Annotated in this window: 115 protein-coding genes, 1 riboswitch and 1 other annotated feature (2 of these 117 cut by a window edge); of the genes, 17 read left to right on the forward strand and 98 right to left on the reverse strand. The window is 34.2% G+C overall.

The window, feature by feature from the left end; translation table 11 throughout:
* The 23 genes from BHF68_RS12140 to BHF68_RS12250 form a co-directional block, all read right to left on the reverse strand.
* Positions 1-482, reverse strand: partial view of a YheC/YheD family endospore coat-associated protein gene (locus BHF68_RS12140; RefSeq protein WP_069643933.1) — the 5' portion only. The gene continues 880 nt to the left of window position 1, outside the view; the window shows 482 of its 1,362 coding nt (coding positions 1-482); it begins with the start codon at positions 480-482; its stop codon lies beyond the left edge, outside the window.
* A 125-nt stretch (positions 483-607) separates the two neighbouring features.
* Positions 608-1,171: an outer spore coat protein CotE gene (gene cotE, locus BHF68_RS12145; RefSeq protein WP_069643934.1), complete on the reverse strand. Its 564-nt coding sequence runs from the start codon at positions 1,169-1,171 to the stop codon at positions 608-610.
* A gap of 159 nt (positions 1,172-1,330) precedes the next feature.
* Positions 1,331-1,687: a YlbF/YmcA family competence regulator gene (locus BHF68_RS12150; protein WP_069643935.1), complete on the reverse strand. Its 357-nt coding sequence runs from the start codon at positions 1,685-1,687 to the stop codon at positions 1,331-1,333.
* A complete protein-coding gene (gene miaB, locus BHF68_RS12155; RefSeq protein ID WP_069643936.1) occupies positions 1,674-3,014 on the reverse strand; it encodes a tRNA (N6-isopentenyl adenosine(37)-C2)-methylthiotransferase MiaB in 1,341 nt (446 codons plus the stop codon). The genes BHF68_RS12150 and miaB overlap by 14 nt, the downstream gene beginning before the upstream one ends.
* A 124-nt stretch (positions 3,015-3,138) precedes the next feature.
* Entirely contained in the window at positions 3,139-3,753 is a 615-nt protein-coding gene (locus tag BHF68_RS12160) for a hypothetical protein (RefSeq protein WP_069643937.1), read from the reverse strand.
* A gap of 43 nt (positions 3,754-3,796) precedes the next feature.
* Positions 3,797-4,381, reverse strand: a complete 585-nt coding sequence (gene mnmM, locus BHF68_RS12165) for a tRNA 5-(aminomethyl)-2-thiouridylate-methyltransferase MnmM (RefSeq protein ID WP_069643938.1) — start codon at positions 4,379-4,381, stop codon at positions 3,797-3,799.
* Positions 4,378-5,115: an MBL fold metallo-hydrolase gene (locus BHF68_RS12170; RefSeq protein ID WP_069643939.1), complete on the reverse strand. Its 738-nt coding sequence runs from the start codon at positions 5,113-5,115 to the stop codon at positions 4,378-4,380. Before BHF68_RS12170 ends, mnmM begins: the two co-directional genes overlap by 4 nt.
* A 23-nt stretch (positions 5,116-5,138) precedes the next feature.
* The gene (locus tag BHF68_RS12175) at positions 5,139-5,720 is read right to left on the reverse strand and encodes a phosphate propanoyltransferase (RefSeq protein ID WP_069643940.1); all 582 of its coding nucleotides are present in this window, start codon (positions 5,718-5,720) and stop codon (positions 5,139-5,141) included.
* A 307-nt stretch (positions 5,721-6,027) separates the two neighbouring features.
* Complete coding sequence (locus tag BHF68_RS12180; RefSeq protein ID WP_069643941.1) at positions 6,028-7,044, reverse strand: NAD(P)H-dependent glycerol-3-phosphate dehydrogenase; 1,017 nt, start codon at positions 7,042-7,044, stop codon at positions 6,028-6,030.
* Positions 7,045-7,054: 10 nt separating this feature from the next.
* Positions 7,055-7,651 carry a glycerol-3-phosphate 1-O-acyltransferase PlsY gene (plsY, locus tag BHF68_RS12185; protein ID WP_069643942.1) on the reverse strand — a complete coding sequence of 199 codons (597 nt, stop codon included), beginning with the start codon at positions 7,649-7,651 and terminating at the stop codon, positions 7,055-7,057.
* A 29-nt stretch (positions 7,652-7,680) separates the two neighbouring features.
* The gene (gene der, locus BHF68_RS12190) at positions 7,681-8,994 is read right to left on the reverse strand and encodes a ribosome biogenesis GTPase Der (RefSeq protein WP_069643943.1); all 1,314 of its coding nucleotides are present in this window, start codon (positions 8,992-8,994) and stop codon (positions 7,681-7,683) included.
* Positions 8,987-10,384 (reverse strand): DUF512 domain-containing protein, encoded by a 1,398-nt coding sequence (locus BHF68_RS12195; RefSeq protein WP_069643944.1) that lies wholly within the window; start codon positions 10,382-10,384, stop codon positions 8,987-8,989. The genes der and BHF68_RS12195 overlap by 8 nt, the downstream gene beginning before the upstream one ends.
* Before the next feature lie 74 nt (positions 10,385-10,458).
* On the reverse strand, positions 10,459-11,109 hold the full coding sequence (locus BHF68_RS12200; protein WP_069643945.1) for a hypothetical protein: 651 nt from the start codon (positions 11,107-11,109) through the stop codon (positions 10,459-10,461).
* Positions 11,106-11,282, reverse strand: a complete 177-nt coding sequence (locus tag BHF68_RS15175; RefSeq protein ID WP_176719937.1) for a small, acid-soluble spore protein, alpha/beta type — start codon at positions 11,280-11,282, stop codon at positions 11,106-11,108. The genes BHF68_RS12200 and BHF68_RS15175 overlap by 4 nt, the downstream gene beginning before the upstream one ends.
* A 163-nt stretch (positions 11,283-11,445) precedes the next feature.
* The gene (locus BHF68_RS12205; RefSeq protein WP_176719938.1) at positions 11,446-13,425 is read right to left on the reverse strand and encodes a bifunctional 4-hydroxy-3-methylbut-2-enyl diphosphate reductase/30S ribosomal protein S1; all 1,980 of its coding nucleotides are present in this window, start codon (positions 13,423-13,425) and stop codon (positions 11,446-11,448) included.
* A gap of 232 nt (positions 13,426-13,657) precedes the next feature.
* Positions 13,658-14,347 carry a (d)CMP kinase gene (gene cmk, locus BHF68_RS12215; RefSeq protein ID WP_069643947.1) on the reverse strand — a complete coding sequence of 230 codons (690 nt, stop codon included), beginning with the start codon at positions 14,345-14,347 and terminating at the stop codon, positions 13,658-13,660.
* Positions 14,348-14,564: 217 nt separating this feature from the next.
* On the reverse strand, positions 14,565-15,047 hold the full coding sequence (locus BHF68_RS12220; protein ID WP_069643948.1) for a hypothetical protein: 483 nt from the start codon (positions 15,045-15,047) through the stop codon (positions 14,565-14,567).
* Between the two features lie 61 nt (positions 15,048-15,108).
* Positions 15,109-15,768 (reverse strand): flagellar brake protein, encoded by a 660-nt coding sequence (locus BHF68_RS12225; RefSeq protein WP_069643949.1) that lies wholly within the window; start codon positions 15,766-15,768, stop codon positions 15,109-15,111.
* A 153-nt stretch (positions 15,769-15,921) separates the two neighbouring features.
* Positions 15,922-17,286 carry a germination protein YpeB gene (ypeB, locus tag BHF68_RS12230; RefSeq protein ID WP_069643950.1) on the reverse strand — a complete coding sequence of 455 codons (1,365 nt, stop codon included), beginning with the start codon at positions 17,284-17,286 and terminating at the stop codon, positions 15,922-15,924.
* A gap of 11 nt (positions 17,287-17,297) precedes the next feature.
* The gene (gene sleB / locus BHF68_RS12235; protein ID WP_069643951.1) at positions 17,298-18,032 is read right to left on the reverse strand and encodes a spore cortex-lytic enzyme; all 735 of its coding nucleotides are present in this window, start codon (positions 18,030-18,032) and stop codon (positions 17,298-17,300) included.
* Positions 18,033-18,204: 172 nt separating this feature from the next.
* Positions 18,205-18,744, reverse strand: coding sequence for a chromate transporter (locus tag BHF68_RS12240; RefSeq protein ID WP_069643952.1), 540 nt, complete (start codon positions 18,742-18,744; stop codon positions 18,205-18,207).
* Between the two features lie 69 nt (positions 18,745-18,813).
* Positions 18,814-19,176 (reverse strand): sirohydrochlorin chelatase, encoded by a 363-nt coding sequence (locus BHF68_RS12245; protein WP_069643953.1) that lies wholly within the window; start codon positions 19,174-19,176, stop codon positions 18,814-18,816.
* 45 nt (positions 19,177-19,221) lie between these two features.
* On the reverse strand, positions 19,222-21,279 hold the full coding sequence (locus BHF68_RS12250; RefSeq protein ID WP_084019418.1) for a molybdopterin-dependent oxidoreductase: 2,058 nt from the start codon (positions 21,277-21,279) through the stop codon (positions 19,222-19,224).
* Between the two features lie 228 nt (positions 21,280-21,507).
* Here BHF68_RS12250 and BHF68_RS12255 point away from each other — a divergent pair, with 228 nt between their 5' ends.
* The 3 genes from BHF68_RS12255 (at position 21,508) to BHF68_RS12265 (ending at position 24,152) form a co-directional block, all read left to right on the forward strand.
* Positions 21,508-22,071 carry a biotin transporter BioY gene (locus tag BHF68_RS12255; RefSeq protein WP_069643955.1) on the forward strand — a complete coding sequence of 188 codons (564 nt, stop codon included), beginning with the start codon at positions 21,508-21,510 and terminating at the stop codon, positions 22,069-22,071.
* A gap of 73 nt (positions 22,072-22,144) precedes the next feature.
* A complete protein-coding gene (locus BHF68_RS12260; RefSeq protein ID WP_069643956.1) occupies positions 22,145-23,284 on the forward strand; it encodes an S-layer homology domain-containing protein in 1,140 nt (379 codons plus the stop codon).
* A gap of 64 nt (positions 23,285-23,348) precedes the next feature.
* Positions 23,349-24,152 carry an N-formylglutamate amidohydrolase gene (locus tag BHF68_RS12265; protein WP_069643957.1) on the forward strand — a complete coding sequence of 268 codons (804 nt, stop codon included), beginning with the start codon at positions 23,349-23,351 and terminating at the stop codon, positions 24,150-24,152.
* A 49-nt stretch (positions 24,153-24,201) separates the two neighbouring features.
* Here BHF68_RS12265 and BHF68_RS12270 read toward each other — a convergent pair whose 3' ends face one another.
* Complete coding sequence (locus tag BHF68_RS12270; protein ID WP_069643958.1) at positions 24,202-24,399, reverse strand: aspartyl-phosphate phosphatase Spo0E family protein; 198 nt, start codon at positions 24,397-24,399, stop codon at positions 24,202-24,204.
* Between the two features lie 93 nt (positions 24,400-24,492).
* Positions 24,493-26,193, reverse strand: a complete 1,701-nt coding sequence (locus BHF68_RS12275) for a nucleoside kinase (RefSeq protein WP_084019421.1) — start codon at positions 26,191-26,193, stop codon at positions 24,493-24,495.
* 129 nt (positions 26,194-26,322) lie between these two features.
* Here BHF68_RS12275 and serC point away from each other — a divergent pair, with 129 nt between their 5' ends.
* Positions 26,323-27,411, forward strand: a complete 1,089-nt coding sequence (gene serC / locus BHF68_RS12280) for a 3-phosphoserine/phosphohydroxythreonine transaminase (RefSeq protein ID WP_069643959.1) — start codon at positions 26,323-26,325, stop codon at positions 27,409-27,411.
* A gap of 71 nt (positions 27,412-27,482) precedes the next feature.
* Here serC and BHF68_RS12285 read toward each other — a convergent pair whose 3' ends face one another.
* Complete coding sequence (locus tag BHF68_RS12285) at positions 27,483-28,676, reverse strand: M23 family metallopeptidase (protein ID WP_069643960.1); 1,194 nt, start codon at positions 28,674-28,676, stop codon at positions 27,483-27,485.
* A gap of 184 nt (positions 28,677-28,860) precedes the next feature.
* Between BHF68_RS12285 and sleB (BHF68_RS12290) the strand changes: the two genes are divergently transcribed.
* A complete protein-coding gene (sleB, locus tag BHF68_RS12290; RefSeq protein WP_069643961.1) occupies positions 28,861-29,550 on the forward strand; it encodes a spore cortex-lytic enzyme in 690 nt (229 codons plus the stop codon).
* 69 nt (positions 29,551-29,619) lie between these two features.
* On the opposite strand, the gene BHF68_RS12295 is transcribed toward sleB (BHF68_RS12290), so the two are convergent.
* A complete protein-coding gene (locus BHF68_RS12295; RefSeq protein ID WP_069644069.1) occupies positions 29,620-30,771 on the reverse strand; it encodes a trans-sulfuration enzyme family protein in 1,152 nt (383 codons plus the stop codon).
* A 97-nt stretch (positions 30,772-30,868) separates the two neighbouring features.
* Positions 30,869-30,968, reverse strand: a riboswitch (SAM riboswitch).
* Positions 30,969-31,015: 47 nt separating this feature from the next.
* Complete coding sequence (locus tag BHF68_RS12300; RefSeq protein WP_245669675.1) at positions 31,016-31,963, reverse strand: D-alanine--D-alanine ligase family protein; 948 nt, start codon at positions 31,961-31,963, stop codon at positions 31,016-31,018.
* 116 nt (positions 31,964-32,079) lie between these two features.
* Between BHF68_RS12300 and BHF68_RS12305 the strand changes: the two genes are divergently transcribed.
* A complete protein-coding gene (locus BHF68_RS12305) occupies positions 32,080-33,225 on the forward strand; it encodes a polysaccharide deacetylase family protein (protein WP_069643962.1) in 1,146 nt (381 codons plus the stop codon).
* A gap of 25 nt (positions 33,226-33,250) precedes the next feature.
* Here BHF68_RS12305 and BHF68_RS12310 read toward each other — a convergent pair whose 3' ends face one another.
* Positions 33,251-34,417 (reverse strand): LL-diaminopimelate aminotransferase, encoded by a 1,167-nt coding sequence (locus BHF68_RS12310; RefSeq protein ID WP_069643963.1) that lies wholly within the window; start codon positions 34,415-34,417, stop codon positions 33,251-33,253.
* An 86-nt stretch (positions 34,418-34,503) separates the two neighbouring features.
* Between BHF68_RS12310 and BHF68_RS12315 the strand changes: the two genes are divergently transcribed.
* The 3 genes from BHF68_RS12315 (at position 34,504) to BHF68_RS12320 (ending at position 36,992) form a co-directional block, all read left to right on the forward strand.
* Positions 34,504-35,262: a PIG-L deacetylase family protein gene (locus BHF68_RS12315; RefSeq protein WP_069643964.1), complete on the forward strand. Its 759-nt coding sequence runs from the start codon at positions 34,504-34,506 to the stop codon at positions 35,260-35,262.
* A 164-nt stretch (positions 35,263-35,426) separates the two neighbouring features.
* Complete coding sequence (locus tag BHF68_RS15420) at positions 35,427-35,597, forward strand: hypothetical protein (protein WP_176719939.1); 171 nt, start codon at positions 35,427-35,429, stop codon at positions 35,595-35,597.
* Between the two features lie 168 nt (positions 35,598-35,765).
* Complete coding sequence (locus BHF68_RS12320; RefSeq protein ID WP_069643965.1) at positions 35,766-36,992, forward strand: RNA-guided endonuclease InsQ/TnpB family protein; 1,227 nt, start codon at positions 35,766-35,768, stop codon at positions 36,990-36,992.
* Positions 36,993-37,114: 122 nt separating this feature from the next.
* Here the strand turns inward: BHF68_RS12320 and BHF68_RS12325 are convergent, their stop codons facing one another.
* The 16 genes from BHF68_RS12325 to BHF68_RS12400 all read right to left on the reverse strand — a co-directional run bounded on the left by BHF68_RS12325 (position 37,115) and on the right by BHF68_RS12400 (position 53,374).
* Positions 37,115-38,092, reverse strand: a complete 978-nt coding sequence (locus tag BHF68_RS12325; RefSeq protein ID WP_084019424.1) for a 4Fe-4S binding protein — start codon at positions 38,090-38,092, stop codon at positions 37,115-37,117.
* Positions 38,093-38,198: 106 nt separating this feature from the next.
* Positions 38,199-38,816, reverse strand: a complete 618-nt coding sequence (pyrE, locus tag BHF68_RS12330; RefSeq protein ID WP_069643966.1) for an orotate phosphoribosyltransferase — start codon at positions 38,814-38,816, stop codon at positions 38,199-38,201.
* Positions 38,817-38,840: 24 nt separating this feature from the next.
* A complete protein-coding gene (pyrF, locus tag BHF68_RS12335) occupies positions 38,841-39,614 on the reverse strand; it encodes an orotidine-5'-phosphate decarboxylase (RefSeq protein WP_245669677.1) in 774 nt (257 codons plus the stop codon).
* Positions 39,607-40,545, reverse strand: coding sequence for a dihydroorotate dehydrogenase (locus BHF68_RS12340; protein ID WP_069643967.1), 939 nt, complete (start codon positions 40,543-40,545; stop codon positions 39,607-39,609). The genes pyrF and BHF68_RS12340 overlap by 8 nt, the downstream gene beginning before the upstream one ends.
* Positions 40,542-41,339, reverse strand: a complete 798-nt coding sequence (locus tag BHF68_RS12345) for a dihydroorotate dehydrogenase electron transfer subunit (RefSeq protein ID WP_069643968.1) — start codon at positions 41,337-41,339, stop codon at positions 40,542-40,544. Before BHF68_RS12345 ends, BHF68_RS12340 begins: the two co-directional genes overlap by 4 nt.
* Positions 41,340-41,356: 17 nt before the next feature.
* The gene (carB, locus tag BHF68_RS12350) at positions 41,357-44,566 is read right to left on the reverse strand and encodes a carbamoyl-phosphate synthase large subunit (RefSeq protein WP_069643969.1); all 3,210 of its coding nucleotides are present in this window, start codon (positions 44,564-44,566) and stop codon (positions 41,357-41,359) included.
* Positions 44,567-44,568: 2 nt separating this feature from the next.
* Positions 44,569-45,735: a carbamoyl phosphate synthase small subunit gene (locus BHF68_RS12355; RefSeq protein WP_084019425.1), complete on the reverse strand. Its 1,167-nt coding sequence runs from the start codon at positions 45,733-45,735 to the stop codon at positions 44,569-44,571.
* Between the two features lie 3 nt (positions 45,736-45,738).
* Entirely contained in the window at positions 45,739-47,052 is a 1,314-nt protein-coding gene (locus BHF68_RS12360; RefSeq protein ID WP_069644074.1) for a dihydroorotase, read from the reverse strand.
* Between the two features lie 103 nt (positions 47,053-47,155).
* Positions 47,156-48,505, reverse strand: coding sequence for a uracil permease (gene uraA / locus BHF68_RS12365; protein ID WP_069643970.1), 1,350 nt, complete (start codon positions 48,503-48,505; stop codon positions 47,156-47,158).
* Between the two features lie 26 nt (positions 48,506-48,531).
* Positions 48,532-49,080 (reverse strand): bifunctional pyr operon transcriptional regulator/uracil phosphoribosyltransferase PyrR, encoded by a 549-nt coding sequence (gene pyrR / locus BHF68_RS12370; protein ID WP_069643971.1) that lies wholly within the window; start codon positions 49,078-49,080, stop codon positions 48,532-48,534.
* A 257-nt stretch (positions 49,081-49,337) separates the two neighbouring features.
* Positions 49,338-49,727, reverse strand: a complete 390-nt coding sequence (locus BHF68_RS12375; RefSeq protein WP_069643972.1) for a protease complex subunit PrcB family protein — start codon at positions 49,725-49,727, stop codon at positions 49,338-49,340.
* 67 nt (positions 49,728-49,794) lie between these two features.
* Positions 49,795-50,697: an RluA family pseudouridine synthase gene (locus BHF68_RS12380; RefSeq protein WP_069643973.1), complete on the reverse strand. Its 903-nt coding sequence runs from the start codon at positions 50,695-50,697 to the stop codon at positions 49,795-49,797.
* Positions 50,694-51,200 (reverse strand): signal peptidase II, encoded by a 507-nt coding sequence (gene lspA, locus BHF68_RS12385; RefSeq protein WP_084019426.1) that lies wholly within the window; start codon positions 51,198-51,200, stop codon positions 50,694-50,696. Before lspA ends, BHF68_RS12380 begins: the two co-directional genes overlap by 4 nt.
* A 17-nt stretch (positions 51,201-51,217) precedes the next feature.
* Positions 51,218-51,556, reverse strand: a complete 339-nt coding sequence (locus BHF68_RS12390) for a hypothetical protein (protein WP_069643975.1) — start codon at positions 51,554-51,556, stop codon at positions 51,218-51,220.
* A 94-nt stretch (positions 51,557-51,650) separates the two neighbouring features.
* Positions 51,651-52,382 carry a TraR/DksA C4-type zinc finger protein gene (locus BHF68_RS12395; protein WP_069643976.1) on the reverse strand — a complete coding sequence of 244 codons (732 nt, stop codon included), beginning with the start codon at positions 52,380-52,382 and terminating at the stop codon, positions 51,651-51,653.
* 8 nt (positions 52,383-52,390) lie between these two features.
* The gene (locus BHF68_RS12400; protein ID WP_069643977.1) at positions 52,391-53,374 is read right to left on the reverse strand and encodes a M23 family metallopeptidase; all 984 of its coding nucleotides are present in this window, start codon (positions 53,372-53,374) and stop codon (positions 52,391-52,393) included.
* 163 nt (positions 53,375-53,537) lie between these two features.
* On the opposite strand from BHF68_RS12400, the gene BHF68_RS12405 reads away from it, so the two are divergent.
* Positions 53,538-53,852, forward strand: a complete 315-nt coding sequence (locus BHF68_RS12405; protein ID WP_069643978.1) for a phasin family protein — start codon at positions 53,538-53,540, stop codon at positions 53,850-53,852.
* Positions 53,853-53,854: 2 nt separating this feature from the next.
* A complete protein-coding gene (locus BHF68_RS12410) occupies positions 53,855-55,537 on the forward strand; it encodes an ABC1 kinase family protein (RefSeq protein ID WP_069643979.1) in 1,683 nt (560 codons plus the stop codon).
* A 93-nt stretch (positions 55,538-55,630) separates the two neighbouring features.
* On the opposite strand, the gene ileS is transcribed toward BHF68_RS12410, so the two are convergent.
* The 30 genes from ileS to BHF68_RS12560 form a co-directional block, all read right to left on the reverse strand.
* Entirely contained in the window at positions 55,631-58,399 is a 2,769-nt protein-coding gene (gene ileS, locus BHF68_RS12415) for an isoleucine--tRNA ligase (RefSeq protein ID WP_069643980.1), read from the reverse strand.
* A gap of 49 nt (positions 58,400-58,448) precedes the next feature.
* Positions 58,449-58,704: a binding site (T-box leader), on the reverse strand.
* Positions 58,705-58,750: 46 nt separating this feature from the next.
* Positions 58,751-59,239, reverse strand: a complete 489-nt coding sequence (locus BHF68_RS12420; RefSeq protein WP_069643981.1) for a DivIVA domain-containing protein — start codon at positions 59,237-59,239, stop codon at positions 58,751-58,753.
* Between the two features lie 70 nt (positions 59,240-59,309).
* A complete protein-coding gene (locus BHF68_RS12425; protein WP_069643982.1) occupies positions 59,310-60,101 on the reverse strand; it encodes a YlmH family RNA-binding protein in 792 nt (263 codons plus the stop codon).
* Between the two features lies 1 nt (position 60,102).
* Positions 60,103-60,390 carry a YggT family protein gene (locus BHF68_RS12430; protein WP_245669678.1) on the reverse strand — a complete coding sequence of 96 codons (288 nt, stop codon included), beginning with the start codon at positions 60,388-60,390 and terminating at the stop codon, positions 60,103-60,105.
* A gap of 100 nt (positions 60,391-60,490) precedes the next feature.
* Positions 60,491-61,192 carry a YggS family pyridoxal phosphate-dependent enzyme gene (locus tag BHF68_RS12435; protein ID WP_245669679.1) on the reverse strand — a complete coding sequence of 234 codons (702 nt, stop codon included), beginning with the start codon at positions 61,190-61,192 and terminating at the stop codon, positions 60,491-60,493.
* Positions 61,185-62,027 (reverse strand): peptidoglycan editing factor PgeF, encoded by an 843-nt coding sequence (gene pgeF, locus BHF68_RS12440; protein ID WP_069643984.1) that lies wholly within the window; start codon positions 62,025-62,027, stop codon positions 61,185-61,187. The genes BHF68_RS12435 and pgeF overlap by 8 nt, the downstream gene beginning before the upstream one ends.
* Positions 62,028-62,137: 110 nt before the next feature.
* Positions 62,138-62,458, reverse strand: a complete 321-nt coding sequence (locus BHF68_RS12445; RefSeq protein ID WP_069643985.1) for a YlmC/YmxH family sporulation protein — start codon at positions 62,456-62,458, stop codon at positions 62,138-62,140.
* A gap of 74 nt (positions 62,459-62,532) precedes the next feature.
* The gene (gene sigG, locus BHF68_RS12450) at positions 62,533-63,312 is read right to left on the reverse strand and encodes an RNA polymerase sporulation sigma factor SigG (protein ID WP_069643986.1); all 780 of its coding nucleotides are present in this window, start codon (positions 63,310-63,312) and stop codon (positions 62,533-62,535) included.
* Between the two features lie 194 nt (positions 63,313-63,506).
* The gene (sigE, locus tag BHF68_RS12455) at positions 63,507-64,238 is read right to left on the reverse strand and encodes an RNA polymerase sporulation sigma factor SigE (RefSeq protein ID WP_069643987.1); all 732 of its coding nucleotides are present in this window, start codon (positions 64,236-64,238) and stop codon (positions 63,507-63,509) included.
* Positions 64,195-65,181: a sigma-E processing peptidase SpoIIGA gene (spoIIGA, locus tag BHF68_RS12460; protein ID WP_069643988.1), complete on the reverse strand. Its 987-nt coding sequence runs from the start codon at positions 65,179-65,181 to the stop codon at positions 64,195-64,197. The genes sigE and spoIIGA overlap by 44 nt, the downstream gene beginning before the upstream one ends.
* A 202-nt stretch (positions 65,182-65,383) precedes the next feature.
* The gene (gene ftsZ / locus BHF68_RS12465) at positions 65,384-66,469 is read right to left on the reverse strand and encodes a cell division protein FtsZ (RefSeq protein WP_069643989.1); all 1,086 of its coding nucleotides are present in this window, start codon (positions 66,467-66,469) and stop codon (positions 65,384-65,386) included.
* A gap of 27 nt (positions 66,470-66,496) precedes the next feature.
* Positions 66,497-67,729 (reverse strand): cell division protein FtsA, encoded by a 1,233-nt coding sequence (gene ftsA / locus BHF68_RS12470; protein ID WP_069643990.1) that lies wholly within the window; start codon positions 67,727-67,729, stop codon positions 66,497-66,499.
* 92 nt (positions 67,730-67,821) lie between these two features.
* Positions 67,822-68,604, reverse strand: a complete 783-nt coding sequence (locus BHF68_RS12475) for a cell division protein FtsQ/DivIB (protein WP_069643991.1) — start codon at positions 68,602-68,604, stop codon at positions 67,822-67,824.
* A 109-nt stretch (positions 68,605-68,713) separates the two neighbouring features.
* The gene (murA, locus tag BHF68_RS12480; protein WP_069643992.1) at positions 68,714-69,976 is read right to left on the reverse strand and encodes a UDP-N-acetylglucosamine 1-carboxyvinyltransferase; all 1,263 of its coding nucleotides are present in this window, start codon (positions 69,974-69,976) and stop codon (positions 68,714-68,716) included.
* 244 nt (positions 69,977-70,220) lie between these two features.
* Positions 70,221-71,318 (reverse strand): undecaprenyldiphospho-muramoylpentapeptide beta-N-acetylglucosaminyltransferase, encoded by a 1,098-nt coding sequence (gene murG, locus BHF68_RS12485; RefSeq protein ID WP_069643993.1) that lies wholly within the window; start codon positions 71,316-71,318, stop codon positions 70,221-70,223.
* Between the two features lie 31 nt (positions 71,319-71,349).
* On the reverse strand, positions 71,350-72,447 hold the full coding sequence (spoVE, locus tag BHF68_RS12490; protein WP_069643994.1) for a stage V sporulation protein E: 1,098 nt from the start codon (positions 72,445-72,447) through the stop codon (positions 71,350-71,352).
* A 93-nt stretch (positions 72,448-72,540) separates the two neighbouring features.
* The gene (gene murD / locus BHF68_RS12495; protein WP_069643995.1) at positions 72,541-73,917 is read right to left on the reverse strand and encodes a UDP-N-acetylmuramoyl-L-alanine--D-glutamate ligase; all 1,377 of its coding nucleotides are present in this window, start codon (positions 73,915-73,917) and stop codon (positions 72,541-72,543) included.
* A gap of 13 nt (positions 73,918-73,930) precedes the next feature.
* On the reverse strand, positions 73,931-74,893 hold the full coding sequence (mraY, locus tag BHF68_RS12500; RefSeq protein WP_069643996.1) for a phospho-N-acetylmuramoyl-pentapeptide-transferase: 963 nt from the start codon (positions 74,891-74,893) through the stop codon (positions 73,931-73,933).
* A 2-nt stretch (positions 74,894-74,895) separates the two neighbouring features.
* The gene (locus BHF68_RS12505) at positions 74,896-76,395 is read right to left on the reverse strand and encodes a UDP-N-acetylmuramoyl-tripeptide--D-alanyl-D-alanine ligase (RefSeq protein ID WP_084019428.1); all 1,500 of its coding nucleotides are present in this window, start codon (positions 76,393-76,395) and stop codon (positions 74,896-74,898) included.
* Between the two features lie 7 nt (positions 76,396-76,402).
* Positions 76,403-77,887, reverse strand: a complete 1,485-nt coding sequence (locus BHF68_RS12510) for a UDP-N-acetylmuramoyl-L-alanyl-D-glutamate--2,6-diaminopimelate ligase (RefSeq protein WP_069643997.1) — start codon at positions 77,885-77,887, stop codon at positions 76,403-76,405.
* Positions 77,888-77,965: 78 nt separating this feature from the next.
* Complete coding sequence (locus tag BHF68_RS12515; protein ID WP_069643998.1) at positions 77,966-79,879, reverse strand: stage V sporulation protein D; 1,914 nt, start codon at positions 79,877-79,879, stop codon at positions 77,966-77,968.
* Positions 79,880-79,919: 40 nt separating this feature from the next.
* On the reverse strand, positions 79,920-82,085 hold the full coding sequence (locus BHF68_RS12520) for a penicillin-binding protein (protein ID WP_069643999.1): 2,166 nt from the start codon (positions 82,083-82,085) through the stop codon (positions 79,920-79,922).
* Positions 82,066-82,479, reverse strand: a complete 414-nt coding sequence (gene ftsL / locus BHF68_RS12525) for a cell division protein FtsL (protein WP_069644000.1) — start codon at positions 82,477-82,479, stop codon at positions 82,066-82,068. The genes BHF68_RS12520 and ftsL overlap by 20 nt, the downstream gene beginning before the upstream one ends.
* 19 nt (positions 82,480-82,498) lie before the next feature.
* Positions 82,499-83,434: a 16S rRNA (cytosine(1402)-N(4))-methyltransferase RsmH gene (rsmH, locus tag BHF68_RS12530; RefSeq protein WP_069644001.1), complete on the reverse strand. Its 936-nt coding sequence runs from the start codon at positions 83,432-83,434 to the stop codon at positions 82,499-82,501.
* 37 nt (positions 83,435-83,471) lie between these two features.
* A complete protein-coding gene (mraZ, locus tag BHF68_RS12535) occupies positions 83,472-83,903 on the reverse strand; it encodes a division/cell wall cluster transcriptional repressor MraZ (RefSeq protein WP_069644002.1) in 432 nt (143 codons plus the stop codon).
* Positions 83,904-84,051: 148 nt separating this feature from the next.
* The gene (locus tag BHF68_RS12540; RefSeq protein WP_141706286.1) at positions 84,052-85,293 is read right to left on the reverse strand and encodes an adenosylhomocysteinase; all 1,242 of its coding nucleotides are present in this window, start codon (positions 85,291-85,293) and stop codon (positions 84,052-84,054) included.
* Between the two features lie 100 nt (positions 85,294-85,393).
* Complete coding sequence (bshC, locus tag BHF68_RS12545) at positions 85,394-87,058, reverse strand: bacillithiol biosynthesis cysteine-adding enzyme BshC (RefSeq protein WP_069644004.1); 1,665 nt, start codon at positions 87,056-87,058, stop codon at positions 85,394-85,396.
* 121 nt (positions 87,059-87,179) lie between these two features.
* A complete protein-coding gene (gene ahbD, locus BHF68_RS12550; RefSeq protein ID WP_218070366.1) occupies positions 87,180-88,280 on the reverse strand; it encodes a heme b synthase in 1,101 nt (366 codons plus the stop codon).
* A gap of 61 nt (positions 88,281-88,341) precedes the next feature.
* Complete coding sequence (gene nirJ1 / locus BHF68_RS12555; RefSeq protein WP_069644005.1) at positions 88,342-89,526, reverse strand: putative heme d1 biosynthesis radical SAM protein NirJ1; 1,185 nt, start codon at positions 89,524-89,526, stop codon at positions 88,342-88,344.
* 136 nt (positions 89,527-89,662) lie between these two features.
* A complete protein-coding gene (locus BHF68_RS12560) occupies positions 89,663-90,040 on the reverse strand; it encodes a DUF3397 family protein (protein WP_069644006.1) in 378 nt (125 codons plus the stop codon).
* A gap of 239 nt (positions 90,041-90,279) precedes the next feature.
* On the opposite strand from BHF68_RS12560, the gene BHF68_RS12565 reads away from it, so the two are divergent.
* Positions 90,280-90,729, forward strand: a complete 450-nt coding sequence (locus BHF68_RS12565) for an N-acetyltransferase (RefSeq protein WP_069644007.1) — start codon at positions 90,280-90,282, stop codon at positions 90,727-90,729.
* 50 nt (positions 90,730-90,779) lie between these two features.
* On the opposite strand, the gene BHF68_RS12570 is transcribed toward BHF68_RS12565, so the two are convergent.
* Positions 90,780-91,388 (reverse strand): RsfA family transcriptional regulator, encoded by a 609-nt coding sequence (locus BHF68_RS12570; RefSeq protein WP_069644008.1) that lies wholly within the window; start codon positions 91,386-91,388, stop codon positions 90,780-90,782.
* A 174-nt stretch (positions 91,389-91,562) separates the two neighbouring features.
* Complete coding sequence (locus tag BHF68_RS12575) at positions 91,563-92,786, reverse strand: molybdopterin molybdotransferase MoeA (RefSeq protein ID WP_069644009.1); 1,224 nt, start codon at positions 92,784-92,786, stop codon at positions 91,563-91,565.
* A gap of 156 nt (positions 92,787-92,942) precedes the next feature.
* Here BHF68_RS12575 and BHF68_RS15585 point away from each other — a divergent pair, with 156 nt between their 5' ends.
* Both BHF68_RS15585 and cmpA read left to right on the forward strand, forming a co-directional pair.
* Entirely contained in the window at positions 92,943-93,608 is a 666-nt protein-coding gene (locus BHF68_RS15585) for a lytic transglycosylase domain-containing protein (protein ID WP_245669681.1), read from the forward strand.
* Between the two features lie 86 nt (positions 93,609-93,694).
* Positions 93,695-93,793, forward strand: coding sequence for a cortex morphogenetic protein CmpA (cmpA, locus tag BHF68_RS15270; protein ID WP_141706287.1), 99 nt, complete (start codon positions 93,695-93,697; stop codon positions 93,791-93,793).
* Here the strand turns inward: cmpA and copZ are convergent.
* Positions 93,784-93,993: a copper chaperone CopZ gene (copZ, locus tag BHF68_RS12585; RefSeq protein ID WP_069644010.1), complete on the reverse strand. Its 210-nt coding sequence runs from the start codon at positions 93,991-93,993 to the stop codon at positions 93,784-93,786. The two genes, cmpA and copZ, sit on opposite strands and share 10 nt — an antisense overlap.
* Before the next feature lie 223 nt (positions 93,994-94,216).
* Here copZ and BHF68_RS12590 point away from each other — a divergent pair, with 223 nt between their 5' ends.
* Both BHF68_RS12590 and BHF68_RS12595 read left to right on the forward strand, forming a co-directional pair.
* On the forward strand, positions 94,217-94,912 hold the full coding sequence (locus tag BHF68_RS12590; protein WP_069644011.1) for a response regulator: 696 nt from the start codon (positions 94,217-94,219) through the stop codon (positions 94,910-94,912).
* A 26-nt stretch (positions 94,913-94,938) separates the two neighbouring features.
* Complete coding sequence (locus BHF68_RS12595) at positions 94,939-96,315, forward strand: sensor histidine kinase (RefSeq protein ID WP_069644012.1); 1,377 nt, start codon at positions 94,939-94,941, stop codon at positions 96,313-96,315.
* 66 nt (positions 96,316-96,381) lie between these two features.
* On the opposite strand, the gene BHF68_RS15180 is transcribed toward BHF68_RS12595, so the two are convergent.
* From BHF68_RS15180 to BHF68_RS12635, 9 genes are read right to left on the reverse strand one after another with little or no spacing between them, the layout of a single operon-like run.
* Positions 96,382-96,528, reverse strand: coding sequence for a CcmD family protein (locus BHF68_RS15180; RefSeq protein WP_084019429.1), 147 nt, complete (start codon positions 96,526-96,528; stop codon positions 96,382-96,384).
* 12 nt (positions 96,529-96,540) lie between these two features.
* The gene (locus tag BHF68_RS12600) at positions 96,541-97,251 is read right to left on the reverse strand and encodes a cytochrome c biogenesis protein (protein WP_301553641.1); all 711 of its coding nucleotides are present in this window, start codon (positions 97,249-97,251) and stop codon (positions 96,541-96,543) included.
* A gap of 2 nt (positions 97,252-97,253) precedes the next feature.
* The gene (locus tag BHF68_RS12605; RefSeq protein WP_245669682.1) at positions 97,254-97,925 is read right to left on the reverse strand and encodes a heme exporter protein CcmB; all 672 of its coding nucleotides are present in this window, start codon (positions 97,923-97,925) and stop codon (positions 97,254-97,256) included.
* Entirely contained in the window at positions 97,918-98,631 is a 714-nt protein-coding gene (locus BHF68_RS12610) for an ABC transporter ATP-binding protein (RefSeq protein WP_069644013.1), read from the reverse strand. The genes BHF68_RS12605 and BHF68_RS12610 overlap by 8 nt, the downstream gene beginning before the upstream one ends.
* Positions 98,632-98,649: 18 nt before the next feature.
* Complete coding sequence (locus BHF68_RS12615; protein ID WP_069644014.1) at positions 98,650-99,630, reverse strand: gas vesicle protein GvpG; 981 nt, start codon at positions 99,628-99,630, stop codon at positions 98,650-98,652.
* 1 nt (position 99,631) lies between these two features.
* Positions 99,632-100,000, reverse strand: a complete 369-nt coding sequence (locus BHF68_RS12620) for a hypothetical protein (protein WP_069644015.1) — start codon at positions 99,998-100,000, stop codon at positions 99,632-99,634.
* Between the two features lie 36 nt (positions 100,001-100,036).
* Complete coding sequence (locus BHF68_RS12625) at positions 100,037-102,004, reverse strand: heme lyase CcmF/NrfE family subunit (protein ID WP_069644016.1); 1,968 nt, start codon at positions 102,002-102,004, stop codon at positions 100,037-100,039.
* A gap of 52 nt (positions 102,005-102,056) precedes the next feature.
* Entirely contained in the window at positions 102,057-102,476 is a 420-nt protein-coding gene (locus BHF68_RS12630) for a cytochrome c maturation protein CcmE (protein ID WP_069644017.1), read from the reverse strand.
* A 29-nt stretch (positions 102,477-102,505) separates the two neighbouring features.
* The gene (locus tag BHF68_RS12635) at positions 102,506-103,507 is read right to left on the reverse strand and encodes a hypothetical protein (protein WP_069644018.1); all 1,002 of its coding nucleotides are present in this window, start codon (positions 103,505-103,507) and stop codon (positions 102,506-102,508) included.
* A gap of 200 nt (positions 103,508-103,707) precedes the next feature.
* Between BHF68_RS12635 and BHF68_RS12640 the strand changes: the two genes are divergently transcribed.
* Positions 103,708-104,322 (forward strand): rhomboid family intramembrane serine protease, encoded by a 615-nt coding sequence (locus tag BHF68_RS12640; RefSeq protein WP_069644019.1) that lies wholly within the window; start codon positions 103,708-103,710, stop codon positions 104,320-104,322.
* Between the two features lie 22 nt (positions 104,323-104,344).
* Here the strand turns inward: BHF68_RS12640 and BHF68_RS12645 are convergent, their stop codons facing one another.
* The 11 genes from BHF68_RS12645 to BHF68_RS12695 all read right to left on the reverse strand — a co-directional run.
* Complete coding sequence (locus BHF68_RS12645) at positions 104,345-105,754, reverse strand: oxaloacetate decarboxylase subunit alpha (RefSeq protein ID WP_245669683.1); 1,410 nt, start codon at positions 105,752-105,754, stop codon at positions 104,345-104,347.
* A gap of 18 nt (positions 105,755-105,772) precedes the next feature.
* Positions 105,773-106,891 (reverse strand): sodium ion-translocating decarboxylase subunit beta, encoded by a 1,119-nt coding sequence (locus tag BHF68_RS12650; RefSeq protein ID WP_069644021.1) that lies wholly within the window; start codon positions 106,889-106,891, stop codon positions 105,773-105,775.
* 8 nt (positions 106,892-106,899) lie between these two features.
* Positions 106,900-107,349, reverse strand: a complete 450-nt coding sequence (locus BHF68_RS12655; protein ID WP_069644022.1) for a biotin/lipoyl-containing protein — start codon at positions 107,347-107,349, stop codon at positions 106,900-106,902.
* 19 nt (positions 107,350-107,368) lie between these two features.
* The gene (locus BHF68_RS12660) at positions 107,369-107,722 is read right to left on the reverse strand and encodes an OadG family protein (RefSeq protein WP_069644023.1); all 354 of its coding nucleotides are present in this window, start codon (positions 107,720-107,722) and stop codon (positions 107,369-107,371) included.
* 11 nt (positions 107,723-107,733) lie between these two features.
* Positions 107,734-109,104, reverse strand: coding sequence for a carboxyl transferase domain-containing protein (locus BHF68_RS12665; protein ID WP_069644024.1), 1,371 nt, complete (start codon positions 109,102-109,104; stop codon positions 107,734-107,736).
* A 208-nt stretch (positions 109,105-109,312) separates the two neighbouring features.
* A complete protein-coding gene (locus BHF68_RS12670) occupies positions 109,313-110,149 on the reverse strand; it encodes a HesA/MoeB/ThiF family protein (RefSeq protein WP_218070362.1) in 837 nt (278 codons plus the stop codon).
* A 2-nt stretch (positions 110,150-110,151) separates the two neighbouring features.
* On the reverse strand, positions 110,152-110,376 hold the full coding sequence (locus BHF68_RS12675) for a MoaD/ThiS family protein (RefSeq protein WP_069644025.1): 225 nt from the start codon (positions 110,374-110,376) through the stop codon (positions 110,152-110,154).
* Between the two features lie 58 nt (positions 110,377-110,434).
* The gene (locus tag BHF68_RS12680; RefSeq protein ID WP_069644026.1) at positions 110,435-111,541 is read right to left on the reverse strand and encodes a radical SAM protein; all 1,107 of its coding nucleotides are present in this window, start codon (positions 111,539-111,541) and stop codon (positions 110,435-110,437) included.
* A 75-nt stretch (positions 111,542-111,616) separates the two neighbouring features.
* Entirely contained in the window at positions 111,617-113,410 is a 1,794-nt protein-coding gene (locus BHF68_RS12685) for an aldehyde ferredoxin oxidoreductase family protein (RefSeq protein ID WP_069644027.1), read from the reverse strand.
* A gap of 150 nt (positions 113,411-113,560) precedes the next feature.
* Complete coding sequence (locus BHF68_RS12690) at positions 113,561-114,892, reverse strand: glucose-6-phosphate isomerase (protein WP_069644028.1); 1,332 nt, start codon at positions 114,890-114,892, stop codon at positions 113,561-113,563.
* Positions 114,893-114,944: 52 nt separating this feature from the next.
* Positions 114,945-115,343: the 3' portion of an ImmA/IrrE family metallo-endopeptidase gene (locus tag BHF68_RS12695; RefSeq protein ID WP_069644029.1), read on the reverse strand. 33 nt of this gene lie beyond the right edge of the window; 399 of the gene's 432 nt are visible here — the last part of the coding sequence; its start codon lies off the right edge, out of view; the stop codon is at positions 114,945-114,947.

Consider the following 115,343-nt stretch of genomic DNA (forward strand, 5'->3'; position numbering starts at 1 on the left):
ACATTAGGAAGAGGAAGCAATCTATTAACCCATTCAGATGTATTTTCATTGTATATATAACCATTGATTGTTTCTTTGTGAAAATCTGTATTATTAGGACTAAATACACCTAACGCTACCCCTAGTTGATGGGAAATTCTAGCTAAATCTTTTAATAATGTGTCTAGCAAACCAAATTGACCTTGCTCGTTTTCTTTAACATATACAGCGACTAAAGGGCCAATAGCTACTGAAGATTTAGTTACCTTGACGTGCATCTCCACATTATTAAACGGAAACAAAAGCTTCGCTGCTAACCTATCTGATATTATTAAGTATTCTTTATTGTGAAAGCTAACAGCTGCATTAATACAATGTTGACCAAAAGCGACTGATGTTTCTACTATTTCCTCAAAGTATTCATGTGCTTGCATAGATTTAGGTAATACTATACTAAGTTCTTTGTCTTTTAGTACTTTGATATTATATTTGTATATCTCCATATAAATCCCCCTATTGCTATCTAGCATTAGTCTATGCTTAAATCAGCTTGAAAGTGTGAGATTAAGTAGCCTGAAGTAAAAAGGCAAAAAAAAAGGGCCTAAGCCCAAGTGTATACACTTTAAAATTAATCTTCGTCATCAATTAAAATATCGGTATCTAGTTGATTATCTTCTTCAATTTCATCATCAATGAAATCTGAATCATCAAAGTCCTTTTCATCTGGTTCTACAACTAATACAGCTATTTTTGTTTCTCCTACTAATTCAACGTAATACTCTTTTTCTACTTTAACACGGATGCTGTCTCCTTCTTCATTCACTTTAGCTTCTAGACAATTTGGCTGTTGTTTTACAATAGTTATAACATCCATATTACTACCAGTGCTATTATTATCCATCATATCCATAGAAATCTCTTCAACATAAGTAACAAGTTCTTTTGCTACAGTAGTTTTGGTATTGTCATCGTAGGAATACCAAATATTCACATCGTATGTTCCAGTAATTTCTACTACGTCACCAACTTTTTCTGACATACAAGTGTGATTAATAACCCAAGCACCTAAAATACTAGTTGGCGAATTAGCTGGTTTTACTATATGGACGGCTTGCGAATACTTGCGACCTTTTGCACATACAGCTTTAGTAAATATTTCGCGAGTATTTACCTGATTATCGATATACACCATAATGTAACCTCCTCTTTCGTTTTCTATTACTTCTTAGATAATCAAATGTTTTGATTGCGAAGAATAAGCCCATATCGGCTTTTAGTTCAATTGTATGCAGGATATGTGCCTATAGTGCATAAAAAAGCTCACATTTTTAAAAAAAATGTGAGCTTTTTATTAATGACAACCACTACAATGGTTACAACCGCCTTTAGCGTGGTCGTTAACCATTATATTTGGCGAAACTGCTTTAACAAAAATATGTATTAAATTTTTCAGATATTCTTCTACCTCTTGTTGTAATTCTATATATTCGCTGAAAAGTGGTATCGAAAGTAGTTCTTCATAAATCTGTTTATACTCTTCTTGATTAGACTCTTTCATTATACTCAGTAAATGTTGGATTTTATCATTGTCATTTATTTGTTTCTCTAGATCCCTGTATTGTCTTACAAAATCTAGTTCGGCTATCTCTAAACCTAAACTATGGGCTTTGTTAAGTAATTCCATAGGGTCAAAATTATTTTCCATCATTATCAATAACTCCTTCTAAGCTCCAAGTCTTAGCAGTTTCAATACGAATATTAACTAGTTGACCTATTAAAGTATCTTCTCCAAAGAAGTTTACAACTTTATTTGTTCTAGTTCTTCCCGTTAATTTGTCAGTGTTTGTTTTACTATAACCTTCTACAAGTACTTCGACAGTTTTATTAACATATTCTAAATTCTTCTTTTTGCTGATATCATTTTGTGTTTGTATTAGTGCTTGTAGCCTTCGTTTTTTATCACTTAGAGATATATTGTCTTCTAAGTTAGCGGCAGGTGTTCCAGTTCTAGGGGAATATATAAAAGTATAAGCAATGTCAAATTCAACCTGTCTTACCATATCTAATGTTTTTTCAAACTGTTCATCTGTTTCCCCTGGGAACCCAACGATAATATCTGTGCTTAGTGCTACATTTGGTATGTTGTTTTTAATAGCATTAATTTTATCTAAATACCATTCACGTGAATGTTTCCTGTTCATGCGTTTTAAGACTTCGTCACTACCTGCTTGAAACGGCAAATGAATTTGCTCGCAGATATTTTCACTATTTTTAATTACATCCATCAGTTCATCTGTAAAATCTTTAGGATGGCTTGTCATGAACCTAATTCTATTAATACCTATTTTGTCTATTTCTTTAAGTAAAGTTGGAAAATCGACGTTATCTTCTAAGTCATTGCCATAGGAATTAACATTCTGTCCTAAAAGGGTAACTTCTTTGTACCCTTCATCTTTTAGCTGCTTAATCTCAGTTATTATGTTTTCAAAAGAACGACTTCGTTCCCTTCCGCGGGTATGTGGAACTATACAATACGTGCAAAAATTATTGCAGCCATACATTATAGTTACCCAAGCTTTAAGTCCGTCCTTTCTAGCTCTTGGAAGATTTTCTACTATTTCCCCTTCTGTTTGCCACACATCTATAATTGTCTCTTTACTCAAAAATGCTTGCTCAATTAGTTCTGGCAGCTTATGTATGTTATGCGTTCCAAATACCATATCTACCTGTGGATAAGATTTTAATATACGATCAACAACAGTCTGTTGCTGAGCCATACAACCACATAAAGCAAGCAGCATATTAGGATTAGAACGCTTTAAATTTTTCATTCTACCTATTTCACCAAAAACTTTATTATCTGCGTTTTCACGAACTGAGCATGTATTAAATATTATAAAATCCGCATCTTCTTCCGTGGTTGTTGGAGCGTATCCAAGCTCATTTAACATACCCTCCATTATCTCAGTATCATGTTCATTCATCTGACACCCATAGGTTCTAAACAAATATTTCCTTCTATTTTTAACTTCCATAATTTACACTCCTATAAAGTTATAACTATATTTTTTCTTTAACTGTACTATTATATCAAAAAAAGTTTTATAATAAAATCGACAAAAGATTACTGGAGCTTCCACCAGTAATCTTTAAAATTTTTTATTTATCTTCATCTTTAGGTAATTCTAGCTTCTCGTAGCAATGAGGACAATAAGGTATAGTATCAAGCCTGAGTTTTTTGCAATTATTACATATTATAACATTCCCAACAGGTCTAACTAATAGGTATATACCTAAACCAATAATCGACGTTAAAAATACTATTATAGCCCATGGTAAGGCACCAAAGACGCCAGCCCTAGCTCCAGCATCACGATAAACAAATATAGCTAGTAAGCTGTTTAAAGCAAATACCAAAGCTATTAGCAAAAAGATGTAAATGTTAGACGATTGCCTATGCGGTTCATCTTGATTATTGCCCTGACCAATAATTTCATCACTATTTATATTATCTTGATCTTCCTGTAGCTTATTTTCATTATCTTCTTGTTGGTTGTACTCGTTAGAGTCTGTTAGGTTAATATCCATTTGATTAAATGGATTAAAAAAAATCGTAATTATGGTTAATACTACTATAATAACAACGTTAAAGATTAATAAAACTAACCAGAATTTGAATAAATTATTCCCGTTCTTATAAGTAACGTAAGTAATTGTTGCTGTTAAAAGCGTTATTACTAAAAGTAAAATATATATAAAAGCAATCAAGTTCATATTGCCCCCTTTATCTAAAAACTATAGTTCTATTAAATCACTTCTATCTCTTTTTCTCAATAGCAATTAAATATGGGGCTTTTTCTTTATTAATATTATTGTACTGTATAACTCCAAATTCATATGTATTTAAGCGTGATACATAATCTGTAACAAGATCTGCTTCTTCTTGTCCACCATCATGTCCAGGATATAAAATTATACTAACTAGTCCATTAGGAAGTAACAGCTTCAAACCTTTTTTTAGTGCATTTAATGTAGTGTACGGCTTGGTGATGATTTTCGATTGTGAACCTGGTAAATACCCTAGATTAAACATTATAACTTTAACTTGTTCTTTAACATACATGTCCATATCTTGGTGACCAGCACAATAGAAAAACAATCTTTGGTTTAACTTATTAAAATCAGCCTGTGTTAAATGTTCATGTAGTCTCTGCTTCGTTTGTCTAATGGCATCTTCTTGTATATCAAAGATGTATAGCTTTGAGTTTTTTGATAAATGATTGATTAAAAACAACGTATCATTGCCATTTCCTGCTGTAGCATCAATTGCATTACCGCCTGATTGGAGCTTAGAAGCAGCAAGTAGATGTGCAAACTGAATTACGGGTAATAGTTTTCTCATTTTATATAATACTCCTGACCTCTTTCTGCAATTGTTATAGGGCCAGTATAGTATTGTTGTGCCTCATTCAAGTACTGAATATCATCATAATACGGCCATAGATGTGTTAATAATAATTGTTTGACATTTGCATTACTTGCCATCATTGCCGCTTGCTTAGCACTTAAATGCCCGCTATTTGGTTTAATATCTTTATCTAACATTGTAGATTCAGCTATTAAGAAATCCGCATCTTTAGCAAAACTAATTAACTCTTCTGAGTATTCTGTGTCAGCGGTATAAACAATTGTTAAATTTTCATAAATAATTTTCATTGCGTAGCAAGGTATAGAGTGTATTGTTTTACAAAAAGAAACTTTAGTGCCAGCTATTGAAAGCTCGTCTTCGCCTGAATAAGCTTTGAATACTAAGCTGTTCTTATATTGATAACACTTCAATTCCTGTTCATGTTCTTCAGGACCATAAAAATACAGGTGTTTATCAGTGATTTTTTTCTGAATTGGAATATCTATAGCATATTTAAGAACATTCAAATCAGTTATGTGATCAGCATGAGTGTGTGAAATGATTACGCCGTCCAATTCGTAACTAGGCAAATAATTATGTAGATAGCTCAGTACACCGCTTCCACAATCAATTAATATATTTCCTTCAGTTGTCTGAAGTAAATAGCCAGAAGTTCCTCCATTGGCAGCTGGGAATGGACTATTAGCCCCTAATACTATTAATTTCATTAACTACACCTCTAATATTAAAATCAACGAAGGATATGGATACTTACAATTTCTACAAGTTGTCCATTTTTTAATGAAGCTGCATTGCCTTCATCAGTATCTACATGAAATTCTAAGGAGAAAGTATCGCCCACTCGAATAAGGACATTCTCAAAAATAATTGACCGATCCCCACCAGTCCTAACATAAACTCTATCCTTATCTTCTAATCCATAGTTCTCTGCATCCTTAGTATGCATGTGTATATGCCTTTGTGCTATTATAACACCTTCTTCTATGGTAACACTACCCTTAGGACCAATAATTTCTATAGATTCACTTCCCTGTAAATCACCTGAATCCCTGACTGGTGGTTTTACACCAAGTGTAAAACAGTCAGTTCTAGAAATCTCAAGCTGTGTTTGTCTACGTGTTGGTCCCAGAACACGTACCTTTTCAATAGAGCCTTTAGGTCCTCTAACGGTCACGACTTCCTCGGCTGCATACTGCCCAGGTTGCGATAGAGGTTTAAAAGGTGTTAATTCATAATCATCACCAAATAATATCGTTACTTCTCTATCAGATAAATGTATATGTCGATTCGAAATCCCAACTGGCACTTGCATTTCTAACACCCTCTCTATACTAATTAAGAATCATATCCAATTATATAACTAGTCATAAATAATTATAGCTGTATAGCAACAGATAGTATATAAAGCTAATACAGATAGCCTTATTTAATATTACTCCCCTTATATTACCATGTTTTATTTATAACTGCATTAATATTTTTAAAAAACTGTATAGTAATAACTATATAATTTCGACTTTAATCTTACTTATATTATTATATACAATTAAACAAATTTCTTGTAATAAAAAGCTGCATTAAAAAAGCTTTCAAAATATGAAAGCTCACTGAATTATGTATTACTTATAATCATCATGTTCATCTTTTTTTACTCTAGCCATTAAATCTTCTACAGCTTCTTTAGCATCTTTATTTTCAAATAATAATTTATAAAGCTGGGATGTGATTGGCATATCAACACTATTCTTTTGAGATAGAATATACGCTGCCTTAGTTGTACGAACTCCTTCAACAACCATTTCCATTTGTTCTAAGGTCTCTTCCAGACTATTACCAAGACCAATTAGCTTTCCTGCCCGATAATTTCTACTGTGAATACTTGTACAAGTTACAATTAAATCTCCAATACCTGCAAGTCCAGAAAATGTAGTAGGCTCAGCGCCCAAATAAACACCTAGCCTGGTAATTTCAGTTAAACCTCTAGTCATTAGAGCAGCTTTTGCATTATCTCCAAACCCTAAACCATCAGATATTCCAGCACCTAATGCAATAATATTTTTTAGTGCTCCGCCTAGCTCAACGCCAATTACATCCGTATTCGTGTATACACGAAAATGCTTATTTATAAATAAATCCTGAGCATGCTCTGCCGTGCTGCTGATAGCTGAGGCTATAACAACCGTAGTTGGCTTCTTTAATGCAACTTCTTCAGCATGGCTTGGGCCTGATAGTACAGCTAACCGATTAGCGTTAAGGTTTGGTAAACATTCTAATATTATTTCTGAGACGCGTTTTAAGGATACTGGATCTATTCCTTTAATGGCGTGTATAATTATTGTTTCATTAGTAATGTATTGATTAATTTCTGGTAGTAACTTCTCTAATGAATGAGAAGGTGTAACCAAAACCACAAATTTTTTGCCTTTTACAGCCTGTTCAAGGTCAGACGTTGCTATAACTGAGTCAGGTATTTTTACATCCTTCAAATATTTAGGATTTATATGATGCTTATTTAAAAAAGCTGCATGTTCACTTGTTCTAGTCCATAATGTAACTTTATTTTTGTTTTCTGCAAGTACAAGTGACAAAGCTGTACCCCAGCTACCCGCACCTATAACAACTACTTCATTATTCATAGCTTCACCCCTAAGACGTGCGTTCACCGATTTTACGTTCGGTTCCTTTAATTAATCTTTTTATATTCTCAATGTGTCTCACGCAAACCAAAATCGCCATAATAATAGTAAACACAAAATATGTGATTGGATAGTCTAATAAAAGTATAAATATAGGAATTAAAACAGTGAAAATTATAGATGCAAGAGATACATAACGAGTAAGCGCTAAAAAAACAATCGCAATTAGAGCTGATAACAACGCTGGTATAAACACCAAACTAGCAACAACACCAATGGTTGTTGCAACACCTTTTCCACCTTGGAATTTTAGATAAATCGGCCAATTATGACCTATAATCGCAGCTATTCCAGCAACTATCATTGTAATTGGATCATTATTGGATATATATAATGCTATTACTACTGCAAGTGCACCCTTAAAGCCATCTAGCAGCAGGACAATTATACCTGGAACAGTACCTAACACTCTAAGCGTATTTGTTGCACCTGCATTTCCGCTACCATGCTGTCTAATATCAATGCCTTTCCATAGCTTGCCTATTATATAACTAAAGCTAACACTACCCACTAAATAGCCTATTAAAATAGCTACAAGCATTAACATATGCTTTCTCCTCTTTGTCTATATATTTTCTAATTTTTCTCTCGAATTATAAAGCGAATTGGTGTTGCTTCGAAATTAAATCTTTCTCTAATTTTATTAATTAAAAACCTCTCATATGAGAAATGAAGCAATTCTTGATCGTTAACAAATATAACAAATGTAGGAGGCTTAACAGAAACCTGTGTCATATATAATATTTTTAGTCGTCTTCCCTTATCTGTTGGTGGTGGGTTGATAGCCAAGGCATCACGTAAGCATTCATTTAATAAGTGAGTCTCTACCCTTAGAGAATGCTGCTCAGATGCGAATTTAATCATTGGAATTAATGTATGTAATCGTTTTTTTGTTAATGCTGATAAAAACACAATTGGTGCATAGTCCATAAATAAGAAGTTATCACGTATTTTTTTTGCAAACTGATCATATGTTTTATCATCTTTTTCTACGATATCCCATTTATTGACGACAAAAATACAAGCTCTTCCAGCCTCATGGGCATACCCAGCAATCTTTTTATCTTGTTCAATAATCCCTTTAGAACCATCTATTACTATTAGACAAACGTCAGCGCTTTCTATTGCTGACATGGCTCTAAGCACACTATACTTTTCTACTTTTTCATAAACTTTTCCCCGCTTACGAATACCCGCGGTATCAATAAGTATATACTCTTGTCCATCTGCCTTGAATTTTGTATCTATGGCATCACGCGTAGTGCCTGCAATATCACTAACTATAACCCTATCTTCACCTAAGATAGCATTAACAAGTGAAGATTTTCCAACGTTAGGTCGTCCTATAATAGCGACACGTATTATATCATCATCTACACCGCTTGTATCTTCATCTTTAAAATGACCTATTACCGAGTCTAATAGGTCTCCTATACCTAAACCATGTATTGATGATACTCCATGCGGCTCACCTAAGCCAAGTGCATAGAATTCTATAGTATTATGAATTAGTTCCGGGTTATCTACTTTATTTACTGCCAAAACTATAGGTTTATTACTCTTATATAGAATTTTGGCAACCTCTTGGTCAGAGTTAGTTATTCCTGTAGTACCATCTACTGCAAACACAATGACGTCAGCTTCATCTATGGCAATTTCTGCTTGTACCCGAATTTGATTTATTATTTTATCATCATCATCTATTTCTATACCGCCTGTATCAATAAGATTGAATTCTCTTCCAACCCATTCTGCACTAGCGTATAAACGATCCCTTGTTACCCCTGGCTCATTTTCGACAATTGCTACCCTTTCCCCTACAATTCGATTAAAAAGCATAGATTTGCCAACATTCGGTCTTCCAACAATTGCAACTACTGGTTTACGCAAAAAAATCACACCTTTCATAACGCTGTGAACGTAACTGGTATTCTTTATTAGCTTGTTTTTGAAAACGATTTGTTAATGGCTGCTGAGTAACACTTTCAATCAAGCCACTGGCATTTGTCGCTACAATGGTAAGCTTTTTCCCAATTTGTTTCTCTACCTCTGATACATGTATATTATCTAAAAAAATATTATCATCTTCCTTTAACATTATATCTGGAATTATTATTTCATCATAATCCATATATTTAATTTTTTTATTATTTTGTAATTCCTCAATTATATCATAACCTGTAATTAAACCAGTAACCGTAACTTTATCACCGTAAAAACGATTTGGTATTACAAGATAATTAATGTCGAGTGAGGTTTTTTCAGTGATTATGTTTATGGTTGTTTCAATTGTGCTTTGAGCCGAGCTCCCAGTAAGAATCAAAAATTTCTTTGTAGAGTCTATTTTTGACAAACCTTCAGCGTTACAATTTAATTCGTCTAAAAAGAGTCGAATTAAACCTACTCCATTTTCAGTTTGCTCAAACCCATCATAATATTTAGCCTCAGGAACTTCTTTATTAGCTAAAACATATAATTCATCTGCTCCATAGACAAATGCATTGTTGAATTCCTCTAAATTTCTGTTCTGCCAGGATTCAATAATTTCTATTGTTTTGATGGCATCATACTCTGTTAACGGCTTAATATCATGTAATTGATTTCTAAAATCAGTTAATCCTACAGGTACAATCGATAAAGTTTTTACTTTAGGGAAAAATCCCCTTAAATCACTTATAGTATTCTCAAGTTCTTTATCGTCATTAATTGAAGGACATAGTACAACCTGTGTATGCATCTCAATGTCATGATCAGCCAAATATTTTATTTGCTCTAATATTTCAGCAGCTTTTTTGTTTCCGAGCATATCTTTGCGTAATTGTGAATTTGTCGTATGTACTGAAATGTTAATAGGAGATAGTCTTAATGCAACAATTCGCTTTAAGTCCGTTTCATTTACATTTGTAAGTGTAATATAATTACCATGGAGAAATGATAAGCGATAATCATCATCTCTAAATTGTAAGGTTTTTCGCATATTCTTTGGGATTTGATCAACGAAGCAAAAAATACATTTATTATGACAAAGTTTAATTTTATCTATTGTGGGGTGCTGCCATGCTACCCCAAGCAATTCATCTTCTTCCTTGTCAACCTCATAGATAATTTGTTCACCATTAGTTTTTTTTACTTCTATTTCAACATATTCATCGCTCATTAATACATGGTAGTCCAGAATATCATGGATTTTTTGTCCATTTATTGATAACACTTCATCATTTATGGATAAATCCAACTCATTCGCTAGACTTCCTGGATAAATTTTCGCTATTTTCCCCATAAAAACAAATCCCCTTTAATACTCGTGTGCATTTAAATATTATCTAATACTCATATGAAACAGTCAAGTAATTACTAGTTTAAATTATTGCTTCTAAAAATAGCATTTCTTTTTCTTAGTAAAGCTAGTTCTATAATTTTATATATTATTCCCACTAATAGCACAGACAAAAAAAGCAAATCATTGGCATATCCATCACCAATATAAGCAAAATGTTCCCTAGGTATATATAGTATAGATAGCATATCTAATATCAATATTGTTGAAATAAGACTTGCTATTGCTTTATGATTTATTAACGAATGTTCAGCTATTGGTCTCTTTATAATTATTACGGTTGCTACTGCTAAAAGTAAAGGATAAGTTATAAAATGGTCAATAATAAAAAGCTTCGGGTCCTTTGGAAAAACCTCGTGCACTAAAAGTAATAAACTTGCTACTAACATGCTTACACTTATCGTTTCACTAATTTGTATAAAATTCAAGAATTTTATATATATCCATAGCATTAATATAATAGGAAGTGCCGTTCCACCTACGTTAATATGAAGATTGAAATATGGAATTGAAATCCACAATGTCGTTAGATAAAAGTAACTAAGCAGTATTAAAACGACATAGTATTTATTTAACTTTAAACTTTTTAGTAAAGCTTCAAACCAATCAGTCAATACTAAAATTATAAAACAAATTACTAATATACTAGCAATTATGCCTTGGCTCATTTTTTAACCCTCTTCTTTATGCCTCTCATTTTTTGGCCTATTATACCGCATTGTTTAGAAGATATGTCTCCCCAATCATCTCCCAAATACTTTTTAACACCTATATTCTTAGCTAATTCATACTTAAGTCGTTCACGATCTAATTCTGATAAATTATCAAATTCTATGTTCATAGATATCACCACACATAATGTATTATTATTATTATATTTTTTTCCATTAATAATTAAATAATACATTATATAACTAATTTACACTCAAAACTTGATATCACTAAGAAAAAATCTGACAGGTATAAAAAACCAGCAAACTTAATAACAGTTTGCTGGTTTGAAACTATTTTAAATCTTTTAATTTATCACCAATCATCTCGCCAAAGGTATATGTCGTAGTTTCATTGATTTTTTGTAAATCGATTTCGTTATCTTGTGTTGGTTCTGGCTCTATAGTTTGTTTGATGCTTAAACTAATTCTTTTCTCATCCGTATTTATGTCTAGTATTTTAACAGTAATCTGCTGGCCAACCTCTAAAACATCACTTGCTGCTCCAATATGTTTATCAGATATTTCAGAGATGTGCACTAACCCCTCTACACCTGGTAGCAGTTCTATGAAAGCACCAAAGCTTACTAGTCTTTTTACAATACCTTCAGCTATTTGACCTTCACTAAACTTTTTGTTAATTTCGTCCCAAGGACTAGGCTGTGCTGATTTAAGGCTTAGGCTAATACGCTCATTATTAGCGTCTAGACTCAAAATTTTCACCTTAACTACATCACCTTCTTTAACAACATCTGATGGGTGATCCACACGGTACCATGCTAACTCAGATACATGAACTAAGCCGTCTACCCCTCCGATATCTACAAATGCTCCAAAATCCGTTATACGTTGTACAGTACCTTCAATAATAGCTCCTGGCTCTAGGTTTACTATTACGTTTTTCTTTTGAGTTTCTAATTCTTCATCAAGGACAACCTTTTGTGATAATATGACTTTATTATTTTCTTGGTCAAACTCAATTATCTTAACCTTTAAATTACGCCCTTTGTAATCGCTAAAATCTTCTACAAAATGACGCTCCACGTGTGATGCAGGTATAAATCCTCTAACACCTATGTCTACTACTAATCCGCCTTTTACTACATCAGCTACTGTAACCTCTAGTATTTCTTTGTCGTCATATTTTTGTTGTAGCGTCTGCCAAGCATTTTTACTATCAACGGCTTTTTTAGACAAAATCATTTTACTCTTTTCATCGTTAATTCTCAGTACTTCAACTTCTACTTGTTCGCCTTCTTTAACTGCATCATTTGCGGTTTCAATATGTAAGCTAGAAAGTTCACCAATAGGTATAATACCTTCATACTTATAACCTACATCCACAGTCACTTGATTATCCTCAATCTTTGTAACTGTACCCTTTAAAACCTCTCCCTTTTCAATTTTTTTTAAGTCATTTACCTCGTTTAATAATTCTTCTGTCATTTGTATAACCTCCTTAAGTACCCAATCAGGCGTAGATGCGCCTGCTGTTATTCCAACTGTCATATTCTTGAAAAACCAATTTTTATTTATATCAGCAACTGATTCAATTTGATATGTTGTAGCCCCTTGATTATTACACACTTTGGCTAGCTTCATTGTATTAGAGCTGCTTTGGGAACCTACTACTAACATCAGGTCGACTTCTTTTGCTAAATCAATTGCTGCACTTTGACGTTCAGATGTTGCTTTACAAATAGTATTGTAGACTTTAATGTTACTATACAAATCTTTCAAGGTATTTGTTATCTCTTTCCAGTTTTCATCTGTTTGTGTAGTTTGAGCAACAACTACAATATCTCTATTAAGCTTTGGCAAATCCTTGATATTGTCTGCATTCTTTAACACGTAGCCCTTATTGTCTGTCCAGCCAAGAATCCCAATTACTTCAGGATGTGTTGGATCACCAACTATAATTACGTCTTTATTTTCTGTATAAGCTTTATACGCTAGTTTGTGAACAGCTTTTACAAATGGACATGTTGCATCAACATATTGGATTTGCTCTTTTTCAAGTCTATCATAAACTGCTTTACCAACTCCGTGTGAACGTAGTACTATTGCAGTATTTTTCTCAACTTGATCTAAATAATCAATCGAATCTATAGCGCCAACACCAAATTGTGCTAGGTAATCTACGACAAATTGATTATGAACAATAGGACCTAATGTCAAGGCTTTACCGTATTCATTACCTATGTCTTTAGCTGTGTCAATTGCTCGCTTTACCCCTTTACAAAAGCCAGCATACTGGGCAATTTTTATAACCAATTTCCCCACACCCTACAAAAAAATTATTTAACAACTATAAAGTACAATAATAAAAATATTATTGATAAACTTAGTATTGTTATAACAAAATAATTCCATACCAAAAATTTGGTTTGATTAAATGATTTTCCATTATATATAAGTTTACTTAAAATCACTTTTCCAAAAATGATTATGCCTATCAAGGAAACAAAATATAATAAAATATATAGTACATCTATAATCAATGAGTTTACTCCTTAACATGTCTACTTCTTAGCACTTTTTCACAAACATCATTTATTTCTTCTACGACTTCATTTATAGATAGATTAGTAGTATCTAAAAGTATTGCATCTGGTGCCTGGATTAAAGGTGCTTGTTCTCTTTCGGAATCCTTCTGGTCTCGTAATAAAATTTCTTGTTTTAATACTTTAATATCTACGTCGAAGTTCTTTTGTTGCAATTCTGAAGCTCTTCGCTTTGCCCTTTGGTCAATATCAGCAGTTAAAAATATTTTAACATCAGCCGTAGGAATGACAAACGAGCCTATATCTCGACCATCCATAACTACGCCACCATCCATAGCTAACTTTCTTAGTAGAATCAATATATGATTTCTGATTTTAGGATAGGTTGCAACTTGTGAAACATTATTACTCACTTCTGGAGTACGAATTTCTTCTGATTTTTCTTCGCCATTTATTAGCACATTGTTATTTGAATCAAATGCAAGCTTTGTACTTTTAGCGATTTCATACACTGCCTCTTCATTATAAAGATCTGTGTTAAATTTAATAGCTTGATATGCAATAGCCCTATAAAGAGCTCCTGTATCAATATAAGTGTATTCTGCACCTAATTTATCTGCTAATTTTTTAGCGACTGTACTTTTGCCAGCACCAGCAGGCCCATCTATTGCTATATTTAACGGAGAAGACATGTTTACCTCCTGAGATTCTTGTGGTTTTTTATTATGATTAAATAAAAATAGCAGACAAGAGTCTGCTAGCTATAATCAATATATTCATTAACTCTATATGATATATTCCAATGCATTTAGAATCTTGTCAACGTATAAATATTTACATTTCTTTGAACCAGCATATCATAGGCATATTAAGATTGCAATATTTACATACACACATAACTTGTTTATTCTAGAACTCCAATTGAAGAGGTGAGTTCTCTGAAACTTCAAAGATTTTACCTGGCATGTATTCAATCATATCGTGTGAGCTATCTATAATTTGAATTGAAAATATTCCAGGTATACCGTCAACGGTAACACTTACTGATTGCTGATCAGCTACTGGTATCCTCATTTGCAAATCATGAAAGTTTGAATATTTTACGCCATTAATATAGATGGAAATTTCGCTCCTAGGAAAGTCTTCTAATAAGATTAATTCGAGCCACTGCTGATTGTTATGTATTTGTGAGGCTGGCAATGCTTCAATTGTAGTTACTTTCTCACCCTCTAATTTATCAATTATACTAACGTATTGACGCGTTAATGGGTTTAACAAAAGTAATTGCGAAGTGACTAATAAAAACACTAGTACTACTATTATCTTTTTTAAAAGCATTTCAACGGGGACAAACACTTTAAATTTCACATCTTTAACTCTTCTTTCATCCATAACATACGCCTCCTTATCTCATTTTACGCTAGAGAATAAGAAAACATACAAATAAAAGCAATTATTTTCCGTATAAGTCGATTTGTTTCTCAAAAGTAAATTGTATAACTTTGCTTCTATCGCCTTCCATAATTTTCGTAAATTTAAAAGATGCCCAAGCTAAATGCCTAGAATCTTCTGGATATCTAACCCTAACAATTTCTGCTTCACCGGTAGCATGCGCTATTTTTTTATTTTTTTTGGGCATAACTAACCAAACTTTAGCTTTTTGTCCTGTTTGGAGTTTAATACTAGAGTTAAATTTTACAGAAAAACCCCCGCCACTGATATCTTCAGTTTTACAGATAATTTTAATCGGGCCTTCCTTTGTTATAACCTCTAACGCTGCTTCAATTATAGCTGGAACCCTAACAAAATCACGTCTTTGCTTTTTATAAATACTTTTAGAATTAGGCTTTTCAACAATCAGCATAGCTATGTTTTCCTGAACTCTACCTAGCACACTTGTATCAAAATATGCTTTTGTTTTATCAGGAGTTTGGAACCAAACCCTTAATTTAATCCCTTGTTCTGGGGCTTCAATTCTTTTTGTTTCCTCATTAAAAGGCATTTCAAAGTATAAACAGTCATCTTTAATATCTGCTATTCTTGCCTTATATACTTTTTTATCAGTCTGTTCAATCGTTTCTAAAACTAACGTTGTATTGATATCATAACTCACTAACCACACCACCCGTAGTTCACGATATTATTCATCTTTTTCCTTAATAATTATTTATAATTATAGCATATATGTATTTTAAGGAAATATAAAAATACCATTGAATTATATTGACATAACTCAATGGTATTTTTATTGTTATATTTTATTTCTTTAAAACCTTCTAAATACCCGCTCAATCCCTAAATGATCAATTTTCTCGACCTTTTCTTCCCTACCGTTTTCTACATTTACGAATACTCTATACGTGCTATTGTTTAAGGTTCCAATAAATTCGTAGGTTAAAACTTCTACGCCAGTGTTATCTTCAATAATTGCCAAACGTTGTTCTTCTATTTGCAATCTGCTGTTCAAACGGTCCCTTGCTTCATCTATTGTTAGATTAGGCTCCGCTATCTCTCGTTCATTGTTATTCAAATAGTATTCCATAGCTGAAAATCCGATGATTTCTCCATTATCTAAGGCAATCTTGACGGTGATTTTATCAGGATAGACAACTATGTCATCTATATATGACGCGAAATCTATAACTGCAATATTCTCATATTCATCAATATTTGTAGCAATAGCATTTTCAACGTCTAATTTCCTTAAATATTCTGCTGCATTTTGTTCTGCTTCACTTAAATCAATAGTCGGTCTGCCAACAGGGCGATCTTGTAAGAGCCAAAGAACATGCCCCTCGATTTCTGTTACATCTAAATAGATGATATCTTCATCGCTATTTGTAACAACTACACTATACGTTACATAGTCACCAGCATCTGGATTACGAACAATATCAAACTGTTTCTCTGGTCCTAGCTCTAGAAATTCAACTATTTTATTCTCGATTTGCTGTTCATCAAATCTTTCCCCATCGTTCATTCGTTTGATTTTATCTTGTTTAATCTGATTAATACTATCTATGCCAACCCCCCAGGAAACTTCAGGAAACTGTCCGACCTCTTGCTCTAAGTTATTAAATCCATTGATGATATTGTTGTCTAATGGCTCATCTGTTGCAGCATACATCATTTCAAATTCTGTCCAACTTAATCTTTCAGCAAGAACTGCTGTCTGGACGCTACTTATCTCACCCTGAATTCTAGTCGCACAATCATATAGTACATGTAAGGTTTCCCATTCTTCATCAGTAAGTGGTTCTTCATCTAAGTCTCTAACCGCCGTGCGATATGAAAAATCAGCAACTCTGGCAATAAAATTCTCTGTTTCACTAAATTCCATTATGCCTAAGGGCAGTTGTCCAATTCGAGCTTGAGCAGCATAGGATAATCGCCATACATTAGATAAGCATTGTCTATACTGACCTGGTGAATTAATAGCAATAGCAGTACCTAACTCATCTTGAACAGAATTTACATAATAACTTAACTCATGGAAAGCACGCTGATATTGATTTTCTGCTTTATTATATAATTGTTGTTTTTCCTGTTGTTCTGTATATCCCCAATACCCTACTGCTATAATCGCAATCGCCAAAATTGGAGTTAGCCAACTAGCAACCTTTTTATACATATATATCCCCCTTAATCACAAAAGATGTGTTTACCTATTTTCTTCCGTTGTGGCCGTGTCCAAATCCAGCCTGAGGTTGCTGTATCTGGATTAAAATAGTAAAGAGCACCGCCTGATGGATCCCATCCGTTTATAGCGTCCTGCACTGCCCTTCTTGCTGTATCGTTTGGCTCAAGCCAAATCTGACCATCTGCAACGGCAGTAAATGCCCTAGGTTCAAATATTACACCAGAAACTGTGTTTGGAAATGTTTCACTCCGAAGACGATTTAGAACAACAGCCGCAACTGCAACCTGGCCTATATATGGTTCACCCCTTGCTTCACCATAAACTGCATTGGCCATTAACTGGAGATCTTGGTTATTAAATTGCCCAGCTGTAGTCGCTTCGCCTTCACCTGCTTGCTGTGCTTGTCCAGGAGGTTGCCCTTGTGTGTTCTGCTCTAAAGAACCTCTAGTCTGCGGTCCTACAATCCCATCTACTTTCAATCCATAATCTTGTTGATATCTCCTAACCGCATATAATGTCTGATGACCAAATATACCATCTATATTTGCTGTATAATACCCCAACTCCTGCAGTCTAGTTTGTAGCTCTGAAACATCATCCCCTCTACTTCCCATCGATAAGTTTCTGTTACTAAAAGTCTCCTCCGCATCACGGAATTGCAATATACCTGTATCGACTACTATAAATGATACTACTAACGCGGTAATCGCTATTCCTATTAGTAATTTTTTAGTCATAGTCCAACCTCGCTTTTATGTAATCTAAGTTAATATTCAATTATAGTTTGTTTATAAAAGTTTGTTTTATACAAAAAAGACTGTTATTTGAAAAAATAACAGTCTTTTGTATAAACATAGCTATAGATTTACATTGTATATCGTAGAAATGCTCATAACATATAATATTTCACTATATTATATATTCTGAAAAAATCATTCCCATAGCCATTGCAAAAATGATTAAAACAACAGGGTGAATTTCAAAATAGAAAACTCCTAAAAATGCAACCAAGGTAATACCAACTAGCATATATGAAACGTTTATATATGCACCTTTCCCTATTTCAAAAACAACATGTAATAGCAGCACTATAATTACTGGTTGTATTGCAAGCATCAAGCCCTTTACAGCTTTAGTATCTTTAAATTTCATTAAGAAAGAAAATAATAACACCATTGCAACAGCCGTTGGTCCTACAGTTGCGAGAATGCTGATAAACGCTCCAGGAATACCTGCAACTTCGTATCCTATATATGCTGCTAATTTAGTCGTAATTGGGCCTGGTAATGAGTTTCCGATTGCTAATGCATTTGCAAACTCCTCATTTGTCATCCATCCATATATATCTACTACTTCTTTGCGTATTAATGGAATAGAGGCAGGTCCACCACCATAACCAACTATATTCGCTCTAAAAAACGCAATAAATAAATCAATCCAGTTTTGCATTATAATCCCCTAACTTAATAATATCTTTTTACTATATATTTAATATTTTACTATACACTTAATATCTTGCTATATATTTAATATCCTTTGCTGTACAAGTTCAACTAATTTATTATCTGCTCCTATGTGCTTAGTTAATACAATTTCAATATTTGGGTGTTTTTCTTTAAAATCTGTAATGATTTCAGGTATATCTGATTGAACATGGTTACCAGCAAATAAAAATATAGGCACAACAATAATACTATTATAATTAGCTTCAATAACTTCATTTAAAATATTTTCAAACTTAGGGCTGCAAAGCTGTAAAAATGCATTTCTTATTTCGTAGTCTGGCATAGCTGCTGCTATAAGCTTATATAACTCCTTTTGTTCGTTTATAGAGTCTACGTTTCGACTACCATGTCCCAGTAATATTACTATCTTTTTCAACAGCAAAATCCTCCCTCGTAATTGTTGTTTTTTCTTTTATAAAGATTATATATTTGATTTCTGTACTTGCACAAATGTACTAAAAAACACGGGGCCATTTCCAATATCAGAAAGCTCTTGACATACTAATTGATTTAAGTTTGTACCAGACTTATATGCTGAATTCCACCACAACCCTAGACTCACAACATTTCCTTTTTGTACTTTGTCCGATATTCTCACTCGCAATTTACACTCACCAAGTGAGTTATACACTGTAACAATATCTAGGTCTTCTATGTTACGAGCATTTGCATCATCACAATGGATTTCCAAAATAGGTTCATCTTCAAAGCTAAAATTAACGTTTGCTAAGGATGAATTTAAAAATCTTTCATTTGGTGCATTTACTAAAACTAATGGATATTTTACTATATCTTCTTTTGTATAGTTAGTAATATCAATGTAGTTAGGTAATGGATCTAATCCACACATACGCAATTGATTTGAATACAGTTCGATTTTGCCAGAAGAAGTCTTAAGGTTTAAAAGTTTATTGTTAATATAATCGGATTCTTCAGCTATCTTTATTATTTTATATTGCTTTAAATAACTATAAACCTGTTCACCAGTTTTTCCAGCAATCATCCCTTCTAATGCCTGCGAAATCAATTCATCATCTGAATTATTAAAACAGTCATCATTAAATCCAAATCGCTTCGCTAGCCTACGAAACAACTCTGTGTTTTGTAGGCATTCACCTTTAAGTGGCATTACAGGATCTGATAACTGTAAATATAAATGCCAATACGATCTATAAACATCAATGTATTCTAAACTTGTTGGTGCTGGCAATATAATATCTGCGTACTTGGCAGTATCTGTCATGAAAATCTCATGAACTACTGTAAATAAATCTTCTCGCTCTAGTCCTTTAATTATTTGAGACTGATTCGGCGCAACTATCACAGGATTCGAACTATATATAAATAATGCATGGATTGATGGATTAGATAATGTAGTTAAGGCATCACCTAACTGATTCATGTTAATAGTTCTATTATTACTTGTTTCTAGCTCAAGTAATTCTAATTTCTTTTTATTAATTTTAAAGTATTCTGAATTACTCTTAAGTGCACCGCAGCCCTTATACTGCCAAGCACCAGTTAATGCCGGCAGGCATGTAATATTGCGTGTAGCCATGCCACCATTAAAGTGATGCTGAAAACCATTTCCGATTCTAATAAAACTCTTTTTATTTGACCCGTATTCCGTAGCTAATTGAACTATATCAGTCACTGCAACTCCAGTTATTTTTGCTACCTTTTCTGGAGTGTAGAGATTAATCATTTGTTTTAGCTCAGTATATCCATAGGTATATTTATTAATAAAATTTTTATCTACTAGGTTATTGTTTATCAGAACGTTCATTATCCCTAATGCTAAGGCACCGTCGGTAGCTGGTTTAAGCTGAATAAACCAGTCAGCCAACTCAGCAGTTTTATTTCTATGAACATCAATTACTACAACCTTAGCTCCATTTTTACGAGCTCGATTTATAATTTCCATTTGATGAATGTTTGTATTAACTAGATTTGTTCCCCATATAATTATATATTCTGCTAAACTACTGGCCTCTGGGTTAATACCTTTATTTTCTCCCATTGTATAGGCATATCCTGCTGAACCAGCTGAAGAACAGATAGTTCTCTCTAACTTACTTGCCCCTAATTTATGAAAAAACCTTCTGTCCATTGAGCTATTGTTAATAATCCCCATAGTTCCAGCATAGCTGTATGGGAGGATAGATTCTCCTCCATACTTTCTAATACATTCATTAAAATTATTATAAATCTCCTCTATAGCCTGTTCCCAAGTTATTTTTAAAAATTTCCCTTCACCTTTTTTCCCTACTCTTTTTAATGGAGTATAGATTCGTTCAGGATGATGAATTCGATTAGCTAAATTACGCACTTTATTACATATAAATCCTCTAGTTATTGGATTGCTTTTATCTCCTTCAACTTTTCTTATTATATTATTTTCATCTAATGTTATTTCAAGACCACACGTATCAGGACAGTCCAGAGAACATACTGAATGTTTCTTGTATAAATTATCCATAAATTTTTCCATCCCCCGCAATTTTATATCTCACTCATAATTATCTCATGTATGCAGCTAATTGTCATATTTTTTATATAAAAAAATCCGTTGACAATTAGATTCAATTATCATAAGCTATACTCACTTGTGTTAACCAATAAATTCAACTTGGTTAACAGAGGTGATTATTATTTATTTTCTAAATTAAATAATAAATTGTAATTTTTAACAAAGGGAGGAACTTTTGTGCATAACCATCGAATAAAAACTTATTATTTAGTACTTGTACCATTATTTACTGCATTAACTATTATTGGAACTTTCATTAAGATACCCACTCCTATCGTTCCAATCACATTACAAACATTATTTGTAATATTATCTGGTGCATTATTAGGAAGTAAAATGGGGGCGTTAAGTCAAGTGCTGTATGTGACGCTTGGTTTAATAGGCTTGCCTGTATTTTCTCAAGGAGGCGGTTTTAGCTATATATTTAATCCAACCTTCGGTTATTTGTTGGGCTTTATTGCTGGAAGTTTTGTGATTGGATACATAATTGAGCATAGTAAAAATAAAAATATGTTTACTTTTCTAATTGCTAATTTAAGTGGTTTATTCGTTATTTATCTGATCGGGGTTACATATATGTATTTAATTCTTAACTATGTTTCGTTAACCGCAATTACAATTAATCAAGCAATTGTAGTTGGCTTTCTAACCCCGCTACCAAAAGACTTAGTAGTAGCTATTTTTGTCACAATCATAGCAACAAAAATTATTCGGCAAGCAACTAGCTATAGACTCATGTAAAATATTGTCTACACCCTAAATGTAATCATATGGTATAATATATAAAAAAATTTTATGTTTAGGGAGATTAAAAATGAAGAAAATTATACTAATTTTGTTACTGTTAGTTAGTATGCTTTTATTTTCAACAAATGCCTTAGCATATGTTAGTGATTCATATGAAACTAATGAATACGAAAATAAAACTGAAATTGATATAGATATTGAAAATGTAAATGATGATATAGATATTATTGATGAGGTTATTACCGATGAAAGCACTACTGATGATAATACTATTGATGAAAGTATAATAATCGAGGATACTCATCACTACTTTTTTGATGTACCTACCCATCACTATGCATTCGAATCAATTAGTAGACTATATGATATTGGTGCAACTAATTATCGACAAGACCATAAATTCATGCCAACTGAATGGATTAGCCGTGGTGAGTTTTTACATATGCTTTTACGTGCTATGGGCTACCTCCCTGTAGATGAAATTATTCCAGTATTTAACGATGTGCATACCGAAACTCCTTTTGCTACATATGTTGATACTGCGTATCGTCTAGGTATTGTTGATGGATTAGGAAATAATGAGTTTCGTCCTGGTGACCCTGTGCGTAGGGACGCATTAATCAAGATGTTAATTACTGGTAATGGTTTGTTGAAGTACGACATTCACTATTCACTTTCGTGGACTGAAAGAAACACTCTTCTGTCAGTATTTAAAGATCGTGATGCAATAAACGGTTGGGCTGAACACTATATTACACATGCTTTAAAATACGAAATTATCACTGGATATCCAGATCAAACGATTCGTCCAAATAGCTATACTACAAGAGCTGAAGCTGCGGTATTAATAGACCGCATGTTTTTGTCTGATAATAATGAAAAATATGAATTAGATCTGCTTGAAATTAACGGTGTAACTATCCCATATACAAATAAGATTGTTATGGAAGCCACTAAATACAATAGCAATCAACAAGGACTTTCCAATTATACAAGAATGGGATTACGCACAAGAATTGGTGCTGTAGCCGTTGATCCTAATTTCATTCCATTAGGGACTCATCTATATATCGAAAATTATGGCTACGCCATAGCTGCAGATACAGGTGGAGCAATAAGAGGAAATAAAATAGATTTATACGCTGCATCTGTTGGAGAGGCCATGCAATTTGGCAGACAAGATGTTGTAGTATATGTGCTGCCGTAGAACCCTTAATCAGGGTTCTTTCTGTATTATTAATATATCTTTTTTTAAAAAAAGGAAGGTTGCTATGACAAAGTTGCCAATATTACTATCGATTCCACATGGAGGAAATAAAATCCCTCCCGAGTTAACCCACTATAATAATCTATCATTTGATGATATTTATAAAGACAGTGACCCACATACAATAGATATTTATGGGCTACAGGATTTTAAAGGACCATTGATTATTAACGATATTGCCCGGTGTTATATAGACGTTAATCGTTCTATGGATGATTTACCCCCACTAAACCATGACGGTGTATTAAAAACGATAAATTTATTCGGTAAGCCCATCTATAAAGATAACTGGTTCCCAAGTGCTAGCTTGAGAAAACTTCTATTAGAAAAATATTATATTCCATTTCATAAACAGATTGAAAAATCATTAGATGCCGAAATAGAGATTGCATTAGATTGTCATAGTATGCTCCCAAATCCACCTACATTCGGAGGCATTAAACACAATTCTACTACAACTAAAAGACCCTCTATTTGTTTAAGTAATTTAGGTGACTTATATGGAAAACCAGTTAATAATTCATTTACAAGTTGTTCTGTCGATTTATTAAATTTACTGTCTAGTGGCTTTCAAAAAGCCTTTGAGCACGAGGATATCACAATAAAATTTAATTCCCCATTCAAAGGCGGATATATAACAAAGCATCATAGTATGAATTCAGAAATACCATGGGTACAAATTGAAATTAATAGAGAATTATATATGTCAGATAATTTTCTAGATACTTCATCTGGAAAGACTAAAGAAACGCGAATTAAAGATTTAAGAACCAAGTTTAAAACAGCTATAGTTCATCTATTCAAATAGTCTTTAAAACAAAAAACGAGGCATATGCCTCGTTTATTTATATGTTTGTTTAGTTTTTTAATTTAATATACTCATTATGAAGCTTATCTAGCTTTCGACTTAATTCCAATACCTCTTCTTGATTTGACAAAGCACCACACTTATCCACTTGATTGTTTAGCTCATTACGAAGAATTTCAAATTGTTGCTCAATCATCTGTGCTTTTTTCGAATTATTATCAAGTTTTATGCTAGTTGTGTTATTCATTAAATCATCCTCAAATGTAATTATTGAATTCATTCTATCATAACTTATTGGTAATTTGGAAGTTATTTTGCTCCCTATTTTACTAATTTGTTTTTATAATTTTAAACAGCTATCCCCTAAAAATTCTTTTATTATAGAAGTACATGGTATTTGTATTTTTTCTGAAATACTTACTGCAAAGCTTAAAAATCGTAACAGCCTCTGAGCCTCAACATATTCATTAGCCTCATAAGGTATTGATTTTAGTAGTTCTTCAGCATGATTCTTAAGTAGTGGAATTTCATAAATCAATGTTGAATTAAACATGACATCTGCTTCTTCTTGAAACGGGAAAATGTATTCATCTTCTCCTCTTCTTACAGATTGCCACATATTAATTGTTTTCTGAGCAGTATTCCCACGATATTGATGATCCCTAACAATTCTGCGTAGTAAGCGCAAATCTGCTGTTGGAATGCGGTTATGTCGATCAAAATTCAACGATGTTAATGCACTTACATATATCTTATATTTGTTACCTTTAGGAATCTGTTCTGTTAACACTTCATTTAAACAGTGTATTCCTTCAATTATCAATGGCTGATTTGGTTCTAGCTTAACCGTTTGACCCCTGTATTCTCTTTTTCCTGTCTTAAAATTATATCTAGGCAAAGAGACTGCAGAGCCCTGTATTAACTGCATTAAATCATTATTAAACTGTTCAATGTCAATAGCCGCAATCGATTCAAAGTTGTATGTCCCATCCGCATGTAAAGGCGTATTCTCTCTATTAACAAAATAGTTATCTACTGAGATTGGTACAGATTGTATTCCATTTACCTTCAGTTGAACCCGCAATCTGTCTGCAAAGCTAGTCTTTCCAGATGACGAAGGGCCAGCAATAAGTATTATTTTGATTCTATCTTTAGAATCAGTTATATGGTCAGCAATTTTAGTTATTTTTTTTTCATGTAAGCCTTCATTTACTAAAATTAGCTCTTGTATCTTTCCCTGTTCAATACATTCATTAACATCTGTAAGGGTGGTTACTCCAAGGACCTTGTTCCATTTTTGCGATTCACGAAATATCTCAAACAATCGTGGCTGTTCAGTATAGTTAGATATTGAATCTGGTTGATTATTATCTGGATATTGTAATATTAAGCCAGGCATGTAGTGCTTTAACTTAAAACACGATAAATATTTTGTACTTGGAACGCAAACTCCAAATAAATAATCCTTATAATCGTCTAACCGATACATAGATATTGTATCTTTTTGTCTATAAGTTAGTAGCTTAGACATATCCTGCCTATTTTGATTATTAAAATAGTTTTGTGCATCACTTAATGATGTTTGTATTTTTTCAAAAGATAAATCTTCTTTTACGAGTTCATTCATGTGATTTTCTATGTTAATAATATCTTGATATCTTAGTTGAACCAGTTCATGGCTTAAAGCTTCATGAATCTGACAATAAATCCCCTTACCTAGCGAATGTTCAATAGAAGTTATTTGGTTATCATTAAGATCATTTACCGCCTTTAATAACAGCATAACTAAACTTCTTTGATAAATTCTTTGTCCATCAGGGTGTTTATAATCAATAAATTTCACTTTTCCTAAGCTCTTTTTAGGATAATATTTTAAGCTATATATTTGTCTGTCTATTTTTGCAGCAATTATCGGATATTTATAATAATGCTTTAATTTAATACTTATATCATATAAGTCCCCACTCTCTTCTAGCGTCTGTCCATTTGGCAAATCTATCAACCAAGTACACTGTTCATTGTTATGCTGAGACAATTCCATAAATATTTTTGCTCCTTCCACTTGAATATAAAATTTATGCAGAATAATTCTTTTACAGTTAGCAATTATAGATTATAATAATATGTATTATTTAAAAGTATAAACATTTTGAGGAGGTTACTAGTTATTATGACTAAAAGAGTGTACAATTTCAATCCTGGACCTGCTACATTACCGTTATCAATTCTAGAGAAGGCTCAAGCAGAGCTTTTAAATTATAATAACACTGGAATGTCAGTAATGGAAATCAGTCATCGTTCAAAAGAATTTGAAGCAATTGTTTCGGAAGCGGAAAATCGTTTAAAATCATTATTACAGTTGAATGATGATTACCGTGTATTGTTTTTACAAGGCGGAGCTACAACACAATTTTCCATGATTCCAATGAACTACCTTAAGCAAGGGACGCAAGCAAATTACATTGTTACTGGAAGTTTTGCAGATAAAGCATGCAAGGAAGCCGCATTTATAGGAGAAACCCATGTTGCAGCATCATCAAAGGATGCAAACCATTCGTACATACCTGAACTAACATCTTTAAATCTAAGTGACAACCCAGCATATGTACATATTACTTCAAATAATACAATCTATGGTACACAGTTCAAAGAGTTTCCTGAAATCAATAACGTTCCATTAATTGCTGATATGTCGAGTGATTTATTATGCAAACCATTTGATGCAAATAAATTTGCACTTATTTACGCTGGTGCTCAGAAAAACCTTGGTCCTTCAGGTGTTACAATTGTTATTATTCGTAAAGATTTAATCGAAGCTAGTAATAAAGACTTACCATCTATGCTTCGTTATGACATTATGGCTGAAAATAATTCTCTTTATAATACCCCACCTTCATTTAGTATTTATATGGTTAATTTAATGCTTGAATGGGTTATAGAGCAAGGTGGTTTAATAGCTATGGAAAAGCATAACGATGAGAAAGCATCTTACATCTATCAAGCTATCGATTCAAGTTCAGGCTTCTATAAAGGTCATTCACAGCCAGAATTCCGATCTACAATGAATGTAACTTTCACTATAGCTAATAGTGAATTAGAGTCTAAGTTTATTGCTGAAGCTGCAGGTAAAGGTCTAATAGGAGTTAAGGGTCATCGTTCTGTAGGTGGTATGCGAACGTCTATATATAATGCAATGCCTAAGGAAGGTTGCCTTGCTTTAGCTGAATTTATGGCTGAATTCCAGAAAAACAACCAATAATTAACCAATAATTAATATAATTAAGAGCAGCATAACATTGATATGCTGCTCTTTCTATTTTAAAATTTTACTTAATCATTAAATAACGTCTGCAACAATGCTACAATCTCCTCTGTTGTTAAACTCTCCCAAAAGAGCTGCCCATGAATCATTATATCTAAGTGCAAATGAACCCCCTGGTCACTACCTATTAAACTATAACTTGTGCCTGTATTACCTGCCTTACCAATAACTTGTCCCCTTTTTACAGGTTCCCCTACTTGAACATCTTGCATAATAGAATCTAAATGCACGTACCTAGCAACAACACCGTTATTGTGTTCTATCCAGACTGATTTACCACGAAGCATGTCTAATATATATTCTGGTGTAATAAATCTACCCATAGCTTCCTGTAAAATTTGGTTTCTATAACTACTGGACAGTTCTATATAGCCCAAGTCAGACCTAATTACAATACCATCATCCATCGCTAATACTGGTGTATTCTTATCTACAATAATTCCTGAAGTATGGGAATAAAAATCCAATCCTTCATGATATCCATTCCTATAGTACCTAGGAGCCCCTGGCCATTGAGATGGTCTCGTGCTAACGTGTGAACCTTCTATTGGATTCATTAAATGCTCTAAATGAGCTAGCCTTTTTTCATAATCCCATTCGCTCACTGGTAATTCATCATTTGCTGGCAACTGAGTCTCACCAAAAACCTTCGTTATCTGACCTGAAACATAAATATTCTGATTATCCTTGTCTATATTTACTTCTATAACCTCATATCCAATTCCATATTTCAGAAAATCCGTACTTATTAACATCGTATCTGTATTTTCTTTGACAATTCCACCACGCAACGGAAATATACGATAACCCTCACTACCGATGTCTGTTCCGTAATAATGTTGAAATTCTCTATTATCATATTCTATATGATATAACATTTCATCTTCATCCAATGTAAAAGTTATAGATTTATCTAAAATACTTTCTATATTATCTAATGAAATGTAGTTTAATCCTTCAGAGTTTTTTGGTTGCTGGTATCTATAACCATTAGTTTGATAATTGATTACCTTATCTAATACTGGTGACACAAAAGTGAGCTCAGTAATATAAAGTGGAAGTATTTGTTTAGGAATTCCATTATTATGATCAGTTGCTATTACATCTACAGTTTGGTTTTGGTATAGATAATACCCTGTAAAGCTTATTAGTATAAAATAACAAAAAAAAGTAACTAGTAATAACTGAACTTTATTTTTCAATTTATGTCTCTCCTGTTTTCCCATTGATAGTTATATATATTTGATTGTACAGGATATAACAATTAAAAACTACCCTTCTAATTAAATTATAAGCATTCAAAGATAAACCATTTTTTTAGAAAAAGGAATTTTTTAATCTTATTAACAAATAATAAAAACAACCATCAACTAGGAGGTTATAATCATGAAGAGCAAAAAAATAGTTTTAATCTTTCTAACGTTTATCTTAATACTTAATGTAATATCTCTTACATATTGGCAAACACAAGAGACAGCAAGGGTGCTTAGATATGGTGCCCAGGGAAATGATGTGACTGAGCTACAAACTAGACTAAATCAATTAGGTTACTATACTTTTAGAATCACTGGAATATACGGCTGGAGAACACAAGCAGCTGTACGAAATTTCCAACGGGATTATGGTTTAGTTGTTGATGGAATTGCAGGTCCACAAACCTGGGGAGCTTTAAGACGAAACACTCACTTAGCTGGTGCTACAGGGCCAGCACGGGGCTTTACTGACCAAGAGATTAATCTTTTAGTTAACTTGGTTAACGGAGAAGCTAGAGGTGAGCCTTACATTGGACAAGTCGCAGTTGTGGCTGTCGTATTAAATCGTGTAAGAAACCAACAATTTCCCAATACTGTTTCTGGGGTTGTCTTTGAACCTAGAGCTTTTACTGCAGTCGCAGATGGACAAATCTGGCTAACACCAACTGACCCAAATCTAAGACAAGCTGTGATGGATGCCATAAATGGTTGGGATCCAACAAATGGAGCATTGTATTTCTTTAATCCAGAAACTTCAACTAGCCCGTGGATTTGGAGTCGTCCACAAATCAAACAAATAGGCAGGCATATATTCGCTTATTAAATATAATTAATAAAAGCAAAAGAGAGGCAACCTCTAAGTAATTATAATTACTAAGGCTGTCTCTCTGTTCTATATACACTTGTTAATTGCTTGAGTTAAATCGTAAATTAAATCATTACAATCTTCAATACCTACAGATATTCGTAATAAATCATCTGTTACGCCTAATTTTTTCCGATAATCCTCAGGCATATCTGCATGTGTCTGTCTGGAAGGAATCGTAATTAATGATTCTACTCCTCCTAAACTCTCAGCAAAAGAAAATAGCTCTAACTTGGAAAGCAAGTCCATAGCTAATTGTTCTGATTTGAAACGAATTGACAACATTGCCCCATCACCTGTAGCTTGTCCGAGGTGAATATTATACCCTTGTTCATTTATAGATGGATAATATACTTGATTTATCCATTTAGATCCCTCTGTTTGAGCCCATTCAACGATGGCCTGTGCATTTTTCGTCTGACGTTCCATCCTTAACCCTAATGTTTTAAGACTTCTAAGGAGTAGCCAAGAGTCACCCGCTGACAAGACAGATCCTGTTGTATTCTGCAAAAATCCGATTCTATCTGCAAGGTCTGCATCATTCGTAATAATTGCTCCTGCCAATAAATCATTATGGCCCGCTAAATACTTTGTCCCACTGTGAATTACAATATCTGCACCTAAATTAATTGGTGTTTGATAATATGGTGTCATAAATGTATTATCTACTATAAATAATGCATTAAATTGTTTGCACAGTTTGGCACACAGCTTGATATCTGTAATCTTCATTAATGGGTTAGACGGCGTTTCGATTAATAAACCTTTAGTATTGGGTTTCCATGTCTGTTCAACTTCAATAAGATTAGTAGTATCAATAAAATCTGCGTCTATGCCATACTGATTGAAATATTGTTTTAATAATCGGTATGTGCCGCCATATAAATCTTCTGATAGGATTACATGATCACCAGACTTGAACAAACCGAAAATAGTAGTTAAAGCAGCCATTCCAGTTGGAAAAGCAAAACCGTACTTACCTTCTTCTAGACTAGCTAGTGCTGTTTCTAGTTCCTGTCTAGTTGGATTAGAAGTTCTTGAATAATCATAACCAGTACTTTCACCTATTGCTGGATGTCTAAAAGTAGCTGAGTGATAAATGGGTGTGCTAATTGCACCATATTTTTCATTTTTAATAACACCAACCTGAGCTAAAATCGTGTTTTTATTAAATTTCATCATCTAACCTCCAATATATGCTATTTCAATTGTATTAATTATGCTTATATAAGAAAAAAGCTTTCTCTTAAGAGAAAGCTTTTTAAACTCGCACTTTCTCTTATCTATCAGAAGTATTCTGCAGGATTTAGCACCTCATGAATTTCATAGGTTGCCGGGTTTCATAGGGCCAGTCCCTCCACCACTCTGGATAAGAGTATATTCTATTACGTTAAATCATAGCAAATTTATCGAATAAGTCAAGTTATTTATATTTTTTCTTTGCAATTTTGATTATTCTGTCGAGCATATCAGGATATTCTAGGCCGATACTTTTAGCTGCATCAGGAAATAAGCTAGTAGGAGTCATACCTGGTAATGTGTTTATTTCTAAAATTACAGGTTGCTGTCCTTCTGGTACAATAAAATCTACCCTTGAATAGGTTTCACAACCTAATGCCTTATGTGCTTTGATAGCCCAATCTTGAGCTATTATAGTGTTCTCTTTAGAAATTCTAGCAGGTATTATGTGCTCAGAGCCACCAGGCGCATATTTTGATTCATAGTCGTAATGGCTATTCTTAGGTACTATTTCTATGACTGGAAGAGCCTGTATATCATCACCTGTACCTAATACGGCAACTGTGATTTCAACACCCTTTATATACTCTTCAACTAATATTTCTGAATCAAAATTAACAGCTGTATTAAGACCTTCTAAAAGCTGTTGCTTATCATAAGCAATAGTTAAGCCTATCGTTGAGCCCTCTTGATTTGGCTTGATTACAATTGGAAAGCTAAAGATATTTATAATTTTGTTAATTATTAACTCTCTATTTAGATTAATTTCATCAGGTTTTACAATAAGCTCTTTAGCTACTTTAATACCAGCTAATGCAAAATGTTTTTTTGATAAAGATTTATTCATAGCTAAGGAACTTGCAAGAACCCCAGAACCTACATATGGGATATTAAGTAATTCTAATAAGCTTTGTACTCTCCCATCTTCTCCGTATCTTCCATGTAATGCGATATAGGCAAAGTCAGGTTTATCCGCTAGTAATTGTTTGATTAACTGTTGGTGATTATCATATTCTAGTGCTATAACATTGTAACCTTTTTCAGTTAATGCCTTGCATACACCTAATCCACTCTTAAGTGACACTTCTCTTTCGTTCGAAATACCACCATATATTACAGCTATATTATTCAAGTTATTGCCTCCTTAATTTAATGTTAAAAAACAGTTCAAATTATAATATTTTAATAATGCGTTATGTTATAATTAAGCCAATACGTTATTTCATTATAATACAAAGGAGCATCTAAATGTACTCTAGTCGACCAATCAAACATACTTTTATTATTCTATTAATTATGTCCTTATCCCTGCTAATTCTTATCGGTTGTCAAAATTCTGCAGGCACGCCTGAGCAACCTGACACAAGCCTAGATGTTGAAAATGAAGACTTATCAGATGATAAATTTGAAAATGGCACTGACAGTAACAATAACAACAATAACGAAATAGCTCAGCCTGAGATTACAGACGAACCTGCCTTGTCTGATGAGCAGCTTCGTGAATTAAAGGTTAATGAGTTAGGTGAAGTTATGGTCCTAATGTATCACGTTATTGGTGATAAAGAAGACGAATGGGAGCGTACTGCTGACAATTTCCGAAATGACTTAAAAGTATTATATGAAGAAGGCTACTATCTGGTTACGGCTAGAGATTTCGTTACAGGAAATATGGACGTACCAGCAGGAAAAACTCCTGTTATCTTAACATTTGACGACTCAACAGAAGGTCACTTTAGGTTTTTAATAAATGAACAAGGTGAAAAAATCGTAGACCCTGATTCTGCTGTAGGTATTATTGAAAACTTTGCAAATGAAAATCCAGGTTTCGGAACAGCAGCTACGTTTTACGTTAATTATCCGTTACCTTTTAGGCAAAATGATCAACCAGAATGGCGTAAGCTTAAATTCGAGTATTTAGTTGATTTAGGTATGGAGATTGGTAATCATACCTATGGGCATGAACGCCTAGACCGCATAACAGACGAAGAGGTTCAAAGAACCCTTGCGCGTCATGTTGAAGCTACGCAAAACTTATTACCAGGCTATTCTGTCGATACATTTGCATTAACGTTTGGTATAAGACCTGTAAATCGCGAATTATCAGTTCAAGGTAGCTATAACGGTATTGATTATCATCATAAAGGAGTCTTTCTAGTTGGTTCCAACCCTGCTCCTTCACCTTTTTCTACGGAATTTAAACCAGAAGCAATTCCTAGAATTAGGGCAGCCAGTGTGCCTTCTGATTTCTTCAATCAATGGATAGATTATTTTAGAAATAATCCTGAGCGCCGATATGTAAGTGACGGTGATATGAACACAATAACCATACCTGAAGAGCTTAAGGATAGCGTAAATATAGAGAAGTTCGATGATAGAACTATCCGAACTTACTAACAGTATTTTAGCGGCACAACATTTGTTACTTAAATGTTATGCCGCTGTTTTTTAGTTGTTCAATTGCTGTATTTAATTGCTCATTGTTCTGTACTAGACCAATGCGCACATAACCTTCTCCCATGGCGCCAAAAGCATCTCCTGGGATTACAACAATTCCCGCTTGCTCTAATAGAAGTACAGCAAACTCTTTAGATGTATAGCCTTCAGGAATCCTAGCCCAAATGAACATGGATGCTTTTGGTTTATTAATTTTCCAACCAAGCTTTTCAAGCCCATTGATTAGTATGTCTCGTCTTTCTTGATAAACATCAGACATCTTTTTGCAATGCTTCCCTCCATCTTTAAGGGCCGCTAACGCTCCTGCTTGTACAACGTGGAACACTCCATAATCGATGTTGCTTTTAAGTATTGTTAAATTTTTTAATACTTCTTTATTACCTAAAGCAAATCCAAACCTTGCGCCTGCCATATTATAGCTTTTCGATAAAGAATTAATTTCTATACCTATATCCTTTGCTCCAGCTACCTCTAAAAAGCTAGGAGGCTTATAACCATCAAAGCACAGTTCAGAATAAGCTAAATCGTGAACAACTAGTATATTATATTTTTTTGCGAAAGCTACTACTTGTTCGAAGAAAGCTAAGTCAGCTACAGCAGATACAGGATTAGATGGATAATTTAAGAACATTAGCTTTGCCTTAGTGGCTACTTCTTCAGGAATCGCTTGTAAATCTGGTAAATAACTATTTTCCTCAAGTAATGGCATAGTATGTACGGTTCCACCAGCTAATTCAACGCTAGCAAAATAAATTGGATATCCTGGATCTGGCACTAATGCTATATCACCTGGGTTAAGTATCGTTAAAGGCAGATGAGCTAACCCATCCTGTGAACCCATCAATGTAGTTATTTCTTGCTCATGGTTTAATACTACATTAAAGCGATTGTAATACCAGTCAGTTATAGCTTTATGTACTTCTTCAGTTCCTTTTAACGAATAAAAAAAAGACTTAGGTTCTGACATTGCTTTACCCATAGCCTCTATAACTGCTTTAGGTGGAGGCAAATCCGGTGTGCCTATACTCAAATCTACTATATTTTTACCTTTTTTTAACTCGTTTTGTTTTCTTAAAGCCATTTCAGAAAAGATTGCAGACCCTATATTTTTCATTCGATTTGCAATGAACATAATAACCTCCAGTTGTTGATAAAATAATTATGTATGGTATCATTATAGCATTAAAAATGGAATGTTTAAGACAAAGGGGAAAATTTATGTCTATTAAAAAAATACTTCTTGTGTATGCTCATCCGGATGATGAAACCTTTGCAAACGCTGGAACGATAGCTAAATATACTAATGAATATCAGGCAGAAGTTTATGTTGCCGTTGCAACCAAAGGTGAAGCAGGCAAGCTTGGTGACCCACCTCTTACAACTAGAGAAAACCTAGGCAATTTCAGAGAAAATGAAATGCGAAAAGCTGCTAAACACCTAGGCATCACTGATATATTTTTTCTTAACTTTTTAGATGGTACATTAGATATATTAACTGAAGTTGATAAAAAAAAATTGCGCTCAGCTATTGCTAAAATAATACTAGAAATAAAGCCAGATATATTAATAACATTCCCTGAAGACGGTATTTCCCTTCACAAAGATCATATTGCTATACATAGCTCCTGTTTAGCTGCGATTGATTCTGTCAAAATGGAGTATATAATACCTAAGATGTATTATACTGTTGTTCCTAAATCTCTTTACAAGCTCAGGGGCAAAACCAATCAAGGCACTCTAGACAGTCAAGTTACTACTAAAATTAACATTGCTAAATATAAACAGATTAAATTTAGAGCCTTATTAGAGTATAGAACGCAGGTGTTTTCTATAAACAAAGTGTTTCCTGGCCTATTAACTAGTAATAATTTATCTCTTATATATGATTATGAACATTATCAGCTTGTAAGTTTATATGGAGAAACTATAGACTTTACATCCCATCGTGAAGTATCTTTGTTTGATAAACTAAAATAATTAATAGCTTACTACATCACAAATTTTAATAAATTAGTAGTTTTTAGCTAAAAAACTAGTCATTCGACAAAATCTTACAAGCTTTAGCTGTTTATTTTATTATTTATATATGTTACAATAAATAACAAATAAGTTAAGAGTTCGTGTATTAGGAGTGTGATACTGTGTCAAAACATTTGTTTCAGTCTGAAACTGCTACCGCATTAGCGAATGATACAGGTAGAAATTCCTGCGATGATGGAAATGAAGCTAGTAACACTAATCATGGGACTTTACCGACTTGGTGGAAAAAGATTAAAGCTGTTCAAGTATTAGAAGAAGAGCAACAAAAATAATATTTAAAAATGGCGCCAGATGGCGCCATTTTTTTATCATAAAGCTAGCAGAAGACTCCCACTTCAACAAAGTAAGTGGGAGATGAATGCAACAATATAGCAAACATATGTTTTCAAGCATCTCCTTTTGTGGTATAATGTTAGTAACTGGAAAGGAGGTGAAATCTAGTGAAACTAAGCTTGAAATACTACCCACGCTGGAAAAAAGAACAACTACAAATCATCGAAGAATTATCATTTCACACCACGAAACTATACAACATCGCTAATCATCAGTGTCGTGAGAAATACAAAAGTTACCGTGTCTTAGAAAAAGAATTAAAGCAAAATTGGCATAAGCCATATCTACATTCACACACTTACCAGCAACTATTAAAAGTATTAGAACAAAACTGGAAAAGCTATTTCAGTTCCTTAAAAGACTATAAACAAAATCCCAGTAAATACAAAGCAATGCCACAACCGCCAAAGTACAAGCACATACATAAACGTAAAAACGAAATCATCTTCACCAATCTAGCAATACGTAGAAAAGACGGTCATATACTACTTTCATTATCCAAAACCATGCAAAAAGCATTCAAGGTTGACAGTCTAAAAGTGGAAGAACCCAAAACCCTTCCCCTACCTGAGCATGCTCACATACAACAAATCCGCCTACAATATGACCAAAACTGGCATCTCTTAATCATCTACAACATACCAGCTAAAGCACAAAGCACTTCTAAAAACATAATGGCTATTGACCTAGGCTTAAGTAACCTTAGTGCAATCACCTTCTCCCATAGTAAAGATAACTACATCATAGACGGCAAAAGCCTAAAAAGCATCAACGGCTATATCAACAAAAAAATAGCACACCTACAATCAATACGTATGAAACAAACTAGTGCTAAAGCATATAAAACAACCAAACAAATAAAACGACTAAGAAAAAAGCGTCATGACTACATCACCAACTACCTGCACCAAGCAAGTAGAACCATCATAAACCTAGCCCAACAATACGATATAGGAACCATAGTCATTGGTGACATCAAAAGAATCAAACAACATAGCACCCTCAAAACCTTTGTACAAATACCAATAGAGCGCTTTACGAAGATGATCCAATATAAAGCAGAATTAGCTGGTATAAAGATAACCTATCAAAAAGAAACATACACTAGCGGTGTAAGTGCTATTGACCTAGAGCCAATAACCAAAACATACTACAACAAAACAAGAAGAGTATGCCGAGGCCTGTTTCGAACAAACCAAGGAATCTACGTCAATGCAGACATCAACGGCAGCTTAAACATATTAAGAAAAACCTATACAGGTACTCCCAATCTGATAACATCAGTGAGGGATAATGGGTGTGTGAACCATCCACAGCGAATAAGGGTTGCCTAGATTAACTAGGTGGAAACTTAAATACCAAACTTCACTGAGACAAATTACTATTCTTAAGATTAGGAAGCTCCCACTTCTAACGTTAGTTAAGTGGCGAGTAGTTCACGCTTAGAGAACATTATTTAGTGAACAACACTATTTACATATGGGATTAGGTTTAAGTACTCTTCTGGTGTTAGCTGCGTCTGCCAGACTCCAGTAATAATAGCTATTGCCATTACACCAAAATAGATTGTCAGTATACTCACTGGTATAATCCATTTACCATAGTTCTTATTTATAAACTTATATTCTAAAGTTCCCTTTTGTGGACATGCGTCTACACATGCTAAGCAACTATTACATTCTGGAGAAAATACTTCTTTCTTATTCATTATATCTAATTGGTTTATACAAGCTTTATTACATTTACTACAATCAATACATGTATCTGCATTTCTAGTAATTACAGATGGACTAAACCATCCAAAAATACCCATAAAAGCACCATACGGACATAAGTATCTACACCAAAAGTTTTTAATGTAAAATGTTAATGCTAAAATTATTAAGATTGAGATTAGTGTTGTTTTAGACATATCTATTAAAAATAACAGCATTTTAATATCAGATATTTTATTATAATCTGACATTTTAAACATATATGCCGCCATACCGTTCATCTGATAAAAAATACCATATAAAAAGAAACCTAACAATAAATATTTAATACTTCTTAATGGAATATCTAGCCAGTTAGGTAATGTAAACTGCTTTCCAATAAATCGATTTGCAAGTGCTGATAATCTCTCAGATATCCAACCGAATGGACATATCCAACCACAAAATGCCTTCCTAAAAATATAAGAAATCAAAATAAACGTTAATAATATAATTATTGCTGCGGGGTGAATCGTATCAAAAATTCCATTTGATACCCAGCTTTTTATACCTACCAATGCGCTTAATGGTAAAAATGCTTCTACTGCATGTGGTCTTCCTAAATAAAGGCCTTCTCCATAGTTATAATAATATTGGAAGAAAATATAAAAGCGAATCCCTACTAAAACAGTAAATGCTAAAAATAAGTATTGGATAGTCTGTCTTAATTTTGTGTTCAAAAAAATAACCCCCTTCTACAAGTTTATAGTAGCATAAGGGGGAGTTTTTGATTGTGATTTATATCATAGGACACAAAATGTTCAATTATTTACTATTTATTTCTTATTATTTCTTAAGGCCCCTACTTCCTGGCTTTTTCATTTCGACTCCTTTAGCGCATAGCGGGCACGTTTCTGGATTATAGGTTTCGATTTGAATTTTCAGTAGCGACTTAAGTGGTACTCCATAATCAACTGGTTCTGGGCTTCTATTTACTAGAACTCCAACACCTACAACGATACCACCCTGTTCTTGAACAATCTCTATTACTTCTTTAACAGAGCCTCCAGTAGTAATTACATCTTCTACGATAAATACTTTTTGTCCTGGTTCTACAAAAAAACCTCTACGAAATACCATTTTTCCGTTTTCACGTTCAGCAAACATTGTTTTAGTACCTAGTAATCTTGCGGTTTCGAATGCAAGTATAATTCCGCCAGTTGCTGGTCCAACAACTAAATCAACTGAAATGTTATTTTCTTTAATAAATTCAGCGAACTCATTGCATAATTTACTTGCTTGATCAGGATACTGTAGCACTTGTGCGCACTGCATATACTCGGCACTATGTTTACCTGATGTTAAACTAAAATGTCCAGTTTGCAGTACATTCGTTTCCTTTAATATCTCTAAAATTTGATCTTGATTCACTTTATCTACCTCCGATTTTCTTATCCTAAACATTCTAATAATTATTCTTAAACTCGATTACGCGAAAGAGTTGATTATCTTCACAGCTGCCTGATACGGATTATCAGCTTTTGTTATATTTCTGCCTATAACCATATAGTCAGTACCTAATTCAACAGCTTGCTTAGGTGTCGTTATTCTGACTTGATCATCGACACTACTATCAGTCATACGAATCCCTGGTGTGACAGTAATAAATTCTACTCCACAAGCGTCTTTAATAAGTGGTACTTCCTGGGCAGAAGCTACTACCCCATCTAATCCAGCAGCTTTTGCTAACTTAGCATAACGTACGACAGTTTCCTGTATTGGTTCATTTATACCTATCTGCTCATTTAATGTGCTTTGGTCAGTACTTGTTAACTGTGTTACCCCAATTAGTAATGGCATCGGAATATCTAAACTTTTTGCTACTTCTTGAGCAGATTCACGCGCCTTTTCCATCATTTTCAAACCTCCTGCCACGTGGACATTCCACATCCAAACTCCTGTTTTCGTTAAGGATTTAGCTGCTCCAGCGGCAGTATTTGGTATATCGTGTATTTTTAAATCTACAAACACTCTTAAATCTAATTTATGTAAATCTTCTATTATACTTGGTCCTACACTATAATATAATTCCATACCAACTTTAACTGTTTTAATTACAGGAGCTATTTGTTTAGCAATTAAGAGTGCTGTTTCTCTATTGTCTGTATCTAACGCTACAATGATTTTATCTGCAGGGGGCATATTGTTGTTATCATTCATATTGTTATTATCCATATAATTGTTATTCATTTTGTTATCCATTGATAGACTCCTTTGCCTTACCTACTAGCGTTTGTATATCAGATATTGAATGCTTAACCATATACTCTTCTATTTCTGAAATAATATCAACACAAGCATATGGATTAATAAAGTTGGCCGTTCCAACTTGCACAGCTTTAGCACCAGCTAAAATAAATTCAATAGCATCAGCTCCTGTCGTAATGCCGCCAATGCCTATAACAGGAATCTTAACTGCTGAAGATACTTGCCAAACCATCCGTACAGCTACAGGTTTAATAGCTGGACCGGACATTCCACCCATCACATTTGCCAGTATTGGTTTCTTACTGTGAATATCTATCGACATACCCAACAGCGTGTTTATTAGCGATACTGCGTCTGCACCAGCATCTTCTACTGCTTTAGCTATACTTACTACATCAGTTACATTAGGTGTTAATTTGGCTATAATCGGAAATCGGGAGACTTTTTTGACTTCAGATATTACTTTATCCGCCATTTGGCAATCAGTACCAAAGGCCAATCCCCCAGCTTTAACATTAGGACATGATATGTTTACTTCTAATGCCTGTATACTTTCAGATTCGTTTAACCTCTTTGTAACCTCTATATAATCCTCAAGTGTACTTCCTGCTATGTTGACTATAACTGGTGTTGTTTTAAATTGCTCAAGCCACGGTAATTCGCTCTGTAGTACTACATCTACACCTGGATTTTGTAGTCCTATAGCATTAAGCATCCCAGCAGGTGTTTCCGCTATTCTAGGGACTGGGTTTCCAATCCTCTCACTTGCTGTAGTAGCTTTAACTACAATTGCGCCTAATTTGTTTAAATCATAGTATTTAGCATATTCCTTACCAAATCCAAAACACCCTGAAGCTGGCATTACTGGATTCTTCAATTGCATAAACCCCAAATTTACAGCTAAAGATGGATTTTGCTTAATCATTCAAACACCACCTTTTCAGAAGTGAAAACTGGTCCACAGTCACAAATTTTTGCGTACTTCCACGATTGAGATTCGCTAGAGTCATCTTTATCAAGAGCTTTTATTTTAGTTACACAGCCCATACATGCTCCTATACCACAAGCCATATGTTCTTCAAAGGATAGATATCCTCTAGCTTGTACGAAACTAGGGTGACTCATCAAGACACGTAACATCGGTTTTGGTCCACATGCACAATAACAATTTACCTGTACGTTTGAAAAATAATCAGTAACCAAACCCTTATTGCCATAACTGCCATCAATTGTATACACATGTACATTTCCATGTTGTTTGAATTCTTCTTCTAAGATAACCTGATTTTTTGATGCAAATCCTAGAATGGCATGAACTTCAATATTGTTATTGGCTAATTGTTTTGCTGCGTATAAGAGAGGGGGCACACCAATACCGCCTCCAATTAAGTAGACTTGCTGACTCTCAATTTCAACTGGGAACTTCCCATTTCCTAAAGGAGCTAGTACATCCAGCTCAATTCCTTCTTCACCCAGTTCTGATAATAATGTTGTGCCATAACCGTGCTTACGATAAACAAATCGCACTGTTCCCTGTTCTTTATTGACATCACATATACTGATTGGTCTACGGAGTAATGGATCAATACTGTTTCTTATCCGAATATGGGCAAACTGCCCAGGTTGGGCAGTTGAAGCCAATTCAGGGCAGTATACTTCCATATCAAAAATATTCTCAGCTAACTGATTATTTCTTAAAACTTTAGTTATGTGTCGCATAAGTTCCGCCCTCCTGTTTACTTTTTGTACTCTATCGGTTGTACAGAAAAATTAATCGTTTGCAGAACCTTTAATATTGCTGCTGCAGTATCTAAAGAAGTTAGACACGGAACGCCATTTTCTACTGATTCCCTTCTAATCTTAAATCCATCACGCTCTGGCTTTTTACCCTTGGTCAAGGTATTAATTACCATATTTGCGTCACCTGAACGTAATATTTCTACAATATTAGGAGATCCTTCATGTAATTTATTAACTATAGTTACAGGTAACCCACTGTCTTTTAGGTAGCTGGCAGTTCCACTTGTAGCAACAATTTCAAAGCCTAAATCTACAAATCCTGTTAAGATTTCTTTAGCTTCTTCTTTATCTTTATCAGCAACTGTAGCTATAATTTTACCATGGGTAGGTATATTAATTCCTGCACCTATAAGCCCTTTATATAAAGCTTTTGCGAAGTTGATATCCTTACCCATTACTTCACCTGTTGATTTCATCTCTGGCCCTAACGTTATATCTACACTGCGAAGTTTAGCAAACGAGAATACAGGAACCTTTACTGAAACTTCTTCAGCTTCAGGCCAAAGTCCGTTTTCATAGCCTAAGTCTGTAAGCTTACTGCCTAAGATTACTTTAGTAGCTACATTGGCTAATGGTATCCCAGTGACTTTACTTAAAAATGGAACTGTTCTAGAAGACCTCGGATTAACTTCAATTACATATACTTGATCTTTATGAATAACAAATTGAATATTCATTAAACCCTTAGTATTTAATGAGGTTGAAAGTTTAGTTGTATGTTCAATAATTTGCTGTTTAACTTCCTGTGAGATTGTTTGTGTTGGATAGACAGCAATCGAGTCCCCACTGTGTACACCTGCACGCTCTATATGTTCCATAATTCCTGGTATTAGTACAGTTTCACCGTCAGAGATTGCATCAACTTCAACTTCTTTACCAGTTAGGTAACGGTCTACTAACACTGGATGCTTTGTTGAAATCTGCACCGCTTTTTCCATATAGTTCAATAAGTCTTCTTCATTATAAACAATCTCCATTGCCCTACCACCAAGTACGTATGATGGTCGAACCAGCACTGGATAACCAATATTAGCAGCTACTTTAACTGCTTCATCAACTGAAAATACAGTATCTCCTGGTGGTCTTGGAATATCTAGCTTTTGTAGTAAAGCATCAAATTTTTCACGATCTTCGGCAGTATTAATGTCTTCCATATTTGTACCTATAATAGGAATATTAAGCTCTGCTAGCGGTTCCGCAAGATTTATAGCAGTTTGTCCGCCAAATTGAACAATAACTCCATCTGGTTGTTCACGTTCAATTACGTTAAGAACATCTTCTAAGAACAAAGGTTCAAAGTACAATCTATCTGAGGTGCTGAAATCTGTTGATACGGTCTCTGGATTATTGTTTATAATTATTGCTTCGTATCCAGCTTCTTTAATTGCCCATACTGCATGAACAGACGCATAATCGAATTCAATACCTTGTCCAATTCGAATTGGCCCAGAACCTAGAACTAAGATTTTCTTTCTATCTGTTACTTCTCCTTCGTCCTCTAAATCATAACTTGAATAGAAATAAGGTGTAAAAGCTTCAAATTCAGCAGCACATGTATCAACCATTTTATATACAGGCGTAATATTCATTTGCTTGCGTAAATCTCTAATAACAATTTCATCGATACCAAGTAGCTTACCTATATAATGATCTGTAAAGCCTAACTCTTTAGCTTTCTTCAGCATTAATTTTTTAGTTTCTTGATCATCGCTGTGTTTTTCCCAAATATCTTGTAAAATAAATTCAAATTCAACTAACCCGAAGATTTTATTTAAGAAGAATAAATCAATTTTAGTTATCTCATGAATATCTGTAACTGTATATCCTCTACGAAAAGCTTCAGCTATTAAGAATAGTCTTTCATCATCTGCTTTATTGATTCGACTAAGAAGAGTATCATTGTCTAACTTTTCAACGTCTTTTAAATATAAGCTATCAATGTCAATTTCTAAGGAACGTATAGCTTTTTGTAAAGACTCCTCAAAGTTACGTCCAATTGCCATTACTTCTCCTGTGGCTTTCATTTGCGTACCAAGCTGACGATTTGCAGTGATAAACTTATCAAAAGGCCATCTAGGTATCTTTGTTACAATATAATCAAGAGCTGGTTCGAAGCTAGCATATGTCTCTTTAGTAACAGGGTTTACAATTTCATCAAGTGTTAATCCAATGCTAATTTTAGCTGCCATTTTAGCAATCGGATATCCTGTTGCCTTTGAAGCTAATGCACTGGAGCGACTTACCCTAGGATTAACTTCAATTACATAATAGTCGTAGCTATATGGATCTAATGCATATTGAACATTACATCCCCCCTCAATTTTAAGGGCTCTAATAATATCAAGAGATGCCGTTCTTAACATTTGGTACTCTTTATCTGAAAGTGTCTGACTAGGTGCAACTACAATACTATCTCCTGTATGGACACCAACAGGATCAAAATTCTCCATATTACAAACTACTATACAGTTATCATTCTTATCACGCATAACTTCATATTCAATTTCTTTAAAACCAGCAATGCTTTTTTCAACGAGCACTTGTGTAATTGGGCTATATTTTAATCCAAGACTTACTATTTCCTTGTACTCTTCTTCGTTGTATGCGATACCGCCACCTGTACCACCTAATGTGTATGCAGGTCTAATAATCAATGGATACGGAACTTTTTGTGCAAATGCTAGTGCTTCCTCTAATGTACTTACAATATCACTCTCAGGCACAGGTTGGTTTAGTTCATTCATTAAAGTTCTAAATAGGTCACGGTCTTCAGCTTTTTGAATCGCTTCTAAATTTGTTCCTAATAGTTTAACATTGTATTGGTCTAGAACTCCATGTTTATGAAGCTCTATAGCCATATTTAGTCCAGTTTGGCCACCAAGTGTCGGTAGTAATCCATCTGGCCTTTCTTTACGTATAACCTGTGTCACTGCTTCTAACGTAATAGGTTCAATATATACTTTATCTGCTATATCTGGATCTGTCATTATGGTAGCTGGATTACTATTCACAAGTACAACTTCATAACCATCTTCCTTTAAAGCTTGGCATGCCTGAGTTCCAGCATAATCAAATTCAGCCGCCTGTCCAATTACAATCGGTCCACTTCCTATGACAAGTATCTTTTTTATGTCGCTCTTAGGCATTTTTATCGCTCCTGTCCTGTTTTCCATGTTTTTATTGTATCTATAAATTGATCAAATAAGTAATTTGAATCTAACGGCCCTGGAGCTGCTTCGGGATGGTACTGAACTGAAGCCAGTAAACCGCTTTCGTGTACTAAACCCTCTACAGTATCGTCATTTAAATTAATATGGCTTATAGTTAAACCAGTACCTTCAAGGGACTCTTTATTAACTGTGTATCCATGATTTTGTGAAGTTATATAAACTCGATTAGTACGCAAGTCTTTAACAGGATTGTTGCCACCTCGATGACCAAACTTTAATTTCTCAGTATCTGCACCTGCACTTAGGGCGATTAATTGATGACCTAGGCATATCCCATACATAGGAATTTTTCCTATAAACGGCTTTAACATCTCTGCAGTTTGCAGTACGTTTTTCGGGTCTCCAGGGCCATTTGATATCATAATACCTTCAGGTTGTAGTCTAGTTATTTGCTCGTATGTTGTATCATAAGGAACTACAGTAACATCACAATTACGCTTAATTAGTTCTCTATGTATACCCTGTTTAGTTCCCATATCAATAAGAACAACTCTGTAACCTTGCCCAGGACTTCTAAATATTGATTTCGTTGATACTTTAGAAACCTGATCAGTTGGATATTCCGTATTATTCAAAGTATCAACTATGTTATTGATATCTGCATCAATATTTGTTGTAATCATGCCTTTTAATGTTCCGTGCACACGGATTTTTCTTGTTAATAATCTTGTATCAATCCCAGCTATACCTATTACATTATGTGCTTTTAGAAAATCATTAACATCTTCTACAGCTCTCCAATTACTTGGATGATTGCAGTTTTCTTTGACAATAAAACCATTTACTTTGCTAAACATTGACTCAATATCCTCAGCGTTTAAGCCATAATTTCCGATCAAAGGATAGGTCATGGTAACTATCTGTCCACAATAAGATGGATCTGTTAAAACTTCTTGGTATCCAGTCATGCTAGTGTTAAATACAACTTCACCACTAATTTTATCTTTCGTTGTATCTCCAAATGCTGTTCCATAAAGTACTGTTCCATCTTCAAGAATTAACGCAGCATTTTTTTCACTCTTAAGATTTTCTAAGTATTGTTGAGCCCTTGAGCTTATGTTTTCTTTAATTCCTTTGCTTGTCATAAATTACACCCTTTCATCCTTATAAATAACCTTACCTGCGACCATGGTCAATACAGGCCAACCGTGTAAATCCCAGTTGATAAATGGAGAATTTTTGCCTTTTGATTCAAATTTATCAACTTCAACAACTTTTTTATCGTTTAAATCAATGAGCACCATGTCAGCGACGCTTCCAACAAAGATATGACCACGATTTATATTAAATATTTCTGCTGGTTTACTAGTTAGAGATTCTAATACACGCTCAAGTGATATTTTACCTGTCAATACCAGCTTCGTGTATAAAACAGCAAACGCTGTTTCTAGTCCAGTCATTCCGAAATAAGATTTTTCAATGCCACTATTTTTTTCATCATCAGAGTGCGGTGCATGATCCGTTGCAATTATATCAATTACGCCTTTGTTTAAAGCATCAATTAAAGCATTTTGATCTTCGTTACTTCTGATTGGTGGATTAACTTTATAATTCCCATGATCCTCTAGAATATCTTCATCGCACATTACCAGATGCTGAGGGGTAACTTCGCATGTTACATGTATTCCCTTAGCTTTAGCTACTTCGATCCAATCAACAGATTCCTTAGCACTTAAATGAGCAAAGTGAACATGTGCTTTAGCACTTTCAGCTAATAAAATATCTCGTGCAACCATTATTGATTCAGATGTAGATGGAATACCTTTAATATTTAATTCTTTAGCTTTTTGCCCATCATGTAAGTGTCCACTAGCAGCTAGCGAGTCATCCTCAGCGTGAATAATAATTGGTATCTCTAATGATTTTGCGTTATTAAATGCTTCTTGCATAAGCTTAGCATTTTGAACTCCTCTACCATCATCAGACAAGGCAATGATTCCCGCATCCTTTAGCTCCTGGAAATTAGTTAACTCTTGGCCTTTTTCCCCGATTGTTATTGCTCCAATTGGATATACTTTTACACCATTATTAACATTAGCCTTCTCATATATATATTCAACAATCTCTTTGCTGTCTGTTACAGGTTTAGTATTTGGCATGCACGCTATTGTAGTAAACCCACCTTTAGCGGCAGCCTTTGAACCCGTTTCAATAGTCTCTTTGTATTCAAATCCTGGTTCGCGAAGATGTACATGCATATCTATAAAGCCAGGAGTTAACAGCTTTCCAGCAGCGTTGATTTTTACGATATCTTGATAATTATCTTCTATAGCATTTTCAACTAACCGTTCATCAATCTTATCTTCAATTGCTACTATCTTTTCATTTTCTATTAAAATATCCTTACTTTTGTGCAATTGCCTTCCGTCAAATAATTGTACATTTTTAATTAGTACTGCCACTTTATCACCTCTTAATTTGTATAGAAAAAGCTTCTTATCTATATGTTTTCCGATAAGAAGCTTTTTCATAAAGCCTTACCGGTCTCTCGTACCGTTTTAAAGGCTACTGCTCAACTGTTGAAGGTCGTTCATCAACTTCAATTGCTTTAGGTAAAATTGCATTTAAAAGAATACCAGCTATAGTAGCTAAAGCCATGCCATGTAATTCAAGTAATCCAAAGTTTAGAATTGCATTACCAACACCTAGGATTAAGATAACACTTGATATAACTAAATTTCTTTTATGTTTGTACTGAATACCACTATCTACTAGCATCCTTAATCCAGATGATGCAATAATACCGAATAACAGGATACTTACACCACCCATAACTGGCACAGGTATTGTGCTGATTAAAGCTGCTACCTTGCCTATAAAGGCCATTCCAATTGCCATAATTGCTGCTCCAGCTATAACAAATACACTAAATACGCGCGTTATCGCTAAAACTCCAATATTCTCTCCATAAGTAGTGTTAGGCGGTCCACCGACTAGTGAAGCGAAGAAAGTGGCCACTCCATCCCCTAATAGAGTTCTGTGTAAACCAGGTTTTTTCAATAAATCTCTTTCTACAATCTTTCCTGTAACAAAAATGTCCCCTAAATGCTCTGCTATCGTAACTAATGCCACAGGTACAATCACCCAGAGTGCAAGTGTATTAGGTATAGGTGTCGTAAATTCTGGTATAGCGAACCAAGGTGCATCTATTACCTGTTGGAAATTTACTAACCCTAGTGGAATTGCTGCAATATATCCACTAACTATTCCTAATAAAACAGGAATTATTGCAAAGAAACCTCTAAAGAATGTACTTGCTATAATTGCTACTGCAAGGGCTATAAACGCTACTAATACGCTTGTCCCACTATAAACTTTTAATAATACTGAGTCTTCTTGTACATCTTGAACACTACCAGGTAATGCACTAAATTCTTCTATCGTTGCAGGTTTATCTACTACTATATATTCTGTAGTCGCCATGTCTACTGCAACAGTTGCTAATCCTAATCCAATTACAACTATTACCGAACCAACTACTACTGGAGGTAATAACTTCCTTAACCACTCAACACCAAATTTAAATATAATTCCTGAACAAATTGCATAAACAACACCAATCATCATAATGCCAAACATTGCTTCTCCAGGACCGCTAGTTGCTGAAACTGCGATAATAGGAGCGATAAAAGCAAATGAAGAACCTAAGTACGCAGGAACTTGTCCTTTAGTTATTAAAATAAACAAGAGCGTTCCTACACCACTGGATAATAATGCTACTGCTGGGCTTAATCCTGTTAAAAATGGTACTAAAACTGTTGCACCAAACATCGCAAATAAGTGCTGGAAGCTTAATGGTAATAACTGCGATAATGGTGGTCTTTCATCTACAGCGATTGTTCTTTGTTGAGACATTATTTCTTCTCCTCCTAGTTTTTATATTATAATTGCTTTTGCAGAATGATAACTTGGTCTTGTCCATCAGTTTCTTCTAACATGACAGATACAATTTCTGTTTTTGATGTAGGAACGTTTTTACCAACATAATCCGCCCTTACTGGTAACTCCCGGTGCCCCCGGTCTACTAATACTGCTAACTGAATCCTTTGTGGTCTACCGATATCTACTAATGCATCTAATGCTGCCCTTACAGTTCTGCCTGTAAATAAGACATCATCAACTAGTACAACGTTTTTATCAACTATGTCAATTGAATTACTTGTGTCTAAATTAAACTCTTGCTTTTGTTCTTGATCAACATCATCTCGATACATCGTCACGTCTATTTCACTAACACTAACGCTTTGCCCTTCTATATCCTCTATTCTCTTTGCCAAGCGTCTTGCCAAATAAACGCCCCGAGTTTTAATGCCAATTAAAACAGTATTATCTATACCTTTGTTTTTTTCTATTATTTCGTGAGCGATACGAGTTAAAGCTCTATTTAATGCTTTTTCATCTAATATTTGATTTTTTTCTATTAGAGTCATTTATATCCCTCCAAATAAAAAACCCTTATCAGTATAACTGATAAGGAGTTGTCTCAACAAAATTTTGGAAAAACAATAGCTTACACCAGTATTATAGGCATACTCACTACATATTTATCCAATTTCAATCGATGAATTCCTTGCCAGTCTCTCTGTACTGTTTTTAAAGGATGATTTTTTTACATTAACGCAATAATAATACTTACATTTCAATTTGTCAATTAATATTTCTACAATTTACGACATTTTTTTAACTTCTACTGCTTATCTTCTCTTATAAACTCAACAGTATAATTATCAAGTTTTTCAGTTACGTTTATTTGTTCTTTTTCTTTTATAACTATTAAGTCAAAGGGATAAACGAAGCTTGCAATCATTGTTTCACCTTCCTTAGGTGATTCTAATGAATAATGAATTCGAATTGTATTATCTGATGCCACAGCTCTAATAATCTCAACCATGTAACCGCCACAATTTTTTTCACCTAAGGAGATTAACACATATAATTCATTGTCTATAATTTTAGTTCCTTCAAACTCAATTTCTTTCACAGATTCATACCATTCTCTAATCTTCGTTAACTTTGAATTCTTTACATCATTACTTTCTAGGTCGATTTTTTCAATATTTACTGATTTATTCTCCAACTAAACCAGCTCCCCTATCAGTCAAATTATTAATAGTATATGTAGAAATAAGGAAAAAGTTCTTCCCCTAAAGCTGAGTAAGAACTTTTTTAAAATCATTAGGTAATTCTGATGTGAAATGCATCTGTTTTCCTGTCTTAGGATGGACAAATCCTAACTCTTTTGCATGTAATGCTTGACCCAGGAGGTTAACTGACTTTCGGTAGCCATATAACGGGTCAGCCGCTACAGGGTGGCCGATGTAAGCCATGTGAACTCTAATTTGATGGGTTCTACCCGTTTCTAATGTCAATTCTAATAACGTGTAGTCATTATAATAATTTAATACTTTAAAATGAGTGGTAGCAGTTTTACCCTTTTCAACATCAACAGCCATTTTCTTTCTTTGGGTCTTATGTCTACCAATAGGAGCTATTACTGTGCCTTCAGAATTTGGTATTAAGCCATGTACTAAGGCTACATACTTCCTAATTATAGAATGTTCTTTAAATTGTTCAGATAAATGCCTGTGGGATAAATCGTTTTTAGCTGCTACAATGATACCTGTTGTATCCTTATCTATGCGATGGACAATCCCAGGCCTTAATTCACCATTAATACCTGATAAATCTTTACAATGGTATAATAGTGCGTTTACTAATGTACCAGTATAATGACCTTGTGCTGGATGAACAACCATTCCCCTAGGTTTGTTTACAACAATTAAGTCTGCATCTTCGTATATTATATTTAAATCAATTTTTTCTGGTGCTATCGTTACTTCTTCTGGTTCAGGAAAATTAATAACTATATGGTCATTTTCTTTAATTTTGTAATTAACTTTAATATTGCATTCGTTAACTTTAACACTACCATTTTGAATGTATAACTGAATTAGGGATCTAGATAGCTCTGGTAATTGCTCATGTAACCATTTATCAATTCTTACTCCAGTATCATCTGTAGTAATCAGGAAATGCTCTGGATTCATAGTTTATTCTCCTTCAATTGTTCATTCTCAAGTTTATGGGTATGCCATAAATCAATAAACAGAAGCACTACACCTATCACAATTGCTACATCGGCAATATTAAAAATCGGGTAATTAATCAATCGAAAATCAAGAAAGTCAATTACTGCACCTACAAAGATACGATCAATTAGATTTCCAACAGCTCCACCTAATAATAGTGTAATTCCAAATAAAAATAGTTTTTTATCCGCATGCCCCTCGTATTTATAAATTGCATAAATAATTCCTATAATAACAAATAGTGTAACGACAATAAAAAACCAACGTTGCTCTTGTAAAATTCCAAAAGCAGCACCGGCATTTCTATGGGAAGTCAGGTGAAATACTCCTTCCCATATAGGTATGGTATTAATATTTCGCTCATCCATAAAATTAACAACGGCTAGTTTTGATAATTGATCAATTATTACAATAATAACTGCTATGATATAGTACGGCACCTTAAACCTCCAGCTCTGCATGTATTATTTTGTATTTTTTATTCATAATCATTCATATAGTGTACATTTATTAACCTATATACTGCAATAGCTGTAACCCATCCAGCCAATAGAGACCATGTTGTGCCAGAAATCATATGAACAATGATAAAAATAAAAATTGGTGTTATATATGTAAACATTAATTTTTGGACTAGGTACTTCCAAGGTGGATGAGGCTTTTCTTTTTCTATCAAGAATACGCCAAAGCCAACTGCGAACGGGAAGATAAACCAAAAAACAAACCAAAGCCAGTAGTCAAAATGAAAAGCAAAACTAAGAAAAGACAATAGACCTATAACTCCATGCTCAAACCTTAAAAACAAATCTTTAGTCAAATGGTTCTCCTCCCCTAAAATCAATTTTTATATAGACAACCCATTTGATTTAAGAATAGCATATAGATATCGGTCCAACAACTTTTTTTATCTATCATTCCATATTCTGCTTACGTAGATAATCTTGATATGCTTGTTGTTCTATTGTACATGTCTCATTAGCTTCATTTTCAAGTTCTTCATCATACACTTCATCATACTCCATTTCTGTTTTATCTACATATTGATTATGATATTCGTAATGATAATGTCCTTCATTTTCATGGCTATTTGTGTACATTTCATTGTAATTTGTTTCTCCGCCCATCATCGAAGGGTCGTTAGATGTACCATATTGTGCAACAGCTTGCCAGCTATCTTCGCTATCAAACTCTGTTTCATGTTCACTATTATCATAATTATGTTTTCCAAATCCTGAATCCATGAAATCTTCTTCTATGGGCCTACTTTTAGATTCCATATTTTTATCGATATGCTTATGGCACTCTACGCAAAATGAAGTCTCTGGAACTGCATCAAGTCTGTCAGATGATATCATCGTTTCACACCTTTCACAAGTACCGTATGTTCCTTTCTCAAGTTTTTCTATGGCACTATTTATTAAATCTAACCGAACTAAGCTATCTTCCCTTAAGGCTAAATCCTTAGCTCTTTCAAACACCTCTGTGCCAATGTCTGCTGGATGATTATCGTAGCTACTTAATTCACCAATTGAATCATTTAGTGCTTGATTTAGACCGTATTTATTATTTTCTTGTAAGTGTTTAATAATATCATGTTTTTGCTCTAATAATTCAGCGTAATATTTATGGTACTTTTTATTCACCAATGTCATCACCTTTTCTTTTGTTTTTCTGCTCTTTCCCATCGATAAAGACTTGGAGTCGGATCAAATGACCACTCGTTTTTTCCGTTATCTTTATACATACCATAATGAAGATGAGGTGGAAATCTACCTGTTGTGCCCTTCGGCCCATAACCTGAATTGCCAACGTAACCGATTACTTGTCCAGCTTCTACAATATCGCCTTCATTTAATTCTTTGGCATATCCAGCTAAATGAGCATAATAATGATAAACATTATTCAAATCTCTAATTCCAACTCTCCAGCCACCATATTTATTCCAACCTTTAATTTCTACTACCCCATAGGAGGTACTTTTTACTGGTGTCCACGCTCTAGCAAATATATCTGTTCCCTCATGCATTCTATAACCACCATATGACCTGCCCGCACCCCAAGTGCTACGATAACTGTAAGAATATGTCAATGGAATAGGAAATGAGTTTCCTTTTATATCAACAGTATCAAAGTGTTGATAAATTTTTGTAAATTGTTCAATTCTTTTGAAAGCTTTTTCATTATTATAGAGTTCACTAAATAATTCTATATATTCTTGTTCGTTCTTACCGTTAGTGCTAACCCATAATGCCAGTGAATATATAATGTCATAAAAATTATCACTATCAGCAAGCCCATCATCTGAACCATCACGTCCTATTCCACCATAAAATGCATTTACCAGCGGACTCATGCTTCCTTGTTCGGTATTGCCTAATCCTCCCCATAGATTTTTATGGCTTAAAAATTGTGGGTTACCATTATCTTTTTTCTGTATATTAGTTTCATATTTATAGACAGCAGCCATAATTGACCAAGGAACTCCTGTAACAGCTTCAACTGACCTAAAAAATTCCTCTTGTTCACTAATCTCTGGTGCTTCAAGCGCGTAAATTGTATATGGATTAGAAATTTGAATGATTATTCCAAATACAACTATCATGGGAATGTATCTTAATTTTATCTTTATAGACATAGCAACCACCTTTATCCAATATTATTTATTCTTAATTACCTTGTTATTTTTTCACTATTACGTAGAAATAATAAGTACTAAGTAAATGTAATTAGAGGAAATTATTATGAGATTATGATAAAATTAAATTACAAATTTGATTTGATTTTAGGGAGGAATACACATGCAAAAGTGGCTAGAGAAAGGATTTTTATTTGGGTTAGGTGCTTTTTCAATCACAAAAGAAAAAGCAGAAAAAATAAAAGACCAAATTATTAAGCAAGGTGAACTAGGCCAACAGGAAGCAGATGAATTTATTGAAAGACTTGTTAAAAAAGGTGAAGAACAGAAGCAAGAATTAAAAGATATGATTAATGAACAATCTAAAAAAACCTTCAACGACTTAAATTTAGTGACACGTGAAGAATATAATGCTTTGTTAGAACGTGTAGAGTCTTTAGAAAAATTGCAAGCTAACAATAAAAACCAAGCAGATTAATTATGTTTAAAACACGTTATCGTCATATAAGTCGTTATCGAAAAATCGTTAACACACTAGCAAAGCATGGGTTTGGATTCTTAATCGATCAAACAAGAATAATTGATTTGTTTGGCAAGGATAAACACCAAGAAGTTTTAACATCTAAGATACATGCTAAAAAATCCAGGGGCGAACGAATACGACTTGTTTGTGAGGAATTGGGACCTACATTTATTAAACTTGGTCAGATTGCAAGCACTAGACATGACATTTTCCCAGAGGATATTATTTCTGAATTAGAAAACTTACAGGATAACGTTAGTTCTTTTTCATATACAGAGGTTAAAAAAATTATAGAGTCAGAGCTTCTGCAACCAATTGAGAACATTTTCTTAAGTGTCGAAACTGAACCTATTGCTACAGCTTCAATTGGCCAGGTTCATAAAGCTCGATTAAAATCAGGTCAACCTGTTGCAGTCAAGGTTCAAAGACCAGATATTACAGAAACGATTGAAACTGACTTAGATATACTGTTTGACATTGCAAGAATATCTGAAAATAGAACAGAATGGGGAAAGCAATATCATCTATATGAGTTAGTGGATGAATTCGCTTTTTCTATTCGCAGTGAACTTAACTATTTGCAAGAAGCTCGAAACACTGAGAGAATAAAAAGCAATTTAAAGAATACAGACTATCCTATTTACATACCTGAAGTCATCTGGGATTACACAACAAAAAAAGTAATAACCCTTGAATACCTCGATGGCGAAAAACTTACTAAGACTACTGATAAGTTCATAAACACTGACGATAAAGAACTGATTGCTACTACAATGATAGAAGCAATGTTTCATATGATATTGAATGATGGCATATTCCACGCTGACCCACATCCTGGAAATATGCTTTTATTAGAAAATAACTCAATTGGTTTATTGGATTTCGGCATGGTTGGAAAGGCTTCAAAAAGCATACAAGAAAGCTTTATTAATATATTAATTGGTCTAATGCGTAAAAATACTGGAACAATTGTAAAGGCTATACACTCAATCGGAATAGTTCCAGATGGTACTGACATAAAGCGCTTCCACCAGGATATAGATGTCTTACGGGATAAATATTATTATGTTCCTTTTAGCGAAATACATCTAGGTGAGGCAATAAAAGATTTGTTTGCCGTAACTAGAAAACATGGCATATTAGTCCCTACAGAATTTTTACTATTAGCTAAAGCGCTAATAACTTTAGAAGGATTAGTAGAAACATTAGCTCCTAAGCTAAATATAGTGCAAATTGCCGAACCTATGGGAAAAAAATACTTAAAGACACAGTACTCACCAGAAAATTTATTAAGGCGATTTACAGAAGAAGCGAAGGATTACAGTGAGATATTATTAGATATACCCCGATTAACTAAGGATTTATTACAAAAAACTAAAGAAGGTAAAACAAACATAGAAATAACTGTACCTAAGCTCGACTTATTCTTAAGAAAACTTGATACTATAAGTAATCGACTTAGCTTCGCTATAATTATGCTTTCCTTTAGTATTATTATGGTAGGGTTAATCGTTGGCTCTTCATTGAATAGACATCAAACTGTGTTATGGGATGTTCCTGCGATTGAAATTGGATTTATCGTTGCTACGTTCATGTTTTTATGGTTATTGATTTCTATTTTCCGATCAGGAAGATTTTGATTTTTAACATTACTATTTATAAATTTAAAAAAAGATCTGTTGTACTGAAAATACAACAGATCTTTTTTGCTCTCTATAAAAATTATTTATTTGTTATTTCAACTCAAAATCCTTAACGGCATCTGCACAGCTCGGGCAAATCGTTGGGTGCTCCGTGTTAACTCCAATATCTGGTGTAACAATCCAGCAGCGCTCACATTTCTCCCCTTTTGCTGGTGTTACCATAACCTTTAACCCTTTCATATCCATTGCTCCCTCAGGTGCTTTCGTAGCCTCATTATGCAATGTTACTTTTGAGACAATCAAAACCTTCTCAAGGTCTTTAACTGTAGACAGTATTTCATAAGTTTCTTTAGTTGGATATAAATCAACCTCTGCCCCTAATGAGTGACCTATCACCTTCTCAGCCCTGGCTACTTCTAATGGCTTAAGAATTTCTTCTCTTATTTTAATAACCTTGTCCCACTTTTCTTCAATACTTGAATCAAGGATTGTATTATCTATAGTTGGCCAATCGGCTAACTGTGGACTTATCAAATTTGTTTCAGGTATATATTTCCATGTCTCTTCCGCAGTATGAGATAAAATTGGTGTAATCAATTTTACAAGTGACAATAGCACATCATAAATTACCGTTTGCGCTGCACGTCTAGAATGTGACCCTGGAGCGTTAGTATAAAGTCTATCCTTTAAAATATCAAGATAGAATGAGCTCATGTCAATCGTGCAGAAGTTATGGATTGCATGAAATACTATGTGAAAATCATACTTACTATAGGCATTAGTCGTTTTTTCAATTAAACGATTCAAACGTATTAAAGCATACTGATCAATTTCTTGCATTTCAGAAACATTCACTCGGTGCAATTTAACATTAAAATCATATAGATTTCCAAGTAAAAACCTTAATGTATTGCGAACCTTCCTGTATACTTCGGACATCTGTTGAAGTATGTTATCAGATATTCTTACATCGGCCTTATATTCCGCTGAAGATACCCATAATCTCAGTATATCGGCACCAAGTTTATTAACAACCTCTAACGGGTCTATACCGTTTCCTAATGACTTAGACATCTTGCGTCCTTCACCATCTACAACCCAGCCATGACTCAATACTGCTTTATATGGCGCTTGTCCCCTCGTTGCCACAGCGGTTGATAAAGATGAGTTAAACCACCCTCTATATTGATCAGACCCCTCCAAATATAAATCTGTAGGCCATTGAAGCTCACTTCTAGTAGCTGCTACAGCTGCATGACTAGAGCCAGAATCAAACCATACATCCATTATATCTTCTTCTTTTCGGAAGGATGCTCCCCCACAATCACATTTATGGTCTGTAGCTAAGAAATCCTTGGCATCACGTATCCACCATGCTTGTGATCCTTCGGCTCTAAAGATGTTTGAGATTCTTTCTATCGTTTCATCATTGATTATCTCTTTACTACATGTATCACAATACAATATTGGTATTGGAACTCCCCACACCCTCTGACGAGAGATACACCAATCGCCACGTTCAGCAATCATATTATGCATTCTTTGTTCGCCCCATGCAGGAACCCATTGTACCTTTTTAACTTCTTCAAGCATTTGCTTACGAAAGCCATCAATTGACGCGAACCATTGCTCAGTTGCTCTATAAATAACAGCACCTTTACATCTCCAACAATGAGGATATTGATGCTCTATATCGCCAATTGATAATAACGCACCAGCTTCATTTAGAGCTTCTATTACTAATTTGTTACCTTTAGCATAATATGCACCAGCAAAAGGCCCTGCTTCTTCAGTAAAGTGTCCTTTGTGATCAATTGGAGCTAAAATATCAATATTGTATTTTAACCCTACTAAATAATCCTCTAAACCGTGCCCTGGAGCAGTGTGAACACATCCTGTTCCTTGCTCAATTGTTACATGATCACCTAAAATTATAGGCGAATTACGCTCATATAGTGGGTGCGTTGTTACTATACCTTCAAGCTGGTGCCCTTTCCATGAGCCCTCTGTTTTAAAATCCTCCAATCCAAATGTCTTAACAAGCTGCTCAACTAGTTCTGTCGCTACTAGATACTGCTTATTATTTGAAATTAGTAATGTATACTCAACCTCAGGATGCACTGCTATTGCCATGTTAGCAGGTATTGTCCATGGAGTAGTAGTCCAAATAACCACATAGCTGTTATCATTATTAAGTATCCCTTTACCATCTGACACTTTAAATGTAACATAGATAGATTTACTTGATTTATCTTTATATTCGATTTCAGCTTCAGCTAATGCAGTCTCACAATCAGAGCACCAATAAACTGGCTTTTTACCTTTATAGATGTATCCCTTTTTAGCCATTTCACCAAAAACCTTAATTTGCTCAGCTTCGTATTCTGGCTTTAAAGTAATATAAGGGTTATACCAATCTCCACGGACACCTAATCGCAAAAATTGTTTTCTTTGCTTGTCTATAAATGCTAGTGCATAATCTGCACACTTTTGTCTGAAATCTATCACACTAATTGAATGACGGTCTATTTTTTCCTTTTTAATAATAGCATGCTCTATAGGAAGACCATGTGTATCCCATCCAGGTACATACGGAGCATCATAACCTTGCATTGACTTAAATTTAACAATAATGTCTTTAAGTACTTTGTTTAAAGCATGTCCAAGATGAATATCACCATTTGCATATGGAGGCCCATCATGTAATATGAATTTTTCATTGCCCTTTTTAGCATCTTGTATTTTTTCATAAATATTTATTTCGTCCCACCAGGCTTGTATATCAGGCTCTTTTTTTGGCAAATTTCCACGCATTGGAAATTCTGTCGATGGTAAATTTAATAATTTTCCGTAATCCATTTCTGTATTCCTCCATTTATTTTAAAAATAAATAATAAAAACCCCATCCCAAAGGGACGAGGTTTACCCGCGGTACCACCCTAATAACTACATGAGAATTTATCATAAAAACAAATTCTGAATTTATCATAAGACAAACTCAAATGTAATCACTTATGCCTTTAACGCAGGCTTACGTATCTTTCTACTAATAACTTCAAAAGATAAGGTAATCGGGTGATTTCTATATATAACGTTGTTCTGGCTTTCACTACCCCAGATCGCTGTTATCAATTGGTCATATATATACTTGTCCCTACATTTAATAATATTGCACTAAATTATATATAATCTTATATAATAAGTCAATTTTTATTCAATGTCTTCTATTTTCTTTGTTATTTGATTTAAATCATCCCAATCTTCATTATCAACTAGTTCTAATTGAGCTTGGATCAGTGAGCGCAATCTAGCCCGATACATTTTTGCTTGTTTTTTAAGCTCATCAACTTCCATTGCTGCTTTATGGGCTTTCATAACTGACTCATTAATAATTCTATCGGCATTTTTCTCAGCTTCTTTAATTATTAGTTTTGCCTCTTTTTTTGCATTTGACTTTACTTCTTCTGAAGTTTCTTGAGCGACTACAATTGATTTAGTTAAATTTTCTTCTAGTCTATTAAAGTGACTTGCTTTCTCTTCTAAGCCTTTAACTTGTTCTTGTAAATTTTTGTTATCTTTAATAAGTGCCTCGAAATCTTTAATAACATGATCTAAAAACTCATTAACTTCATCAATATCATACCCTCTAAGTGAGCGTGAAAACTCTTTATTACTAATATCCAACGGTGTTAAAGCCATATCCCTGCACCTCCACATTTTCTCTAATCTGACTTCTTTAGTTCTTTCGACAAAATATACAAAAATCCTGCTAAATATATTTACCGATTTGAATAGGAGTCCTACCTTTCTTATTCGCTGGTGATACCTTAAGTATTTTAAATCTACCTTTACCTCTAATCGATATAATATCATTAGCATTTACAGACGCAGCAGTATTTTCGTTAACTCCCCAATTTAGCTTGACAGTGCCTTTGTTAATTAACTCTGCAGCCTTAGACCTCGACATATTAGTCGCTGCTTTTACAATACTGTCTAGCCGCATTGAACTTACAGTGCATTCAATACTTTTAAATTCATCTTGTATATCTGGCAGTTGTTCATCATCTATCTTTTCAACATCTACTTTATAATTGCCCACTTGATACATTTGGTCCACTATGTATTCAGCAATTACACTGTCGATAATGACAAAGCATTCGTTTTCTGTAAGTTTTATATCTCCGACTTTTTCACGTTTGATTCCTTGTCCTAATATTGCGCCTAAAAAATCATTATGCTTAAGTGAGTGCTTATATTCCGTTACAGTAAGTTTTAGAGCTTGAATTTTGAAATCTGCTTTGCTATATCCCCAATCTACAGGAACTATTAGTGCCTTTTTCCTTTCGGCATTATCATAACCACCATAATAAATACATTCTAATGTAGAATAACGATTACAAAGATCTTGTAGGACTTTTTGTTTGTTAGGTTCAATAAAATCCACTAACTTGCTTTGATTCTTCTCAAAACAGAAATTAGTAATCTTCATAGCCATCTTTGCAAATGCAGCCTCTTCTTTACTGTAATAGTTGAAGATTTGTCCAGATGATTCATGTACCATTTTATAGACCTATATTTAAAAGAATCCAACCTAAAATTGATAATGTACCAATTCTAATAAAATAAAAAGCTATAAATGCGATTATCGGCGATAAATCTAAATAACCTCCACCCAATGACAACGGTGGTATAAATCCTCTAAACATAGATAAATATGGCTCTGTAAGCTTATAAATGACCTCTCCAAAACCAGTATGCTGTAAACTTGGAACCCAGGACATTATTATTCTTGCAATTAAAATGTACCAATATATTTCAAATAATAAAGCTACTGTATTCAGTATAAACACGTTTTCACCCCTAGTTTGTATTTTGCTGCCTTGTAAAGCATACACAATAAAGCATACACAGTTACTAATGAAAAATCAATAATTCTCAAAACCTCTTTTATTAATTATTATTGAATAAAATGCTACCTAATCTAACGATTGTAGCACCTTCCTCTATAGCAACTACAAAATCATTCGACATTCCCATTGATAAGTGTTTCATATCATAGTTTGCAAGACTTAATTGTGCTATCTCCTCCTTTAAGCAACGTAATCTAGAAAAAACTGGTCTAGCTAACTCTGGATCATTAAAGTATGGTGCCATTGTCATAAGGCCTACAATTTTTATGCGTTCATATTGTTCTAGGTTTCTAGCAAATTCTAAAGCCTCATTAATTGCTACACCATATTTAGTTTGCTCACCAGAAACATTTACTTGTATTAAGCATTCTACAGTTATGTCTAGCTTTATAGCTTGTTTGTTAATTTCCTTTGCTAAAGATAGCCTATCTAAAGAGTGGATTAATGAAAAATGAGGAACTATATATTTAACTTTATTTGTCTGTAGATGTCCAATAAAATGCCACTTAATGTTTCTTTTGTGATTCAATGGTAATTCATCAATCTTAGCTATAGCGTCCTGTGCCTTGTTCTCACCAATGTCATTTATTCCAGCTTCAACGCAGCTGATTATTCCATTTGCATCAGTATACTTAGTTACACCTACTATCGTTATTTCGCCTTTATCTCTATTAGCATTTTTGCAGGTATCGGCTATAATCGTTTGTACTCTATCAACATTTATTCCCGCAACCTTATTCATGTTTAACATCAATCCTTTTTTGCATAATAATCGCCGCCATTCTCCCCGTATCTCCTTGATTATATCTATAAGAAAAAAATAAATCTGGATTACAGGACGTACATTGATTCATATGTAATATATGTTTAGATAATATACCTCTTTTTAACAGTAGAATCTCATTAGCTTTACGTAAATCTAATAAGTATTTTCCTTCTGACTTACAACTATATATTAAATTTAACTCATTTTCATTAAATAAAGATTTATACTTATTAATTACATTATCATCAACTTCGTAACAATTACTACATATAGATGGACCGATGGCAATTTTTATATTACTAAGTTCCGAATTATAAAGTGCACTAAAATTTTCAACCATTTTGCCACCAATATCTAAAACGGTCCCCTTCCATCCTGCATGAGCAATACCAATTATCCCTCTGGTCACATCCCAAACATAGATTGGCACACAATCTGCGTAAAATGATAATAATGCAATACCAAATTCTGTAGTTATTAACCCATCTGTTTCAGGTATCGGACTTTTGTCTGTAGTACCTTTACCTATATCATGCTTATTTACAATATGTATACTATCTTTATGAATTTGTTCAGCACTAACAGAATTACTTATATCTATATTAAAAACGGATAGAATTTTCTGTCTGTTTTTCATTACAACGTCTTTTACATCACCAACATGTATTGCCATGTTAAGGCTATTATAGGGCGCAACACTATAGCCACCAGATCTACAAGTGAAAGCAAGTTTAACTTCTTGTCTATCACAAGTATCATTAATTTCAATCCATCTAACATCTGCTTGCTCTTGATGTAAAACAGGTAACATTAAATCCTCTCCAGTATGTTTTAATTCAAACCTATATCTTCTTATTTTAACTTAAGATAGTAAATTCGTAAAATACAAAAATAAGCACGCTTTTTACAGCGTGCACTATTTTAACGACAGCGATAATACGGTCTAGATTTATCTTGATCTATTCTAATTGTCCTACCCTCTTCATTTCTATGCTCAGCAATAGTTGAATCATCTAATTCAACCAATATTACATCCACTCCAATTTTCCTAATTTGTCTCCAAGGAATTATAATGTCCTGCCGATCACTGAATAATCCTAGAAATTTACCTCCTGCTGGCACAATTATCGATTTTATATAGCCTTCTTTCAAATCTAAATCAAAATCGCTGATAACACCTAGTCTTCTACCATCCATGATGTTAATAACATCTTTAGATTGAAAATCTGATAGCTTAACCATTTTTATCAGCTCCCTATATCCAATATTACATTATATAGAGAGTTGTTAATATTTATGCTTTTTCTAAGGATTGATTACGTTTTAACATGTTTTTGCACCTGTTTAATTGCTGCCTTCTCTAACCTAGATACTTGTGCTTGCGAAATTCCTATTTCTTCCGCAACTTCCATTTGTGTTTTACCCTCATAAAATCTCATTGAAAGTATTTTCTTTTCTCTACCTTCTAGTCTATGTAACGCTTCTTTAAGTGCAATTTCTTCAGTCCAGAAACTATCCTGCTCACGATCATCTTTAATTTGATCTAATACAAATATTGGATCTCCACCGTCATGATATATTGGCTCAAATATAGACACTGGGTCCTGAATAGCATCTAATGCAAAAACGACATCTTCCTTAGGCACATTTAACACCTCAGAAATCTCATAAACTGACGGTTCCCGAGAGTTTTTATATGTTAAACTGTCCCTAACCTGTAATGCTTGATACGCAATATCACGCAATGATCTACTAACCCTGATAGGATTATTATCCCTTAAGTATCTTCTTATCTCACCAATAATCATTGGAACAGCATATGTTGAAAATTTAACATTTTGACTTAAATCAAAATTATCAATAGCCTTAATCAAACCGATACAACCAACTTGAAAAAGATCGTCTACATATTCACCTCGATTGTTAAATCTTTGAATTACTGACAATACCAATCGTAAATTTCCACTAATGAGTTGTTCCCTTGCCCATTTTTCACCACTTTGATATTTCACAAATAATTTTTTCATTTCATCATTTTTTAAAACAGGAAGTTTTGATGTATCTACTCCACAGATTTCAACTTTGTTGCGCTTCAAAAAAACTCCCTCCCTTGGTTTTTCCTAAAACAGGAATTAATCTAATTATTTCCCCAAGGGATAAAAATATGCAATTTAGCATTTATACCGATTAATGCGCTAAAGCCTATTGTATCAATGTTTCTATAAAAAAACACTTAAAATCAGCAGAAAATACTTGATATTCGTAGATATTTAAAGAAATATAGAGATAGTTATATCATTTTGTTGAATTCCTTCTTCAAACGCCCTATAATGCGTTTTTCTAGCCGTGAAATATAAGACTGAGAGATATCTAGTAAGTCCGCTACATCCTTCTGCGTCTTTTCTTCATGACCTGCTAAACCAAAGCGCATTTCCATAATTATACGTTCTCTATCTGAAAGCTTTTCTAAGGCTTTATATAATAATCTTTTATCAACTCTGTCTTCAATATTTTTAAAAACTGTATCATTCTCAGTTCCTAAAACATCAGAAAGCAATAGCTCATTTCCATCCCAATCTACATTCAGAGGCTCATCAAAGGAAACCTCAGTACGTATTTTATTATTCTTCCGTAAAAACATAAGGATTTCATTTTCAATGCATCTAGAGGCATATGTCGCTAATTTAATCTTCTTATCTGGATCAAATGTATTAACCGCTTTTATTAGACCTATTGCACCGATTGAGACAAGATCTTCTATATTAATGCCTGTATTTTCAAACTTTCTAGCTATATATACTACTAATCTTAAATTACGTTCTATTAGCATAGCTTTAACAGATTTATCACCACTTGGTAACCTCTTAAGTAAATATGATTCCTCGTCTCTAGAAAGTGGAGGAGGTAATGTTTCGCTTCCACCTATATAATATACTTCATCACTCTTCCAACCAATAAAGTTTAACAATTGAAAATATTTAAGCCTTAGTAATATGTGGATTTTTTTCGCTAATAAGTTCATTTAACGTTTCCTCCCTTTTAATCATTTTACCCTCTAATAACTGCGGATGAATAATAGCAGTAAACCTTCCATTACTTGACAAGCATTGATTAACAATCCCTACTAATGCGCCATCTTGATATATTTCTCCCTCCTTTGATTTTAGTACTATTGAATCCGTTTTGAACGCTAACAAATAATCATTATTACTTCCCACACTTCTATAAGGTATAACAGTAAAAGTGTCATAAGCTGAGTTTTTATGAATATGTTGATGAATATCAGCAATATTTAAAGATTTCACCGCATATACTGTATTGACAAATTCAGGTACTATGTTTTTTACAGTATTATATTCTACAATTGATACAGGTTTTTGCGTTATTGGATCTGTCAGTTGATTACCTGTGTCAAGTAAACCATTAAAAACAACCATTTTATTTTTATAATGAACTTCACACTTATAAATACAAGATTGCTCCCAGGTCAATTTTTTTATCTGTAGCCACATGCTTTTAATCAAACAGTAAGTAAGCGGAATTCCAAACACTAAAGAAATAGCTGAGACTTCAATAATCCAAATATTATCTTCAGATAGCTGAATCCAACTATTATAAATACTTTGGTTATTTAACATAAGCATTTGTAGCGAAAAAATTGCACCTGCAGTAACAAAGTTTATTAAATAGAAAGTAGTAATTGTCTTAACATATACCTTTATATTTACCCACGGAAAGGCAGTTAATATAAGGATAAATGAAAATAAGAGTTTACCAAGTAGTGTGTAAAAAAATATGTTTATATAGAATACCCATAATGTACCGTATATCGCCCCTAATAACGCAGCAATAACTAACCGAAACTTTTTAATCTTTCTATTGCTATAAATTGCAGTAAAAACAAGCAAGCTTAAATCCACAAAAAAGTTAATAAGGAAAATTATATCTATATATACATATTTCATTTCACTTCACACCAATTTCTAGTTAATGTTTCTTTAGTATATGGAAAACCTTGATGGAAGTCTGTCAAAATTTGACTCATATTCGATAATAATTACGACATAATACTACAAAATACTAGAAAAAAGAGCCTCTATTTAGAGACTCTTTTTAAATAGTCATAATAATCTTATGACATGCTTTATTAAATTATGATACATGCATCTAACTTTTTTTCTTCCTCATGAATGCAGGTATATCAATATCTGCGCCGCCACTAGTAGATTCGCTGTTGCTGAAAGGAGAAATTCCTTGCATCTTTGAATTTTCTTTTTTACGTGTATTGTCTTCACTCTCAACTTGATCAAAACCAGTAGCTATAGCGGTTACAATAATTTCGTCTTTTAAGTTTTCGTTAATAACTGCCCCAAATATCAGGTTAACTTCTGGATCTGAAGCTGATTGAACTATATCAGCTGCTTCATTAACCTCGAACAAACTTAAATTCGTTCCGCCTGTAATATTAAGTAGTACACCTTTAGCTCCCTGAATTGATGTTTCTAGCAATGGGCTACAAATTGCTTTTTTTGCAGCATCTGCAGCACGGTTTTCACCTGTTGCTACCCCTACTCCCATTAAAGCAGAGCCACGCTCAGCCATTATTGTCTTAACATCAGCAAAATCAAGGTTAATTAATCCTGGTATTGCAATTAAATCAGAAATCCCTTGGACACCTTGTCTTAACACATTATCAGCTTCTCGGAATGCTTCTACCATTGGAGTGTTTCTATCAACTATTTCTAATAGTCTATCATTAGGAATAACTATAAGTGTATCAACTTTCTCTTTTAGGTTTGCTATCCCAATATTAGCATGGGTAGATCTGCGTTTACCTTCAAATGAGAATGGTTTTGTAACGACACCTACAGTTAATGCTCCTATCTCTTTAGCTATTTCTGCAATCACTGCTGCCGCACCAGTGCCAGTTCCACCGCCCATACCAGCAGTTACAAACACCATATCTGCACCTTTTAAAAGATTCATTATATCTTCTCTGCTTTCTTCAGCAGCCTTCTTACCTACCTCAGGATTTGCCCCTGCCCCGAGGCCTCGGGTGAGCTTTTCTCCTATTTGCATCTTACTAGCTGCTAATGAAGACTGAAGTGCCTGAGCATCTGTATTTACAGCTAGAAATTCAACACCCTGAATTCCAGCTTCAATCATTCGATTAACAGCATTACTACCGCCACCACCGACACCAATAACTTTAATTTGTGCAAGCTGGTGAGTGTCTATATCAAACTCTAACATATTTGTGGGCCCCCCATAATCCATCTTTTATAAGAAATCTTTAAACCAATCCTTTATTTTTTGCAACAATCCACTTGCTTGGTCGTTTATATTTTTAGAACTAGCAGTGCTATTTTTAGACAAACGTATTAGCCCTTGGTCAGTAACGTATTTTATAATTCCAACTCCAGAAGTAAAACTAGAGTCTTTTACACCTAAATAATTAGGCATTACTATTTGAACAGGTGCATCAAATTCTATTTCAGCTAATTCAGCAAGCCCTTTAAGATTAGCTACTCCACCCGTTATAAAAAACCCTGCTGTTATGTCCTTCGTATAGCCAAGCTTTTGAACTTCTTTTAGGATTAATTGAAATATTTCCTGTAATCTAGGTTCAATTATAGAAGCTAATTCTTCTTGATTTAATTCACTATCCTTTTTCGTTCCCAATCTGTGAACTTTAAATACTTCTTCATCATCAGCTAAACTGACCATGGCACATCCATGTTTAATTTTTACGCTTTCCGCATTTTCCATTTCTGTTTTTAATCCGTAAGCAATGTCCTGAGTCAGGTATGCACCACCCACTGGTATTACACTAGTGCGAACTAAGTTGCCTTTTTCAAATATTGCAATGTTAGCACCACCAGCTCCAATATCCACTAGTATTGCACCCAATTCACGCTCATCTTTCTTAAGAGCAATTGTACCTCCAGCCATTGAAGATAATACAAAATGAGCTACCTGTAATCCTGCCTTTTCAACACATCGTCTTATATTGTGAACGATTGTTTTAGATCCAGTTACTATAGTAGCTTCAACTTCCAATCTAACTCCTAACATTCCTCGCGGATCACTTATACCGTCAAGTCCATCAACAATATATTGTTGTGGAATCACATCGATTATAGTTCTTTCAGGTGGAATAGAAATAACTTTTGCAGCATTTATTACTCTCTCTACATCTTCTTCCGTTATTTCTTTGTCAGGATTTGCTACTGCAACAACACCATGAGAAGAAGTAAGTTGAATGTGATTGCCGCTAATACCTACGAATACAGATTGAATTTTAATACCAACCATTTGTTCTGCTTTATCAACAGCTTCTTCAATAGACATTACAGTTTGCTCTATATCTACAATAGCTCCATTTTTAATGCCTCTTGATGGTGCAGAACCCACACCTACAATATGTATCGTGCCATTTTTTGCTTCACCTATCACTACTCTGATTACCGATGTTCCTACGTCTAAACTAACTACTGGGTTCTGTAAAGTCAACCAAAGACACCTCCCAAACTAATGCGCTACTAGAATTATTTCGCTATAATTATTCTAGTTCCTTTTTTTATTTGAAAATTTTTAAAAATTATTTAGTGAATTATTTCTTGATTATTAACAAGACTTTCATTTATAACATCCTCGTATGAAATATACCATATTGCATCAAACATATTTACTACGCCTTTTGAGTCGCCATAAAAATGTAGTTGATCCATTATATCACGAAATATAAACAACTTGTCCGAAATTTCATTAGAGAACATTCTTAATTCATAACCATCTCTGGTATATATTACCGTGACTCCATCATCTTGAGTAATCTCTGATAATCTTAATAATACTTCTGTCGGCAAATCTTTTAAATGATTTGCAATGTTATATCTACTAGACTCCTGTATACTAGAATTAATAATTGGTCTGTTTCTAAATGGTATAGGAGTATTGTAATTATGTAACACTGTACCATCTTCAAGTAGCGGGATGAGACTATTATCAGAATTATATAGAAATGATACAACACGTTTTTCTACTATATCTATGTGTATAGTATTAGGAAAATTAAAAGTTACATCAACAGATTTAATTGGCTTCAGTTTTTCTATTGTATCTTTTATTTTTTTAGTGTTAACCTTTAAAAAGCTATCACCTAATTCGATTCTGGTAGCTTGCATTACTAACTGCTCGTCTACTAAATCACTCCCTGAAATCGTGATTTCTTGAACTTTAGAATACGGCGAATATAAAAATATACTAACACAGATAACCAAAAAAAATAACAATACTATAATACCATGTAAAAACTTATTTGCCCAATGTTTTAATGGAACTTCTTCTTCAATTTTGTCATAATCCTCTGTAGGTCGATATGACATTCTTTTCTCCTTTTGTTATGTATTTAATATTCATCTATATTCATACAAGTATTATACTAGATTCCTTCATAAATTAACAGCGACATTTGGTCATGTCGCTGTTTAGGTATTACTTCCTAATTATATTTGCACCAATCTTATTAAACATGTTCTCTACTGATTCATATCCTCTATCAATATGTTCAATACACGAAATTTCAGTTTCTCCATCTGCAATTAGACCGGCTAATACTAATGATGCTCCAGCTCGTAAATCAGTAGCGATAACCTTTGATCCCTGTAATCCCTCTACACCTCTTATAAATGCTAAATTCAAATCAACAGTTATCTTAGCTCCCATTCGCAACAACTGTTCAACATGCTTGAATCTTTCCTCAAAAACAGATTCTTTAATTACACTCGTTCCATTAGCAATTGTTAGCAAAGACATCAGTTGCGGCTGCATATCTGTTGGAAAGCCTGGGTAAGGGGCAGTAACTAAACGGTCAATTTTTTCTATAAACTCTGGTCCAATAACCCTTACAGAATTACTGGAAATTATTACATTTGCACCAACCTGCTTAAGTTTACTAATTACAGACATCAGAAAATTTGGTTGTACATCTTCAAGAATTAAGTCTCCTCGTGTCATCGCAGCGCCTACCATTAAGGTTCCAGCTACAATTCTATCTGATATAACTCTATAATTTATATAATCTTTGTCAGTCGTCAAACGCTCTTTACCGTAAATTGTAATCCTGTCTGTCCCTGCTCCTTCTATATGCCCACCAATAGTGTTAATAAAGTTAGCTAAATCTATTATCTCTGGCTCTCTAGCAGGGTTAATTATTTCTGTAACTCCTTCTGCCATACAAGCAGCCATCATAATATTTTCTGTAGCTCCGACGCTTGGAAAATCTAAATATATATCAGCGCCTTTCAGTTTTTTAGCTTCGCAATGTATAAAGCCGTTGACTTCAATTATACTAGCACCTAAAGCTTTTAATCCATTTAAGTGCAAGTCGATTCTTCGACTACCTATAGCGCAACCTCCAGGCCTAGAAACTGTAACACTACCGTATTTAGCCAACAGAGGACCCATGAGAAATATAGATGATCTCATTTTTCTCATTAACTCCTCTGGTACATTTGTAGATATAACCCTTGAGCTTAATATCTTTATTTGGTCATCATCTTGCTCAACCTCTAAACCCAAAGACTTTAATATATTGATCATCACTTTAATATCTAGCAGTTTTGGAACTCCTGATATCGTACACGGCTGATCAACTAAAACTGATGCAGCTAAAATTGGTAAAGCAGCATTCTTCGAACCATGTACACCTGTCTTTCCATATAGTGAATTTCCACCACGGATGACCAATTTTTCCAATACGCTCACCTCCATATTGCCACACTCCCATGACCCGTTCTACCTAGCTTAGAAATGTTATTGTGCATACTTTTCTGTAGTAGGTTTGGAGTAGTTTATTGGTCTAATGTGTACCCTCCCACCTTCCACCTAATATTTTTATATAACGAGATTTAGACTGTATCCCGAGTCGCACCCTGTTCTCTCGCTTATAGAATATATTATGTCTAGGCAAATAAAAGGTGACAATATGGTTAAACGGTGATTATGTAATTTGTTTTAACTTTGTTAGTAGTTTAATTTCTTTTATCAGTAATTCTGCAGAGTTTGGTAGCCCTAGCTTTTTTGATGAAGCTTTATATTCTTCCATAGCAAAAGTATTATTAAGAAGCTTCATTATCTCATCTGCTAATTTTATTGTATGTAGATTTTTTTCTTCAATAATTACTGCTGCCCGCACAGATTCTAAAGCTTTAGCATTATGTAACTGATGGTTGTTAGTTACATACGGTGATGGTATTAAGATTGCTGGTATTCCTAAGGAGGTTATTTCTGCTAAAAAAGTCGCACCAGCTCTACCAATAACTAAGTCAGTACACGCCAGTACATCAGGCATGTTATATAAAAATGGAACTATATGTACATTATTACTTCTTTTCATATTATTAAATCTATCAAAATGAATATTACCCGTTACAAATATTAATTGAAACGGTAAATCATTATTGTCTATAAGCAATTGTTCCATAGAATCATTAATTGCTTTAGCACCACGACTTCCACCGACTACTAATACAATTGGTAGTGAGTTTGATAATTTCAATGCCTCTCTTCCCTTTGTAGCATCTGCAATAGCAACTTCTGAAGCACGAGGATTACCAGTAACAACTACTTTTTTTGCTTTATTAAATAATTTATCACTTTCGGGAAACGTAACTGCAACAGTATCTGCGATTCTTGCTAGAAATTTATTAGTCAATCCAGGTACAGCATTCTGTTCGTGAATTATAGTAGGTATACCCATCTTCTCAGCAGTATATATAACAGGTCCTGCTACGTAGCCGCCTGTACCGATTGCAATATCTGGTTTAAATTGTTTAATTATTTTCCTTGTATTTAAGCATGCAGTCATAAACTGATAAAGCACTTTAAAGTTATGTAATGATAGCTTCCTCTTAAAGCCGCTTACATTTATAGAAGACATATTATAACCAGCTTTAGGTACAATATCAGCTTCCAACCCATTTTCTGTACCTATATATAGGAACTCCGTGCTAGGGTCTTGATTTTTGAGATGATTTGCTAATGCTAAAGCAGGATAAATATGTCCCCCTGTTCCACCACCAGTTAAAAGTACTCTCATTTTCCCACCTACTTTGCATATTTGGATATATTTATTTTGCATATTTAGATATATTTAATAAGATCCCGACACTACACAGGATTAGGACTAAAGATGATCCACCATAACTTATAAAAGGCAGTGTTATCCCTGTAACTGGAAAGGAGCCCGTGACAACCCCAATATTGATAATTACCTGTACTGCAATCATCCCTATAATTCCAGTAGCTAAAAATGTCCCAAATAAATCTGGAGCAACTATAGCAGTTCTCATTCCTCTCCATATCAATAGTATGAATAAGAAGATTACTAAAGCGCCTCCAATAAACCCTAATTCTTCAGCTAAAATTGAAAATATGAAATCTGTTTGTGGCTCGGGTAGATAGAAAAACTTTTGTCTTGACCTACCTAGACCTAGCCCCATAAGTCCTCCTGGACCAATTGCATACAGTGATTGAATGATATGATAACCAGTATTTAACGGATCACCCCATGGATCTAAAAACGAAGTTAAACGTTTCACTCTATATGGAGCAATGAAAACTAAAGCAATAAAAGCTGGTATTGATAAAGACGCAATAAACAATATGTGTTTGATTCTAGCGCCTGCAGTAAAAATAATAATCATACCAGTTAAAAATAACACGCTACCTGTTCCTAAATCTGGCTGTAACATGATTATTCCGAACGTACCGATACAAATAAGCAACGGTGGCATAAAACCACTTCTAAAATCCGCTATTTTATCTTGGTTTTTTGACAGCCAGTATGCCAAGTATATTATTACACCTAATTTAGCAAACTCTGCTGGTTGTAAAGACATAAATCCTAGGTCAATCCAGCTTCTAGCTCCGTTTCGTACAGTGCCGATTCCAGGAACTAAAACTAAGAATAAAAAGAAGTAGCAGCCGAATAGTATTTTTCCAGCATAATCTCTCCACTTCCAATAATCAAAATTCATAATTGCAAACATAGCTATAAGACCAATGATAGCCCAGATAACTTGCCTTTTAGCATAATAGAAACTATCACCAAAACTAGCTAATGACATAACTGCACTTGAACTATAAACAGCGATTACTCCAATACCTAATAACCCCAAAGTAACTATGATTATTAAATAGTCAGGAGTAGACTTGTGCTTATCCATAATAGATCCTCCTATTATATAAATAAAACATCCTTGTCTATAGTTCATTCGATGTTTGGTTAAAATATTCCATTCCTATATAAAAAACTTAAATTAATTGTCCAAGACGTACTGTTTAAACATATTCCCACGCACCTCAAAGGAAGGAAACATATCCCAGCTAGCACAGGCTGGTGATAATACTACTGTATCAAGAGGCTCTGCTAGAATCTTTGCCTCTTTTACAGCTTCTTCTAGATTATTAACATTAATGCATTTATTGATACCTGCTTTTTGTCCTGTTGAAATCATTTTTTTGGCTGTTTCCCCATAAACTATTAAAGTTTTTACTTTAGTACGAAATGCTTCTATTATTTCTTCAAATTCATTGCCTCTATCTAGTCCACCTGCAATTAAAATAATAGGTTTATTAAAAGATTGTAATGCTCGAATTGTTGCTTGTTGATTCGTAGCTTTTGAATCATTGTAATAAGTTACGTTATCGATTGTTCCTACTAATTCAAGTCTATGCTCTACACCTTTAAAGCTCATTAAAGTCTCACGAATAACGTCAGACTTAACTCCTTTTAATAGTGATATGGCTGATGCAAACAAGGCATTTTCCAAATTATGTTCACCAGGAATAGCCAGTTCATAGATACTACAAACTGGTTCCTTTTTAAGCTCGGTTCTATAGACAATTTCGTCATTATCTATTACGACTCCAAGCTGTTTTGGATTTATTCTACTACACCATATAATTTCCGATTTTATAGAGTCTAGGAATTTGCAGAAGATTGATTGATCTGCATTTAAAACTAAATGATCTTCCTTTGTTTGATTTTTAAATATCATGCTTTTTGCACTTATATAATCTTCCATTGTCCCATGATAATCTAAGTGAGTCTCATACATATTTATAATAGCTGCTATATTAGGCCTAAAATTAATGGTTCCTTGCAATTGAAAGCTACTTAACTCTAGTACCGTAGGGTAACGATTAAATTGTTGATATTCCTCTAAAACAATTTTTGATAAAGGTATGCCAATATTGCCACCTATAAATGGATTTAAGCCATCGTTTTTTAATATTTCACCCGTTAATGCCGTCGTTGTAGTTTTACCGTTACTACCAGTAATTCCAATAAAGTTGCCATCAACTAATGAATACGCTAGCTCGATTTCTGTAATCATTGGAATCTGTAATCTTGCTGCTTCTTTTAACGGTGAAACAGAGTAAGGAATGCCAGGATTTTTGACAACATAATCTATGTTCTCAGTTACAATATCTGGTGGATGATGTCCTAAAACGACTTTAATATTTAAATCTTTCAAAGTCTTTAATTGCTCCTGGTCTACGACATCAGCCGCTTTCATATCATTGACAGTAACGTTAGCTCCAGTAGCATGTAACAACTTTGCAGCTGCTACACCGCTCTTTCCAAGACCGAGTACTAATATGTTTTTACCTTTATAGAATTCTTTATCCAATAGTTGCACCCCATTATAACTTGAATTGAATTACTAGTCCCAATAAGGCTGTTATCAAAGTAAATGACCAGAAAACAATAACTACCTTCCACTCTGACCAGCCACTTAACTCAAAATGGTGATGTATAGGACTCATTTTGAAAATTCGAATCTTTTTCCACTTGAAAAATATAACCTGAATTATAACTGAAAGCGCCTCTATGACAAAAATCGCACCTACTATCACTAGCAATAACTCTGTTTTTGTTAATATAGCAATACCAACTAATGCTCCGCCTAACGCTAATGATCCTGTATCGCCCATAAAAACTTTTGCAGGATGTGCATTATAAAGCAAAAATCCAAGACAAGCTCCGACCACAGATGCAGAGAAGATTGCCACGTCAAATTGGCTCATATATATAGCTATAAGTGCATACACAGTAAAAACAATACTACTTACCCCAGCTAATAATCCATCTAAACCGTCAGTTAAATTAACAGCGTTTGTCGTTCCTATCATAATGAAGACTACAAACGGTAAGTAAATCCATCCTAATTCAAACCCTATAGTAGTACCTGGTAAATAAATAGCTGTGTCATGATTAGTTTGAATTAAAAACCAATAAAAAATAGTAGCTAGTAAGATTTGAGCTACTAACTTTTGTTTTGCAGTTAGCCCTAAATTTCGCTTCATTACAACTTTAATATAATCATCAGTAAAGCCTATTAACCCATACCCTATTGTGACTAATGCTAATAGGAATAACGTTATTGTATTATTAGCAAATTGGAGTGCTGTTATTGACAACGCTATTATTATCATAACACCGCCCATGGTAGGCGTGCCCGCTTTTTGCAAATGCTTTTGTGGACCATCAACCCTGATACTTTGACCAAATTTAAGACGTTGTAATATTGGGATTAATAGAGGACCTAAGATGGCTGAAATTACTGTTGAAACGATTACTGCAATTAATACAATTTGATAATCCATTATTAATCCCCTTTCACATTGCTACTCCCATTTATGTTTATAAACCTTTCGAGTTTCATTGACCTAGAGCCCTTAACAAGTAATACGCATCCACGATTCAATTCATGGAATATCTTTGATTGTAGTTGTTGTTCTTTACCATTTTCATAAAAAGAAGATATTAACGTACTACTGTTACTATTGTCATTGTCATTGTCATTGTCATTGTCATTGTCATTTACCATTATATAGTGTTTAGCATTATTACCATATGCAATTAATTCATCGATATTTTCCTGTAATAGAAAATCACCAATTTCCTTATGATAATCTGGAGCCATTTCCCCAAGCTCCATCATATCGCCTAATAATGCAACTTTTTTTAAAGGTTCTTTCAGATTAGCTAAATATTCTATTGCTGCTTTCATGGAGGTCGGACTAGCATTATAAGCATCGTTAATTATATATGAATTTCTATATTTAATAATTTCCATTCTCATAGAAGTGATCTTTGCTTGACTTAAGCCAGCCTGAATGTCTGTGTGCACAATTTCAGCCATATGACCAATAGAGACTGCCACTAGTGCATTATATACATTATGTTTTCCCTGGGTATTTATTGTGAACTCATATCGCTTACTATTTATAATATCAACTACCTCGAAAACTGTATTTGACAATACATTATCAGTAGCGTTTAATAATTTAGCTGAAAAATCAACTTCGTGAGATTCAATACCATATTTTATGATTTGTAGAGTGCTTTTACTGACTATGTCTTCAGTCTTTTTTCTTATAATAGCATCGTCCCAATTAACAATAGCATACCCATTATTCATAGCATAAAAAAGTTCAAACTTAGCTTTTCCTATGTTATCTTTAGTTCCAAAGTTTTCTATATGGCTTTCGCCTATATTCGTAATAACACCATAATCTGGGTTAACTATTCTTGTTAATAAGTCAATTTCTCCATAATGGTTCATACCAAGTTCTATAACAGCATATTCGTCATCATCTTCAATACTTAAGATTGTTATAGGAACACCTATATGGTTGTTTAGATTACCTTTCGTAACCCTTACTTTATATTTCTGTCTAAGTACGCTAGCTACCAAGTCCTTTGTGCTTGTTTTGCCATTACTCCCAGTAATCGCTATTATTTTTGCTGTTAAAGTTTTTCTATATTGTTTAGCTAAATATTGCAAATACTCAAGTGTGTCTCTTACAAGGATATAGATTCCTGGTATATCAGGAACGGCAATTGATTCTTCCCAAAAAGAAATATTACTACCTTGTTCAAAAGCTACATTGCGGAATTTATGACCATTAAATTTGTCTCCAATTAAAGGAATGAATAATTGACCCTCTTGAATCTCCCTTGTGTCTGTTGAGATTCCACTAATCACAATACTTTTATAGTCTAGTTTGGTGGAACCAGCTATTTTATCTGGAAATTTAACTATTATCTTGTCATCTTTAATTCCTAGCATTTCTATAAGTTCATGTAGGGTCCGCTTCATCATTGCTCACCTACCTATCTTTTTTTCTTACCGCTTCTATAGCTTTCAAACGATCATCATAATCATATTTCTGTGTGCCTATTATCTGATATGTTTCATGGCCCTTACCTGCTATTAGGATTACATCGTCTTTTTCAGCAATATTAACGGCATGCTCTATTGCACTAGTTCGATCATCAATACGTATATAGGATGCATCTGGTGCATCTTTAAAAGCAACCATAATATTATCAATTATACTTTTTACATCTTCAGTTCGCGGGTTGTCTGAGGTTATTATCGAGATGTCAGAATATTTCTTTGATACATTGCCCATAAGTGGTCTTTTTGATTTATCTCGATCGCCACCACATCCAAATACAGTAATTATCCTCTTAGCAGAAAATCCTTTTATAGTTTTTAATACATTTTCTAAACTATCGGCAGTATGCGCATAATCAACGATAATTGTGAAATCCTGACCGACATCCACTTTCTCAAACCTGCCTGGAACACCTGGAACAGCTTCTAAGCTATCTTTTATCAACGTCAAAGGTACACCCTGTAATAAAGAAATCGCTATTGCAGCTAATGCGTTGTATACACTGAATTCTCCAGACATTTTTAAGGAAATATCTGTACTTCCCAAAGGAGTATCTACAGTGAACTTAGCTCCTTCAGGTCTATTGACAATGTTGTACGCTTTGATATCAGCATCATTTTTAATCCCATAGGTAAATCCTTGCATGATTGCTGCTGCAGCAAAATAGCTATATTCTGGGTCATCAGCATTTAATACCGTGTACTTTTGCTCATAATCTCCATAGGCATTACCCAAACGACTAAATAATTTTGCTTTAGCTTGCTTGTATTCATCTAAAGAACTATGAAAATCCAAATGATCCTGTGTAAAATTCGTAAAGACTGCTATATCGAAATCACATCCTGCCACACGGTGCAATTCCAGTGCATGTGAAGAAACTTCTATAACAGCAACCTCTACCTCTTTTTCTACCATCATATGAAAGTTTTCTTGTAAGCTAATAGGCTCCGGTGTTGTATTTGCAACTGGATACTTTTCTTCTCCAATTCTCATTTCGATGGTGCCAATAACCCCAGTTTTTTTTCCATAATCCTTAAATATTTTTTCTACTAAATAAGTAGTAGTAGTTTTGCCATTTGTTCCTGTTATTCCAATTAGTTTTAAGCTTCTTGTTGGATGGCTATAAAATTTATCAGCAATTATTGGTAACGCCTTTTGGATACTAGGAACTATTATTTGAGGTGTATCAATTTGTAGCCTTCGCTCAGCGATTAAAGCTACAGCACCGTTTTTAACTGCGTCTAAGGCATAATCATGCCCATCTACAGTATGACCTGGCACACAGGCAAATAAACTGCCCCTTTGTACTTTTCTAGAATCTGAAGTTAATGACTTTATTTGCACTTGCTCTATTTGATCAGAATTAATTATATCTTTATGTAACAGCGGACTTATTAAATCCATTAGCTTCATACTTTATACACCTCCAAAAATATACGTTAATGCCTATTTTAAACTTGTTGTTTGTAGATGTCTATAAAGGAATATCTGTTACTCATTTAGATAAACACGAATGGTTGTGTTCTCGGGTAACCTTTGACCATGTTTTGGAACTTGACTAACTATTTTTGAACCTTCACCAATCACTTCAAGCTGAAAATGTCTCAATGTTCTTCTTACATCTTTGATTTCTTCTCCAACTAAATTCGGAACATCAAAATAGCGTATATCATCATATCTATAGTCCATTTCAAGTTGCTCTGTTCTTTTTTCTACACCTAAATGTTTTAAAGCATCCCCCATAATGCCTTTGACAATAGGTGCCGTTACCACTCCACCAAATTGGATTCCCTGTGGGTTATCCACAGCAACATATATGACAAGCTCTGGTTGGTCTGCTGGTGCAAACCCTATAAATGAAACAATATGATTATTCTTTAGATATCTTCCATCCGGACCCACTTTTTGTGCAGTTCCTGTTTTTCCTCCCACTCTATAACCATCTATATATGCGTTTCTACCTGTACCGTTCGCAACTACACCCTCTAAGGTTAGTCTGACTAACTCCGATGTCTCAGAGCTTATCACCTGATTACCAGTAGCATGTTCATTTTTATGAACATATAACTTAGTAACAGGATCTCTCCAGCCTTTTACAATATGCGGTTGTATTTGATAGCCTCCATTAACGATAGAAGAGACTGCTGCGACCTGTTGAATTGGAGTAACTGAAACCCCTTGACCAAATGAAGTAGTAGCTAATTCTAGTGGACCAATCTGTCCTGGTTTGAACATTAGTCCTGATGCTTCTCCAGGTAGGTCTATGTTCGTCTTCTTCCCAAACCCAAATCTATGGATATAAGAAAATAACAACTCAGATCCAAGACGTTGACCTAATGTTACAAAACCAGGGTTACAAGAATTTTCTACAACCTCTGCAAAAGTTTGCTCACCATGGCCTCCATGTTTCCAGCAACGAATTCTATGATTTGCTACCATAATATATCCAGGGTCAAAAAACGTTTCATTTAAATTTACCTTGCCTTCCTCCAAAGCGGCAGCAAGGGTAACAATTTTGAATGTAGATCCAGGTTCAAAGGTTTTCCAAATAGCTAGATTCCTGTTGTATATTTCCTGTGGATAGCTTTGATAATCTTCAGGATAATATGTAGGTCTGTTTGCCATTCCTAATATTTCTCCAGTATTAGGATTCATTGCAATAGCTAGGATGCTCTCCGGTTGATATGTTTGAACTGCTTTGTCTAATTCACGCTCTATTATTTTTTGTATAGTTAAATCAATTGTTAATACTAAATCCAGACCATGTATAGGCTCAGTATATGTATCCTTCTCATTTGGAATTTCTCTACCTTTAGCATCTGAAAAAAAAGATATACTTCCACGTTTTCCTTTTAAGTTTTCATCATATACCAACTCTATACCAGTAAGCCCTTGATTATCGATTCCTGTAAAACCTAATATGTGAGACGCTAAATTTCCATATGGGTAATATCGTTTGCTTTCCTCTGTTATTACTATACCTGGAAGCCTCAAGCGCATTATCTGATTAGCTACTTGATCATCAATCTTTCTTCCACCTGGTGCTAAATAAACCATTAACGTTCTTTTAGTAATTAAACTATACACCTTTTCCTCATCCATATTTATTAATGGTGCAAGTTTTTGGGCAGTAAGTTCTGGGTCTTTTATTTGTGCTGGAATGGCTATAACAGTCGGTGCACTAACATTATAAGCAATTTCATTTTCTGCTCTATCAAGAATCTTACCTCTTTTTGCTTCTACGGGTATATCTCGACGCCATAGATCCTCTGCCCTTTCTGTAAGCCAATGGGTTTTAAACAATTGTATATAACCAAGGCGAAAAATTAATCCTAAAAAAATAAATATGACCACTAGTAAGACAATATAAGTTCTCTTTCTAACAGTCATATGTGTTACTCTCATGAAATTACCCCCTAGACAAAACTCTTGCTTTTAAAACAAGTTATTCATCTAGGGACTGGTTTAGAACAGGCTTAGAGTATGAGCTAAATAATATATGAATCGGTTCACTATTGTCATACATTTGACCCGCTTCTTGAGATTGATTTATTACATAACCATTACCTTCTACTAGAAAGTCCATTTCTAATAAGAATAGCAATTCAAACACTTCACTTTTAGACATTCCATGAAAGTCTGGAACTAAGTTAGCAGCAGGGTTTATATTCCCATCTGAACCACCAGTTAGCAAGTAAAGTGTTGTACCTTCAGGCACTTGTTCACCTGCTGGTACACTTTGATTTACTATATAATTTCCATTTCCAATTAATTTAACATTCAAAGACTTTTTATCAATTTGATTTAGTGTTTCAGCAACATATTTACCTTTATATAATTCTACATCAACTAAGTTTCTATTTATTGCTTGTTCTCTGTTTTCTGTTGCCTTTATTCCTAAATAATGTAGCGAATCCTGCATAATCTCTTTGAAGATAGGGGCCGTAACAGTACTACCATAACTATCTGTGGCATTAGGTTCATCTACAGCAACGTATATGATTAATCTAGGATTTTCAACAGGAGCAAAGCCTATAAATGACACTATATGCTTATTATCAATGTATCTACCATCAGGACCTACTTTTTGGGCCGTGCCTGTTTTTCCAGCGATTCGGTAGCCTTCAATTCGTGCACGCTGACCAGATCCATTTGACACTACTGATTCCATTGCTTCTTTCATTATTTCAGCTGTATTTTTTGATATTACCGTGTCAACTATTGTAGGTTGATGTTGTTTTATTACTATTTCTTTATCTCCTTCCTTCCTGGAGACTTCTTTGATTATTGTTGGCTTTAATAAGTTGCCACCGTTAGCAATTGCCGAAACTGCTTGTATTTGCTGTAAAGGGGTTACGGCAATTCCCTGCCCAAAGGATGTAGTTGCGACTTCGATTGGGTATAGTCTTCGATTGGAAAATATGTTACCCTTCATTTCATTAGGCAGCTCTATGCCTGTCTGACTGCCAAACCCAAACCTATTAATATAATCAAATAGACGTTCTTGTCCTAGTTCGTTTAGTCCCATCTTAACAAAGGCCACATTACTAGAGCGTTCAAAAGCTTCTAGAATTGATATTTCTCCAAAGCCGATACGATTCCAAGTACGAATTGTGCCCCCTGGCACATTAATGTAACCGTTATCGACTACTCTGTCATCTAAACTAACTAAGTTTTCTTCGATAGCGGCTGCAAGTGTAATTATTTTAAAAGTCGAACCTGGCTCAAACTGACTAATCGCTAAATTCTGATATATTTTTTTGCTATCTTCCATTGTAATATAGTTCAAGTTATAATGAGGCCGATTAGCTAAAGCTAATATTTCACCTGTTTGTGGGTCAGCTACAATAGCTGTAACGTTTTTAGGGTTATATATTTCAATGGCATTGTCTAAAGCCCGCTCGACAAAATGCTGAATATTCTGATCTATCGTGAGTACTATATCACTACCGTTTTGTGCAGGTTCATAGCTTTTTACTCCAGCTGGTATTTCTCTACGTCTACCATCAGTTATGTACGAAATTTTACCTGTTTGGCCTTTAAGTTCATTCTGATACAATAATTCAATACCAGTTACTCCATCCTCTTGCGCATTATTAAACCCAATAATATGGGATGCAAAAGCGGAGTTTGGATAAAAGCGAACAGTTTCATCAATTGATGATATACCTACAAGCTCTAATTCCTGTACTTTATTCAATAGCTCTTCTGAAATCTTCCTTCCACCTGGCCCAAGCTCTACCTGATATGCATCACGTGTTATTAGTTCATATACCCGTTGTTCTGACATGTTAATTACAGGAGCTAGTTTTCTTGCTGTATTTACATGGTCTTCGATTAACCTAGGATGGGCTATAATCGTATATGCTTTAGCATTGTAAGCTAGGCGCGCTTTATTTCTATCTAAAATCATTCCTCTTTCTGGGGACAATACGCTATTTTTATTCCAAACAAAAGCAGCTTGCTCAACTAGCCAGTCTGCTTTAACTATTTGTATATAACTAATTCTACTAATAACCGCTATAACAAGTACGGCCATTACAAATGATATTGCAATGGCACGTCTCTTTAATTTCTTTCTAATTTTATCATTAATTGATGTTTCCACCATAATAAGATTCCACCTCTGCAACCCTAACTCGTTGAACTATTTTTACATTTTCTGGTGATGCAGTTGACATTCCTATATCATTAACTGCAATCTCATATATGCGTTCTGGTGATGATAGCTCAGCAATTTTCATTTCCAATTGTGTATTAACTTCTTTAAATGTTGCAATTTGTTGTTGAAGCTCCTGTTTTTGATAATTCAACTCAGAAGCAGTAACATATTTTGACACTAATACTCCAGAAGCTGCTACAGCAAGAGCTACTAAACAAAGTACTATTAATTTATCGAGTGTTTGTAGACCTACCTTACTCTGCAATCCTACTCTATGTGTTGCTGATGAGTCAAGATAAACATTTTTCCTGTGGATTGAATTACTCTGTATAGTATATGCCATATATTTACTGCCTCCCGAATTATAATTTCTCTAAAACTCGTAGTTTTGCTGACCTAGCACGTGGATTATCTTCAATCTCTCTATCAGTTGGCTCAATTGCCTTTTTTGTGATTAACTTGAATTCCTCCTTAAGTTCACAAACGCATTTTGGAAATCCTGGAGGACATGTACAGCTTACCATTTTGCTCTGAAACTTCTTCTTTACTATACGGTCTTCTAGTGAGTGGAAGGTTATAATCGCCATTCTTCCTCCTGCACTTAGTATCTCTATTCCTTTTTCTAACACTTCTTCTAGGGCGCCTAGTTCATCATTAACTGCTATTCTCAGTGCTTGAAAGCTTCGTTTAGCTGGGTGAGGCCCTTTGCGTCTTGCAGGTGCTGGAATGGAATCTTTTATTATTTGAGCTAACTCACCTGTAGTTTCAATTGGTTTTTGTTGTCTGTTTTGAATAATTTGTTTTGCTATGCGTCTTGAAAATTTTTCTTCTCCATATTTTATTAGAATTAACGCTAATTCTTTTTCATCCCATTCGTTAACTATGTTATATGCAGTAAGGCTTTGTGTTCTATCCATTCGCATATCGAGTGGTGTGTCATAGTTGTAACTAAAACCTCTCTCTGCTTCATCTAGCTGCGGAGATGAAACTCCTAAATCTAATAGAATCCCGTCTACCTCAGCTATCCCTAAATCTCTGATAATTTTATCTAAATATCTGAAATTAGTTTTAACAATGTGAGTATTTAGCTTATATGGCTCTAATACCAAGTGGCCATTGTCAATTGCCCAATCGTCTTGATCCAAGCAAATAAGTGTACCTTCACCATGAAGGCGCTCAGCAATCCGTAAGCTGTGTCCAGCACCACCTAGAGTGCCATCAACATATACCTTGCCTTGTCTTACGTTTAATCCCTCTAGTGCTTCCTCTGCTAAAACAGAGATATGCTCAAAGGCCATAATAGTCTCTCCTATCGTATATAAAGCTTTAAAATCTCTATAATTCAAAGTCCACAATCGTTTCTGCTATATCTTCAAAGGTAGAGTCTGCAGTTTGGTAATAATTATTCCACTTATCTTTACTCCATATTTCTACCCTAGATGATACTCCAATAATCACACACTCTTTATCTATTTCAGCAAAGTCTCGCAAGTTGTTAGGTAATAAAACCCTCCCCTGTTTATCAGCCTCTGCCTCAATTGCTCCTGAAAGTAGAAATCGTGTAAATGCACGTACATCCTTTTTTGTGAAAGGCAAAGCTTTTAGTTTTTGTTCTAATAGCTCCCACTCTGACATTGGATATACAAATAGGCAGTTTTCTAATCCGCGGGTAATTATAAACGTTTTCCCTAAACCGTCTCGAAGTTTAGCTGGAATAATTATGCGGCCTTTAACATCAATCGAATGTTGATATTCACCCATAAACACGTTTACGATCCCCTCCTCGCGGATATATTCACCCACTTTCCACCACTTTACACCACTTCACTATAATTGTTCTCCACAAATAAAAAAAATCCTGCTATTTTTAGCAGGATTTTTAGCTTTTTTTTAAAAAAGGGTCTAAATAACTATTCTATTTCCAACTATCTAGGTATTTTGCTTGTTCATCGGTTAGTTTATCAATCGATACACCTAGGGCATCAAGCTTATAACTAGCTACTTGTTTATCTAATTCATAAGGAACCTCTAAAACTAGATTACCTAGCTCTTTATACTTGTCGTTAATGTACTTGATACTCATTGCTTGTAAAGCAAAAGTCATGTCCATAATTTCAGCAGGATGACCATTACCAGCCGCAAGGTTTACTAGACGTCCTTCAGCAAGCAAATATAGCTTTCTACCATCTTTTAGCAGATATTCTTCTATGTCTTTTCGAACGCGGCGTTTACTGATCGACATCTCTTCTAATTCTGGTTTGTTTATTTCGATATCAAAGTGTCCAGCATTACACATGATGGCTCCATTCTTCATGTTTTTGTAATGTTGTCCTCTAATCACATTAATATTACCTGTAACTGTTACAAAATAATCACCAACTGCAGCTGCATCATCCATTGTCATAACTTGGAATCCGTCCATTATGGCTTCAGTAGCTTTTATTGCGTCTATTTCTGTAACTATTACATTTGCCCCTAAGCCTTTAGCTCTCATGGCAACACCTTTACCACACCATCCATAACCAATAACTACAACTGTCTTGCCAGCTACAACTAAATTGGTAGTATGATTAACACCATCCCAAACTGATTGTCCAGTTCCATATCGATTATCAAAAAGATATTTGCAGAAAGCATCATTAACAGCTACCATAGGGAATTGAAGCTCCCCTGACTTTTCCATGGACTTTAAGCGTACAATTCCTGTTGTTGTCTCTTCAGCACCACCACGTATCTTAGGTAATAAATCTCTACGTTCAGTATGCAGAATCGAAACCAAATCGCCACCATCATCAATAATTAAATCAGGGCCAAAATCCAAAGCTTTCACCATTAAGTTGTGGTAAAGCTCGGGCTCTGGATTGTACATAGAATATACATGAATCCCATCCTCAACTAGGGCTGCACATACATCATCTTGAGTAGATAAAGGATTACTACCAGTGATAGCAACCTCTGCTCCACCAGCTTGTACTACCTTAGCAAGATATGCTGTTTTCGCTTCTAAGTGTAGCGAAATAGCTACCTTTAAACCTGCAAACGGCTTTTCCTGTTCAAATTTTTCCCGAATTCTATTTAATACTGGCATATTTTCCTTAACCCAGTCTATTTTTAAATGGCCTTCAGGTGCTAACTTAATATCTTTAATTACGCTCATTTCTATTCCTCCTCCAATATCATTGACAAAATGTATTATACATAATAATTGCATAACAGTAAAATGCAATTTCTAAGTAACTATGTTCTTTAGTTTCTATCTATATATGTACTAGATAATGTTTTCCATCCATTGTGTGGCAATTATCATTAATAATATCTTCAATAAAACCTATTCCAACACAATTAATAATCTGATAAATGTTCAAAATACGTTCCTGCAATACTCCGTTTGGTATCAGTTCTCTTTCAATCCATCGTATATCTTCTAATGTATTCTTAATTTTCAAATCATGCTGTTTTTGTAAAATATGTTTAAATTCATTTATTTCGTTTTTTATTTTGTGCCAACTTATTTCTGCATGATGTTTAATACTTTTGATTTGAGCATGCTCACTTGTAATTAATTTTATATGCTCGAAATACGTTTTATAGATATCATCTTCTAAATTTGTAATTTTCGACTCTAGCTCATAATGGCCCTGCTTTATAGGGTCTACCCTTTGTGTTAATTTGAATTTTTTTATAGTTTCTTCTATATCTATATCGTTTTTATGTATTTTATATTGAGTCTTTGGAGTTAAATAAGTATATGAATTCCGCAGTACAATAATAGGCATTTTATAATTGAATATTTTAAAAAGAGGTTTAGTTTGCCCCCAATACATAATCTCTGATGGTCCACCTATATATATCAACGGTTGAAACATATATTCCTGCAATAAAGGTCTAAGTAAAACGTTTGTGCTTAAGATATTTGGTTCATTTGTAGCTATATCTATTATTTCACTTTCAGTACATAGCTTATCTACTTTATCTATTAAGAACTTATCCTTATTTTTATAAAGGACACGCCTCTTACTGTATTTATCTATAAATAAGCCTGTATTATTTAGATTTAAATTTACCTGAGGTGTAACTCCTATGTTTGCAACTTTTTGATAACCCTTATTAAATCCAGCAAGAATAGTAGCTGCTTCTTTTATAGTTTTAATAAAAAAGCTAGTTTGGAGTTTTCTATATTCTTTATCATGAGCATCATACAATACTAAGCCAAATTGTGAGAACATATTATATAGTAACGCAGCAAACGAAATTGATAAAGAAGTGTCCTTGTATGCTTGTCCAATCTTATTTATTATGTCTTTTTTAAACTCAGAATCTGGCATGATATTACTAAAACTTGATAATAATTCTGAAATTTGTGATGTAGTTAAGCTTATATCTGCTATAGATTTCTGTGGTTTTACCTGCCATTTTATGGACAGTTTATTTAGTTGTATGCAGGAGTTAATTTTTATATAATCCACTTCAGAAATATCATGGTCATCACTTGCAATCCAAAAAATCGGGATAGCTTTTATGTTATACATCTGCTCAAGTTCTTTGACCGTTTTCAGTAAACAGATTATCTTATTTATAGTGTATATAGGACCTGTAAAAAGTCCAGCCTGTTGCCCTGTCACTATCGTGTGCATGCCTTTACTAAAACCATTAATATTTTTTTGCACTATAGGATTGACTCCAGTTTCTTTATTAATGCTTGAAAGATTCTCATGATAGCGTTGTAAATGTAGTGCTATTTTAGCGCGTGAAGCGATATCTATGTCCTGGTTATGATATCTATCAATCTCTGTTGACCTTTGCCATAGACTGTTTTTATCAACAGTCGTACTATCAAAGAGATTAACAATTTCCTTGTTTTTCTGCAAAAAACTATTTATAAATGGGTTTTCGTTTTGCTGTTCTATTTTATGTAAATCCATATAAATAGACCCCTTAACTTAAAGTACGTGCTCTAATCTACATACTATCGAATATATATAAAAAATACAATGGGAGCTAAAAATAGCTCCCATTTGAGTTGACAATATATCTAAGTCTAAATTATTTCTGTATCTTACGCGGAATGTAATTGCATGATGGCTCTTGATCAAGAAAATCTCCTGTTACTGCAAATGCCCTTGCTCGACAACCTTCGCAGACATTTTTGTAATCACATATGCCGCATTTACCCTTAAGGTTAGCATTATCTCTTAACTGCGTAAAGATGTCTGAGCCTTCCCAAATTTCCTGCATTGTTTGTTTCGTTGCGTCTCCTGCCTGTACAGGAAGATATCCACAAGGCTGTACTCGACCTTTGTGAGATAAGAAACAAACACCAGTACCAGCTAAACAGCCTTTAGTCATTGCTGCCATACCATGTGTTTTAGGTGTAATTTCAATACCCTCTTCTTTAGCTTTTTGTCGCATAATACGGAAATAATGTGGTGCACAGGTAGCTTTTAATTCTATTGGTACTTCTTTAGATTTTTGATAGAACCACTCTAAGACCTTTTCATATTCATCTGAAGGCAGCATCGCATTATCAGATATTTCTACTCCACACCCAACAGGAACTAACATAAATGTATGAAGTGCAATTGCACCTTCACGTATTGTTAAGTCCATAATCTCTTCCACTTCATGGACATTATGTTTAGTAATTGTTGTATTAAACTGGACCTCAACACCTATTTCGCGGAGATTTCTTGCACCTTGTAATGCTTCATTAAATGAACCAGGAATCCCTCTAAATCCATCATGGGTTTCTGGGTTAGCACCATCAAAGCTGATAGATACACGTTGCACACCAACATCTTTAATCTTTTGTGCTATTTCTTTTGTTATCATCGTTCCATTTGATGCCATTGCTATGCGCAAACCTTTATCTGTTCCATATTGTGCAATCTCAAAAAAGTCTGGTCTATATAAAGGCTCCCCGCCCGTTAAGATTACGATTGGGTTAGAAAACTTAACTAGTTCATCAATAATTCTAAAACATTCTTCAGTAGATAATTCCTGTGTGTTACGCTCTGGTTGGGCAGTTGCTCTACAATGGATGCATTTAAGGTTGCACCCTTCTGTTAACTCCCAAAATATTAATCTTAGTTTATGACCTATATTTTTCATGTAATCATTAACATCGCCATGGGCCATTTGATTCATGTGCTTTCTAATTTCATGAATAGACATTTCTGTATGTGGATGAGACACCTGAATACCTCCTTTAAGCTTTTACGGTTAAGCCGATTTCCTCGTCAGTCAAGTAACATGCTGGATCACTTTCCCAGAAATCTCCGTGAATTGCGTCTGCACGAGCACGGAAATTACCGTTACACATGTTCAACCACTTACACTGCGCACAGCGGCCCTTTAATAGAGGTTTACGGTCTTTTAATCCTTTTAGGATAGGATGTTCAGCATTTGTCCATATTTCACTGAATTTTTGCTCTCTAATATTTCCAAATGTATAACCTTGAGTAAACTGGTCTGGATGTACATTCCCTAAGTTATCTACATTACCAAAAGCAATACCTGAACGGTTACCACCATTTGTTTTAATTAAGTTATATATTTGCTCTGCTTTCTCTGGATACTTTTCTTTAGCACGTAAGTATAAATAGATAGCATCTGCATGATTATCAACTGTAAGTATTTCCTTCTCAATACCACGATTAAAGAAATCTATTGTGCGATCCATAATAATATCTAATGCATGACGGCTTTCCTCATGTGTTAAATCATCTTGGACCATTTCATTACCACGACCTGAGTAAACTAAGTGGTAGAAGCAAGCACGTGGAATATCTTCTTTTTCTAAAAAGTCAAAAATTTCATTTAACTGCTTGTAGTTTTGCTTATTAATGGTAAAACGAAGACCTACTTTTTGTCCAACTTCAATACAGTTTTTCACACCCTGTAAAGACTTCTCGAATGCACCTTCCATACCACGGAACTTATCATGAACTTCACCAATACCATCAAAGCTAATACCTACATACCCTACACCAATTTGTTTCATTCTTTTTGCTACATCTTTATCAATTAGAATACCATTTGTAGAGTATGTCACTCTGATATTTTTACTAGCCGCATATTCTGCTAGCTCAAATGTGTCTGGACGTACTAATGGCTCACCGCCTGAAAATAATAATACTGGTACTTTGAAATCAGCTAAGTCGTCAATGAAAACCTTTGCTTCGTCTGTAGTAAGTTCACCTTCGTATTTTTTATTTTCTGAAGCTGCATAACAATGAACACAACTTAAATTACAAGTTTTTGTTGATGTCCAAACTACAACAGGACCATGCCCAGCTATTGCTCCATCTTTTTGCCCATGAGAACCTTTAGCATATCTTAAACTGTCACCAAAATTCTCATTTTCACATAGTAATCGTGAAATACCAATCATTTACCAATACCTCCTGTGTATATCTATTGCATTTAGAATTTAAAGCTATTGTAACATATAAAAAAGTTGCTACATCTAAATGTTTGTGGCAGAATTGTGACTGTTTTGTAGCAACATTTTTACAACATATGCTTTTCTATATAGAAAAACGTATTATACCTAAGATAAATAATAGTAAATAACAAACTGCTAAAGCTATAAACCATAATCTAAATGAGCCCTTTAGCGCTTTATTTATATCAATATTACCTTTAACATTCCACTGTAGACCAACAATAGCAATAATAAAAATAATTAATAGTAATATTGGAATAAATATTCCAGTGTTAAAGTTTGCTATTTCTTTAAACATTACGGTTACTGATAAAAACAAACAAAACGTAGTCACAGTAATTGCAGTTGAAGAAGCCTTTTTTTTGTCTTTATGTAACCATTTAATTAAGAAATAGACTACAGCAAACGCTAAAAACGGTAAAGAAATAAAAAAAGTTAGAAAACTAATAATAAATTCCATAAATTATCCCTCTTAACAGTTATTCTAATATAGCTTTACAAGTAATTAAGAACATAAAATATTCATAAATACATTATACTCATTAAAAATTCTAATTCCTAGTAATATATTGTATATATTTACGATATTTACGATTTTTTAAAAATGGATAATTAAAACAGTATCATTAATTGCAGGAAAATAATATATCGTTGAAGAATATACTTAAGTAATAACAAAAAATTATAAAGGGTGATGATATGGAGGAAAAAGTTATTCAACTGCAGATTAATTATAAGACCTTGGAAGAGTTTGAAAAATTCAGAGAATACGGACAAGAAGAACTTTACATGCGTGAGGAACTCGAAGAGAATATAGTTGAAAATCAAAACAACTCACCTTTTTATGGTATGTACATCGGGGATAAACTTGTAGCAAGAATGAGTTTATATAAAATCGATAAAAAATATGATAGATACTTTAATCCCCCTCAAGATTATTATGAGCTATGTAAGCTTGAAGTTTTACCTGATTATCAAAAAAAGGGTTTAGGAAAAAAACTGATAAGATTCGCTCAAAGCTTAGGATGTCCGATAAAAGTTAATGTAAGATGTGGGGCAAACTCATATTTTCAGAATTTAGGGTTTGAACCTGCAAAATACAATCCAGTTAGAGATCGAGCTGAGAATCCTTATATTTGGGAGCCATAAAAATATCATAAAAAAATAGAGACGTTTGCATTTAGCACGCCTCTATTTTTTTATACCCTTTCTAAGTTGCCGTTCATATCCATTCTAAACTTTGGCTTTTCTTCTTTATCTTCATTTAATACAGTTAATTTCCTTGCGCGATCCATAATTTGTATTAGAGCCTTATAGTCTTCAGATACACAATCAAAATGATTCTTTTCTTTCTTAAGCTCCGCACATTCATTTGTTAAACGCTTAACCTCTGACTCATATTCAGATAATCTTCTTTCAAGGTATTGATTTCTTCTTTTCAATTCACCATAATCATTTTTCATTTGCTTCAAGTATTTAATTGCTTCTTCAAATTGAGAGCCTTTAACTTGAACTGACTCTCTATCAACCTGCGTATGTTCATAGTCTACTTTTCTTTCATCTTTGCTTTTCTTACCTTTTTTCATTGCCTGCCTTTGTGCTTTAGCTATTTCAATAGCTGCTTCATACCTTCTTCTTACTACGCTATTCCAACGAAAACCACAGGCAGCAGCAGTTCTTGATAGTTTTTCCCCTACTTCTTCAAAAGCATTAAGCTGTGTACTCCCGTCCCTAATATGACGAAGTATTACTTCAGCTAATAATAAATCATCTTCTTCAGTCCATGCATCTTGTCTATTAACTGTCATTGATTACCCCTCCGTATACGAAGTTATACTTTTAAATATATGAAAGAAATGATTTAGTAGAATATAAGCCAGTTATTATCTATCATGACCAAAAATATAAATTTTTAAACAAAAAAACACTCTGAAAAATGAGTGTTCTAAAAATTTATTATTTGAATTTGCTATAGTAGGTATTTAATACAAATGTACATTTACCTCGCTATCTTTAGTTATTCCTTCAACTGATTCAGAAATTATTATATAGCCATCAGCCTTAACTAAGCTACTAAAGACTCCTGCTTTACTTAATAATGGTTCGGCAATGATTTTATCACCATCAGTGCTACACCTAACCCTTATTATATCGGTTCTGCCTGTTTGCGAATCGATATTTTGTTTAACATATGCTCTAATTGTAGGCTCGAAAGCTGGTGGTTTTGCACCTTGCATACTAGCAATAATCGGACTTATAACATGCTGCATTACGACTAAAGCTGAGACTGGATGTCCAGGTAGGCCTATAACAAGTTTATTCTTTGATGTAGCAATTATTGTTGGTTTACCTGGTTTGATAGCAATCCCGTGAACTAACAATTGAGCTTCTGGTAACGTTTGAATAATATCGCTTGTGACGTCTTTTGCCCCTACTGAACTTCCACCAGAAATAATAACCACATCATATTCTAGATATAACTCATGTACCCTATCATGTAAAAGTTTATAGTCATCAATGCATATACCAACGTAATCAGCAAGATAGTTATTCTTCCTTAAAAAAGCTGTTACAGAATATCCATTTGTATCTCTAACCTGCCCCTGCTTTAATACCTTGGTGTTTGGATCTACTAATTCATCTCCCGTTGATAAAACAGCCACTGTAATAGATTCAATGATATTTACTAAAGTGATGCCCATAGCAGCTAAAATCCCTATATCCTGTGCTCTTAGTTTATGGCCTTTAGTAAATATAACTTGCTCCTGTTGTATATCCTCACCAGCTTTAATTACGTTTTCACCAGGTGATACTGCTTTGTAGATACTCAACATAGAATCAATATTTTCAGTATATTCTTGCATTACAACTGCGTCACTACCAGGGGGTAGCATGCCTCCAGTAGCAATTTTTTGGGCTTTGCCAAAATCTAACGGTTCCTTAGCTTCTTTTCCCATAAGTATTTCATTTGTAACCTCTAGAAAGCTTGGCATATTCTCTGAAGACCCAAATGTATCCTCCGCCTTAACTGCATATCCATCAACAGTAGAACGTGCAAAGCTTGGCATATCTTCAATTGAAATTATATCTTCCGCTAAAACAGCACCTAAAGCATTTTCTATTTTCACTGCTCTTGATTTATTTTTCTGTTTAATTATTGCCTTACATTCATTTACAACCTGACTAACAGGTTTTATACAAAACATTTTATTTCTCCTTTCAAAGAAGATGATTTTAAACCATTCATGTTTGTCCAATTACATTCATATAATCAAAAATAAATATTTTTTTAGACTAAAATTCTTAGTAAATGGATATTACTAGAATTTAGTACTATTATTTTTAAAAGGTGGGAGCATAAATTGAGTTACTCAATTAAAAAAAATGCACGTTTACTACATATTACAATAGCGGTTAGTTTAATACTTTCCTGCTTTGTAACTGTATCTTTTTTCACATATAAAACTTATGCTAATAACGTAGATGCCTTTGTAGAGAATGAATTAGCATTTAGTCCAATCAATATTAACACAATAGTATCATCTGCTACTTTAACAAATGATACTATAATAATTATATCTAATCCAGTTAGCCAGTTTGATCATAGTAATATGGATTTGCCAACTACTTATGACTCGTATATAGAAGAGGCTGCAAATAGGTATAATGTTAGTGTTGAACTAATTAAGTCAGTAATTAAGCATGAATCAAACTTTAATCCAAATGCAGTTTCTAGGGTTGGTGCTGAAGGTCTTATGCAGCTAATGCCGAATACAGCAAATGGACTTGGAGTGCAAAACTCCTTCGACCCTAAGGAAAACATAAATGGTGGAACAAGATATCTTAGGTACATGTTAGACCGATACGATGGAGACATAGTGCTCGCCCTTGCAGCATATAATGCTGGCCCAGGAAACGTAGATAAGTTTTCAGGTGTACCACCATTTCGTGAAACTGAGAATTATATAGACAAGGTTTTATCTACATATCATCAACTAAACTCAAGATACGTAAATCTCACTTACTAGTAAGTGAGGTTTTTTTATTTTAACATTTTTTTTTGTTAATCATATACTAATGTAATAAAAGTACTAAAGATTTCGAGGTGATACTTTTGCCTAATTGGTTATTGCTACAGCTAAGAAAAGCTTTTTACCAAAGAGATAAGTATCAAATAAAGATGTTAAACAAATGTTGGTTCCGCTATAAGTAGACGTCAAATCCTTGGTCCTCAACAACTTCTTTGATTTTATCGAGATTAACTACATTTTTGTTAAAGGTTATTTCAACTGTTTTGTTAGATAAATTTACTACTGCTGAATTAACACCTTCTAAAGACGTTAATGCAGACTCAATAGACATTTTGCAGTGACCACAGCTCATACCTTCGACCTTTATCGTGTTTGTATCCATACTATAACCTCCAACATAATAAATTATAAACCTTAAAATTCCTTAAGGTTTTTTGTTTTATATACATACTAAAATTTATATGTTACAATGTCAAACAAATTATGAAGATATTCTTATTGAATTACTCAAGATTTTTGATAGTATATAATTATGGATAATATGCCGACTATCAAAAGCAAATTAAGGACAAAATTATATTAAATTTATATGAGAGGTGAAGTAAATGACCCAGGAAAAAAAAATACTAGTAGTTGATGATGAGCCTAAGATTGTTGATATCATTACAATGTACCTTAAGAAAGATGGATTTTTAGTTCGGACAGCCTATAATGGCCGAGACGCATTAAAGGTTTTCCGCGAATGGAAGCCTTCACTGATTATTCTTGATCTAATGATGCCTGAAATGACAGGTGAACAAACTTGCGAAGCTATTAGAAAAGAATCCAACGTCCCAATTATAATGCTTACAGCTAAGAGCGATGAGAATGAACGTATTAAAGGTTTATCAATTGGAGCAGATGATTATCTTGTAAAACCATTTAGTCCAAGGGAGCTAGTAGTTAGAGTTCGAACTGTTTTGCGCCGTTTCCAACCTAATGAATTATTAGCGGACATCCTTTCTTTTAACGATGGCGAATTAGAAATTGATGCAACACGACACGAAGTTAAAATTAAAGGAAAAGTTGTAGATTTAACACCTAATGAGTTCAAATTACTCTTAGTGCTTGCGAAAAATCCACATCGTACGTTTAACAGAACTGAATTATTGGAAAAGGTTCAAGGATATAACTTTGAAGGCTATGACCGTACCATCGATGCTCATATTAAAAACTTACGCAAAAAAATTGAGGAAGATCAAAAAAATCCAAAATATGTAAAAACAGTTTATGGGATGGGTTATAAGTTTGATGGTAATTAAAACTTAAATAAAAAGGACAATTTTTCATGAAAGGTTTAGCACCAAAAATCACTTTGGCGTTTCTATTCGCTATAATTGTTACCCTATTGTTATACAGTTTGATTCTAAATCAATCTATTGACGATCAATTCAACGAGTACATCCAAGCTAACCTATTGGCTAATAATGAAAAAATAGCCAATGCATTAGGACAGGCTTATATGATGGATGGTCGTTGGACACCAACTACTGGGTTAGATATTTCTTCATTTGTTATATTAGATGGAATTAGCTTGCGTGTCCGCGATTTGAATAATTTTGTAGTATGGAATTCTATAAACATCCATCCAGATATAACAACATTATTTCTCTTGCAATCCGAACAAAGCACAACAACTGTTGCCTACCCAATATCAGTAAATAGAGACGTTGTAGGTTATGTTGATATCACTTATTTAGGAGATATTCCTTTAGGAGATATAGAAGAAGGCTTTAAAAGCTCAATAAACAAATCGTTAATTTCAACCGCAATTTTTGCAACAATTTTTGCTATTTTCCTAAGTGTTATTTTTTCAAGTGGAATAACATTACCACTTACAAAAATGACCAATATTGCAACTGAGCTTAGAAAAGGTGATTTAAGACAAAGAATGTCTGTAGGTACAAGTAACGATGAGATATCTGAGCTTGCTATTGCTATTAATCATCTAGCTGAAACGCTAGAAAAAGAAGAAAAATTAAGAAAAAATATTACAGCTGATATAGCACATGAATTAAGAACACCACTTATGACCCTACAAGGTCAGCTTGAGGCGATGATTGATGAGATTATTGATCCAACACCAGAAACTATCTCTAGCTGCCAAGAAGAGGTTATACGACTTAGCTCATTAATACAAGACCTTGAACAGTTAACTACAGCAGAAAGTGCTTCATTTGAATTAAATAAAGAAGTTTTATCATTGACAGATATTGCAAGAACTGTTGTAGATTCATTTGAAACACAAGCCAAGCAAAAAGACATGTCCCTTTCTTTCTATGCAAGTAAGAAATCTTATATTGATGCTGATAAAGGAAAGCTTACTCAGATATTAATTAACTTAGTATCAAATGCCATAAAATATAGCAGACCAAAGGATAAAGTAACAGTAAAAATTTCACAGTCTGATGGTATTGTGCAACTTAAAGTAAGTGATACTGGGTTGGGAATATCTGAAGATGATTTGCCTTATATATTTGAGCGTTTTTATCGTGGAGATAAATCTCGGAACAGAGACACTGGAGGATCTGGAATAGGATTAGCGATTGTTAAGAGCTTAGTTGAAGCGCATAATTGGCAAATAAGTGTTGAGAGCGCCCTGCAAAAAGGAACGACATTTACACTTAAAATGCCAGCTTACAAAATTTATAATCAAAATGCATAATATATATACAAAAACCATGGTTTTTCTTATCAGAAAATACCATGGTTTTTTTGAGCTATGTCTAAATTACTTTTTTCCTTCTTCAATCAGCTGTAATTGTTCGCTAATTACATCTAATTCTTTAGCAATATCAGATTGTCTTTTGCCTAAAGATAATGTGTATAAGAAAATTAAAACCCAAGTGATTGTGTATGCTGCAAATAAGTAAGTCATAATAACACTCCTTTACATCACATTTTTTATTTTGTCTTTAATGTCGTCAAGCTTGTAACGGGCATGCCCTATTGCTATCCCCTTCTTCAGTAGATAGAAATATAAAATCATAAAGGTTATAACAGTTATAATCAATGTCAAGAGCATAGTATCTGAAATTCCGCCACCAGTTTGATCCGCCCCTTCACCAAAGACTACTGGATGTAGTTCAGTGTTCCACCAACGAATTGACATAAATACTATCGGTACATTAATAAATCCAATTATACCAAAAACTGATGACAAACGTGCCTTCTTCTCCCACTCCATATCAGAAACACGTATCATTATATATGCAATATACATAAACCATAAAATCAATGTTGTTGTTAACCTAGGCTCCCAAGTCCACCAGGCATTCCAAGATGACTTACCCCAAATCGGCCCTGTTATAAGAACAATAGTTGTAAATAACACGCCAATTTCTGCTGAAGCCATCGCTATAACATCATAATTACGATTTCTAGTCATAAGAAACAATATACTTACAATAAAAACAATAAAAAATGCAAAAAAAGCAATCCAAGCTGTACCTACATGGAAATAAAATATTTTTTGAACAATCCCTAGTCGAACATCAGGTGGAGCTATAATGAATATAAAGAACATAGATACCGTAACTGCTAAAAAAGTAATCCAACCTAGATACTTATGAAAACTTCCTAATGTGTAATTAGTGTTCAAGATTACACCTCCATCACATAATCAAATAACATATAAGGCACTACAAGAAAAACAATGTCAAATACTAGAATCAAATATACCCATTGGCTAATTTCCGCAAAGCTTGCCCCTTGGAAGATTAAGCTCGTACTTTCTACACCAGCAATAATTAATGGGACGGAAATTGGAAATAAGATAATTGGTAGCAACATATCACTCATGCGAGAATTAGAAGCCAATGCAGCTAAAAACGTACCAACTGCAATAAATCCAACCATCCCGATAAGTAATACAAAAATCAACAAAGGTATACTACCTTGAAATGGGTAGTCAAAAAATATAAAAAACCCTGGTACAATAATCATCTGTGTTAATAGTACAAATAAAAAGTTTCCTGTAAATTTGCCTAGAAAAATAAACGTACGGTCGCTAGGTAATAATAGTAACCCCTGCATGCAATCATTACTTTTTTCTAATAAAAATGATCTGTTTAGACCTAGTATGGAAGAGAACACCAACGCTACCCAAATCATTCCTGGTAATACATGCTCTAGCACACCGAAGGTTAATTCAAATGCAAAACTAAAAATAACAATAACTAATCCACTAAAAATAAGCATTGCACTAGTCATTTGCTTTGTCTTGTACTCCATAACTATATCTTTCCAGATAATTGCCTTTAACACACTAAACACGTCGCTCTTCACTCCCAACCAGCTTCAGATAAATCTTTCGGAACTCTTCTGATTTTATACCTGTTGTATCTGCGTCATAAACTATCCGACCTTTAGCTATAACTAACAGCCTATTACTTAAAGCTAAAGCATCTTCATAGTTGTGGGTTATCATAAATAAAGTACGATTATCTTTATGTAGCGACTCTAGTACCTCATTTAAGATTTGAATTGCGTGTTGATCTAGTCCAGTGTATGGTTCATCTAAGAATAATATAGCTGGGTTGTGAAGAATTGCTCGGGCTATCGCTAGTCTCTGTTGCATACCACGTGAATAAGTACGTACAGCATCATAAGTATACATTTGAAGCCCCACGTATCTCAGTACCTCTTTTATACGTTTTTCTATATTACTTACTTGATATGCTTGACCATAAAACCGTAAATTTTCTAGTGCAGATAAATTATCGTAAAGAAAAGTGTGATGACTAATTACTCCAATCTCTTTACGTAAATCAGAGCTTAAGCTACTAGCTTGTTTTCCATTTATGAATATTTTACCTTTAGTTGGTTGTGTCGCTAATGACAGTAACTTAAACAAGGTGCTTTTCCCAGCACCATTTGGACCTAAAACAGTTACGAATTCTCCCTGTTTTACCTCAAATGATACTGGGCTTATAATATTTTTCCCACCTATAGATTTCTCTATATTCTCTACTACTAACATGTAGCTCCTCCTAAGGTGTTACTCGGTAAACTCCTTAATTTTCAACTTTACATTTATAAGCTTTTTCTTAAATATGTCTTTTCGCTTAGTAAACTCTTCTTCATCAATTTCATTGTTGTCTAACTTTATTTGTAGCTCTGCTAGTTTTTTCTTTAGAACAGCTTCTTCTTTATATAATCTAATGAAAATATCATCGTCTTGACTCTTCTTTTGTTCTTTAAGCTTTTTATCATCTACATGCCATCTGTAGAAATAGTTACCAATTGCAAAGCCAATGATAATTACTACGATTAATGTAAACAGATGAGGCTCCATAGCAGCAAATGGTGACCCTTCCCAAAATCTAATATGACCTGGATTATGGAATCCATCATATCCCTGATCAATTCGATCATTAGTAACTATAGATTGGTTAGACTGTCTCTTAATTAATGTAGCCTCTACTACTTGTCCAGCTTCTACTGAAGAAATAGTGTAGAAATTATAGGTTCTCTGTTCTATACTCATTGCACCAGCATCTGTTAAATGTGGAGAGTCAATCACAAAGCCAGCATTTGCTGGAACATAGATATTTAGTGTCTTGATTGGATAATCTCTAATAATTGAAAAATCCATTTCCTCAGAATCTATGCTTAAAAAGTAGTTTATTGCAAAATCCATACTTCTCTCTGCAGGTATTTCATAATCTACTACGACTTCATTATCTACAACAGCATGTGGTAATTCTGTTCCTTGCATCCCCACAGTAAGATGGATTACATGCTCAGGTATCGCAATTCTAATAGCAGGATTTTCAATATTTGATATGATATCTTCATTTGAAGTATTTTTAAGCGCGACCATATCCATTACAGAGATGATATTATCACCTTGACGTTCTAACACTAGGTGCTCAATTTCGATTGTTAGCTGTTGTTCATTTGCAATAACTGAGCTAGACATTGAAAACAAGAGAACAAAGGTTATCAACAATGAAAATATCTTATTTCTTTTATTCATTTTATTTGCCCCTTTTTGCAAGTTCTTCTTTTATTTCTTGTTCAAGCTCTTTTTCAATCTCTTGTTCAATCTCTTGTTCTAATTCTTTATTAACTTCATATGAGTCTGTTTCTAATTCTTCAATTTTCAAAAGCCTTTTCGCTTCTTCTTCATAGCCTCTTTTTAACTCTATATAATCTTCTTCTGATATTTTTTGTGTTTTATAGTCAAATTCTATCTCATTTAAAGTTGAAAATACTGCTTCTTTTTCATCTCGTTCTTCAACATCTTCTGTAAAATCGTCTTGGTGTGTTCTTAATGGCTTAACAATCCAGTAAAAACTAAGCATCAATAATACACCAGAACCAATCAAAACAATACTCAATTCCATTTCTACACATCCTTAATGAGTGAATTTGTTATTTGTCTAATCTTTATATCGAGGTACATAGTTACCATACCTACCAGGCCATAGAGCGATAATTGTGCCCAACACCACAATGTAACCACCATACCATATCCATGCTACCAGTGGATTCACTGTCACTTTAATGGTTGCAGATTCGTCACGTTCCCATCCACTTAATACGACATATAAATCTTCGATAATAGTTGAATGTAAGGCAACTTCGGTACGAGGTTGTGGCCAAGTCGGATAGAAAATCTTTTCAGGTTGTATTTGCATTAAATACTCTCCGCCTTTGTAGACCGTTAAATCTGCATAAACTACATCGTTAGCACCCTCACGAACTTGATTTAAGCCCTCATAGGTTAATACGTAGTCTTTAATTATGATACTTTCACCAACTTGAACCGTCTTAAGCTCTTCTACATCATAAATATTAGAAGCTACAATACCTATAGCCATTAAAATGATACCAATATGGATAATATAACCTCCATACCTTCTTCTAGCCCTTGAGATTAGTCGATAAAACGCTACTACTACATTTTCATTAGTCATCTGCATACGAACTCTAGTACCACGAACAAACTCAATAATGTGTACTAGGAAAACGAATGCAATTACAGCCGCAGAAAGTAATGCCCAACCGTTTTGTATTCCGTATGCGAACAAACCTGCCGCTACTACTATACCAAACAATCCAGGTATTAAGAAATTATCTCTTAAGTTTTTAAGAGTCGACTTCTGCCAAGCAATTAATGGACACACACCCATTACAAATATCATCGCCAAAAGTAATGGCCCATTGACGCGATCGAAGAAAGGTATACCGACAGTTACCCTAACACCTTGAACTGCTTCCGAAATTACTGGAAACATCGTTCCCCAGAAAGTAGCGAATGTAACACCAACTAACAGTAAGTTGTTAACTAGGAAGCTGCTTTCCTTAGATAGTAGTGATTTGAATTGTCCACCTTCTTGTAACACTTTAAGGTTGTTAATTAAGAAGAAGATTGCTAGTAACATCATAAACGTTAAGAATAATAAGAAGTATGAACCAATATTAGAATCTGCAAATGCATGTACAGATGTTAATACACCACTTCTTACCAAGAATGTACCGAATAGCGTTAATCCATAAGTAAGAATAATTAATACCATATTCCAGACCTTTAGCATGTTTTTACGCTCTTGAATCATTATTGAGTGTAAAAACGCTGTTGCAGTAAGCCAAGGCATAAATGAAGCATTCTCTACAGGGTCCCAGGCCCAATATCCGCCCCATCCTAATTCAACATAAGCCCACTGACCACCATATAAGTTACCTAATGTTAAGAATAACCAAGCGATAACAGTCCACTTTCTCGTCATCTTAATCCAAAAATCATCAACTTGTTTAGTAATTAACGCAGCCATACCAAAAGCAAAAGGTACAACAAAACCTACGTATCCAATATATAATGTTACAGGGTGGAATATCATCCCTGGGTGCTGAAGCATTGGGTTCAAGCCCGTTCCTTCTGTAATTGTTGGATCAGGATTTAGAGCAAATGGATTTGCTGCAAAACATAAAACAAAGAAGAAAAAGATTTGATTTAGTAAAAATATAATACCAACATAAGGAAGCAATTTGCTTCCTAATAATTTTCTTGAAAAAATTACGACAAAAGAGAAAATAGATAATACCCAAGCCCAAAGCATCAATGAGCCAGAGTTCCCAGCCCAAAAAGCAGATATTTTATAAAGCAAAGGTAAATCAGTACTTGTATACCTATAAACATTTAAAACCCTAAAATCACTAGTAACCAAAACATATATTAATACAGCAGCAGCAACAGTGCTTAGTAAAGCAATCGATTTAATTGCCCCTTTTGCACTGTTTATTAATTTGTAATCATCGTTACGAACACCATATAGAAAAGCTCCAAGTCCGTATATTGATAAAGCTAATGAAATTAGAATTGCTATATACCCTAGTTGTGATATCATCTAAAACTTACCCTCCTATAATAAATCAAAATTACCACCATTAAGCATACAATTAGTAGCTACGCTCATAATCATCCGGATGTGTTCCACCTTCTTCTTCATACTTCGATGGGCAACGAGTACTTAATCTATCTGCTACAAATACTTGCTCATCTACTAAGTATTTACCATCTAAAATTACAATTACATCATCATCAAAATTATCTGGTCTAATTCCACGATGTCTTACATCCATTACAGCCCCTTCATGTTCTACCTGGAATCTTAAAGTAGTCTCTTGAGGGTTCCAATTCACACTACCTCTAACTAAGCTTCCAGATACTTTTATGAATCTGTCTTCAAACCTTTCAGGTTCAGCAATAATATCACCAACTGTAACCTCAACACCTGTAGCTCCAGGAGTCGCAAATATTAACAACGCCAGTACTGCACCAATAATAATCAAAGAACCAATCATTACTTTTTTGTTCATAAACCATTCCCCCTAATCAATAAAATATATTATTTATTGCTATGTTCTTCTTCATCTAAAAGTGACTTATATGTGTCCTCGTTAATTTTTCCTTGTATTAAAAGCCTTCTTAAATCTGCCTTCCTTAATTGAACTTCATCATATTCTTGCTCTTCTAAATCCCTCCCGCTATTAACATAATTGTTATTGCGTATTTTACTATTTGAAGATAATGTTATGACTGCAAATCCTATTATCAATAATATTAATCCAAAGATAATAATACCTATGAAGTCATAGTTTATCGAGGAATAGAAAAAATCATTGTTTGATATTTCCCTTGTTTGGTTTATTACATCATATCCTACACCTGCATACTGTACATATAGCTCTATGGCTGTTTTATAATCAAGAATCGAATAACTGTATGAGTATACGTTTATACCGTTATTTATAAGAAAATAATTATGAGGTTGTGGTAAAAGTTTTTCCTCAGTAACATATTGTGGTAAATACACATCAATATTTAATTGCTCTACATTAAAACCAGGTGTATAGATAAATATAAATTCATTCTTATTAGAGTCACTATCAAAAAAAGGATTATAATGATACTCTACTGTGAAAGAGTATTTTTCTCCTGGTTTTATCGAGTTTGAAGGCTGCCAGCGAACATAATTCTCAACAACTTCGTAAACTGTAGATATCTTCCCTTTCTGAGTTTCACTAACCGTGCCCATAGTGAATTGTGAATTATGAGTAGGAACAGGAATGTAAATATAATCATTAAAATCCGAAGTGGAATTATTTATCAAATCACCAGATATATTCACTAAGAGATTAGGCTTGTTTTTATCCCAGTTTCTTGGCTTCTCAATTTCAGGAAGCAATTGAATGTACAAGCTCTCGACTTTTAATTCATAATTAAATTTATTATAGTTTAATTCATTCTGACTTAAAAACTGAAGAGCTTGAGATGACTTAGGAAATGCCAACGATAACGTAACAATTAAGTACATTATTAAAATGCACTTGATATAATTTAAGCGCATGTCATCCTTTTCTCCTTCCAGCTTTGTTACTAATATTATATTATTTACTATAGGTTATACATGAAATGTGAAAAAGTTGTGAAGATATGTGAAGTGTCACAAAGGTGACACACTTTTAACAACATGTTAGTTATTCATTTTTCAATAGTTTTTTAGTACAATAGATAATAAATAAATCTAACAGTTTTGGGGTGTATTACATGAGGTATTATCGAGGTGCTTTTGGCGGCTCTATATCAATGGAGCATATGAAAAAATATTCACCTGTAACTTTGGTTCTAATTGGTATCAACGTAGTTATATTTATAATAAGCATGATTTTAGGCATTCATCGTGATTCAATTTTATTTGGAGGTATGGCCCCTATAAATTACATAGTTAATACGAATGAATATTGGCGTTTCCTCACTTCTATGTTTATCCATAGCAACATCATGCACATAGCTTTTAATATGGTCATCCTTATGCATGCTGGTGCCTATTACGAACAGAAGAATGGCTCAAAAAGCTTTTTGAAATTCTATATAATGACAGGACTCTTTGTTTCACTAAGCTCTGGGCTTTTTGTAAGTGGCTTATCAGTTGGTGCTTCAGGGGCTATATTCGCTCTATTAGGATATATCTTGTATTATGACCTCGAAGCCAGAAAAAGGGGTATCATTAATCAAAGCATGATTCTTCCATTAGTAATCCTTAATATTATTATTACAGTATTGGTGCCACAAATAAGTACAGTGGGACACTTATCTGGATTACTTATTGGTTATTTAATTCCGATGTTTATTAATAATAAAACTCGTGGCATTTCCCATTAATCCACGAGTTTTTAGTATTATTTTAAAGTGGATAGATTGTTTTTCCATTATTAGAATATCCGTTTAATACTCCAAAATCTAGCATTGTCTTTCTTGATAATTGTCTTTCTAAGAACCCTTTTGCTATTTGTGGTAATAAAATGTAGGACAACAAATCTTCTGGTTTTAGCAGTAGTTCCGCTACTTCTTGCCTTGCTGTATCTAATTGCGGCTCGATTAAATCTGCTGGTCTTACATCTATTGGCTCTTCGTCACCAATTATTTTCTTTTGCACGTCCACATTTATATTCCCAGGCGGGCGACCGTATAAACCCTTCATATAGTTTTTCACTTCATTGGTAACTGCTTTATAACGTTCTCCATTTAAAACATTAAGAACAGCCTGTGTACCAACTATTTGGCTTGAAGGGGTTACTAATGGAGGGTAACCAAAATCTTCACGCACCCTTGGAACTTCCTCTAAAACATCAGGTAGACGATTAAGGGCATTTTGTTGCGAAAGTTGTGAAATGAAATTCGAAATCATCCCACCTGGTATTTGATACATTAACACATTAACATCAACAGTACTGTCACTAATATCAAATTCCTTATAGTCTTTACGTATCTCCTTAAAGTATTTGGCCAAAGGAGAAATCTTAACTAAATCTAGTCCTGTATCATACTCAGTATCCTGGAGTGCAGCAATCATAGTCTCTGTAGCTGGCTGCGAAGAACCTAATGCTAAGGTTGATGTCGCTGTGTCGAACACATCTAGACCAGCTTCAACAGCCTTTAGATATACCATTGAAGCCATCCCACTAGTATAATGGCAATGAAATTGCACTGGTAACCCGATTTTCTCCTTAAGTTCACGAACTAATTGGTAAGCTGCATTAGGACTAATTATACCTGCCATGTCTTTAATACATATTGAATCAGCACCTAGTTGACGAAACTCTTCAGCTTTATTTAAATAATAATTCATATCATGTAAATCACTAATTGTATAGGATAGCGCTAACTGAATGTGGGCCCCCTCTTGTTTAGCTACCTTACATGCTCTTTCCATATTTCTTGTGTCATTCAAAGCATCAAATATTCGCAATATGTCTATACCATTAGAAACTGAACGTTTAATAAATTCATCTACAACATCATCTGCATAATGCTTGTACCCCACTAAGTTCTGGCCACGTAACAGCATTTGTAATGGAGTATTTTTAAATTTAGCTTTTAATGCCCGTAGTCTAACCCATGGGTCCTCCTCAAGAAAACGCATACATGTATCGAAGGTAGCCCCACCCCATACTTCAACAGAATGGTAGCCTATTTCATCCATTTGTTCAGCTACTGGCAGCATATGCTCTAGCTTCATTCTAGTTGCTAATAATGATTGATGGGCATCACGCAAAGTTGTATCTGTAATTCCAATTCGATGTTTTTTCTTCACTCTTACACAACCTTTCATTTATCCATATAAGGCTAGTAAAATCCCCGCTGCAACAGCAGACCCTATTACACCAGCTACATTAGGTCCCATTGCGTGCATCAATAAAAAGTTCTGTGGATTTTCTTTTTGTCCAACAACTTGCACCACGCGGGCAGCCATAGGCACTGCCGATACTCCAGCTGCTCCTATTAATGGATTTATTTCCCCTTTAGTCCACCAACACATAATTTTTCCAAAGATAACACCAGAAGCAGTCCCAAGTGAAAAAGCGACCAGTCCAAGTGCTATAATACTCAATGTATCAACGGTTAAGAAGTGTTTAGCAGAAGCAGTAGCTCCTACACTTAAACCTAAAAAAATAGTAACAATATTAATCAATGAATTTTGAGCTGTTTCCGTTAATCTGTCAACAACACCTGATTCTCGCATCAAATTTCCTAGCATTAGCATGCCAAGCAAAGGCAAAGTAGCTGGCAGCAATATCCCTACAACGATTGTAACCATAATCGGAAAGATAATCTTAGTGCGCTTAGATACAGGTTTAAGTTGAATCATTTGTATTTGTCTTTCTTTTTTAGTAGTTAATAATTTCATTATTGGGGGTTGGATAATTGGCACTAGCGCCATATACGAATAAGCTGCTATCGCTATTGCCCCTAACATTTCAGGCGCTAATAATGCTGTAAGAAAAATAGCTGTTGGGCCGTCAGCCCCACCTATAATCGCTATTGAAGAGGCCTCTTGCTCATTAAATCCTAACAGCATAGCAAATACAAAAGCACCCATTATTCCAAATTGCGCCGCTGCACCTAATAGAATCGTTTTGGGGTTAGCTAACATCGGCCCAAAATCTATCATCGCACCAATACCAAGAAATATTAACGGTGGGAAAATAACCAGTGCTATGCCTTGATAAAAAAAGTGTAATAAACCACCTGGCTCCATTAAATATTGACCACCAGGGATATTTACGAGTAACGCTCCAAATGCGATTGGCAGTAACAACAGTGGTTCGTATTTCTTAACAATTGCTAGATAAATTAGTACTAAGCAAATAATAATCATAACAATACTACCTAGTGTTATTTGCGGTATGCCTGAGTTAGTATATAGCGTATACAGTCCAGTTATATCCATAACAACACCTACACATCTTCACTGTCGATAGTTAACAAGGTTTGTCCTGAGTTTACATTAGCACCTGTACTTACAAAGACGTTACTAACTGTACCTGCTGTTGCTGCTTGAACCTCTGTTTCCATCTTCATTGCTTCTAAAACAACTACTGTCTGCCCAGCCTTTATTTGACTACCAACCTTCACTTCAACTCTCAAAATCGTACCAGTGACTGGTGCTTTAACTTCTACACCTGTACTTGTACTCCCTGAAGCTGGAGCAGATGTTGACTCTGGTGCTGATGTTTTTTCCTGATTTTGCACACTACTTATATTTGGCACTGTTGCCTTTACAGGGACATTCACTGCTGCATTTGCTATACCTGCATTGCTTAACGTGTCCTCTTTATGGTTATGTAGAATTTCTTCCACTTCTACTTCATAGGTTTTTCCTTCTACAGTTACTCGAAATTTTTTCATTAGCACTCCCCTTTCTTTATCAACGATTTTGTTCAATATTGCTTAAATAATACCAACCTTTTATCCTTTTCTCACTCTTTACATTACGTATTGACCGAATACGTACATTTGGGCCTAAATATGTACATATAGCTGCTGTGATAACTGCAATATGATGATTATTACTACCGTTACTCAGATTCGAAGCTGAGTTTATTGGTGTTTTTGTTGCTATTGTTTCTGTTATTTCTGACTCAGCAGCTAATGATTTTTCATTGGTTTTGTTAGCCAAAGCATTTAACAGCTTAATAAGTAATATAATTGTCGTTAATACTATGAAAACCGTGACAATCCCTAACAAAGCAACTACTAATGCATCTAATAATATTTCCATTATTTCACCGCCTACATTGGCATGACACTATGTTTTTTGCTAATACCTGCGACCCTTTTACCAGCAAATAAACATAGGGCATTACTAATATGAATAGATGTACTAGTTGGTTCAATAACTTTATCAATATATCCTTTTCTATACGCCTCATGAGGTGAAGTAAATTCATCCTTATGTAGCTCCAATGCTTGCTCACGGAAAGCTACAGAATCGTCTTCTAAGCTAAATCTGTTATGATACATCAATTGAATCATCGCATTTATATTTGTTGGAGCTATTTGTGAATTGGGCCAAGCATAAACCAAGTCTGCTCCGTTCCACTTACTACCCATACATATAAATGCCCCACCATACGCTTTGCCAACTATAATAGTAATTTTAGGGACAGTTGCATCAGCATAAGCTTGAAATAGTTTCGCAGCTTGACGGGCAATACCACCTAACTCCTGATCAATTCCAGGTAAAAAACCCTGAGAGTTTACAAAAGTAATGATTGGTATATTAAAGGCATTACAAACTCCAATAAACCTACTTGCCTTTGATAGTCCTTCTGACTCCATACAACCAGCTTTATAATTTGATTGATTAGCAATTATCCCTACAGGCTGTCCATCGACTCTACCAAAGCTAGTAATAATGCTTTTTCCATAATTCCTTTGAACAGGTAACAAAGTCCCTCCATCAACTATTGTCGAAAGCAGCTGCTCCATATCATAATCAAAGCTATTTACTTTAGAACTATCAAACTCAAGCTTATCCAATGACTCATATTGCTCAGTTTCATCGATATTATTACTAGGTAAATATTCTAATACTTTCTTAATTGCAATAAGACATTGTTGTCCATCTTCTGTTACCATATGTGCTGTTGCATTCACTTGTTCTAACACATCTGCATTCGCCATGCTGGTTAGTTCAAAGTTCTCACCAGAGACAATTTTAGTTACCTCTGGAGTATTTATGTAGCTTAAAGAACTTCCTCTTACTGCGATTACACAATCCATAAGCGCTGGAATTAAAGATGCAGTTCCAACACTTTGCCCGATAAGGCCTAGGATTCTCGGTACTATGCCTGAAGCCTGTGCTAAACTTTGTAAAATTTGTCCATATCCACTGAACACATCTTGACCTTCCTCAGCGATGGCACCTAAAGAATCCCATAGACCAATAATTGGCGTACCTGCTTTAATAGCCATGTTTACCGTATTAGCTATTATCCTACCTTCTGTTTGACCAATTCCACCAGACACTACAAATATACAAACTGGCTTGCCTGAAATAGTTGCAAATCCTGAATCAACATTCATTGAATTCCCAGTTGAATTGAATGTTTCAAAATCTGCTAAATGTAAAATCATATCATTCAACAATTGATTACTCATGGCACCTCCCCTTATCCTATAAAGATTCAAAAAGCGTCTTTTAAAAAAAGCCTTTTGTTGTTTTTGTTTATTTTGTTCTTTTTGGTAGTATACATCATACGATGTGCCATATGGAATGCATAAATAAAAAATAATCATAAATAACTATTTCAGTGTAGTTATTTATGATTATTTCATTGGCGATGTTTTTGTTATTTCTAATGCTAATTTACATTTCTATAATTTCGAACTCCATATCTAGTAAATTTATTGTTAGCATTTTATTGTTTAAGATATTTTGTTTGTTTAAAAGTACTTTACAAGCCTCTGCAACCTGGATACTAGCAACCGTTGCTGGAGTAAATGCTGGGTTACCTAATGCAGCTTCAATGCCCTTAGCCGCCTGCGCGCCTTTATACCATTTTTGGAGCGTCTTATCTCCTGGTAATGACGTAGTTATTTGGCCATACCAGCCAGCTATAGCACCATGTACCATAGGAATGTTCAGCTCACTCGTTACATCAACTAGTTTTAATCTGGTACTAATACAATCCAAAGCATCAAATACCAAATCGACACCCCGCAACAGTTCCACACCATTTAACATATCAAATGCTATATCATGTGCTTTGGCATCACATATAGGATTAATCTCATTTACCCTAGCTTTAGCTACTTCTGTTTTTGAAATGCCTAGATTATCTATCTTAGCAAGTAACTGACGATTTAAATTGTGTTCTTCAAAAACATCCGCATCTATAAGCTCTATCGAACCTATACCAAGCCTTGCAACTTCTTCTATTATATAACCACCTAAGCCCCCGCACCCAACGACGGCTACTTTTTTGTTAAATAAAGCGAGCTGCTCAGATATAGCCAGTGTATTACGATTTCTCTGATATCTAGCAGGAATTATATCGTTTTCTAATGCTATTTTTTCAACTTCTCTAAGTGTAAAATTATAGTCTTTACTAAGATTAGTCTGTAGCTCCCAAGACATTATCTTACCTTTTGAGTCTGTTATTGAAGATGTCTTTAATTTATTAATCAATTCATGCATATTCATTCTTAACCACCACCTACTGGTGGAAATAATGCTAATACGTCACCATCGGAAAGCATATGCTCTAAAGCTACATCTTGACCATTAACAAGCACAATAGCTAATTCCTCTCTGTCGATACCCAATTTTTCAACTATATTAAGTACAGTAACTGCTTCAGCAAACTCTTGTATATCGACTTTAAACCTTTGGTTACGCAATGTTGCGAATAATTTAATCGTTACCTTCAAAGCTATCCCTCGTTTCCTATTGGTAAATTAATTACGATAGATGCAATTAATTAAGATTTTACGGACAATGAATAAATCCACGAGCCCATAAACAGTGCCCACACGACGGCACTCCACCATCACAATCTACCTCAGATGTTACTGTAATATCACAACCATCAAAAAGGTCACAGTCGTGACAAGATGGAAATAAATTATTTATTACCCTATATCGGAATTTAAGGTATTGAGGTTTGTTCCATATATCTATTAACTCATTTTCACTACTTATCTGACCAAAATCATAAGGCATAATATCTTTTTCTCTATGTTGATTATATTCTTTACACCCGTGTAAAAAACGATAACAGGGCGCTACTTTTCCCTGGTAGCTTACAACAGCACTGTGATTATTAACAAATCTACACTTACGTTCCGTATTAATTTCACTCTTAGGCAGGGCAATTTCCAATCCGTGTAATAAAGCTAAGTTTCGAGCCTTGTCTAATGATTTCTGAAGGTCTGCTTCTAACATAGGTTCATATAATACTTCATTAACCTGCTGTGGAGATGTAGGAAGCAAATGACTTATTATTATTTTTTTCACATTACACTTATTTGCTAAATCTACTAAATTATACAGTTGATTTTTGTTTTTCTTTTGCCAGACGAATTCCCACCACCAAAGGATTTCTGTGTTTTCTCTAAATGCTTCTCCAAGTGCAAGCAACTTATTGACAACTATTTCCGACTTTTCCCCACGTACTTCCGTCTGAGTTTCTTGATCTACTCCATCTACGGAAACAATCACCTTCTTGACACCTAGCTGTGCTAATTTCTTTACAATTTCAGAAGTTAATAGAATTCCATTTGTAGTTAGTGCTATAGGTATATTAGGCAGTCTATCGTTTAGTAATTTTAAGAACTCCCAAAATTTAGCATGATACATTGGTTCCCCTAGTCCACCTAAAATAACCTCTTCGACATCTATATTCGTAGCAATTTGATTGACTAATGTGTTAAATAGTTGTTCATTCATCTCCCCAATGGTTCCATGCCAGCTATTGCGATAGCACATTTCACAGGCTAAATTGCAATCATTTGTTAATTCAATATATACTTTTTTAATTATATTGTTAGGCTTGAATACAATATCGTACTCAGCAAATGATGATACTATAGTCACTAATCCACCCCCTTACGGATACTTAGAATTAAAGAGGACTTTAGCAAGCCCTCTTTAAGTTATTTTTGTTATTTGTTAAATTTTCAAACTTTGTTTTTTCTCGTCTGTCGGTACTCCATCATCGTCCCATCCACGGGCTTTGTAGTATAGTGGAAGCATTTCTTCTAATCTACTAATTGAACCTTGAGATGGCCCACTTGGGATTTCCTCTTTCATTAACCTCTTAGGTAAAACATCATCCTTAGCTGTATAGCCTTCTTGCAAATTAAAGAGTCTTTCAACATTCCATGCTCGGTCGCCACATGCTAATATATCTTCAACTGTAAAGTCTTTTCCCGTAGCTGCATTATGTAAATCAACATAATCTTGGGCTGTTAAAGCGAATGACGTAAATAAACATAAGCCCATGCTATCAACTACTGCCGTTAGGTCTTGGAATACTTTAGCCCACTCAGCCTTGCCTTCAATAGAATTTCTATCAAGCTTCTCAGGAATCCCTAAGATTTCAGGAGAAACTAAATATCCACGTACATGACATCCACCACGATTTGAAGTAGCATAGTTCAAGCCGATTCCCTGTATTCCGCGTGGGTCATATGCAGGTAATTCTTGTTTTTTTACAGTCATAGATAACTCAGGATAACCGTATTCTTCACACATTTTAGCAGAACCCATAGCTAATTTTGTACCTAGACCTTCGCCTAACCCCATTTTTTTGGTCCATTCAATGATTGCCTCAGTGCTTCCCCAGGCAAGCTCTGGCCCATCCACTTCATCTGCTTTAATCGCACCACGTTGATATAGCTCCATTGCTGCTGCTATCGTAGCTCCAGCTGAAATCGTGTCTAAACCCATTTCATTACACATTTTGTTAGCTTTAATTACTGCTTTTAAATCTGAAACACCACAGTTTGCTCCGTAAGCCCAAACTGTCTCATACTCTGGTCCTCCACCCTCTTGATCATCTACCCTACAGTAACGACCACAGGCAATTGGACAACGGAAGCATGGGTCTTTTCGCTCCAGATATTTTTCCGCTAATTCTTCACCAGAAGTCTGGTCAGCTTCGTCAAAATAAGCTTCTTGGAAGTTTTTTGTTGGTAACGACCCACTTTCATTGATGATATTTACAAGTATTGCTGTCCCATAAGCAGGTAGCCCTTGACCTGTAACTCCGTTTTCACGAATTTTCTTCATTATGCCGCTAATAACTTCTTTATATTTGTCTGGATTGGCTACTTCAAATTTATTCGTCCCTCTTACTACAATAGCCTTTAAAAGCTTAGAACCCATTACCGCTCCAACGCCCGTTCTTCCAGCTGCTCTATCTTTCTCATTCATTACAGCTGCGATTAATGAAAGCTTCTCACCAGCAGGACCTATCGTTAATACTCTCGCTTTAGGCTCGCCAACTTCTTCAATAAGATCATCTGTTACTTCGCCAACCCACTTACCCCAGTGCTTGTCTGCTGGACGAATTTCAACCTGATCATTATTTATATATAAATACACTGGTTTATCTGCTTTTCCTTCAATAATAACCATATCATAGCCTGCGAATTTCAACTCAGCTCCCCAAAATCCACCAGAATTTGAGGATGCAATGGTGTTATTTAGTGGTGATTTTGTTACAACCATATAACGTCCAGCCGTGGGTGCCGAGGTGCCAGTCAATAAACCTGTAGCAAAAATAATTTTATTTTCCGCTCCTAACGGATCAGCACCTGCAGGTACTTCATCAGCTATTATTTTTCCAGCTAATCCTCGCCCGCCAATAAATAATTCTGTCTGATTTAAGTCTAGTTGTTCTACTGATGTTGTCATATTGCTTAGATTAATCCGTAATACCTTACCTTGATAACCACTCATTTTAACAGCCTCCCATTATTTTTGTTTATATATACTAATAATACTTAAGGCTCTGAGGTGTATATCTAGTTGTTATTATATATTATACTTGTCTTACAATTAACATGATAGAAGAATCTTGATTTTTTTTACAATTTTACATCTTTCCTTCTAATTCTTTAATCTATTTTCATACCCAGGCTTACCTAAGAGCGCGAACATATTCTTTTTATATTCTTCAACTCCTGGTTGATCAAACGGGTTAACCCCCAGCAGGTAGCCGCTCATTGCACAGGACTTCATGAAGAAATAAATTAAGTAGCCAACGTGATATGCCGTTAATGCTGGAATTGTTACTTTAAGATTAGGAACATTTCCGGCAGTGTGTGCTAATGTCGTTCCTTCTAAAACCTTTTGATTGATATAGGACATTGGTTGACCTGCTAAGTAGTTTAGTTCATCTAAATCATGTTCGTTTATATTTACAATAATGTCATGTCTTGGTTTTTCAACATATAATGCAGTTTCAAACAAGTGTCGATGTCCATCTTGGATATACTGTCCAAGGGAATGTAAGTCTGTAGAAAACCCTACCGATGCAGGAAATATTCCTTTTCCATCCTTACCTTCACTCTCACCAAATAACTGCTTCCACCACTCAGCAAAGTAATTAAGATTAGGCTCATAGTAGGCTAATAACTCAATACTTTTACCTCGTTTATTGAGAATGTTACGTAGTACGGCATATTGGTAACTGTCATTTTCTAATAGAGTAGGATTTCTTAAATCCTTAGTTGCCACAACGGCACCATCTATAAGCTCTTGAATATTTATTCCAGCAACAGATATTGGCAATAATCCAACTGCTGTTAAAACTGAATATCTTCCACCAACGTCATCTGGAACTACAAATGTTTCATAGTTTTCCTTTAGCGCTAATGTTTTTAAAGCACCTTTTTCTTTATCTGTAGTTACAAAAATTCTTCTAGCCGCTTCTGCCTTTCCGTACTTTTTCTCCATCCAGTCCTTTAAGACTCGAAAGGCGATTGCTGGCTCTGTAGTTGTACCAGACTTTGATATCACGTTAATGGATACTTCAAAATCTTCAATTATGTCAATCAAGTCCGATAAATATGTTGAGCTTACATGATTGCCTACAAAAAAGATTCGGGGTGTTTTTCTTTTGCTATTAGGTAATTCGTTATAAAATGTATGCTGAAGCGTTTCTATTACCGCCCTAGCACCAATATAGGAGCCACCTACACCTATAACAACTAATACTTCTGAATGTCCTTGAATGTCCTTAGCAGCTTTTTCTATCTTTTGTAGCTCCTCGACATGGTCTCTTTCATACCAGTCTAGCCAGCCTAAAAACTCATTTCCCGCACCTGTTTTGTTATGTAATACTTTATGTAGACTTGCTACCTCAGCTTTATATGTATTAACTTCATCCACTGTAACAAAACTATTTTGCTGATTCCATTCAAACGATACCTTCGACATTTAAACACACCTCTCTGATACTTAGGTAATTACGATGAAGCCCATTTATTCATTATATATTAGTAATGTTATAGTCTAGTATACTTTTAAGCATATAATTACTCATGTTTAATAATTTCATATTTAACTCATCATGATTAAACAACAATGCAACTGCAAATAAATTTGCTTCATATTCATCTCTAATATTTTCTGAGTTACTACTATTTCTATCTCTTTGAAAATGGTTTATGGAACTTTCTGTATGCATTAAAGCATGTCCAAGCTCATGTGCACAAACCACTTTTTGCGAAGTATAATTATATTTTTTGTTGATAAGAATTAGTGGGCTTTGTGTAGCATTTACAACATAACCTTTAGTCTGATTGTCTGATACAATATAGTTTATTCTAATACCAAGTGTCGAAGCTATTTCAAAAGGGTTATTAGTTCTATATTTATTTCTCAATTT

Source organism: Desulfuribacillus alkaliarsenatis, from assembly GCF_001730225.1.
Taxonomy (GTDB): Bacteria; Bacillota; Bacilli; order Desulfuribacillales; family Desulfuribacillaceae; genus Desulfuribacillus; species Desulfuribacillus alkaliarsenatis.

Excerpts from the sequence above, each read along its gene's own strand:
- BHF68_RS12660 (WP_069644023.1), bottom strand. The coding sequence starts at position 107,722 with ATGGAAATATTATTAGATGCATTAGTAGTTGCTTTGTTAGGGATTGTC.
- BHF68_RS12220 (WP_069643948.1), bottom strand. The coding sequence starts at position 15,047 with ATGGATGAAAGAAGAGTTAAAGATGTGAAATTTAAAGTGTTTGTCCCC.
- BHF68_RS12570 (WP_069644008.1), bottom strand. The coding sequence starts at position 91,388 with ATGACAGTTAATAGACAAGATGCATGGACTGAAGAAGATGATTTATTA.
- BHF68_RS12505 (WP_084019428.1), bottom strand. The coding sequence starts at position 76,395 with ATGATGAAGCGGACCCTACATGAACTTATAGAAATGCTAGGAATTAAA.
- sigE (WP_069643987.1), bottom strand. The coding sequence starts at position 64,238 with ATGAACTTATTAGCGAAAAAAATCCACATATTACTAAGGCTTAAATAT.
- BHF68_RS12650 (WP_069644021.1), bottom strand. The coding sequence starts at position 106,891 with ATGGATATAACTGGACTGTATACGCTATATACTAACTCAGGCATACCG.
- BHF68_RS12200 (WP_069643945.1), bottom strand. The coding sequence starts at position 11,109 with ATGAGCCAAGGCATAATTGCTAGTATATTAGTAATTTGTTTTATAATT.
- BHF68_RS12635 (WP_069644018.1), bottom strand. The coding sequence starts at position 103,507 with ATGCGCTTAAATTATATCAAGTGCATTTTAATAATGTACTTAATTGTT.
- copZ (WP_069644010.1), bottom strand. The coding sequence starts at position 93,993 with ATGGATACAAACACGATAAAGGTCGAAGGTATGAGCTGTGGTCACTGC.
- uraA (WP_069643970.1), bottom strand. The coding sequence starts at position 48,505 with ATGTCTCAACAAAGAACAATCGCTGTAGATGAAAGACCACCATTATCG.
- BHF68_RS12670 (WP_218070362.1), bottom strand. The coding sequence starts at position 110,149 with ATGAATATGCATGAATTGATTAATAAATTAAAGACATCTTCAATAACA.
- BHF68_RS12540 (WP_141706286.1), bottom strand. The coding sequence starts at position 85,293 with ATGAGCGTAATTAAAGATATTAAGTTAGCACCTGAAGGCCATTTAAAA.
- murG (WP_069643993.1), bottom strand. The coding sequence starts at position 71,318 with ATGAGAGTACTTTTAACTGGTGGTGGAACAGGGGGACATATTTATCCT.
- pyrF (WP_245669677.1), bottom strand. The coding sequence starts at position 39,614 with ATGGATAACAAAATGAATAACAATTATATGGATAATAACAATATGAAT.
- BHF68_RS12445 (WP_069643985.1), bottom strand. The coding sequence starts at position 62,458 with ATGGTTAAGCTATCAGATTTTCAATCTAAAGATGTTATTAACATCATG.
- BHF68_RS12590 (WP_069644011.1), top strand. The coding sequence starts at position 94,217 with ATGACCCAGGAAAAAAAAATACTAGTAGTTGATGATGAGCCTAAGATT.
- ftsZ (WP_069643989.1), bottom strand. The coding sequence starts at position 66,469 with ATGTTAGAGTTTGATATAGACACTCACCAGCTTGCACAAATTAAAGTT.
- BHF68_RS12295 (WP_069644069.1), bottom strand. The coding sequence starts at position 30,771 with ATGAAATTTAATAAAAACACGATTTTAGCTCAGGTTGGTGTTATTAAA.
- BHF68_RS12265 (WP_069643957.1), top strand. The coding sequence starts at position 23,349 with ATGACAAAGTTGCCAATATTACTATCGATTCCACATGGAGGAAATAAA.
- nirJ1 (WP_069644005.1), bottom strand. The coding sequence starts at position 89,526 with ATGATTGGTATTTCACGATTACTATGTGAAAATGAGAATTTTGGTGAC.
- BHF68_RS12195 (WP_069643944.1), bottom strand. The coding sequence starts at position 10,384 with ATGGGGAAAATAGCGAAAATTTATCCAGGAAGTCTAGCGAATGAGTTG.
- BHF68_RS12270 (WP_069643958.1), bottom strand. The coding sequence starts at position 24,399 with ATGAATAACACAACTAGCATAAAACTTGATAATAATTCGAAAAAAGCA.
- BHF68_RS12345 (WP_069643968.1), bottom strand. The coding sequence starts at position 41,339 with ATGCGACACATAACTAAAGTTTTAAGAAATAATCAGTTAGCTGAGAAT.
- BHF68_RS12560 (WP_069644006.1), bottom strand. The coding sequence starts at position 90,040 with ATGGAATTTATTATTAGTTTTCTAACTTTTTTTATTTCTTTACCGTTT.
- cotE (WP_069643934.1), bottom strand. The coding sequence starts at position 1,171 with ATGGTGTATATCGATAATCAGGTAAATACTCGCGAAATATTTACTAAA.
- BHF68_RS12160 (WP_069643937.1), bottom strand. The coding sequence starts at position 3,753 with ATGAACTTGATTGCTTTTATATATATTTTACTTTTAGTAATAACGCTT.
- BHF68_RS12400 (WP_069643977.1), bottom strand. The coding sequence starts at position 53,374 with ATGTCTATAAAGATAAAATTAAGATACATTCCCATGATAGTTGTATTT.
- carB (WP_069643969.1), bottom strand. The coding sequence starts at position 44,566 with ATGCCTAAGAGCGACATAAAAAAGATACTTGTCATAGGAAGTGGACCG.
- BHF68_RS12515 (WP_069643998.1), bottom strand. The coding sequence starts at position 79,879 with ATGAGAGTAACACATATGACTGTTAGAAAGAGAACTTATATTGTCTTA.
- BHF68_RS12420 (WP_069643981.1), bottom strand. The coding sequence starts at position 59,239 with ATGGCTTTAACACCGTTGGATATTAGTAATAAAGAGTTTTCACGCTCA.
- BHF68_RS12655 (WP_069644022.1), bottom strand. The coding sequence starts at position 107,349 with ATGAAAAAATTTCGAGTAACTGTAGAAGGAAAAACCTATGAAGTAGAA.
- BHF68_RS12575 (WP_069644009.1), bottom strand. The coding sequence starts at position 92,786 with ATGTTTTGTATAAAACCTGTTAGTCAGGTTGTAAATGAATGTAAGGCA.
- ileS (WP_069643980.1), bottom strand. The coding sequence starts at position 58,399 with ATGGATTACGGAAAATTATTAAATTTACCATCGACAGAATTTCCAATG.
- BHF68_RS12610 (WP_069644013.1), bottom strand. The coding sequence starts at position 98,631 with ATGTTAGTAGTAGAGAATATAGAGAAATCTATAGGTGGGAAAAATATT.
- BHF68_RS12410 (WP_069643979.1), top strand. The coding sequence starts at position 53,855 with ATGTTTAAAACACGTTATCGTCATATAAGTCGTTATCGAAAAATCGTT.
- pgeF (WP_069643984.1), bottom strand. The coding sequence starts at position 62,027 with ATGTTACCTGTTTTACATCAAGAGCAAGCAGATGTTAGATGGATTGAA.
- sleB (WP_069643961.1), top strand. The coding sequence starts at position 28,861 with ATGAAGAGCAAAAAAATAGTTTTAATCTTTCTAACGTTTATCTTAATA.
- BHF68_RS15175 (WP_176719937.1), bottom strand. The coding sequence starts at position 11,282 with ATGAACATAGAATTTGATAATTTATCAGAATTAGATCGTGAACGACTT.
- BHF68_RS12595 (WP_069644012.1), top strand. The coding sequence starts at position 94,939 with ATGAAAGGTTTAGCACCAAAAATCACTTTGGCGTTTCTATTCGCTATA.
- BHF68_RS12150 (WP_069643935.1), bottom strand. The coding sequence starts at position 1,687 with ATGATGGAAAATAATTTTGACCCTATGGAATTACTTAACAAAGCCCAT.
- BHF68_RS12565 (WP_069644007.1), top strand. The coding sequence starts at position 90,280 with ATGGAGGAAAAAGTTATTCAACTGCAGATTAATTATAAGACCTTGGAA.
- BHF68_RS12315 (WP_069643964.1), top strand. The coding sequence starts at position 34,504 with ATGTCTATTAAAAAAATACTTCTTGTGTATGCTCATCCGGATGATGAA.
- BHF68_RS12340 (WP_069643967.1), bottom strand. The coding sequence starts at position 40,545 with ATGATTAAGCAAAATCCATCTTTAGCTGTAAATTTGGGGTTTATGCAA.
- ahbD (WP_218070366.1), bottom strand. The coding sequence starts at position 88,280 with ATGAATCAAATGGCCCATGGCGATGTTAATGATTACATGAAAAATATA.
- BHF68_RS12435 (WP_245669679.1), bottom strand. The coding sequence starts at position 61,192 with ATGAATAAGGTTGCGGGAATAAATGTTGATAGAGTACAAACGATTATA.
- pyrE (WP_069643966.1), bottom strand. The coding sequence starts at position 38,816 with ATGTTTAGGATAAGAAAATCGGAGGTAGATAAAGTGAATCAAGATCAA.
- ftsL (WP_069644000.1), bottom strand. The coding sequence starts at position 82,479 with ATGGCATATACTATACAGAGTAATTCAATCCACAGGAAAAATGTTTAT.
- miaB (WP_069643936.1), bottom strand. The coding sequence starts at position 3,014 with ATGGAAGTTAAAAATAGAAGGAAATATTTGTTTAGAACCTATGGGTGT.
- BHF68_RS12175 (WP_069643940.1), bottom strand. The coding sequence starts at position 5,720 with ATGCAAGTGCCAGTTGGGATTTCGAATCGACATATACATTTATCTGAT.
- BHF68_RS12310 (WP_069643963.1), bottom strand. The coding sequence starts at position 34,417 with ATGTTCATTGCAAATCGAATGAAAAATATAGGGTCTGCAATCTTTTCT.
- BHF68_RS12685 (WP_069644027.1), bottom strand. The coding sequence starts at position 113,410 with ATGAGTGGTTATCAAGGTAAGGTATTACGGATTAATCTAAGCAATATG.
- BHF68_RS15180 (WP_084019429.1), bottom strand. The coding sequence starts at position 96,528 with ATGACTTACTTATTTGCAGCATACACAATCACTTGGGTTTTAATTTTC.
- BHF68_RS12355 (WP_084019425.1), bottom strand. The coding sequence starts at position 45,735 with ATGACAAGCAAAGGAATTAAAGAAAACATAAGCTCAAGGGCTCAACAA.
- BHF68_RS12630 (WP_069644017.1), bottom strand. The coding sequence starts at position 102,476 with ATGAACAAAAAAGTAATGATTGGTTCTTTGATTATTATTGGTGCAGTA.
- BHF68_RS12475 (WP_069643991.1), bottom strand. The coding sequence starts at position 68,604 with ATGTCATATCGACCTACAGAGGATTATGACAAAATTGAAGAAGAAGTT.
- BHF68_RS12625 (WP_069644016.1), bottom strand. The coding sequence starts at position 102,004 with ATGATATCACAACTAGGGTATATAGCAATTCTAATTTCATTAGCTTTA.
- bshC (WP_069644004.1), bottom strand. The coding sequence starts at position 87,058 with ATGGATTTACATAAAATAGAACAGCAAAACGAAAACCCATTTATAAAT.
- BHF68_RS12510 (WP_069643997.1), bottom strand. The coding sequence starts at position 77,887 with ATGAAGCTAATGGATTTAATAAGTCCGCTGTTACATAAAGATATAATT.
- BHF68_RS12425 (WP_069643982.1), bottom strand. The coding sequence starts at position 60,101 with ATGGTACATGAATCATCTGGACAAATCTTCAACTATTACAGTAAAGAA.
- BHF68_RS12380 (WP_069643973.1), bottom strand. The coding sequence starts at position 50,697 with ATGAATCCAGAGCATTTCCTGATTACTACAGATGATACTGGAGTAAGA.
- BHF68_RS12250 (WP_084019418.1), bottom strand. The coding sequence starts at position 21,279 with ATGGATAATTTATACAAGAAACATTCAGTATGTTCTCTGGACTGTCCT.
- BHF68_RS12180 (WP_069643941.1), bottom strand. The coding sequence starts at position 7,044 with ATGAATAATGAAGTAGTTGTTATAGGTGCGGGTAGCTGGGGTACAGCT.
- mnmM (WP_069643938.1), bottom strand. The coding sequence starts at position 4,381 with ATGAGAAAACTATTACCCGTAATTCAGTTTGCACATCTACTTGCTGCT.
- mraY (WP_069643996.1), bottom strand. The coding sequence starts at position 74,893 with ATGGATTATCAAATTGTATTAATTGCAGTAATCGTTTCAACAGTAATT.
- BHF68_RS12405 (WP_069643978.1), top strand. The coding sequence starts at position 53,538 with ATGCAAAAGTGGCTAGAGAAAGGATTTTTATTTGGGTTAGGTGCTTTT.
- spoIIGA (WP_069643988.1), bottom strand. The coding sequence starts at position 65,181 with ATGAAATATGTATATATAGATATAATTTTCCTTATTAACTTTTTTGTG.
- BHF68_RS12620 (WP_069644015.1), bottom strand. The coding sequence starts at position 100,000 with ATGGAATTGAGTATTGTTTTGATTGGTTCTGGTGTATTATTGATGCTT.
- BHF68_RS12305 (WP_069643962.1), top strand. The coding sequence starts at position 32,080 with ATGTACTCTAGTCGACCAATCAAACATACTTTTATTATTCTATTAATT.
- BHF68_RS12240 (WP_069643952.1), bottom strand. The coding sequence starts at position 18,744 with ATGCAAAACTGGATTGATTTATTTATTGCGTTTTTTAGAGCGAATATA.
- spoVE (WP_069643994.1), bottom strand. The coding sequence starts at position 72,447 with ATGGATAAGCACAAGTCTACTCCTGACTATTTAATAATCATAGTTACT.
- BHF68_RS12170 (WP_069643939.1), bottom strand. The coding sequence starts at position 5,115 with ATGAAATTAATAGTATTAGGGGCTAATAGTCCATTCCCAGCTGCCAAT.
- lspA (WP_084019426.1), bottom strand. The coding sequence starts at position 51,200 with ATGCAGAGCTGGAGGTTTAAGGTGCCGTACTATATCATAGCAGTTATT.
- BHF68_RS12640 (WP_069644019.1), top strand. The coding sequence starts at position 103,708 with ATGAGGTATTATCGAGGTGCTTTTGGCGGCTCTATATCAATGGAGCAT.
- cmk (WP_069643947.1), bottom strand. The coding sequence starts at position 14,347 with ATGTCTTCTCCGTTAAATATAGCAATAGATGGGCCTGCTGGTGCTGGC.
- sleB (WP_069643951.1), bottom strand. The coding sequence starts at position 18,032 with ATGACTAAAAAATTACTAATAGGAATAGCGATTACCGCGTTAGTAGTA.
- BHF68_RS12260 (WP_069643956.1), top strand. The coding sequence starts at position 22,145 with ATGAAGAAAATTATACTAATTTTGTTACTGTTAGTTAGTATGCTTTTA.
- pyrR (WP_069643971.1), bottom strand. The coding sequence starts at position 49,080 with ATGACTCTAATAGAAAAAAATCAAATATTAGATGAAAAAGCATTAAAT.
- plsY (WP_069643942.1), bottom strand. The coding sequence starts at position 7,651 with ATGTTAATGCTTGTAGCTATTTTAATAGGCTATTTAGTGGGTAGTGTT.
- BHF68_RS12665 (WP_069644024.1), bottom strand. The coding sequence starts at position 109,104 with ATGAGTAATCAATTGTTGAATGATATGATTTTACATTTAGCAGATTTT.
- BHF68_RS12275 (WP_084019421.1), bottom strand. The coding sequence starts at position 26,193 with ATGGAATTGTCTCAGCATAACAATGAACAGTGTACTTGGTTGATAGAT.
- rsmH (WP_069644001.1), bottom strand. The coding sequence starts at position 83,434 with ATGGCCTTTGAGCATATCTCTGTTTTAGCAGAGGAAGCACTAGAGGGA.
- serC (WP_069643959.1), top strand. The coding sequence starts at position 26,323 with ATGACTAAAAGAGTGTACAATTTCAATCCTGGACCTGCTACATTACCG.
- BHF68_RS12615 (WP_069644014.1), bottom strand. The coding sequence starts at position 99,630 with ATGAATAAAAGAAATAAGATATTTTCATTGTTGATAACCTTTGTTCTC.
- ypeB (WP_069643950.1), bottom strand. The coding sequence starts at position 17,286 with ATGTATAAAAAGGTTGCTAGTTGGCTAACTCCAATTTTGGCGATTGCG.
- BHF68_RS12520 (WP_069643999.1), bottom strand. The coding sequence starts at position 82,085 with ATGGTGGAAACATCAATTAATGATAAAATTAGAAAGAAATTAAAGAGA.
- BHF68_RS12690 (WP_069644028.1), bottom strand. The coding sequence starts at position 114,892 with ATGTCGAAGGTATCGTTTGAATGGAATCAGCAAAATAGTTTTGTTACA.